Origin of the sequence: Metabacillus niabensis (assembly GCF_020524345.1) — a bacterium.
Classification (GTDB): Bacteria; Bacillota; Bacilli; order Bacillales; family Bacillaceae; genus Metabacillus; species Metabacillus niabensis_B.
The window spans coordinates 1-110,540 of sequence record NZ_JAIVLH010000021.1; the positions used below are offsets into that span (position 1 = coordinate 1).

The 110,540-nt window shown below is 36.0% G+C and carries 91 protein-coding genes, 1 pseudogene and 1 other annotated feature; of the genes and pseudogenes, 80 read left to right on the top strand and 12 right to left on the bottom strand.

Going from position 1 to position 110,540, the window contains the following annotated elements; genetic code table 11:
- A partial coding sequence (locus LC095_RS27305; protein WP_215021060.1) for an IS3 family transposase occupies window positions 1-85 on the top strand: 85 nt, incomplete at its 5' end.
- A 75-nt stretch (window positions 86-160) separates the two neighbouring features.
- On the opposite strand, the gene LC095_RS20315 is transcribed toward LC095_RS27305, so the two are convergent.
- Together LC095_RS20315 and LC095_RS20320 are read right to left on the bottom strand one after the other, a co-directional pair.
- Window positions 161-991, bottom strand: a complete 831-nt coding sequence (locus LC095_RS20315; protein WP_226529904.1) for a MerR family transcriptional regulator — start codon at window positions 989-991, stop codon at window positions 161-163.
- A gap of 16 nt (window positions 992-1,007) precedes the next feature.
- The gene (locus tag LC095_RS20320) at window positions 1,008-2,201 is read right to left on the bottom strand and encodes an MFS transporter (protein WP_226529905.1); all 1,194 of its coding nucleotides are present in this window, start codon (window positions 2,199-2,201) and stop codon (window positions 1,008-1,010) included.
- A gap of 207 nt (window positions 2,202-2,408) precedes the next feature.
- Here LC095_RS20320 and sda point away from each other — a divergent pair, with 207 nt between their 5' ends.
- Window positions 2,409-2,576, top strand: coding sequence for a sporulation histidine kinase inhibitor Sda (gene sda, locus LC095_RS20325; protein ID WP_226529906.1), 168 nt, complete (start codon window positions 2,409-2,411; stop codon window positions 2,574-2,576).
- A gap of 108 nt (window positions 2,577-2,684) precedes the next feature.
- On the opposite strand, the gene LC095_RS20330 is transcribed toward sda, so the two are convergent.
- The gene (locus tag LC095_RS20330) at window positions 2,685-3,560 is read right to left on the bottom strand and encodes a LysR family transcriptional regulator (RefSeq protein ID WP_226529986.1); all 876 of its coding nucleotides are present in this window, start codon (window positions 3,558-3,560) and stop codon (window positions 2,685-2,687) included.
- Window positions 3,561-3,698: 138 nt separating this feature from the next.
- Here LC095_RS20330 and LC095_RS20335 point away from each other — a divergent pair, with 138 nt between their 5' ends.
- The 52 genes from LC095_RS20335 (at window position 3,699) to LC095_RS20590 (ending at window position 66,976) form a co-directional block, all read left to right on the top strand.
- Window positions 3,699-4,901 carry an acetyl-CoA C-acetyltransferase gene (locus LC095_RS20335; RefSeq protein ID WP_226529907.1) on the top strand — a complete coding sequence of 401 codons (1,203 nt, stop codon included), beginning with the start codon at window positions 3,699-3,701 and terminating at the stop codon, window positions 4,899-4,901.
- Between the two features lie 2 nt (window positions 4,902-4,903).
- Window positions 4,904-5,593 carry a CoA transferase subunit A gene (locus LC095_RS20340; protein WP_226529908.1) on the top strand — a complete coding sequence of 230 codons (690 nt, stop codon included), beginning with the start codon at window positions 4,904-4,906 and terminating at the stop codon, window positions 5,591-5,593.
- 18 nt (window positions 5,594-5,611) lie between these two features.
- Window positions 5,612-6,271: a CoA transferase subunit B gene (locus tag LC095_RS20345; RefSeq protein ID WP_226529909.1), complete on the top strand. Its 660-nt coding sequence runs from the start codon at window positions 5,612-5,614 to the stop codon at window positions 6,269-6,271.
- 734 nt (window positions 6,272-7,005) lie between these two features.
- On the top strand, window positions 7,006-7,875 hold the full coding sequence (locus LC095_RS20350; RefSeq protein WP_372496259.1) for an ABC transporter permease: 870 nt from the start codon (window positions 7,006-7,008) through the stop codon (window positions 7,873-7,875).
- 57 nt (window positions 7,876-7,932) lie between these two features.
- Window positions 7,933-8,793 (top strand): carbohydrate ABC transporter permease, encoded by an 861-nt coding sequence (locus tag LC095_RS20355; RefSeq protein WP_226529987.1) that lies wholly within the window; start codon window positions 7,933-7,935, stop codon window positions 8,791-8,793.
- A gap of 69 nt (window positions 8,794-8,862) precedes the next feature.
- Entirely contained in the window at window positions 8,863-10,440 is a 1,578-nt protein-coding gene (locus LC095_RS20360; protein ID WP_226529911.1) for an ABC transporter substrate-binding protein, read from the top strand.
- A gap of 102 nt (window positions 10,441-10,542) precedes the next feature.
- Window positions 10,543-12,912 carry a glycoside hydrolase family 2 TIM barrel-domain containing protein gene (locus LC095_RS20365; protein ID WP_226529912.1) on the top strand — a complete coding sequence of 790 codons (2,370 nt, stop codon included), beginning with the start codon at window positions 10,543-10,545 and terminating at the stop codon, window positions 12,910-12,912.
- 25 nt (window positions 12,913-12,937) lie between these two features.
- Window positions 12,938-13,939, top strand: a complete 1,002-nt coding sequence (locus LC095_RS20370) for a glycoside hydrolase family 43 protein (RefSeq protein ID WP_226529913.1) — start codon at window positions 12,938-12,940, stop codon at window positions 13,937-13,939.
- 155 nt (window positions 13,940-14,094) lie between these two features.
- Window positions 14,095-15,609, top strand: coding sequence for a glycoside hydrolase (locus LC095_RS20375; RefSeq protein WP_226529914.1), 1,515 nt, complete (start codon window positions 14,095-14,097; stop codon window positions 15,607-15,609).
- A gap of 177 nt (window positions 15,610-15,786) precedes the next feature.
- Window positions 15,787-16,566, top strand: a complete 780-nt coding sequence (locus tag LC095_RS20380; protein ID WP_226529915.1) for an SDR family oxidoreductase — start codon at window positions 15,787-15,789, stop codon at window positions 16,564-16,566.
- Window positions 16,567-16,982: 416 nt separating this feature from the next.
- Window positions 16,983-20,042 carry a glycoside hydrolase family 2 TIM barrel-domain containing protein gene (locus LC095_RS20385; RefSeq protein WP_226529916.1) on the top strand — a complete coding sequence of 1,020 codons (3,060 nt, stop codon included), beginning with the start codon at window positions 16,983-16,985 and terminating at the stop codon, window positions 20,040-20,042.
- Window positions 20,043-20,098: 56 nt separating this feature from the next.
- Window positions 20,099-20,992 (top strand): family 43 glycosylhydrolase, encoded by an 894-nt coding sequence (locus LC095_RS20390; RefSeq protein WP_226529917.1) that lies wholly within the window; start codon window positions 20,099-20,101, stop codon window positions 20,990-20,992.
- A gap of 100 nt (window positions 20,993-21,092) precedes the next feature.
- Window positions 21,093-22,118 carry a LacI family DNA-binding transcriptional regulator gene (locus LC095_RS20395; RefSeq protein ID WP_226529918.1) on the top strand — a complete coding sequence of 342 codons (1,026 nt, stop codon included), beginning with the start codon at window positions 21,093-21,095 and terminating at the stop codon, window positions 22,116-22,118.
- A gap of 281 nt (window positions 22,119-22,399) precedes the next feature.
- Window positions 22,400-22,822 carry a DUF5392 family protein gene (locus LC095_RS20400; RefSeq protein WP_226529988.1) on the top strand — a complete coding sequence of 141 codons (423 nt, stop codon included), beginning with the start codon at window positions 22,400-22,402 and terminating at the stop codon, window positions 22,820-22,822.
- 476 nt (window positions 22,823-23,298) lie between these two features.
- Complete coding sequence (locus tag LC095_RS20405; RefSeq protein WP_226529919.1) at window positions 23,299-24,198, top strand: AraC family transcriptional regulator; 900 nt, start codon at window positions 23,299-23,301, stop codon at window positions 24,196-24,198.
- Between the two features lie 14 nt (window positions 24,199-24,212).
- The gene (locus tag LC095_RS20410; RefSeq protein ID WP_226529920.1) at window positions 24,213-24,971 is read left to right on the top strand and encodes a sugar phosphate isomerase/epimerase family protein; all 759 of its coding nucleotides are present in this window, start codon (window positions 24,213-24,215) and stop codon (window positions 24,969-24,971) included.
- Between the two features lie 20 nt (window positions 24,972-24,991).
- On the top strand, window positions 24,992-26,155 hold the full coding sequence (locus LC095_RS20415; protein ID WP_226529921.1) for a Gfo/Idh/MocA family protein: 1,164 nt from the start codon (window positions 24,992-24,994) through the stop codon (window positions 26,153-26,155).
- Between the two features lie 16 nt (window positions 26,156-26,171).
- Window positions 26,172-27,263, top strand: a complete 1,092-nt coding sequence (locus LC095_RS20420) for a Gfo/Idh/MocA family protein (protein ID WP_226529922.1) — start codon at window positions 26,172-26,174, stop codon at window positions 27,261-27,263.
- A gap of 121 nt (window positions 27,264-27,384) precedes the next feature.
- Window positions 27,385-27,897, top strand: a complete 513-nt coding sequence (locus LC095_RS20425; protein ID WP_226529989.1) for a MarR family transcriptional regulator — start codon at window positions 27,385-27,387, stop codon at window positions 27,895-27,897.
- Window positions 27,898-27,901: 4 nt separating this feature from the next.
- Window positions 27,902-28,124, top strand: a binding site (T-box leader).
- 43 nt (window positions 28,125-28,167) lie between these two features.
- The gene (gene tyrS, locus LC095_RS20430) at window positions 28,168-29,412 is read left to right on the top strand and encodes a tyrosine--tRNA ligase (protein WP_226529923.1); all 1,245 of its coding nucleotides are present in this window, start codon (window positions 28,168-28,170) and stop codon (window positions 29,410-29,412) included.
- Between the two features lie 589 nt (window positions 29,413-30,001).
- A complete protein-coding gene (locus LC095_RS20435) occupies window positions 30,002-31,294 on the top strand; it encodes an ABC transporter substrate-binding protein (RefSeq protein WP_226529924.1) in 1,293 nt (430 codons plus the stop codon).
- A gap of 101 nt (window positions 31,295-31,395) precedes the next feature.
- Entirely contained in the window at window positions 31,396-32,346 is a 951-nt protein-coding gene (locus tag LC095_RS20440) for a carbohydrate ABC transporter permease (protein ID WP_226529925.1), read from the top strand.
- 13 nt (window positions 32,347-32,359) lie between these two features.
- Window positions 32,360-33,199: a carbohydrate ABC transporter permease gene (locus LC095_RS20445; protein ID WP_226529926.1), complete on the top strand. Its 840-nt coding sequence runs from the start codon at window positions 32,360-32,362 to the stop codon at window positions 33,197-33,199.
- A 163-nt stretch (window positions 33,200-33,362) separates the two neighbouring features.
- Window positions 33,363-34,022 carry an ABC transporter ATP-binding protein gene (locus LC095_RS20450; RefSeq protein WP_226529927.1) on the top strand — a complete coding sequence of 220 codons (660 nt, stop codon included), beginning with the start codon at window positions 33,363-33,365 and terminating at the stop codon, window positions 34,020-34,022.
- A complete protein-coding gene (locus LC095_RS20455; RefSeq protein WP_226529928.1) occupies window positions 34,009-35,037 on the top strand; it encodes an efflux RND transporter periplasmic adaptor subunit in 1,029 nt (342 codons plus the stop codon). Before LC095_RS20450 ends, LC095_RS20455 begins: the two co-directional genes overlap by 14 nt.
- Before the next feature lie 14 nt (window positions 35,038-35,051).
- The gene (locus LC095_RS20460; RefSeq protein WP_226529929.1) at window positions 35,052-37,886 is read left to right on the top strand and encodes an ABC transporter permease; all 2,835 of its coding nucleotides are present in this window, start codon (window positions 35,052-35,054) and stop codon (window positions 37,884-37,886) included.
- Window position 37,887: 1 nt separating this feature from the next.
- On the top strand, window positions 37,888-38,760 hold the full coding sequence (locus LC095_RS20465; protein ID WP_226529930.1) for an ABC transporter ATP-binding protein: 873 nt from the start codon (window positions 37,888-37,890) through the stop codon (window positions 38,758-38,760).
- A 100-nt stretch (window positions 38,761-38,860) separates the two neighbouring features.
- Complete coding sequence (locus LC095_RS20470; RefSeq protein ID WP_226529931.1) at window positions 38,861-39,457, top strand: YesL family protein; 597 nt, start codon at window positions 38,861-38,863, stop codon at window positions 39,455-39,457.
- 221 nt (window positions 39,458-39,678) lie between these two features.
- Complete coding sequence (locus LC095_RS20475) at window positions 39,679-40,791, top strand: Gfo/Idh/MocA family protein (RefSeq protein WP_226529932.1); 1,113 nt, start codon at window positions 39,679-39,681, stop codon at window positions 40,789-40,791.
- A 307-nt stretch (window positions 40,792-41,098) separates the two neighbouring features.
- A complete protein-coding gene (locus tag LC095_RS20480; protein WP_226529933.1) occupies window positions 41,099-42,106 on the top strand; it encodes an ABC transporter permease in 1,008 nt (335 codons plus the stop codon).
- 13 nt (window positions 42,107-42,119) lie between these two features.
- Window positions 42,120-42,989 (top strand): carbohydrate ABC transporter permease, encoded by an 870-nt coding sequence (locus tag LC095_RS20485; RefSeq protein WP_226529934.1) that lies wholly within the window; start codon window positions 42,120-42,122, stop codon window positions 42,987-42,989.
- A 61-nt stretch (window positions 42,990-43,050) separates the two neighbouring features.
- Entirely contained in the window at window positions 43,051-44,559 is a 1,509-nt protein-coding gene (locus LC095_RS20490; RefSeq protein ID WP_226529935.1) for an extracellular solute-binding protein, read from the top strand.
- A 126-nt stretch (window positions 44,560-44,685) separates the two neighbouring features.
- Entirely contained in the window at window positions 44,686-47,010 is a 2,325-nt protein-coding gene (locus LC095_RS20495; RefSeq protein WP_226529936.1) for a helix-turn-helix transcriptional regulator, read from the top strand.
- Between the two features lie 151 nt (window positions 47,011-47,161).
- Window positions 47,162-50,437 (top strand): glycosyl hydrolase, encoded by a 3,276-nt coding sequence (locus tag LC095_RS20500; protein WP_226529937.1) that lies wholly within the window; start codon window positions 47,162-47,164, stop codon window positions 50,435-50,437.
- Between the two features lie 97 nt (window positions 50,438-50,534).
- On the top strand, window positions 50,535-51,821 hold the full coding sequence (locus LC095_RS20505) for a Gfo/Idh/MocA family oxidoreductase (RefSeq protein ID WP_226529990.1): 1,287 nt from the start codon (window positions 50,535-50,537) through the stop codon (window positions 51,819-51,821).
- A 188-nt stretch (window positions 51,822-52,009) separates the two neighbouring features.
- A complete protein-coding gene (locus LC095_RS20510; RefSeq protein ID WP_226529938.1) occupies window positions 52,010-53,173 on the top strand; it encodes a beta-ketoacyl synthase N-terminal-like domain-containing protein in 1,164 nt (387 codons plus the stop codon).
- Window positions 53,170-53,910 (top strand): 3-oxoacyl-ACP reductase family protein, encoded by a 741-nt coding sequence (locus LC095_RS20515; protein WP_226529939.1) that lies wholly within the window; start codon window positions 53,170-53,172, stop codon window positions 53,908-53,910. The genes LC095_RS20510 and LC095_RS20515 overlap by 4 nt, the downstream gene beginning before the upstream one ends.
- A gap of 62 nt (window positions 53,911-53,972) precedes the next feature.
- Window positions 53,973-54,230 (top strand): phosphopantetheine-binding protein, encoded by a 258-nt coding sequence (locus LC095_RS20520; protein WP_216772556.1) that lies wholly within the window; start codon window positions 53,973-53,975, stop codon window positions 54,228-54,230.
- Window positions 54,231-54,346: 116 nt separating this feature from the next.
- Entirely contained in the window at window positions 54,347-55,561 is a 1,215-nt protein-coding gene (locus LC095_RS20525; RefSeq protein ID WP_226529940.1) for a beta-ketoacyl-[acyl-carrier-protein] synthase family protein, read from the top strand.
- On the top strand, window positions 55,558-56,010 hold the full coding sequence (locus LC095_RS20530; RefSeq protein ID WP_226529941.1) for an acyl-CoA thioesterase: 453 nt from the start codon (window positions 55,558-55,560) through the stop codon (window positions 56,008-56,010). Before LC095_RS20525 ends, LC095_RS20530 begins: the two co-directional genes overlap by 4 nt.
- A 47-nt stretch (window positions 56,011-56,057) precedes the next feature.
- Window positions 56,058-57,203 (top strand): ABC transporter permease, encoded by a 1,146-nt coding sequence (locus LC095_RS20535; protein WP_226529942.1) that lies wholly within the window; start codon window positions 56,058-56,060, stop codon window positions 57,201-57,203.
- The gene (locus LC095_RS20540) at window positions 57,196-57,915 is read left to right on the top strand and encodes an ABC transporter ATP-binding protein (RefSeq protein WP_226529943.1); all 720 of its coding nucleotides are present in this window, start codon (window positions 57,196-57,198) and stop codon (window positions 57,913-57,915) included. Before LC095_RS20535 ends, LC095_RS20540 begins: the two co-directional genes overlap by 8 nt.
- A gap of 53 nt (window positions 57,916-57,968) precedes the next feature.
- Window positions 57,969-59,027, top strand: coding sequence for a Gfo/Idh/MocA family protein (locus tag LC095_RS20545; RefSeq protein ID WP_226529944.1), 1,059 nt, complete (start codon window positions 57,969-57,971; stop codon window positions 59,025-59,027).
- Between the two features lie 23 nt (window positions 59,028-59,050).
- On the top strand, window positions 59,051-60,124 hold the full coding sequence (locus LC095_RS20550) for a BtrH N-terminal domain-containing protein (protein WP_226529945.1): 1,074 nt from the start codon (window positions 59,051-59,053) through the stop codon (window positions 60,122-60,124).
- Entirely contained in the window at window positions 60,112-61,113 is a 1,002-nt protein-coding gene (locus LC095_RS20555; RefSeq protein WP_226529946.1) for a hypothetical protein, read from the top strand. The genes LC095_RS20550 and LC095_RS20555 overlap by 13 nt, the downstream gene beginning before the upstream one ends.
- A 4-nt stretch (window positions 61,114-61,117) precedes the next feature.
- On the top strand, window positions 61,118-62,152 hold the full coding sequence (locus LC095_RS20560; RefSeq protein WP_226529947.1) for a BtrH N-terminal domain-containing protein: 1,035 nt from the start codon (window positions 61,118-61,120) through the stop codon (window positions 62,150-62,152).
- Window positions 62,153-62,166: 14 nt separating this feature from the next.
- A complete protein-coding gene (locus LC095_RS20565; RefSeq protein WP_226529948.1) occupies window positions 62,167-63,069 on the top strand; it encodes an ABC transporter ATP-binding protein in 903 nt (300 codons plus the stop codon).
- Window positions 63,069-64,112 carry an ABC transporter permease gene (locus LC095_RS20570; RefSeq protein WP_226529949.1) on the top strand — a complete coding sequence of 348 codons (1,044 nt, stop codon included), beginning with the start codon at window positions 63,069-63,071 and terminating at the stop codon, window positions 64,110-64,112. The genes LC095_RS20565 and LC095_RS20570 overlap by 1 nt, the downstream gene beginning before the upstream one ends.
- Before the next feature lie 6 nt (window positions 64,113-64,118).
- Window positions 64,119-65,042, top strand: a complete 924-nt coding sequence (locus LC095_RS20575) for a glycosyltransferase family 2 protein (RefSeq protein ID WP_226529950.1) — start codon at window positions 64,119-64,121, stop codon at window positions 65,040-65,042.
- 9 nt (window positions 65,043-65,051) lie between these two features.
- On the top strand, window positions 65,052-65,837 hold the full coding sequence (locus tag LC095_RS20580) for a PIG-L deacetylase family protein (protein WP_226529951.1): 786 nt from the start codon (window positions 65,052-65,054) through the stop codon (window positions 65,835-65,837).
- Entirely contained in the window at window positions 65,834-66,271 is a 438-nt protein-coding gene (fabZ, locus tag LC095_RS20585; protein WP_226529952.1) for a 3-hydroxyacyl-ACP dehydratase FabZ, read from the top strand. Before LC095_RS20580 ends, fabZ begins: the two co-directional genes overlap by 4 nt.
- 6 nt (window positions 66,272-66,277) lie before the next feature.
- The gene (locus tag LC095_RS20590; protein ID WP_226529953.1) at window positions 66,278-66,976 is read left to right on the top strand and encodes a 4'-phosphopantetheinyl transferase family protein; all 699 of its coding nucleotides are present in this window, start codon (window positions 66,278-66,280) and stop codon (window positions 66,974-66,976) included.
- A gap of 96 nt (window positions 66,977-67,072) precedes the next feature.
- On the opposite strand, the gene LC095_RS20595 is transcribed toward LC095_RS20590, so the two are convergent.
- The 4 genes from LC095_RS20595 to LC095_RS20610 form a co-directional block, all read right to left on the bottom strand.
- Window positions 67,073-67,732 (bottom strand): response regulator transcription factor, encoded by a 660-nt coding sequence (locus tag LC095_RS20595; RefSeq protein ID WP_226529954.1) that lies wholly within the window; start codon window positions 67,730-67,732, stop codon window positions 67,073-67,075.
- A 162-nt stretch (window positions 67,733-67,894) separates the two neighbouring features.
- Window positions 67,895-70,012 carry a sensor histidine kinase gene (locus LC095_RS20600; RefSeq protein WP_226529955.1) on the bottom strand — a complete coding sequence of 706 codons (2,118 nt, stop codon included), beginning with the start codon at window positions 70,010-70,012 and terminating at the stop codon, window positions 67,895-67,897.
- Between the two features lie 131 nt (window positions 70,013-70,143).
- A complete protein-coding gene (gene comX / locus LC095_RS20605) occupies window positions 70,144-70,299 on the bottom strand; it encodes a competence pheromone ComX (RefSeq protein WP_226529956.1) in 156 nt (51 codons plus the stop codon).
- Window positions 70,300-70,642: 343 nt separating this feature from the next.
- The gene (locus LC095_RS20610; RefSeq protein ID WP_226529957.1) at window positions 70,643-71,260 is read right to left on the bottom strand and encodes a type II CAAX prenyl endopeptidase Rce1 family protein; all 618 of its coding nucleotides are present in this window, start codon (window positions 71,258-71,260) and stop codon (window positions 70,643-70,645) included.
- 512 nt (window positions 71,261-71,772) lie between these two features.
- Here LC095_RS20610 and glpK point away from each other — a divergent pair.
- Window positions 71,773-73,260: a glycerol kinase GlpK gene (gene glpK / locus LC095_RS20615; protein WP_226529958.1), complete on the top strand. Its 1,488-nt coding sequence runs from the start codon at window positions 71,773-71,775 to the stop codon at window positions 73,258-73,260.
- Between the two features lie 159 nt (window positions 73,261-73,419).
- Window positions 73,420-75,099: a glycerol-3-phosphate dehydrogenase/oxidase gene (locus LC095_RS20620; protein ID WP_226529959.1), complete on the top strand. Its 1,680-nt coding sequence runs from the start codon at window positions 73,420-73,422 to the stop codon at window positions 75,097-75,099.
- A 68-nt stretch (window positions 75,100-75,167) separates the two neighbouring features.
- On the opposite strand, the gene LC095_RS20625 is transcribed toward LC095_RS20620, so the two are convergent.
- Entirely contained in the window at window positions 75,168-76,166 is a 999-nt protein-coding gene (locus tag LC095_RS20625) for a LacI family DNA-binding transcriptional regulator (protein WP_226529960.1), read from the bottom strand.
- Between the two features lie 384 nt (window positions 76,167-76,550).
- Between LC095_RS20625 and LC095_RS20630 the strand changes: the two genes are divergently transcribed.
- The 4 genes from LC095_RS20630 to LC095_RS20645 all read left to right on the top strand — a co-directional run bounded on the left by LC095_RS20630 (window position 76,551) and on the right by LC095_RS20645 (window position 81,970).
- Window positions 76,551-77,582 (top strand): TRAP transporter substrate-binding protein, encoded by a 1,032-nt coding sequence (locus LC095_RS20630; protein ID WP_226529961.1) that lies wholly within the window; start codon window positions 76,551-76,553, stop codon window positions 77,580-77,582.
- A 93-nt stretch (window positions 77,583-77,675) separates the two neighbouring features.
- Window positions 77,676-78,155, top strand: coding sequence for a TRAP transporter small permease (locus LC095_RS20635; RefSeq protein WP_226529962.1), 480 nt, complete (start codon window positions 77,676-77,678; stop codon window positions 78,153-78,155).
- A 48-nt stretch (window positions 78,156-78,203) separates the two neighbouring features.
- Window positions 78,204-79,499 carry a TRAP transporter large permease gene (locus LC095_RS20640; protein ID WP_026559882.1) on the top strand — a complete coding sequence of 432 codons (1,296 nt, stop codon included), beginning with the start codon at window positions 78,204-78,206 and terminating at the stop codon, window positions 79,497-79,499.
- A gap of 71 nt (window positions 79,500-79,570) precedes the next feature.
- Complete coding sequence (locus LC095_RS20645) at window positions 79,571-81,970, top strand: TIM-barrel domain-containing protein (protein ID WP_226529963.1); 2,400 nt, start codon at window positions 79,571-79,573, stop codon at window positions 81,968-81,970.
- Window positions 81,971-82,184: 214 nt separating this feature from the next.
- Here LC095_RS20645 and LC095_RS20650 read toward each other — a convergent pair whose 3' ends face one another.
- Entirely contained in the window at window positions 82,185-82,340 is a 156-nt protein-coding gene (locus LC095_RS20650) for a hypothetical protein (protein WP_216772581.1), read from the bottom strand.
- 384 nt (window positions 82,341-82,724) lie between these two features.
- Between LC095_RS20650 and gndA the strand changes: the two genes are divergently transcribed.
- Entirely contained in the window at window positions 82,725-84,137 is a 1,413-nt protein-coding gene (gndA, locus tag LC095_RS20655; protein WP_226529964.1) for an NADP-dependent phosphogluconate dehydrogenase, read from the top strand.
- A gap of 121 nt (window positions 84,138-84,258) precedes the next feature.
- On the opposite strand, the gene galU is transcribed toward gndA, so the two are convergent.
- Window positions 84,259-85,140 carry a UTP--glucose-1-phosphate uridylyltransferase GalU gene (gene galU / locus LC095_RS20660; protein ID WP_226529965.1) on the bottom strand — a complete coding sequence of 294 codons (882 nt, stop codon included), beginning with the start codon at window positions 85,138-85,140 and terminating at the stop codon, window positions 84,259-84,261.
- Window positions 85,141-85,595: 455 nt separating this feature from the next.
- Between galU and LC095_RS20665 the strand changes: the two genes are divergently transcribed.
- Entirely contained in the window at window positions 85,596-86,696 is a 1,101-nt protein-coding gene (locus tag LC095_RS20665; RefSeq protein WP_226529966.1) for a CotS family spore coat protein, read from the top strand.
- 1 nt (window position 86,697) lies between these two features.
- On the top strand, window positions 86,698-88,311 hold the full coding sequence (locus tag LC095_RS20670; protein WP_226529967.1) for a glycosyltransferase family 4 protein: 1,614 nt from the start codon (window positions 86,698-86,700) through the stop codon (window positions 88,309-88,311).
- 178 nt (window positions 88,312-88,489) lie between these two features.
- Here the strand turns inward: LC095_RS20670 and LC095_RS20675 are convergent, their stop codons facing one another.
- The gene (locus tag LC095_RS20675) at window positions 88,490-89,161 is read right to left on the bottom strand and encodes a hypothetical protein (protein WP_226529968.1); all 672 of its coding nucleotides are present in this window, start codon (window positions 89,159-89,161) and stop codon (window positions 88,490-88,492) included.
- A gap of 346 nt (window positions 89,162-89,507) precedes the next feature.
- On the opposite strand from LC095_RS20675, the gene LC095_RS20680 reads away from it, so the two are divergent.
- The 10 genes from LC095_RS20680 (at window position 89,508) to LC095_RS20725 (ending at window position 100,480) form a co-directional block, all read left to right on the top strand.
- A complete protein-coding gene (locus LC095_RS20680; RefSeq protein WP_226529969.1) occupies window positions 89,508-89,750 on the top strand; it encodes a hypothetical protein in 243 nt (80 codons plus the stop codon).
- A 207-nt stretch (window positions 89,751-89,957) separates the two neighbouring features.
- The gene (locus LC095_RS20685) at window positions 89,958-91,247 is read left to right on the top strand and encodes a UDP-glucose dehydrogenase family protein (RefSeq protein ID WP_226529970.1); all 1,290 of its coding nucleotides are present in this window, start codon (window positions 89,958-89,960) and stop codon (window positions 91,245-91,247) included.
- Entirely contained in the window at window positions 91,244-92,191 is a 948-nt protein-coding gene (locus tag LC095_RS20690; RefSeq protein WP_226529971.1) for an NAD-dependent epimerase/dehydratase family protein, read from the top strand. Before LC095_RS20685 ends, LC095_RS20690 begins: the two co-directional genes overlap by 4 nt.
- 13 nt (window positions 92,192-92,204) lie before the next feature.
- A complete protein-coding gene (locus LC095_RS20695; RefSeq protein ID WP_226529972.1) occupies window positions 92,205-93,350 on the top strand; it encodes a glycosyltransferase family 4 protein in 1,146 nt (381 codons plus the stop codon).
- A 261-nt stretch (window positions 93,351-93,611) separates the two neighbouring features.
- Window positions 93,612-94,478, top strand: coding sequence for an AraC family transcriptional regulator (locus tag LC095_RS20700; RefSeq protein WP_226529973.1), 867 nt, complete (start codon window positions 93,612-93,614; stop codon window positions 94,476-94,478).
- 13 nt (window positions 94,479-94,491) lie between these two features.
- Window positions 94,492-95,394, top strand: a complete 903-nt coding sequence (locus tag LC095_RS20705) for a sugar phosphate isomerase/epimerase family protein (protein ID WP_226529974.1) — start codon at window positions 94,492-94,494, stop codon at window positions 95,392-95,394.
- A complete protein-coding gene (locus LC095_RS20710) occupies window positions 95,382-96,542 on the top strand; it encodes a Gfo/Idh/MocA family protein (protein ID WP_226529975.1) in 1,161 nt (386 codons plus the stop codon). The genes LC095_RS20705 and LC095_RS20710 overlap by 13 nt, the downstream gene beginning before the upstream one ends.
- A 67-nt stretch (window positions 96,543-96,609) precedes the next feature.
- Window positions 96,610-97,470, top strand: coding sequence for a sugar phosphate isomerase/epimerase family protein (locus tag LC095_RS20715; RefSeq protein ID WP_226529976.1), 861 nt, complete (start codon window positions 96,610-96,612; stop codon window positions 97,468-97,470).
- A gap of 49 nt (window positions 97,471-97,519) precedes the next feature.
- On the top strand, window positions 97,520-98,635 hold the full coding sequence (locus LC095_RS20720) for a Gfo/Idh/MocA family protein (RefSeq protein WP_226529977.1): 1,116 nt from the start codon (window positions 97,520-97,522) through the stop codon (window positions 98,633-98,635).
- 330 nt (window positions 98,636-98,965) lie between these two features.
- Entirely contained in the window at window positions 98,966-100,480 is a 1,515-nt protein-coding gene (locus LC095_RS20725) for an MFS transporter (RefSeq protein WP_226529978.1), read from the top strand.
- A gap of 195 nt (window positions 100,481-100,675) precedes the next feature.
- Here the strand turns inward: LC095_RS20725 and LC095_RS20730 are convergent, their stop codons facing one another.
- Window positions 100,676-101,845, bottom strand: a complete 1,170-nt coding sequence (locus LC095_RS20730; protein ID WP_226529979.1) for an ROK family transcriptional regulator — start codon at window positions 101,843-101,845, stop codon at window positions 100,676-100,678.
- A 492-nt stretch (window positions 101,846-102,337) separates the two neighbouring features.
- Between LC095_RS20730 and uxaC the strand changes: the two genes are divergently transcribed.
- The 7 genes and pseudogenes from uxaC (at window position 102,338) to larC (ending at window position 110,360) form a co-directional block, all read left to right on the top strand.
- Window positions 102,338-103,741 (top strand): glucuronate isomerase, encoded by a 1,404-nt coding sequence (gene uxaC / locus LC095_RS20735; protein WP_226529980.1) that lies wholly within the window; start codon window positions 102,338-102,340, stop codon window positions 103,739-103,741.
- A 15-nt stretch (window positions 103,742-103,756) separates the two neighbouring features.
- Window positions 103,757-105,025, top strand: coding sequence for a lactate racemase domain-containing protein (locus LC095_RS20740; RefSeq protein ID WP_226529981.1), 1,269 nt, complete (start codon window positions 103,757-103,759; stop codon window positions 105,023-105,025).
- 60 nt (window positions 105,026-105,085) lie between these two features.
- Window positions 105,086-105,856, top strand: a complete 771-nt coding sequence (locus LC095_RS20745) for an SDR family oxidoreductase (RefSeq protein ID WP_226529982.1) — start codon at window positions 105,086-105,088, stop codon at window positions 105,854-105,856.
- 44 nt (window positions 105,857-105,900) lie between these two features.
- Complete coding sequence (gene larE / locus LC095_RS20750; protein WP_226529983.1) at window positions 105,901-106,698, top strand: ATP-dependent sacrificial sulfur transferase LarE; 798 nt, start codon at window positions 105,901-105,903, stop codon at window positions 106,696-106,698.
- Between the two features lie 70 nt (window positions 106,699-106,768).
- Window positions 106,769-108,241 (top strand): gluconokinase, encoded by a 1,473-nt coding sequence (locus tag LC095_RS20755; RefSeq protein ID WP_226529984.1) that lies wholly within the window; start codon window positions 106,769-106,771, stop codon window positions 108,239-108,241.
- Between the two features lie 47 nt (window positions 108,242-108,288).
- Window positions 108,289-109,044, top strand: coding sequence for a nickel pincer cofactor biosynthesis protein LarB (gene larB, locus LC095_RS20760; protein WP_226529985.1), 756 nt, complete (start codon window positions 108,289-108,291; stop codon window positions 109,042-109,044).
- Window positions 109,041-110,360, top strand: a pseudogene (gene larC / locus LC095_RS20765) (nickel pincer cofactor biosynthesis protein LarC). The gene larB and the pseudogene larC overlap by 4 nt, the downstream one beginning before the upstream one ends.
- Window positions 110,361-110,540 lie beyond the last annotated feature (180 nt).

The following is a 110,540-nucleotide window of genomic DNA, read 5'->3' on the forward strand; positions in this document are numbered from 1 at the left end:
TTATAATAACAAGCGCATAAAGCAAAAATTGGCAGGCATGAGTCCGGTTCAATTCCGTATCCATACCAGCCAATTAGCCGCTTAATATAAAACTCTAACTTTTAGGGGTCACCACAATTAAAGGGGGGGTATGATATTTCGTAGAAAAATAGCTGTTATACTAATCTTCTGCAATTTTTATCCTGAACTCACTTATATAGTGGTGTTTATTATTTTGATAAGAGACAGAAAAGAATTCATAGATATCACTTAATGGTTTGACTTCATTTGTTTGGATATAATGAATTAGTTTTTGGAGTGTATTAAAGTAATGTTCAAATGAATTGGAATTTGAAACAATGCTTAAGTATTTACCTTTTGGTAAGGTTGCAAATTCAGTATCACTATGAAGAGATGAAATATGTTTATTCGATAGTACAGGTGTAAACAAATAATCATAATTGATTTCTTCAACTGTATTGTAGTATCTAAATGGAATAATAGAGCCATACCCTTTTTTTCTAAACCCCTCTGTAGATGGTCCATATTTTCTTAGACTGCTAAATGACGAATTAAAGGTGTTAATTGGGCCTAGACCGGTTACTTTTGTTTGAATAACCTTCATTTCTTCCTTTTCTAAAAGAACAACCTCATCAAATGGTGCTTCTTGTCTCTGCAATTCTTCTCTTACATTGGCGATAATTTCTTGTATTTCAAATAAATAATCAATCTTTTCTTCCACAATTCTTTCTTGATCCATTAAAAAGGAAACATAATCGTCATTATTTAAATCTTCCACCTTTTTGATCTGATTTAATGGTGTCCCGATATAGCTTAGAGACTTTATTAGGTCTAAACGATATAGTTGTAAATCACTATAATAACGATAATTTGATTTTGGATCTACATAGGCTGGTTTAAATAAATCGATATGATCATAGTAGCGGAGAGCTTTGATAGAAATATTCATTAATTTTGAAACCTCACCTATAGAATAAAGTTTATCCTCCATTACTAAATCCACCCCATTACTGTTTTGAACTCGTTAATTTGGCTAGCGAAGCTTTAGCATAAGGCTGTTGTTTCCATGCGAGAGTTAATCCTGTGCCAATAGCTAAAAAAATCGTCGCAAAGTAAAATGGATAATTTAAATTTATATCAAATAGTATACCTCCAATAATTGGACCAAACACATTTCCAATACTCGTAAACATTGAATTCATACCACCTACAAAACCTTGTTCGTTTCCGGCAATTTTAGAAAGATAGGTGGTTACAGCAGGTCTCATTAAATCAAATCCAATAAAAACGATAATTGTCGTAAATAAAATCAGAAAGTATTGATTAACAATGGTGACCAATAAGACAAGAATCGCTGAAAATAAGAGGCTGTACCGAATTAAACGAATTTCTCCAAGCCATTTTGTCAGTTTATCAAATAAAGCAATTTGAGCAATTGCCCCAACAATAGCTCCTCCAGTAATCATAATGGCAATATCCTTTGGGGTAAATCCAAACTTATGATCAACAAATAGAGCAAACAAAGATTCAAAAGAGGATAAACCAAATGCTGAAATTAAGATAATCATAAATGAGATGAAATATAAAGGTGAAAAGATTCGGTTTAATCCGGCCTTTTGATCTGAATTTTCATCATATTCCATATTACGTTCGGGTTCTTTTAATGTAATCAAAGATAAAACTGCAGCAAAAATACCTAATAAACCAGCAAAGAAAAAGGGGATACGAGTTCCGATCTCTGCTAAAAATCCTCCAATTCCAGGGCCGATAATGAACCCTGTTGAAATGGCTGCTGACATGTAGCCAAGTGCTTTCGGTCGAGTTTCTAATGATGTTGTATCTGCAATAAAGGCAGTTACGGCTGGCATAATAAATGCTGCACTAATACCTCCGAGTATACGTGAGAGAAACAGGACGCTCAGTGTATTTCCGACACCGAATAACAATTCTGAGATTCCAAATATAAATAAACCTATTACTATCATTCTTTTTCTGCCAAATTGGTCTACCCAACGGCCTGCTATTGGTGATACAACTAATTGTGCTACAGCAAATGCTGCAACCATATATCCTACGATTGAACCTGATAAATGTAACTCATTCATTATTGTAGGAGTCACAGGAATAACAAGTCCTATGCCTAAAAAGGCTATAAATAGATTAAGCAATAATATGGTTAAAGTTATGTTCTGTCTTGACATGCTTATCATCTCCATGAAAGATTTTTTAGCAACTACAAGACGTTATTTTAATCTCTCCCTTAAGGGGAGAGTCAACCTTTTTGTTTCACTAAGAGATAGTGATTTTTCAAACTGCAAATAAGGATAACAATTAAATGATTAAAGACATGGAAAATCTGATAATATTATCTTATACTATAAATAGTAAACGCTTTCAACTAAGAGGGAATGAACATAAGTAATGGGGGCACTAGTAATATGTTAAAAGATTTAAGTAACGAGTTATTAATCAGTTTATATAAAAAAGCAGTTATCTTAAGCCAGGATACTAAAATAATTAAGGTTTTAAAGGAAGAAATACAAAAGCGAAATCTATTACAACTACTAGATGGCTAACCTAGTTTTTTACTAATAGTTTGCAGAGTAAGCTCGAATTCTTTGCATACAAGGAATTCGAGCTTATTTAGATGAAGATAATAATGAATGGAATGGAAAAGATTCATGTTAAAATTCCTCTGAAACAAACTTCAAAAGAGTCCTGACAGCAAATGATTGATATCTGTCTTTTTTCGTAATAAATCCAAGCTCCCACATAGGTGGAGACAATAATGTAGTCATCTTGATGTTGTGATGATTCATTTTTCTAAAGATAGACCTCGGTAATAGCGTAATACCAAGCTCCTCTCCAACCAATTCTGTTATTAAATCCCACTGTGAGCTTTCATATGCGATATTTGGTTGAAAGCCTGCTTGTTGACATTCGTTAATAATCAATTGATGTAAGGCAAACTCCCGATTGAAAAGAATAAATTGTTCTTCTGCTAATTGCCTGATGGTAACCTCTTTCGATTCTGCTAGTCGATGCTTTGTGCTTGTATAAAGCATAAATTCCTCTTTTATAAACGGAGTAATTTCAAACTTACCATGATCTGTTGGAAACACAATGATTCCCACATCAACATGACCCTCATCTACTAAGTATTCAATTCGTTTGGCACCGAGTTCAATTAATTCTAATTCTACTTCTGGATATTCCAGTTTGAATTTTTTCGCTATTGTGGGGAAGAAAAGCGTCCCAATTAATGGAGGTATGCCAATTTTAATTTTCCCTGTTGGCAAATTAATTAAATCATCTAAAAGAATAGAAAGCTCATCAGTAGCTCCTAATATTTTAATAGCTTGTTTGAAGACAATGTCTCCTGCATCAGTCAATTTTAATGAACGTGTTGACCGTTCAAATAGTTCCACTTTAAGCTCTGTTTCTAACTTTTTAATTGATTTACTTAAGGTCGGTTGTGAGATATAGGCACTTTCAGCTGCTTTAGTGAAGCTGCCGTATTGTGCTACTTCGGTAAAATATCGTAGATCCTTTAATTCCAAAGTCATCACCTACCCATTCAGTTTTGGAATAAAATATATAACTATTATTCATTTTACTCATAAATGAGAATGCTGTAAATTAATAAGTAAATATATGGTGAAAACTCCGAATAAACTGTAATAGGGAGGAACTGGTTGATGGAAAATAATGAGGTTGTAATTGTAAGCGCTTTAAGAACGCCAATTGGTCAATTTGGTGGAAGCTTAAAAAATATTAGTGCTGTCCAATTAGGTTCATATGTAATAAAAGCGGTGATTGATAAAGTTGGAGTTCGCGGAGAGCAAATTGATGAAGTCATCATGGGAAATGTTCTTCAAGCAGGTCTTGGTCAGAATCCGGCTAGACAATCTGCAATATACGCAGGCCTTCCTGAACATGTTTCTGCTTATACATTAAATAAAGTGTGTGGATCAGGATTGAAAGCCGTTCATTTAGCGACTCAAGCCATTTTAACAGGAGATGCTGAAATCGCTATTGCCGGTGGAATGGAAAATATGAGTCAAGCACCATATTTATCTATGGGAGCTAGAGAAGGATTTCGAATGGGAGATCAGAAGCTCATTGATAGTATGATTCATGATGGATTGTGGTGTGCTTTTAATGACTATCATATGGGAATCACGGCTGAAAATATTTGTGACCAATATGAAGTGACACGTCAGGAACAAGATGAATTTGCTGCATGGAGCCAAGAAAAAGCAGCAATGGCAACAAACGATGGGAAATTTAAGGATGAAATTGTAGCTGTTGAAATACCGCAACGAAAAGGAGAGTCTATTTATTTTGATAAGGATGAATATGTAAAGGCGGGAACAACAGTAGAGAAATTAGGTAAGCTAAGGCCAGCTTTTAAAAAGGATGGACGCGTAACCGCAGGAAATGCTTCAGGAATTAATGATGGAGCAGCTGCTGTACTCATGATGAGTTTACGTAAAGCAAAAGAACTTGGGATCGAACCTTTAGCTAAAATTCGTGGGAACGCAAGTGCAGCCGTTGACCCATGTTTAATGGGAATAGGGCCAGTCCCAGCTACGAAAAGAGTGTTAAATAAGCTTGGACTTACAATCAATGACATGGATTTAATTGAAGCAAATGAAGCTTTTGCAGCCCAAGCTTTAGCGGTTGGCAAGGAGCTTCAATTTTCGAAAGCTAAAGTAAATGTCAATGGTGGTGCCATTGCCCTGGGCCATCCGATTGGAGCAAGTGGTGCAAGAATCCTCACCACATTAATTCATGAATTAAAAAGAAGAAATGGAAAATATGGTTTAGCGACGTTATGTATCGGTGGTGGTCAAGGAGTTTCAACCATAATCGAAAACTATGATGCGAGGGGTGTATGAGGATGAAAAAGATATTTACTAGTTTTGAAGAAGCGGTGCAAGACATTAAAGACGGAATGACGCTAATGGTTGGAGGATTTGGGCTGGTTGGAATACCAGAGAACCTAATTAAAGCTCTTTGTGAGAAAAATGTAAAAGATTTAACAGTTATTTCAAATAATTGTGGAGTAGATGATTGGGGACTTGGACTTTTACTTCAAAATAAACAAATTAAAAAGATGATCTCATCTTATGTGGGTGAAAATAAAGAGTTTGAAAGACAAGTATTAAGCGGTGAATTAGAGGTGCAGTTAACACCACAAGGTTCTTTAGCAGAGAAAATACGTGCCGGTGGAGCGGGAATTCCTGCCTTTTATACCCCGGCTGGAGTAGGGACTCCTATTGCAGAAGGTCGGGAAACAAGAAAATTCAATGGGAAAGAATATTTACTTGAAGAATCCCTTACTGCCGACTTTAGTTTAATAAAAGCATGGAAAGCAGACAAGATGGGCAATGTTATTTATCGTAAAACAGCGCAAAACTTCAATCCTATTATGGCGGCCGCAGGGAAAATCACAATTGCAGAGGTAGAGGAAATTGTGGAAGTTGGGGAAATAGATCCTGATCACATTCATACACCAAGTATTTATGTTCAAGGGTTAATTATTGGGAAACATGAAAAACGAATCGAACGACTTACGGTTCAAGCATAAAATAGAGGAGGGAAAAGGATGGCGAAAAATGTAAGAGTACAAATCGCACAAAGGGCTGAAAAGGAAATTCAAGATGGATTCTATGTGAATTTAGGCATTGGAATGCCTACAATGGTTGCGAACTATATTTCTGAAAATAAAAATGTGGTTTTGCAATCAGAAAATGGTCTATTAGGAATTGGACCTTATCCATTGAGAGAAGAAGTAGATCCGGATTTAATTAACGCGGGAAAAGAAACAGTAACCGCAATAGAAGGAGCCAGCTTCTTTAGTAATGCAGAATCCTTTGCAATGATTCGCGGCGGCCACATTGATTTAGCTATCTTGGGTGGTATGGAGGTTTCTGAAAATGGTAATCTTGCTAACTGGATGATTCCGGGAAAAATGATAAAGGGAATGGGAGGGGCAATGGATTTAGTTCACGGTGCTAAAAGAATTATTGTGATCATGGAACACGTGAACAAGGCAGGACACCCAAAGATTCTTAAGAAATGTTCGTTACCATTAACAGGCCAAAATGTGGTTGATCGAATAATAACAGATCGTGCGGTTATTGATGTTACGAAGGATGGATTGGAATTGATTGAAGTAGCAAATGGTTACAGTGTTCAGGATGTGGTTGAGTCTACTGAGCCTAAGTTGATCATTTCCGATCAAGTTTTGAATCGTTCATATTAGAAATTATACAGGAAAGGGGTATTTTTCCTGGTATTTAAGATGGTAAAGCTTCAATTCTTATTTATACATATAGAATTTGAAGCTTTCTTTGTCATTTCTATAAATTTACGTAGAACGGCCAGAATAGGAAACAGAAGTTGAGACTATCCAAGAAGAAAAGGTAAAAAATAAATTTATAATTTTGAAAAAATGGTATTTACTTTTAATAGGAACGGAACTATAATGAATCTTAAGTAACCGCTTTCAAAATTAATGTGTTAAATAATTAATGTGGCATAAGCATAAAAGATTATTGTTGAAAATGAAACCCGTTTCATTATTGGTATACAAACTAAGAAAAAGTAATAACAATATTGTTGAGTTAGTATACATTTTTATGAAACCCGTTTCATTTTAAAGTGTATAAAATGATACATACATAGTGTGACTTCTCAAATAATAAAGGTTTTATGCACTTTTATGAAACCCGTTTCATTTCTAATATATTCATTGCTTATCATCGTTATCTACAATGCCTTTTAGTTATTCATTACACAGATTGCTATTAGATTAGTACTCTTTCAATACTAAAGGTATTTCTTTTGTTAGACGGTTGCTGTTTTGAAGTTAAGATCATGAGTATAGGGGGGATTTAGATGAAAACTGCTACTGTGCAATCACAGACACCTGTTGTTATAACAAAAACGAAAGAGTCTCGATTTAGAAGAATATGGAAGAACCGAACCCTTCTTCTTATGTGTATGCCTGCCATTATCTTCTTTGCTATATTTGCTTATCTTCCAATGCCGGGACTTTACCTTGCTTTCGTAAATTATGATTATTCACTTGGTATTTTTAAAAGTGCTTTTGTAGGCTTGGAAAACTTCCGTTTCTTGGTTATGACAGGTGATTTATGGAAGTTAACCTTTAATACGATTGCTTATAATCTCGCCTTCATCATATTAGGTAATTTCCTGCAAATAGCTGTTGCCATCATGCTTAATGAATTAAGAAATAAATGGTTTAAAAAAATATCACAAACCATTATGTTTTTACCACATTTCATTTCCGCCGTTTTAGTTGGTCTTTTAGCCTATAACATACTCAGTTATGATTATGGTTTACTTAATTCATTTTTAGAATTGGTTGGCTTGGATCCTGTACAAACTTATTCGAATCCGGCGATTTGGCCTTATATCATCGTCATTACTTTCCTTTGGCAATCTACAGGTTATGGATCAATCGTCTATTTTGCTGCGATTATGGGTCTTGATAAATCCATCTTAGAAGCTGCAGAAATTGACGGAGCTAATGCTTTTCAACGTATTCGCTATATTATTATTCCTTGGCTAAAGCCTACTTTTATCATCTTGTTACTGTTTTCTTTAGGTGGAGTATTAAAAGGGAATTTCGGATTGTTTTATAACCTAGTTGGTGCTAATAATACAATGCTTTATCCTACCACAGATATTATCGAAACCTATGTATTCCGAACATTAATGACGAATTTTAACTTTTCTTTAGGAAGTGCAGTAAGTTTATATCAATCAATTTTTGGATTCTTTATCGTTATTACAGCTAACTGGATTGTTAAAAAGGTTTCACCGGAAAACTCATTATTCTAAAGGAGGGATGTACTTGTGGAAAATACATATAGACGAAATGTGGATTTTTCTACGATCATGGTTCGTGTGATTGGATATGGTTGTATTGGGTTATTTGCTCTTTGTTGTCTTTTGCCCTTTGTCTTAATTTTATCGTCATCTTTCACTTCTGAGAAGGCGATTATGGAAAGTGGATTTGCATTATGGCCGAAAGAATTTTCTACGTTTGCATATGAAATTGTTTTCCGAAATCCAAGGCTTATTATTGGGTCTTATGTTGTAACAATGGGTATTACGATTGTTGGAACTGCTGTTGGATTGTTTATTGTGGCCATGACTGGTTATGCCTTGCAACGTGCGGATTTCCTCTATCGTAATAAAATTTCATTTTATATTTACTTTACAACCCTGTTTTCAGGTGGGCTTGTTCCATTTTATCTATTGGTTACTCAGTATTTGGATCTGAAAGATAATTATCTTGCCGTATTGCTTCCGGGATTGCTGAGTCCTTTTCTGATCATTATGATGAAGGCGTTTACAAAATCGATTCCCCACGAGATTACAGAATCTGCAAAGATGGATGGTGCAGGTGATTTCACGATCTTTTTAAAATTAATTTTACCTATGTCTACGCCGGCTTTAGCGACAATCGGACTTTTTATTGCCTTGGGATATTGGAATGAATGGTATAATGCCATGCTTTTCCTTTCACCTAATATGGAATATCGACCTCTTCAGTTGTTTCTTTATAACGTCATTACAAGTGCTGATTTCATAAGAAACTCTGCGGCAGCTTCTAATGTGGCACCACAAGAAATTCCTTTGGAATCTATGAAAATGGCAACAGCCGTTGTGGCTACCGGTCCTGTTATTCTGTTTTATCCGTTTGTACAAAGGTTTTTTATTCAAGGTATTACAATTGGTGCAGTTAAGGGCTAATGAATATGAGTAAGGATTTTTCCTTGTTTCATAGATTAAGAATGAAAAAGATAAAGGGGAGGAAATGAAATGTTGAAGATGAAAAAATTCTTCGTACTAATCATGGTCATGCTGTTAACCTTTAGCCTTGTGGCGTGTAATGGATCCAGTCAAACAAACTCAGAAAACACGAAACCAACTACAAAAGTTAACGAAAATGGGGAAATTGATACATCAGAATTTGTCAATATTACGATGATGGCATTGGGGGATAAACCGACAAACGGTCAATTAGAAAAAGTAATGGAGCAAGTAAATGCAAAATTAGAGGAAAAAGTAAATGCTCATCTTGAAATAAAATGGATCGAATGGGCTGACTATATGACAAAATATAATCTAACTCTTGCTTCAGGTGAGCCGGTTGATTTAATTATCACAGCTACTGACTGGTTAGATGCTTGGGGTAATGCTCAAAAAGGTGCATTCATGGACATTACTGAACTTTTGCCGACTTATGCACCGAAAACTTGGGAAGAAGTTTCTGATGAAAGCTGGGAGCAAACAAAATACAATGGGAAAATTGTTATGATGCCGGAAGACTCTTATACTCAATGGGTTAACCACGGATTTTTCTACCGCACAGATTGGGCTAAGGAGTTTGGAATAAATGAGCCTATCAAAGATTTTGAAACTTTAGGTGAATACTTCCAAGGTATAGTCGATAATAAGCCGGGTGTGATTCCTTGGGATACACCGGGAACAAACGTTACAACAGCATGGGGGTATACAACTTCCTATTCCGATCAGATTGAATTACCAATTGCTACAGGAGTATTCCCGATTTACTGGGGGAAATCAGCTGATGAACCGTATACCGTTGTAAGTCCGGTGTTTGAAGATCTTTTTGTAGATTATGCAAAAATGATGAAGGATTGGGCTGATAAAGGATATTGGCGTTCTGATGTATTAAATTATAAAGGTGATACTCGCGCATTATTCCAAGCTGGAAAAACTGGAGCTGATCAGCATCATACTGAAACATTCGCAGGTCTTCGTCCACAAATGGATGTGAAACAACCAGGTTCTGAAATCGATATGTTTGCTTGGTCAGATACACGTGATAACTTAATTTCAATGTCTATTACTCACGGAGCTACAGCTGTTGGTGCACATAGTAAAAATCCGGAGCGTGCTCTTATGGTATATGACTTACTTCGCAATGATGAAGAAATTTACAAATTATTTAACTATGGTATTGAAGGAGTTCAATACGAAATCGAAGATGGTAAACGTGTACGTCCTGAAGGATATGATGAAACAAAACATTCATTTGCATCTAATTTCTGGGGAGGCCGTGTAGATAAGTTCGAAATCCCTAGTTCTGACAGATGGGAAGGAATGCCTGAGATTTATGAGGAGTACGATAAAATTAAGAAGCCGTTCCCATATGGACAATTTGTTTTCGATAGTACACCTGTAGAAGCTGAAATAGCTGCACTTTCACAAGTAACTGCACAAATGGTACCGGCAATTGCATTTGGTAAAGCGGGTGATCCGGAAAAAGCTGTTGAAGATTTCCGTAAGAGATTAGAAGCAGCCGGTTATGAAAAGGTACAAAAGGAAATTCAAAAACAAATGGATGAATATAAAAAGCTTGTTGAAGGTTAAGTAGGAGAAAAAGTGAAAAAAGGGCTATCAAGTATTCGTGATAGCCCTTTATCTATCTATTTAGTACTCTAAAACAACTTTAATAAGGAGTGGTGGATAATCATGGTTAATGTCATAACTGAACAATGGAATCCCTCTGTTAAAAGTACAAAGTTTAACTTTGACTGGAAATTTTCAAATGGTGAAGACACTGATGTACATAAAATTCAGTTTGATGATTCAGATTGGCGTTCAGTAGATTTACCACATGATTGGAGCATAGAAGGTCCGTTTAAGAAGGAATATGCAAGTTCAACAGGATATTTACCCGGGGGTATTGGTTGGTATCGAAAGAAATTCATCGTTCCTGATAGCTTAAAAGAGAAAAGGATTATGATTCAGTTCGATGGCATCTATAAAAATAGTGAAGTTTGGATTAATGAACATTTTCTAGGTAAAAGACCTTATGGATACAGCTCATTTCAATATGATTTAACTCCTTTTATAAACTTCGACACACACGAAAATGTCATTGCTGTAAAGGTGGACCACTCAGATTTTGCGGATTCTCGCTGGTATCCGGGATCTGGGATTTACCGAAACGTATTTATCAACTTGACTGATCATGTGTACATCAAGCCGTATGGTATATATATTACAACTCCGAATATTTCAACTTCAGAAGCAGAAATTACCATTCAAACAAGTGTGAAAAATGAAACCAATCACAAAGGTGAAATTCAAATTGAACATCAAATAAAAGATGCTACTGGAAAAAAACTAATAGCTTGTTCTTCTATGGAAACCATTCAAGCAAATAGTGAACAAGACTATCATCATTCTATTATGTTGGAAAAGCCAAATCTTTGGTCACCAGAAAATCCGTATGTATACAGTGTTGAAACAAAGGTGATAAAGAATAGTCAAGTGATTGATACTGAGACCACTCCTCTTGGTGTTCGATATTTTCACTTTGATGTGGACTCTGGGTTTTATCTAAATGGAGAAAATATCAAGATGAAAGGTGTATGTATCCATCATGATGCAGGGTGTCTTGGAGCAGCTGTACCTGATAAGGTTTGGCACAGGCGTTTGCAACGATTAAAAGAAGCTGGAGTGAATGCGATAAGAATGAGTCATAATCCGCCGGCACCAGAGTTATTGGATATGTGTGATCGGTATGGATTTTTGGTTCAGGATGAAGCGTTCGATGAATGGGAATATCCCAAAAATAAATGGGTAGAGGGTTGGAATAAAGGAGAACCTTCACTTGACGGGTATGCATCAGACTTTACAGAATGGGCGGAGACCGATTTAAGAGATATGGTAGTAAGGGATCGAAACCATCCATCAATTGTTTTCTGGAGTATTGGAAATGAAATTGATTATCCTAATGATCCCTATTCACATCCAGTACTTGAAGATCGGTATAAAGCGGAAAAGCCTGAAGCAAAGGGAATAGGTGATATTGCGAAAAGATTGGCAAGTGTAGTAAAGCAATATGATCCAACACGACCTGTTACAGCAGCACTGGCAAGTGTCATTATGTCCAATGAGACGGATTTCCCGGATGCACTTGACGTGGTTGGTTATAACTATCAGGAATTTCGGTATCATAAAGACCATGAAAAATACCCTAATCGAGTCATTTATGGTAGTGAAAACGGGAGACATCATAATGAGTGGAAGGCTGTGAAAAATAATGAATTTGTTTCAGGGCAATTTATTTGGACAGGGATTGATTATTTAGGAGAAGCTCGTGGATGGCCTGTTCGTCATGCAACACCAGGTATGCTTGATCTAGCAGGATTCAAGAAGCCGCTATTCTTCTTCAAACAAAGTCAATGGTCTAAAAAAGATATGGTTTATGTAGGGATAACGTCTATTAAGGAAGAGCATCCTGATCAAATTTATTGGGACCATGAAGTAGTTGGTGCATGGAATGGGACGGAAGGCGAACTTGTAAGGGTGGCTTGTTGTACAAATTGCCCGGAAGTAGATCTACTTTTAAATGGGACATCACTTGGTATCAAAAAACAAAAAGACTTCAAAGGTGGATCGATCTATTGGGATATTCCATATGAAGAGGGGACGTTAAAAGCAGTAGGAAAAAGAAACGGTAACATTTGTTGTACCTATGAATTAACTACTGCTGGTATGCCTGCAAAGCTACACCTGGACTCTGATTCTACTACTCTTAAAGCCGACAAACAGGATATTGCACATATTGAAGTAAATATCCTTGATGTACATCATCATCTTGTCTATGAGGCTAATAATCAAATAGACTGTGAAATTGAAGGTCCAGGTGAAATTATTGGACTGGAATGCAGTAACCCAACAAGTCATCAAAATTATAAAGAAACCAACAGAAAGGCCTATCATGGGAAATTACTAATTTATGTTAGAGCCACTGATCAACCCGGGACAATTACATTAAAGGTATCCTCAGATGGATTGGAAAGTTCCTCTGTCGTTATTGAGGTTAAGTGAAAAATAGATTACAGGAGATGCTTAAATGCCCTATAACATTGCTTCTGATACTTGCAATCCCAGGAAAGGTCACCGTCTTGCAGATATTCCTGCACATGACCCATTTGTTTTATCACATAAAGAATCAAATACCTACTATTTATACACAACAGGAATTCCGGAATTAACAGATTTGGAAAGGAATGGAGTGTTAGTTTACAAAAGTAAAGATTTAGTAGAATGGGAGGGACCTTTTGTTATATTTGAGGTTCCTGACGGGACATGGGCACATCCTCAACATGGCACATGGGCACCGGAAGTTCACCAGTATAATGGTAAATATTATTTATTTGTTACCCTTCATAATAGAGACAACATATTAGCAGAACCACCAGAGGTTTGGAAAACGAATCATCTTCGAGGTACTGCTATTGCAGTATCAGATTCGCCGGAAGGTCCGTTTCAAATAATAAAAAAGGATGGCCCTGTTCCTCCAGCAAATTTTATGACATTAGACGGAACACTGTATGAAGATGAGAATGGAAAACCGTGGATGGTATATTGTCATGAATGGATTCAGGTTATAGATGGAACGTTTGAAGCCATACCTTTAAAGCATGATTTATCTGATGCTGAAGGTGAACCAATCCATCTTTTTAAAGCTTCAGATGCTCCATGGATCAATGCTGAGCGAAAACCTGATAACAAGCCTCAAGTATATGTATCTGATGGGTGTCAATTATACCGAACAAAAGGTGGTCATCTCATCATGCTCTGGTCAAGTTATAACGATGAAGGATATGTCCAGACAATTGCAAGATCTCAGTCAGGTAAACTGGAAGGACCTTGGGAACAGTTGGACCCATTGGTTAAAGGTGACAGCGGACACGGCATGCTGTTCAAAACATTCGAAGACACCTGGATGCTCATCCTTCACCATCCCTTCAGCACCCCAGAATCCCGAGCAATAATCTATAAAGCAGAAGAAACCGAAGATCGTTTTATAATAATTGGACCATGGGGACAGGTCCCTCGTCCCACATCATGAATGATTTAGGGGACAACCGCATTCTATCACGTATCTAGTAATGGAGGTAAAATATGTTATTAAATAAAAAGGTAGTCTCAAGGTTTTGTATATTATCTATATTTCTATTAATGTTCACACTAATACCAACAAATAGTAAAGCAAAGGAAAATAATATGTCTACGAAAAAAAAGGAAAATACCCAAGAAATTACGATCAATGTAGAAAATAAATACCAAGAAATTGATGGTTTCGGAGCCTCCGGTGCCTGGTCCTTCGATAAAATTGGCTCTGAATGGTCAGAGGAAAGTAAGAAGAAGGTTGCCGATTTGCTGTTTTCAACGGAAAAAGGAATTGGTTTATCAATGTGGCGTTTTAATATTGGCGCTGGAAGTGAAGAAACGGATAAGGAAATAATTACAGACCCATGGAGAAGAGCCGAGAGTTTTAAAACAGGTGAAAATGAGCCGTATGATTGGTCCAGACAAGCTGGACAACAATGGTTTCTTCATGCAGCAAAGGATAGAGGTGTCGAGGAATTTATTGGGTTTGTAAACAGTCCTCCTGTATGGATGACGAAAAACGGTCACGCACAACCTGATCCTTCTGTTGGAAGTACGAATTTAAAAGAAGAATCAGTTGATGATTTCGCGGTATTCCTGGCAGATGTATTAGAACATTTTGAAGAAGAAAATGTACCATTTAACTATATTAGCCCTATTAATGAACCTACCTGGAACTGGGATTACGCTGGACAGGAAGGTAATCGATATAACATAGAAGATATTAAAAAAGTCATATTGGCGTTACACGCGGAACTAGAAAAAAGAGGACTTGATACAGAAATTGACGCCACTGAAGCTGTAGAGTATACATCTCTGCTTGATGATGCGATGTATGGCGAATTTACTGGTAGTGATCGTGTATACAACAGCGGGAATGCCAACGGTAGTTATCCTGGAAAATACCGTGAATACATTAAAGAAATGTTAGGGGATCCTGAAATTAAAGATATCATTGGAAATAAAATTAGTGCACATGCGTATTGGTCAGATCATTATTCTGGTGAAGACCGTCTCGTTCCATTAAGAAAATCTGTCCGGGAAAATCTAGATCAATACGGTCAAGATATAAAATTCTGGATGTCGGAATATTGTATTTTGGGAAGTAATGGACCTGGAAGAGATTTAACAATGAAGACAGCACTTGATGTTGCAAGACTAATTCATTTTGACATGGTTGAAACGCAAGCCTCAGCATGGCAATGGTGGCTGGCTCTGTCAAATTATGATTATAAGGATGGGTTGATTTATACTGATTATTCTCAACCTGGTGATGAGGAGTCGATCATTGAATCAAAATTACTTTGGGCAATGGGGAACTACAGCCGCTTTGTTCGACCAGGTGCCTACCGAGTTGATCTGCAAGGAGCAAATGAAAAAGAGGAACTAATGGGTTCCGCATATTATCATGAAGAAGATGATCAACTATCTGTTGTATTTGTTAATTACAGTAATGAAGAAAAGTCAGTAAAAGTGAATGTTGATCATCTTCCTGGGAAAAAGAAAGCGATCCAATTCAAACCATATGTTACATCTGAAAACAACGATTTAGAGGAAAAAAATCTTATTCCAGCTAAAAAAGCAGTTTCCATTCCTCCACGATCAATTGTAACGTTAGTTGCTAAATAAGTAGAAAGCAAAGGCAATTGAATGAAATACCGTTGAATCCTTATATCACGGTATTTCACTTATGCCTTGTTAAGGAAGGGCTATCGTAAAAATTTATATTTTTTCCTATTCTTACATACTTAATACAAAAAATGGGTAAATTAATGTTAAAAATGTAAGAATGGAAGGAGATATAATATGTCACTTCAAAACAAGGTTGCTCTCATTACTGGGGCAGGATCGGGTATCGGCCGTGCTGCGGCTTTACGTCTTGCAAAAGAAGGAGTGAAAATTGGTCTTGTAGATTTAAAAGAGGAAAAGCTTAAACAAGTAAAACAGGATATTGAATCACAAGGCGGGGAAGCAATGATAACTGATACTGATGTATCAGATCCCAAAAGAGTTGAACAAAGTGTAAAAGAGATTTATGAAAAATGGAATCGATTAGATTTTGTCTTTGCAAACGCAGGTATTAATGGAACAGTTGCACCGATTGAAGATCTATCCCCGGAGGAATGGGATCAAACGATATCAACTAACTTAAAAAGTACTTTTTTAACTGTAAAGTACTCAATCCCTCATTTAAAAGTAAATGGAGGGAGTGTGGTTATAACAAGTTCTATTAACGGAAATCGCACCTTTAAAGGGTTTGGCATGTCAGCGTATAGCTCTTCAAAAGCTGCTCAGGTGGCATTTGGTAAAATGGCCGCATTAGAACTTGCCAGATACCATATTCGAGTAAATATCATTTGCCCTGGAGCAATCGAAACCAATATCGGACAAAATACATTTCCTGAAAAAGAAAACTTAGAAAAGATAAAAATTCCGATTGAATATCCAGAAGGTGGTCAACCATTGGAGCATAAGGCCGGTGAACCTGAACAAGTAGCAGATTTGGTTCATTTTTTATTCTCTGATGCTTCAAACCATATAACAGGCACGAAAATTTTTATTGATGGTGCAGAGTCATTGTTATAAATGAAAGAAAAATATAATTGAGTTAAAATTGAAACTAATGAGAACCTTCATTAGTTTCAATTTTATATAGGGAAAACTTAAAACATCACAAATTAATTTTAAGAACTTAGCAGAAATATCAGAAGGTCGGAATAAAAGAATTGACACATATCTTTAAGGAAAGGTAAAATGTGAGTATAGTATGAAAGTGCTTTCATTTAAACTGAAAAATGAAACCAGTTTCATTTTGTTTTTCCCGAGATACTTCAGCTTTGGATTTAGTAGGTAATAGTTATTGTTAGTTAATAAAAAAATTTAAAAGAGAATGGCACCGGTTTCATATATATAAGCCTATTATTCTCATAGTACTTGTGAATGACTAAAAACAAATTTTAATCGTAAATAGCAGTGTCTTAAAAAGGAGTGTGGAGATATCCATGGCAACAACAAGTATGAACAAAAAAATAAATCCTAGTATTAGCTGGCTTACAGACCTTGATGTGTTTGCAGTAAATAGATTACCAGCACATTCAGATCACCTCTATTATGAAACAAAACAGGAGGCTCAAGCTTCTGCTGCAATGAAATTAAGACATGACTTAAACGGAAGCTGGAAATTCCATTATTCTTTAAATCCCAAAATGAGACCTCAACATTTTTATCATCAGGATTTCGATTGTATAGGGTGGGATGATATTCAAGTACCAGGACATATTCAATTACAAGGATATGGACAGCCCCAATACGTGAATACGATGTATCCATGGGACGGACACAATGATATCCGTCCACCTGAAATTCCTCAGGATCATAATCCGGTTGGAAGCTATGTAAAGTACTTTCATGTTCCGGAAAATATGCAAAATAGACCGGTATATATTTCTTTTCAGGGTGTAGAATCAGCATTTTATGTTTGGCTAAATGGTGAATTCGTAGGTTACAGTGAAGACTCATTTACTCCTTCTGAGTTTGATCTTACACCTTATTTGGTGGAGGGGGAGAATAAACTAGCTGTTGAGGTTTATCAACGAAGTACTGGAAGCTGGCTTGAGGATCAGGATTTCTGGAGATTTTCTGGTATTTTCCGGGATGTATATCTTTATACTGTTCCTGAGATCCATGTTTATGATATACATGTTCGTGCAGAACTGGATTCTTCTTTTACAAAAGGAACAGTTCAAGCTGATATTACGTTTTTATCTTCAGTACCTGAAGGGGCAACAATTATAGCGAAATTGTGTGATAAAGAAAAGAATGTTGTGGCTTCAACAAACTGTCAAACAAGTGGTATGAATCCATCCTTTCTGATTGAGCTCGATACACCACATTTATGGAATGCTGAGAATCCATATTTATATAGATTAATTATAGAAATCTATAATGAGTCTGGTGCACTCGTAGAGGTTATTCCTCAAAAGATAGGCTTTAGAAGATTTGAGTTAGTAGATAAGATCATGTGCATCAATGGTGAGCGTATTGTGTTCAAAGGTGTGAATCGGCATGAGTTTAACTGCCGAAGTGGCCGCACCATCACAAAGGAAGATATGTTATGGGATATAAAGACATTAAAACAACATAATATTAACGCAGTGCGTACATCTCATTATCCAAATCAAAGCTATTGGTACGAACTGTGTGATGAATATGGTGTCTATGTAATCGATGAAATGAATCTTGAAACACATGGGTCATGGCAAAAAATGGGTGCTGTTGAACCTTCATGGAATATCCCGGGAAATAACCCAGAGTGGCAGGACATTGTGATGGACAGAGCCATCTCTATGTATGAAAGAGATAAAAATCATCCCTCCATTCTCATTTGGTCATGTGGGAATGAATCATATGCCGGAGAAGTTATTTTAAATGTTTCAAAATACTTTAAGTCTGTTGATCCAAGTCGTCTTGTCCACTATGAAGGAGTTTTTCATAATCGGGCATATAATGAGACAAGTGATATGGAAAGTCGTATGTATGCAAAACCGGCAGATATTGAGAAATATTTGAATGATGATCCTGAAAAGCCATATATAAGCTGTGAGTATATGCATGCTATGGGGAATTCTCTTGGCGGTATGTATAAGTATACTGAACTTGAAGAGAAATATCCGATGTATCAAGGAGGCTTTATCTGGGACTATATTGATCAATCTTTAATAAAGAAAGATCGTTACGGTCAAGAATTTTTAGCATATGGTGGAGATTTTGGTGATCGTCCGACTGACTATGGTTTCTGCACAAATGGAATTGTATATGCAAATCGAGAACTGTCTCCAAAAATGCAGGAAGTGAAATTTTTATACCAAAATATCAAACTAGTTCCAAATAGGAATGGTGTTACGGTTCATAATAATAATCTATTTATAGGTACAGAAGATTATAAATTAGAGTACACGCTGTTACTGGAAGGGGAGGAAACCTTCAGAGGGACAATGGATGTAGATGTTGCACCTCAGAGTATGCTGCAAATAGAATTTGATTTACCAGAAGGTATTATAGAGGCAGCAGGTGAGTATTGTGTGCAAACTTCAATGAAGTTAAAAGAGAATACCCTTTGGGCTGATGCTGGATATGAAATTTCTTATGGACAATTTATTTTCCATGAAGGCAAATTGATAAATGAAAAGATTGATCTACCAAAAGACAGCTTACGAGTTGTAAATGGAGATGTAAATATTGGTGTTCATGGCAAGGACTTTACAATCATGTTTTCGAAACAGGTTGGTAGCTTAACGTCTATTAAATATTCTGGGAAAGAAATGATTGAACAACCACCTTCACCTTTATTCTGGAGAGCGCAAACAGATAATGATAAAGGATATCAACAAAGCTTTCAATCTGGATGCTGGTTAACAGCCAGTATGGCAAGAAGATGTATTAGCGTTGAGCTTGAACAACAGCAAGACAGAGTCAAAGTTGAATTTACTTATAACTTCTCTATCTCTGCTGATATTGAGGTAAAAATTGCTTATATCGTATTTTCTGATGGAAGTGTAAGAGTAAAATCTGCTTATACTGGAGCTGAAAATCTTCCACAAATGCCGATATATGCTATTTCTTTTAAAGTATCTGCAGATTACGACCAGGTTGAAATGTATGCGATGGGACCGGAAGAGAATTATTCAGACCGAGCTGAAGGAGCAAAACTTGGAATATATCAATCTCAAGTCATAAACAACACTGGATATGTTGTTCCACAGGAGTCTGGTAACAGGACAGGAGTCCGTTGGGCTAAATTAACAAACAACAATGGAAAAGGAATAAAAATTGCAGCGTCAACAGAGCCGTTAGAATGTACTTTCTCACCATATACTGCATTTGAACTTGAAAATGCTGCACATCATTACGAGCTTCCAAATGTTCACTATACAGTGGTAACAGTTGCAGGTAAGCAAATGGGTGTTGGAGGGGATGACAGCTGGGGGGCACCCGTACATGGCGAACATCTTATACAAGCAAATAAGGATATGGAGTTTGAATTTATGATAAGTAGAATATAGAAAGAGCCTAGGCTCTTTCTATTTTTCTACTATTGCTAAAAGAATGGAGGGAAAATATGGATATAATGACGCAAGCTCCAATTATCAAGGGAGAGTGGGCAGATCCATTTATTTTAAAGGATGGAGAAGATTATTATTTATATCCTACGAAGGATAGTGATGGTTGGGTTTATGAAAAATTTCACGTCTTTCATAGTAAGAATTTGATTGATTGGGACGGTCCACATTTAGCCCTTGATTTGAATGATGTTTCATGGGCTAATACAAAAGCATGGGCACCAGGAATTACGAAGTACAATGCTAAATACTATATGTACTTTTCTGCAGAAGCACAAATTGGTGTCGCTGTTTCTGATTCTCCAATGGGTCCGTTTGTTGATATTCTCGGTCAACCGTTACTTTCAAAGGACGAATATGATTGTCAAAGTATTGATGCAGATCTATTTATTGATGATGATAACCAACCATACCTGCTATGGGGACAAGGAAAGTGCTGGATTGTGCCGTTAGAGGAGGACATGGTGACTTTCAAAACAGAACCAATCTTGCTCTCGGATCAGCTTTATGAAAATTGTAGAAAGGATCCAAAGGTATTTGATAGTGGTGTATATAATGAAGGACCTCATCTTCAGAAAGTGAACGGAAAGTATCTGCTAACATGGAGTAATTATGATACACGAGATCCAAGGTATCAAATTTGTTTTGCAACTAGTCAGCATATTTTTGGCCCCTATGAGTATCCGGAAGATAACAGAGTGACACAGCCTTCAGATCAGTTTTTTGGAACCGGTCATGCTTCAATGACACAATATGAAAATGAGTGGTATTTGGTATATCATAGATTAATTGACAAAGATCGAACACTCTTGCGGGAAACTTGTATAAGTAAAATAACATTTGAAGGTGATAAGCCTGTTGTAGATGTTAATAAAACGATAAGTAATTTTTAGTTTATAGTCGTTACATTATCTTCAATTTGAAATTGATTGACAAGGAAAAATAAAGGGCTTATATTTGAAATGCAATCGGTTTCAAAGGTGGGGTAAAATAATGAATAAAAAAAATATTACGATTTATGATATTGCAAAAGAAGCAAATGTTTCACCAACAACCGTTTCAAGGGTATTAACGAATAATCCGCTTGTAAAGGAAAGTACCAGACAAAAGGTCCTTGTAAAAATGAAAGAACTGGATTTTTCACCTAATGAGGCAGCCAGAAGACTAACAAAGCCACAAGCAAATTTAATTGGATTTATATTGCCAGATATAACAAACCCCTTCTTTTCGCAAATTTATATGGAAGTTGAGAAAAGAGCGTTTCAAAAAGGGTATACAGTATTATTAAGGAACTCAATGAGCATAAGTGAAGTTGAGTCAACGTATCTACGTGAATTTACGGAAAGAAGAGCAGCTTGTATTGTCTTCATGGGGGGGCGTATTAATAAGACGAAGCCTTCAGATGACGAGATTCATGAGATGCAGGATGTGTTGAGTAAAGTTCCGATCATCATGATAAATGGTAAAATGAAGGGCGTTAAATCTGCCAATATTAGAACAAATGAAGAAGAAGGAATTCGATCAATTGTTGAGCATTTAGTTTCACTGGGACATGAAAAAATAGCTCTCCTAGGAGGAGTGAAAGGGATATCCTCTTCTGATAATAAACTTTCGAGTTTTAAGCGTGTATTAAAAGAATATAACTTAGAATTTAATGAAGAATGGCAAATTTATTCAGATTTTTCCGTTGATGCTGGAAGAAAAGCGATGAAAAAGCTATTAGAAAAAGAGACATTGCCTAGTGCCATCATAGGTATTAATGATCTCATTATCTACGGAGCTTTCAAGGAATGCAGAGATCAACAAATTCCGATTGAAACATTCTCTTTTGTCGGGTTTGACGATATTTACCCATCAGACATCGTACATCCCAGCTTAACAACAGTTAATCATAATTATGAGGTACTAGTAAATGAAGTGATGAGAACGATTGATAGTATTATAAATGGAAAAGGGAATGGAAAAGGAAAAATTATCAATACTCAGCTCATCATTCGAGAGTCATCGAAAGAATTGTAATTGAGCTAAATTAGAGAAATGAAAGTTGACCAATACCTAAGAATGATATAAACTAAATATATAGTTCAATAGTTTAACTATTCAATACATCCTTTTTAAGGGGAGTAGCTTTTACAGCAAAGTCGTCATTACGGAGAACAAAACTCTCGGCTTTGTTGGCAACAAAAATGTTGTTAGCGAGACCTTACCAACTTGGTATAGGTCTATTTGTATACATGAAAACCGGCCTATACCAAACGTATAGGCCAATTTTATTTTCAAAGGGAGGAATACAGTTGAAGATGTTTACAAACATACCCCAATACGTAGAAAGAGAAATAGAAGAAATTCAAAAATTAACACTGCCTATTATGAAGAAAATGAGAAAATATTCGTTTTTAGCTATTCTCATAATCCCAATCTCGATTTTGAATTTACTTAGCTTGGTTTTTTTCACCCCTTGGAGCCAAGAAATGTTCATTTCTACACTTATATTTGCGATCGTAGGGGCACTAGGATTTGCTTTTCAAAAAGAAGTCAGATATTCCGCAAAGGAAATTCATAAAGTTAGCATTGCATATATGAAGGAAAGAGTAGAAAAAAGCAGAGTACTAGATCTTCATCGCCAACGTCATTATATTGAACTACTTAGTACTCATCCTACTCGAACATTAAATACATTTCAGCAATTTTTGGAAGAGGAAAATCGACAAATCGGTTTGTAAATCAAACTAAGCATCAGTTCTTATTAAGGGACAGATGTTTTTGACCGTCTCTCTTTTAGTAGTTGATTCAAATACTAGTAACGCTCAGCTCTGACATCTTAACCAACATAACTTCATAAATACTATCCTCTTTCTTAATTTCGCAATATCCACTATCGTAAATGTGGACGATTCTGTAAAGTTTTGTTTCATAAAAAACCACATCACCAACCTTCATTGTCAAGCCCTCTTTCTCTGCAATAGATTATCCTATAATTGACATTAATAACATTGGAAAACGTTTCCTAACAAGTAGAAAAATATGGATATTCATACGTGCTGGAAAGTAAATAGTGTAAACGTGTTAAAAAAATGAGAAGAGGGAAAATTTTTATTTTTATTTTTATTTGAAGGGTTTCTGTTGAAAGCGTTTAACTAATAAATAGTACCAAAAGACTCTCAGATAATTTTAGAAGAAAACTAGATAATATGAGACGATGATTGAACCGAATGATTTCACTATAATAAGGTTAGTTCCATTGGAGGTTTTGAATGAGATGCTGTCAGCAAGCTATCGACAAAAATGGAATGGGGAGTACTGCTTTTCTTATCATTCTCATCAGGATTATGAAATCTATTTTTTTCATGGTGGAGAATGCAGATATTTAATTCATAACCAAATTTATGATTTGGAGCCTGGTGACATTATTGTCATGGATGGATTAACATTACATAAACCACATGTTAATCCAACAAGAGAATATGTTCGGAGTGTGATTCAGTTTTCACCTGTTTGGATTAAAGGTCTTCTTAGGGAAATGGGCAGTATGTATTTACTGGATACCTTTCAAACACTGCATAATTGTTTAATCCGGACGAATGAAAATGAGGAATCGAAGGAATTAGAGAGGGTTTTTGGCCGTCTGGCTGCATTAAAGAAAACAGCTAAAAAACCTACCCTACAAGATGAGACTGAGATGAAAATACTATTACTACATGCGTTAAACATTGTACATAGGCTCGGACAAATGAATTCGATTGAAATTCCTGATCAAAAAGAAGATAAAACCCTGCATGCCGAAAACATTGCACTCTATCTTCAACAGCACTATATGGGAAGGGTGACCTTACAGAGTGTTGCAGATAATTTAAATTTAAGCAGATCCTATGTCTCTAAAGTATTTAAAATGATGACAGGCTATACGGTGATGGAATTTGTGATGGAATGCAGGCTTACACAAGCAAAGTATTTACTTGAAATGGAACCGCTTAAACCGATGAAGGATGTTGGATATGAATCCGGTTTTGAGAGCCCTACCCATTTTAGTCGTTATTTTCGCGAAAAAGTGGGTGTAACTGCAAAGGAATACCGGAAATTGCGATTAAATCATCAGTAAGGAAGTGGTAAGATATGGCTTATAAATTTGCAGCACAATTATATACACTACGTGAAGAGTTAAAAGAAGGCATCTATCCGTTATTTAAAATCCTTAAGGAGATGGGCTGGGAAGGTGTGCAAATTTCTGCTTTGCCAAAGAATTACGATCAACAAGAAGTAGCCTTTGCTTTAAAAGAAAATGACTTGCAAGCGGCAGGAATGCATATTTCATTAGATCGTCTAACAAATGATCTCGATGGTGTAATAAAAGAAGCGGAACTATATGAAACAAAAGATATTATCCTTCCATCTATTCCAAAAGAGTTACATCATGCAGAAGGATTTAAGGAAGTAAAGAGACGATTAAATCACATTGCAAAGGAAGCACCTGAACAACGCATTTCCTATCATAATCATGCATTTGAATTTGATATTGAAATTGAGGGACAGGATGGACTTCATTACCTGCTTAATCCCGAAAATGATAACCATATCCTTGCAGAAATTGATGTGTATTGGGTAAAAAAGGCTGGTAAGGATCCATTGGAATATCTGACTCCTTATGCAAATCGTATGCCAATTATCCATTTGAAAGATATGACAAATGATGTACGTCAAACCTTTGCAGAAGTAGGAACAGGTGTAATTGATTTTATCCCTATTTTGCAATGGGGTAAAGCGAATGGAATTGAATGGTATGCAGTTGAGCAGGACATATGTGAACGTCCACCATTAGAAAGCTTGGATATCAGCTTAAGAAACTTACAGAAATTTGCTAGAAAAATAATTTAAGAGAATCTGAGGTGTAAGAGATGACATTAATTAAAGTAGGGATTATTGGTATTGGAAATATGGGTAGTTCACACGCAAAGCTTTTAATAGATGGGAAAATTGAAGGGGCAACCCTGAAAGCAATATGTGATCCGAACCAAGAGCAGCTCAATGTGATTTCTCGCTATGCATCTGGTAATGTACAAACATATCTTGATGAAGATGCATTTTTTAATGAATCAGGTATAGATGCTATTCTTATTTCAACACCGCATTATGATCATCCAAACCTTGCAATCAAGGCATTCTCCAAAGGAATGCACGTGCTTATTGAAAAACCAGCAGGTGTTTATACAAAAGATGTTGCAGAAATGAACAAAGCAGCAAAAGAGAGCGGAAAAGTCTATAGTATCATGTATAATCAACGGACAAATCCTATTTATCAAAAATTACGAAGCCTTATACAGTCCGGTGAACTGGGTGAGATTAAACGTACGAATTGGATTATCACAGATTGGTACCGCTCTCAAAGTTATTATGATTCAAGTGAATGGCGGGCAACCTGGCAAGGTGAGGGAGGCGGAGTATTACTAAATCAAGCTCCACATCAGCTGGATTTGTGGCAGTGGACAACAGGGCTTATGCCAAAACGAGTGCACGCCTTTTGCCATAATGGAAAATACCATGATATTGAAGTCGAAGATGATATTACGGCATACGTAGAATATGAAAATGGTGCAACAGGTGTATTCATTACATCAACAGGTGAAGCTCCTGGCACAAATCGTTTTGAAATTGTCGGTGATCGCGGAAAAATGGTGGTCGAAAATAATAAACTATCCTTTTATCGTCTTACTCAATCAGAACGTGAATTTAATGCGACATATAAAGGTGGATTTGGAAGTCCTGAATGCTGGACTATTGATGTCCCAATAAAGGGGAATAGCACTGATCATCAAGGGATTATTCAAAACTGGATTGATTCAATTTTGAAAGGCACTCCGTTATTGGCACCTGGTGAAGACGGAATCAAAGGTCTTGAGATTTCAAATGCGATCTATTTATCTTCATGGTTAAACAAGCCTGTAGAATTGCCAATTGATGCTGATCTCTTTTATGAGCAGCTGCAAGAAAAAATAAACCAATCTACTTTCCAAAAAAAGAACGTAACAAAAATGACTTTAGATGTGTCGGGAACACATTAAGAGAGGAGAATCATAGATGTCAAAAGATGGTATGAACTATGCACCAAAAGGGAAACCAAACCCTGTCGTGGAAAAAGGAGAATTTCAATTTGCTGCAGCCTGTCTTGATCATGGTCATATTTATGGGATGTGCAATGGATTAGTAGAAGCAGGTGCCACATTAAAGTGGGTTTATGACTCTGATTCGGAAAAAGTAGCACAGTTTGTTAAGGCATTTCCAGAAGTAATACCAGCTGAGTCGCTAGAGGAAATTTTATCTGATCCAGATATTAAGCTTGTCGCAGGAGCGGCGATTCCTTCAAAACGCAGTGATCTTGGTATTCAAGTGATGAAAGCCGGGAAAGATTATTTCACAGATAAAACACCATTCACTTCAATGAAACAATTGGAAGAAGCAAAAGAAGTAGTCGAGCAAACCGGACAGAAGTATATGGTGTATTACAGTGAGCGTCTTCATGTTGAAGGAGCAGTTTTCGCCGGAGAATTAATTGAAAGTGGTGCTATCGGTCGTGTTATACAAGTTACAGGATTTGGTCCACACCGATTAAATGCAGCAAGCCGGCCAGATTGGTTCTTTAAGAAAGAGCAATATGGCGGAATATTATGTGATATAGGCAGTCACCAGATTGAGCAATTTTTATTTTATGCCGGTTGTCAGGATGCAAAGGTTTTGCATAGTAAAATAGCCAACTATCATAATAGTGAATATCCTGAGTTGGATGATTATGGAGATGCAACACTGGTTGGAGATAATGGAGCTACGAATTATTTCCGTGTAGATTGGTTTACACCTGATGGATTAAGTACATGGGGGGACGGAAGAACTTTTATTATTGGAACTGAAGGAACAATTGAAATTCGCAAATATGTAGACCTTGCAAGAGAACAAAACGGTAATCATGTTTATCTAGTTAATAAAGATGGAGAGCAACATTTCCATGTATCAGGTAAAGTTGGATATCCGTTCTTTGGGCAATTAATTCTGGATTGTTTGAACAGAACAGAATCAGCGATGACACAGGCCCATGCCTTTAAAGCTGCTGAATTGTGCCTGCGTGCACAAGAGCAGGCCGTTGTTGTATCGGAACATAAAGCACAAGTTAAATAAGCGGTAGATCCCCTATACAACTAGTACGGGGGATCTTTTTTTATTTGGTCTTGCATAAATGATTATTTTTCGTTAAAATCGTTTCATAGCTAACGATTAAAATAAGAAAGCAGGAGTTTATATTCATATTTATAATAAAGATGGAGAATTATTACAAGATGAGGTTGATACAATCAGCTCTTTAACAAAGTTACCAATAGATTCTCTTAATTTGGAAGCTATTGCGGTTGTCACAAATATCTATAGAGTAGCACAAGGTTTGAAAAATAAAATGGAACAGGAAATACTGTCAGAATATGGTCTTTCATGGACTTCATTTTCAATACTTTATGATCTATGGATATGGGAGTCTCTCGAAACGAAAAAACTTGCTGAATCAGCAGGGGTTACAAAAGCAACAATAAGTAACATCACAAACACACTAGAGAGAAAAGAACTATGTTATCGAAAAGTTGATGACAAAGACAGAAGAAATACCTTTGTTTTGTTAACGGATAAAGGGAGGAAAGTGATAGAAGAGTTGTATCCACGTTTTCATACAGGGGAAGTTGACATTGTTTCCTGTTTAAGTGTGACAGAACAAGTATCAATGGCAAATTTACTAAGAAGAGTTGTTAGGGAAAATAAATTTTAATAAAGTACAAGCGAAGATAGGAAAAGAAGTAGTCGTTATCTCACTGTTTACAGAGAGTCGATGGTAGGTGTGAATCGATACATAGATAACACGAATTACATTCCTTGAGCTTTCTTTGTTGGTGCAAATTGCAGCAAAGAACGGTTGAACCGTTAACGATTAAGCGGAAGAATATGATTCTTCAACAAGGGTGGTACCGCGTGAAAAAGTCAAACCACGTCCCTTTTTTGGGATGTGGTTTTTTAGTATTCAAAAATAGGAGGAGTCATAATGAGTGAATTGAAGTTAACGAAAGAACAATCATTAGAAGTGAAAAGGCAATTTGAAATATACAGTCAGGGTGTACAGGAAATTATCCCCACTGAAGAATTAGAAGCCAAAATAGCTATGTCAATTGTTGAAAATCGACCCTTAAAAATTAAATTAGGCTTAGATCCATCAGCCCCTGATGTTCACCTTGGTCATACGGTGGTTTTAAATAAAATGAGACAATTCCAAGAAAATGGACATATTATTCAGCTCATTATCGGTGATTTTACAGGGAAAATTGGTGACCCAACAGGTAAATCTATTGCTAGAAAGCAGTTAACAGACGAAGAAGTAAAGCATAATGCCAAAACATATTTTGAGCAATTTGCAAAGGTTATCGATATGGGAAAGGTGGAATTGCACTACAATTCCAAGTGGTTGTCTAATTTGAATTTCGAAGATGTTATTCAATTAGCTGGAAAGATAACGGTAGCAAGACTTTTGGAAAGAGATGATTTTGAAGAGCGAATGGCTTTTAACAAGCCGATATCACTGCACGAGTTCTTTTACCCTTTAATGCAAGGATATGATTCGGTCGTTTTAGAAAATGACATCGAATTAGGTGGAACAGATCAGCATTTTAATATTTTAATGGGAAGACATTTCCAAGAAAAGTTTGGGAAAGAAAAGCAAGTGGCCATGCTTATGCCTTTGTTAGAGGGGCTTGATGGTGTTGAGAAAATGTCCAAATCTAAGAAAAATTACATCGGGATTGATGAAAGTCCACAAGAAATGTATGGAAAAGCTATGTCAATTCCAGATGAACTAATGATGAAATACTTTGAGCTAGTAACCGATTTTACACCGAATCAAATTTTAACAATGAAAGCAGAGCTGCAAGATGGCATTCTCCATCCAAGAGACGCAAAAATGCTGCTTGCTAAAACCATTGTCCGAATGTACCACGGAAATGACGCGGCAGAAAATGCAGAAACCCAATTTGTGTCTGTATTTCAAAAAGGAGCAATGCCAGAAGATATACCGGTTGTCATTTGGGAAGGTAATCAGGAAGTATCAATCATAGATTTACTTGTTGAATTAAAGCTGTTGAATTCTAAAAGTGAAGCACGAAGAATGATCAATAATAGGGGCGTTAAGCTGGATGGGAATAAAGTGGAGGATTCAACATTATCTGTAACGGTTAAAGACGGATTAATCGTTCAAGTCGGTAAACGTAAATTTATTAAGCTAAAGTTTTTGATGTAATGGACTTTCCAGAGTTCAGTGCTAAGTTAGAAATGGCTTTATTAAGATTAAAATAAATGAACCGTCAGAGGATTGAAAGTGTTAAGAAAGATATTAGGTATATAAGAGCAGTTGTCGGTGTCATCACATGTGTAGTGGTGGCACCTTTTTGTATTATGGATTTGAAGAGGTCAACTCGAACTATTAGATAATTAGGAAATAAACATATTGAGAAATTGTGCAATAAGTGAGTTATTGTGGCTGCCTGAGGAATAGAATCATTTAGATTTCAAGTCTGAATATTTCCCAAAACTCTTCAAGGAAAAGTTTATTTTTATACCAAAATTGCATGTCCCTGACAAAGTATTCATCGTAAAATTTCGTCAAAAAGTTATGTAAATCTACGTAATTTTCACTTAAGAGAAAATGCATACAAACCCTTATATCATGCAAGTATTTTGAAAGAATTGAATGGTGAAAACGCAGATAATTGTCGAAATATGTTAATGAAAGCCCTTTCATTAATTATTTACAACGTCAATTTACCAGAATATAATGATACCAACCAGTAAGTTTATTGGTTAAACAAATGAGGATAGGGGGATGTTACATGTTTAAAAAGCAGGGGATGAAAAAGTTCGTTTTGGTATTTTTAAGTTTACTTATTTTACTAGGTGTTACAGCATGTAGTAGTAACGGCGCTTCCAACGAAGAGCAGGGTGGAAGCGGTGGTAAAACAAAACTGACAATTTGGTTATGGCCAAACATGGGGATTGAAAATCAGATTAAGCAATACGCAGAAGAAAATAATATTGAGGTTGAAATACAAACAGCTGAGTTTGCGGATGTACATAGTAACTTAACAACTGCATTAGCAGCTGGAAGTGGTGCACCAGATATTTCTGCTATTGAGGTAAAAGGTATCGATAAAATGAAAGCTACTCCAGAGCACTTCCATAATCTTCTGGATTTAGGTGCAGATGAAGTAAAAGATGATTACCTGGATTGGAAATGGCAGCAGGCTTTAACACCTGATGGAAGTTCTTTATTAGGGTTACCAACTGATATTGGTCCACAAGCAATGGCTTATCGTATTGATCTTTTTGAAGAGGCTGGCTTACCAACAGATCGTGAAGAAGTAGCAAATCTTGTGAAAACATGGGATGACTTTATTAAGATAGGTGAGCAATTAAAAGCTAAAACAGGTAAGGCGTTCATTGATTCTCCAAATGGTGCTTACACTGTAATGGAAGGTCAAGGAGACGAGAAATACTATGATAAAGATGGAAATGTTATTGTTCAAGATAACCCACATATTAAAAAGGCATATGACTTTGCTTCACTAATTATTGATAAAGAATTAGCTACTAAATTTGATCAGTTTTCTACTGAATGGGGTACTGGGATGAACAACGGAGATTACGCAACCATTCTTGCTCCTGCATGGATGATGACATCGATGAAAGCAACAGCTCCAGAGGCTTCTGGAAAATGGGATATGACATTACTTCCTGAAGGTTCGGGTAACTGGGGTGGTTCTTTCTTAACGATTCCGAAGCAATCAAAAAATGCAGAAGAAGCTTACAAATTAATTAAATGGTTACTATCACCAGAACAGCAGTTAGTGACATTTAAAGAAGCTGGGAACTTCCCTTCTACACCAGGAATCTATGATTCTGAAGAAATTCAAAATTTTACTAGTGAATACTTCAACAACGCACCAGTAGGTAAAATTTACGCAGAGGCTGCACAACAAGTTAAACCAATTGTTGAGGGGCCTGAGTCGATTCAAATTGAGACCATTATTGGTGATGCTATCACTCGTGTGAAGGATGGACAGGATAAACCTGATACTAGTTGGGATAAAGCAATGGAACAGCTTGAGCGTGAGTTAGCACGATAATCTAATTTTTGTAAGCGTTTTAGTAATTGGCTAACCTAAATTGGGAGACTGATAAACAATCAGTCTCTCACCTTTACTATGTTCATAAAGGGGGAAACTGCGTGGACTCAAATTTAGAAGTAAACAAAAAAGGAGCAATAACTGCATTACCAAAAACGAGGAAAACACTGAAACAATCAACTAAAGATCATATCTCTGGCTATTTATATATTTCTCCATTTTTTATCATCTTTGGTATCTTTGGCTTATTTCCAATAATCTTTACAGCTTATATCTCGTTTCACAAGTGGAACATATTAGGTGCGAAGGAGTTTATTGGATTTAAAAATTATCAACTCCTTTTTACAGATCCTCTTTTTTGGAAGGCGTTAGGAAACACGTTCAGTATATGGGTTATCTCAACTTTACCTCAATTGTTTATAGCATTAATTCTTGCATTTGTTTTAAACTCTGCGTTCCTTAAAGGAAAAGAATTCTTTCGATTGGCTGTTTTCTTACCAAATATAACCTCTGTTGTGGCTGTTGCTATCATATTTGGAGCTATTTTTGGTGAAACATATGGTGTGTTAAATTACATGCTCTCTTTTCTCGGGATTGAGCCAATCAATTGGACTGGTTCATACTTTGGTACACATGTCGCCATTGCGACAATGGTCATGTGGAGATGGACGGGGTATAACACCATTATCTATCTATCAGCTCTTCAAAGTATTCCTAAAGATTTATACGAGGCAGCAACAATTGATGGAGCAAATAAAATGCAACAGTTCTTCTATATAACCATTCCGATGATCCGTCCGATGGTGATTTTTACGGTTATTTTATCAACAATTGGAGGTATGCAAATCTTTGCAGAACCATTAATGTTTGCAGGAGCAGGTGGAGGAGCATTAGACCAAGGATTAACCATGACCCTTTATTTATATGAAGAAGCATTTGTACGTAGTTCATTTGGTTACTCATCAGCAATTGCATGGGTTCTGTTCTTAATTATTGTCCTGTTCTCTATAGTAAATCTATTTGTTACAAACCGTATTAAATCTGCAGATTAAGGATGTGAATCGAATGAATGAAGTAGGAGTTAAATGGTATAGTCCTGGTAAAATCTTAACTTATCTTATGTTAATCGCCATATCATTTTTATCAATCTTTCCTTTTTATTGGATGTTTGTCATAGGATCAAATCATACGTCGGCAATTAATAAATTCCCGCCCGCATTTTTACCAGGTGCTAATTTCTTTCAGAACGCTCAGAATGTGTTTATAAATATTGATTTCTTTAAGGCTATCATGAACTCTGTTATCACATCTACTGTTATTACAGTGGCAGTTTTATTCTTCTGTTCATTAGCAGGATTTGCATTTGCAAAGTTGGAGTTTAAAGGGAAAAATTGGCTATTTGTATTTATCATTGCCACGATGATGGTTCCTGCACAATTAGGAATTATTCCTTCCTATATGATTATGGCAAAGTTAGGCTGGATTGATAGTCTAAATGCTGTAATTGTTCCTGCAGTGGTTAATGCGTTTGGTGTATTTTGGATGAGGCAGTATATAGGGGCGACGATTCCAAATGAGCTTTTAGATGCTGGTAGAATTGATGGTTGTTCAAATTTCAAGCTATATTACGCTGTTGTCCTTCCATCTGTTCGACCAGCAATTGCTACATTAGGTTTAATCACATTTATGAATGTGTGGAACGATTTTTTATGGCCGTTAGTTGTATTAAAAGATCGAAGTGTTCATACGATTCAAATTGCCTTACGAACATTAAACGGTGCTTATTATCAAGACTATGCGATGATTTTAGCCGGAACATTTATGGCGACGCTTCCAATTTTGATCGTGTTCTTAATGTTTAGTAAGCAATTTATCGCCGGTTTAACCGAGGGATCAGTCAAATAATAGGAAAAGAGTCTTCAGCTCTTTTCCTCTTTCTTTTTTCTATTTAATAAGGGGGTAGTACTAGTTTGCTTTATGTTGTTGTGAAAAAAGTAATAGAATAATACGCTAACATTTTAAATGGTAAACAATCAGGGAGGTGGAAGCTATCGAAGCAGTTATACATATGAAAGAAGTGGAAAAATTCTATGGAAGTGGAAATCGGCAAGTACAAGTGTTAAAAGGGATTAATTTATCAATCAACGAAAAACAAGTGATTGCCTTAAAAGGAAGATCCGGGTCTGGTAAAACAACAATTCTAAATTTAATTGGTGCCCTTGATCGACCTACAAACGGTGAAATCTACTTTCAGGGTCAGCCATTAAGTCACTTAAGTGAAAAGCAGCAATCAGAATACAGAAGAACAAAGCTTGGATTTATTTTTCAATCACATGGGCTTGTTCCACTCATGACAGTTGAAGAAAATATAGAATTTGGGCTTAGAGTGGCAGAGGTTTCTAGAGAAGAATGGAGTACCAGAGTGAAAAGTGCCATTGAGTTAGTAGGGTTAACAAATCGAGCAAAGCACCGACCTTTCGAGCTTTCAGGAGGAGAACAGCAACGTGTTGCTATTGCTCGGGCCATTTCCATTGAATCCCCCCTCATTCTTGCTGATGAACCAACAGCAGAATTAAATAGCTCAATGGCTTTTCATATTATTCAAGTATTTAAAAGATTAGTAAAAACAAAAAACATGACGATGATTTTGACAACACATGACCCAGCTGTGATGGAAATGCTTGACAAAGTTTATACATTGGAGGATGGAAGAATTGAAACCATTTAAAAGCAACAGATATATGACACATCCTTTACTATCATTTGCACTTATAGTTCCGCTATCAGCATGCTCTCTGCTTCCAAAAGAAGAACCAGTTCTTGCTCCTCCATTAGTTGAGCCTGCAGAAATTGAATACGATACAGCTGAGGTTAAAAAAGGAGAGTTAGTTAAGCATGTGAAGGGGCTTGCCACGGTAACCCCACTTGAGAATGAACCACTTTCGTTTACACAATCGAGCGGTCGTTTAAAAAAGATACATGTAAAAAAGGGGGATGCTGTAAAGGAAAATCAACTAATCGCTGAGCTTGATTCTGGAAGTCTTACATTTGAATTGGAGCTTGCTGAAATAGAATTAAAAAAGGCAGAAATTCGTCTTAAGCAAGCAAAACAAGGTGCTGATTCTTATACAATTGATTTAGCAGAATTAGATGTTGATAGTCTTACTATCCAAATTGAAAAATTAAAAAGCGAAATCGATAAAACGAAAATTCTTTCTCCACTAAATGGGATTGTTACATTTATGGAAGAAAAAAAAGCAGGTGATATGATTGATGCCTTTCAGCCTGTGGTTCAGGTGGCTGATACATCAAAGCTTCAACTAATATACACAGCAACAAGGGCTGAGGAATTAAATGAAACGAAGATTGGTATGGATGTGAAGGTGGAAATAAATGGTAAATCATTCGAAGGGAAAGTTGTTCAAACACCATCAGAAGTTCCACGTGAAAAATTAGAAGAAAATCCTGATTTGTATCAACGGAGTATCTTTATGACTGTTGACAAATTACCGAAAGAAGTAAATGTAGGTGACTCGGTTGATTTTGATGTCATTACGGCAAAAGTGAATGATGCTTTAATCATACCTAAAGGTGCACTGCGAAGTTTAGCCGGTCGAACGTATGTCCAAGTGTTAGAAGGTGATGCCAAGCGTGAAGTAGACATTGATAGTGGTCTTGTTTCAGCAACTGAGGTTGAGGTGGTCAGCGGATTAGCAGAAGGAGACACTGTTATTTTGAAGTAAAGGGGGGAGACTGAGTGGCACTCTTAAAAATTATCTTTCAAAAAATGTGGAATAATAAATGGCTTACTTGTAGTTTATTTCTTGGATTATTTATCACAGTCTCGCTTGTTTCAAGTATACCCACCTACACATCAAGTGTTCTTCATAAACTATTAGTGAAGGAATTAGAACAACACCAGGTTGAAAAAAAACACTTTCCCGGGGAATTTTCTTTTATTGCTACCTTTGAAAAAGATCAGGATTCGGTAGAAGCAACGAAAAAGATTGATGACATCAATAAGCAAATAATTAATACTACCGATCTTCCGCTTTTAGTGAATAAAAGCATATTAAGTTCAGTTCCCTTTGATATTTTTATTGAAAATAAAACGGAAACTGATAAACATGGGAGATTTGTTGGTTTAACAGATGTTGAAAAGCATATTACGATCACAGATGGTCGCATGCCGGATGAAAAAAGAGAAGATGGAATTATTGAAGTTATCGTCCCGGAAACATCTTTACAAAAGAGGGGGATTGTTTTAGATACAACCTTAATTGCGGTTGAGGGAGATCTTGAATTAATAGTTAAGCCAGTAGGAACATTTCAAGCAGAAAATAAGAATGATCCGTATTGGTCGATTCCACCAGAACGCTATACAGACGACTTTATCGTTTTAGAAGATACATATCGAGAGGTGTTTTTTAAAAAAGAGCTTCTTTCATCTGCACGTTTTTTTTCTGCATTTGATTATTATGCGATTACGAATAAGCACATCCCTTCCTTGCTTCAATTAAAAGATATAGTGAAGGCGGACGTAAGTGATATTGTGGATACACCTGTGATGGTTCAGTTCCCAATTTCAGATATTTTGACTTCTTATGAAAAGAAAGAGGAACAATTAAAAACCATGCTATGGTCATTGCATGTTCCTGTTCTTGTGATGCTTGCTTTGTACCTGTTTATGGTATCGAGATTAATTGTGAACAGACAATTAACAGAAATCGCTGTCATATCTAGCCGTGGTGCTACAAGGTTTCAAATTATGAAAATCTACTTAATTGAGCTTGGCATTTTATCAGGTCTTGCATTATTAATCGGTCCTTATTTTGGAATGATACTTTGTAAAATATTAGGAGGTACAAACGGTTTTCTGCAATTTGTTCAAAGAGAAGCCTTGCCTGTCAGTTTAGGCTATGAATCTTATCTATATGCTGCATTAGCTGTGATATCTTCGGTTTTTATGGTCATGATCCCAGTTTTTCAAGGATCTAATCAAAGTATTGTTCACCAAAAGCAAAATATGACAAAAGCGGTAATGAAAACAAGATGGTCAATATTAGTACTCGGTCTTGCCTTAATAGGTATCTCAATATATGGATTATTTGTATTTAATACTAGGCGTCCAGGCGTTAGCCAAGAATATTCCGTTGATCCGATTTTATTTTTTATCCCGGCGCTTTTTGTGATTGGTTTGGGACTGCTGATTCTACATTTATATCCACTTCTACTGGCAGTTGTATATAAGCTAGGGAAAAGATATTGGAATTTATCACTATATAGTACATTTATCCAAGTAGGTCGTTCGTTTAATCAATATCAATTTCTCATGCTGTTTTTAATGATGACAATTGGGATTGGCATTTTCAGTGCAAGTGCTGCCCGTACACTAAATGAAAATTTTGAACAGCAAATTCGTTATGAAAACGGAGCTGATGTAACGATTGATGTAAAATGGCCGAGCAATGAGGTGGCGGCGAGTTCAGTCTCATCTTCGGTGACTTCAGGAGAACAGGCGACAGAACAAGAAGGGGATCCGTCAGAGGAGAACGAAACGCTCGTCACAGAAACTCAGCTCGTATACTCCGAGCCTTCCTTTGAACCATTTTTAAAGATGAAGGAAGTCGAGCATGCCGCAAAAGTATTAAAATTTGATGGAATCAGAGCAGAAGCAAAAGGGAAAGCACTTTACTCCTTTCAAGTAATGGGAATTGAACCAAAGGAGTTTGCGCAAACAGCTTGGTTTAGTCCGAATCTTCTTCCACATCATTGGCATGAATACTTGAATCTGCTATCACAGGAACAAAGCTCAGTCCTTATCTCAAGATCAGTTTCAAAAACACTAGGAGTAAAAGAAGGAGATTACATTAAGGTTGAGGGAGATTACACGAACACCATGGAGGTTGTTGTGTTTGGAATCATTGATTACTGGCCGAGTTTTCTACCTGAGAAAAAAGAAGAAGACGAGGAATTACCAGCATTAATAGTAGCGAATTTACCTTATGTGCAAAATGCGATGGGATTAGAGCCTTATGAAGTTTGGTTAAAGGTGAAAAAGGATGCGTCTAGAAAAGATTTATATCAATCTCTTGATGAAACGAAGGACCCTATTATCATGATGAGTGATGTTCATCCAGACCTTGTTGAGCTAAAAAACGGAGCTTTTCTACTAGGTTTAAACGGAACTTTATCATTAGGATTTATCGTTTCAATCATTATCGCCTTTATCGGGTTTTTATTATTCTGGATTTTAACCATTAAATCACGTGTTCTCCAATATGGTGTATTCCGAGCAATGGGAATACCATTAAAGAAATTGATAGGCATTCTTTTGTTTGAACAGGTTTTAACATCTGGATTCGCTTCTTTCATAGGAATCATTATTGGAGGTATAACAAGTGTTTTGTTTGTTCCTTTGTTTCACCTTTCAATGGAACAACAGCTGCCATTTCAAGTGATTTTTGATCCAAGTGATGAGAGGAAAATTTATCTTTTTGTCGCTTTTATGTTATCAGCAGGTTTGACGATATTAGTTCTTCTGGTAAAGAAAATCAAAATTTATCAAGCAATTAAGTTAGGTGAGGATTAACATGATAGTGTGCAAAGATCTAATCAAAATATATAAAGTTGATGAAGAGAATGAAGTAATGGCGCTTCAAGGCTTGGATTTAGAGGTTGAAGAAGGCGAGCTAATGGGCATTATCGGAAGCAGTGGTAGCGGAAAATCAACTCTATTAAATATGCTAGGTGGATTAGACCGGCCAACTGCTGGCAAATGCTTGGTTGATGGAAAAGATCTATTGCGCTTACAAACGAAAGAACTTGTCAGCTATAAGCTTGAAACAGTCGGTTTTGTTTGGCAAAACAATGCACGTAATATCATTCCATATTTAACCGCTATTGAAAATGTCGAACTGCCTATGTTATTAAAGGGTCGACATAAACGCGAACGTGCAAAGGAATTGCTGGAATTAGTTGGGATGGGGCACCGTTATAACAACAAACTAACAATGCTTTCAGGTGGAGAGCAGCAGCGTGTTGCGATTGCCATTGCGCTTGCTAATGATCCAAAATTGTTGCTGGCTGATGAACCAACAGGTAGTGTAGATAGCAAAACAGCCGATGTTGTCCTAGGTGTTTTTCGAGAACTGAATCGATCTCTTAAAAAGACGATCGTAATTGTCTCCCATGATACAGAACTAACTAAAAAGCTTGATCGTGTTGTTGCGATAAGAGATGGAAAAACATCCAGTGAAATCTTGCGGAAAACGTATGTTGAAGAACAATTTCAGGAGGCTGTTCAAGATGAGGAAACCCATGAAGAATTGGCTGTAATTGATCGTGCAGGCAGAATTCAGATTCCTAGGGATTACTTAGAATCGATTAAACTAGGTGACTCGAATAAGCTGCGTGTTGAGCTGGAAGAAGGCCGAATTGTCCTGGTAAATCCGAAGAGTGGTTAATTATTACGGTCGCAAAAAATAGTTAAAACTAGTATTAAATCAGTGGAACTGTCCTTAGTACCTCATACCTAAGGCTGTTCCAACTAAATGGGGTGAAAGAATGAACTTTATGAACGGTAAGTTTTTTCGAGTTTTAGAGATTCTCACAAACTTCTTTTTACTCAATCTCATCTGGTTACTAGCTTGTTTACCAGTTGTAACAATTTTTCCTGCAACTGCAGCAATGTTTGCAGTTAGTCGACAATGGATTCTTCATCATGATGAATCTGTCTTCAAAGCCTTCTTTAAACACTTCAAAGATAACTTGAAACAAAGTGTTATTATTGGTATGCTATGGTCGTTTTTTGCGCTTGTCTTATATATGAATTTTGTTTTACTACTTGAGATTGAGTCTATTAAATTTGTACTGTTTCCATTTGTTATTTTGTTTAGCGGGCTAATGTTGTTAACCACTGTTTTTCTGTTTCCAGTGATGGTTCATTATGACTTACGTGTGCTGGATATTGTTAAAAATTCCTTTTTCCTAGCGATGGGGTTTCTCCCGAGAAGTTTGTTGGGAATTGGTGTTATGATCGGTATTTTCCTTCTATTTCTATGGCAGCCGATGACAATATTCATCAGCTTTAGTATAGGGTGTTATTTTATTTTTCAAATTAGTAAAAAGGTGTTTGAAAAGAAGCAGATCGTAACTCCTTGAAGTTCTAACCTTTTTTAAAAAGAATAAATTAATAGAGAAATAAGTTGGAGGGATGAAGTGTAAGTAAGATATAAGTTGAAGGTTTAGATAAAGAGGTGTTCCCAAATCGGAATGGATTCTATGTTGTTTTCTCCTGTTAGGCAGGAGTTTACAACTGAATTACTAGAACATTATTAAATAATCATTTAGAAAAGTAAACAACCAAAGAAGAGGTGAGGAACGTGAGAAAAATAAAGGTTGGTTTAATTGGGTGTGGACAGATCAGTACTATTTACCTTAAAAACTGTACAACTACTTTCCGGCGTATTATAGAGGTAGTGGCTTGTGCTGATTTAGTAGAGGAGCTTGCACAGAAAAAGGCAGAGGAATTCAAAATACCAAAAGTATGCAGCGTTGATGAACTTTTGACAGATTCTAATGTGGAAATTGTGTTGAATCTTACTGCACCTGTCGCACATGCACAAATTAATTTGAGAGCGCTTCAAAGTGGTAAGCACGTTTATACAGAAAAACCATTTGCATTAACTAGAGAAGATGCGTATGAAGTACTAGCACTAGCAAATGAAAAGGGGTTAAGAGTCGGATGTGCCCCAGATACATTTCTTGGAGGTGGTCTCCAAACTTGTCGTAAGATTATTGATGATGGATGGATCGGCACCCCGTATGCCGCAACAGGGCTCATTTTAATGGGTAGTGCCTCTGATGGTATGCATCCAAACTTCCAAAACTTTTTAAAACTTGGTGGAGATCCACTGTTTGATATGTGTCCCTACTACATAACTGCACTCGTATCTTTATTAGGACCGATCAAAAGAGTAACTGGTTCAGTTCAGCAATTACATCAAGAAGTAACTGTGACAAATCCTGAATCACCTCGATATGGAGAAACAGTGCCAGTCACTGCTCCAATGAATGTTTCCGCTACACTTGACCTTGAAAACGGTGTGATTGCTAGTTTACATGCAGCAAAAGAAAGCTTTGGCTATACACCACGATTTGAAATTTACGGAACAGACGGTATTTTATATGCAAATGATCCTAACTTCTTTAATGGAAGTATCTCATTACTTCAGAAAAATGGTCTAGTCAAAGAAATTCCTTATTCTCATGGATTTACAGAAGACAGCAGAGGAATCGGATTGGCTGACATGGCATATGCAATCTTGTCTGAAAGACCCCATCGAGCCTCCGGAGAATTGGCTGCACATGTTCTTGATGTGATGTTAGGCGTTTTCGAATCCTCGAGTAAGGAACAACACGTTAAGACAGCAACTAACATTGAACGTCCAATGGCATTGCCTTTAGGTCTTGAATATAATGAACTTGATTTTTAAATAGAGTGAAAGAGTTGTTTATATGTAGTTTCCAGCAGGATTTCAGTCATATAAAATACGTAATGAAAGAACCGTCAGAGATGTTTTTCTGACGGTTTTTTTATTGATTAAAGTAAAAGTCAACCCAATTGACATTTAGCATTCCATTTTGTATCTACATATAAACCAGCTTTATCCCCTTACAAACACTAGCTCTCTCAAAAAAAGTCAATAAGAATGAAAAAGTACAATCTATAAAATTCTCGTAAAAAATAAAAAGTCTCATTGCAGGAAATGCGGGGGTAAAATACCGTTGAATTAATCAAATATGAAAGCGCAGGTTGAATTTCACAAAAAGAAGGAAGGTGTCAAATTGGAAAGAGAAATTGATTTACAACAAAAAGTAACCGTTTACAAAAAGGGAGCGAAAATAAGAAGTCTCTATAAACTACTGGCAAAAGATAAGTATTTATACTTTCTGGCATTACCGGGAATCATTTACTTTCTTGTATTTAAATACGTTCCAATGCTGGGGATTGCAATTGCTTTCCAGGATTATTCACCCTATTTGGGGTTTGCTGAGAGCAAGTGGGTGGGAGTTAAACACTTTCAAACACTTTTTGCAAATCCGGACTTTTGGTTAATTTTTCGAAATACGCTGGCTATTAGCTTCTTAAATTTACTCTTGTTTTTTCCTTTGCCAATTATTTTGGCAATCATGCTTAATGAATTAAAAAGTCAATTTTACAAAAGAACTGTTCAATCGATTATTTATTTACCGCATTTTTTATCATGGGTTATTATCGCGACATTGACGTTTATGATGCTATCACAATCAGAAGGGCTTATTAATCAGATCCTTGTCTTTTTCGGCTTTGAAAAAGTTCAATTTTTGACGAATCCTAATACCTTTTGGTTAATGTTAACGTCACAGTCAATATGGAAGGAAGTTGGTTGGGGAACAATTATTTTCTTAGCAGCGATTGCCGGAGTGAATACACAGCTTTATGAAGCGGCGAAAATGGATGGAGCAAATCGATTTCAGCAAATATGGCATGTGACATTACCGGCAATTCGAAATGTTATTTTAATTCTTCTCATATTACGATTAGGCGATATTATGGAGGTAGGCTTCGAACAAGTTTTCCTTATGTATAACGGAGCTGTAGCAGAGGTAGCGGAAGTATTTGATACGTATGTGTATCGAGTTGGTATTCAACAAGGACAATTTAGCTATAGTACTGCAATCGGGTTATTTAAATCATTGGTTGGGTTGATTTTGGTGGTCGGTGCGAATCGAATGGCAAAGAAATTTGGAGAAGAAGGTATTTATTAAGGGGGTGCTTTAGATGAAGTCTTCTAAAGGAGATAGGATTTTTAATGTATGCAATATAATAATTCTTGCTGTCGTTGCGTTGATTAGTCTTTTCCCAATTTATTATGTGTTTGTCGTTTCGTTTACAGATCCAACAGAGTATATCCAAAAGAACCTTGTTCTTTTCCCTGAGAATTGGTCTTTAGCATCTTATAAATATTTACTATCAACAGATGCATTTCTTAACTCAATAGGAGTTAGTACATTTTTAGCTGTTGTTGGTACATTTGTTAGTTTGCTTATTACATCGACGTTAGCTTATGCGCTGTCACGAAAAAGATTTCGTGGAAGAAGAATCATTCTACTATTCATTTTATTTACGATTCTGTTTAATCCGGGGATAATCCCGAATTATCTCCTCGTAAAAGAGATGGGATTGTTAAATAATATTTGGTCTGTCATCTTAGTATCGTTATCGAGCGGTTGGTATGTTATTTTGATGAAGGGATTCTTTGATTCAATTCCAGAAACATTGGTAGAAGCAGCAACAATTGATGGATGTAATGAGATTTCTGCATTCTTTAAAATTGTTCTGCCACTTTCACTTCCGGCGATTGCAGCATTTGGTTTATTCTTCGCTGTAGCGTATTGGAATCAATATTTCAATGCTTTACTTTATTTAAATGACTCTAGCAAATGGCCGATTCAGGTCTTGCTCCAAAATATGCTGATTGACGCTTCAACTAGCAGTCTAGGTGATGTGGATCCACTTGTTCAGCCACCACCAAGCCAAACTTTAAAAATGGCGGCAGTTATTATTGCGATTGCGCCGATTTTACTGGTGTATCCATTTTTACAAAAGCATTTTGCAAAAGGGGTAATGATTGGTTCGATTAAGGAGTGAACTAGATTTTATATATTTTAAAATCTTATTCATAAAAAAATGTAAAAAGGGGAGACAAAAGATGGGAAAAAGAAAGGTCAATTTGCTATTAGTCCTTACACTAGTATTCTCAATGATTTTGACAGCATGTTCTTCAGAGAAAAAATCATCGACTGAAGAGAGCGGGGGAGAGGGTCCGACTGAGATTCGTGTAATGAGTCACTTTTTTAATCCAACACCGCCATCTGATGACAGTGAAGTGAAAAAAGAGATTGAGAAAGCGACAAACACGAAGCTAAATATAGAATGGGTGTCAGCAAATAACTATGGAGATAAACTGAATGTTATGTTGGCATCTGGAGATTTACCTGATTTATTGTTAATTCCAGATCCCTTTCAACCAGTCTTTCGACAAGCAGCAGAGCAAGGTGCTTTTTGGGATGTTTCACCTTATATCAAAGATTATCCAAATCTAAATAAAACAATTGATCCAATTGCTTGGGACTTAACAAAAATGAATGGTGGAAATTTTGGTATACCGCGCCCGAGACCAACTGATGGAGAAACATTCTTTGTTCTTCGGAAAGATTGGTTGGATAATGTAGGATTAGACGTTCCAACGACATCCGATGAATTATATGAGGTTATGAAGGCGTTTACACAGAAAGATCCTGACCAAAATGGAAAAGATGATACAATTGGGATCGCAGGTCAAATTAATCCAACTGATATGGGAAGTTTAGGAAACTTTGAAGGGATTTTTACTGGAGCTACAGGAAATTGGAAAGAGGTCGATGGCGAGCTCGTTCATACAGCAACACTGCCGGAGATGAAAGATGCTCTTGAATTTTTAGCACGTGCATATAAAGAAAAACTAATTCCAGAGGATTTTGCTTCTATGCAAATCTCACAAGTAAAAGAAATGTTTCAAGGGAATAAAGCAGGTATAGTCAGTGAAAAAACTGGAGCTATGCAAGAAAACTTTGATCCGCTCTCTAAAATCGTAGAAGGTTTTGATTTTATGAATCTGTATCCTGTTACTAGTATCAATGATTATAACCCGAAAGGTGCAGGATTCTCAGGGGTGAATGCAATTCCTAAAAGTGTTCCAGAAGAAAAAATGAAGAAAATATTAGCTATGTTAGATCATTGGGTGGAAGAAGATGTGTTTTCTCTTCATAAACAGGGAATAGAGGGAGTCCACCATAAGGTTGAAAACGGAGAAGTGGTTGTTGATACTGAAAAAATGGTTAAGGATGCAGTGGCAGACTTTAATCAAATTCTGTACGTTTCTGATCCATATGCTAGTACAGTAAAACCAACATTCCCGGAAGAAGTGCAGAAATTTTATGCAGAGGTTCAAGATGAACGAGCCAAGAACAGTGTTGCAGATGTAAGCATTGGATTGTATTCTGAAACAGGACAAACGTACTTACCAGAATTAACGAAAAAAATAATGGACTTAAAAACGAAAATTATTTTAGGCAGAGAGCCTCTAAGTGCTTGGGATTCTTTTGTTACTGAACTTGAGGCTGATCAAAACTTTATTAAGCTAACAGAAGAAATGAATCAATCTTATAAAGAAAGATAATGGATTGAAAGAGAGGTTTTCACTGCTTTGTTTTAGCAAAACCTCTCTTTTTTGTATTAAGAAAATTCTGATTATGTGATACACTGAGTTTTATGTAAGCGCTTAGATTAAGGGGAGGGTTGAATATTGAAGAAACTGAAGGGGATGTTACATCATGTTATAAATTTCCGATCAAAAAGCTATTATCAAAAAAATTTAATTACACTATTAATTCTAGCCAGTTTACCAGGTATGATAATAGGCTTTGTTATGTTTGTTATTAGTAAAGCACATATTGAAGGTGAACTAAAGAAAATTCATGAAAACCATTTATATAGCACAATGAAAACAATTGAAGAACAGTTTTCATATGTAGAAGAATTAGTGGCACATTGGGCAGTAGATTCTACCTTTAAGGAAAATTATCAAGAAATAGATTTGGCTATTAAGTATAAAGAGATTCATGAATTATATCAATCACTTCTAATTATGGAGGGGTCAAACCACCTTATTGATCAAGTGGAACTATATATTAACAAACCAACACCATTAGTATTCACAAAGGACAGATACAGACATTTAGTACAAGCAGAGCAAATCAATGCTTTTGATCATTTTGTTAGAGGAGAACGTACACTATATTGGATAAAAAGTGAAGATCAGAAATACTCGCCTTTAAGGCTGGTACATAAAATACCAAGTGGTGTTGAACAGCCTTATGGAGCCATTATTGTCTCGTTAAATAAAGCAAAGATGGCGAATTTATTGAGGGCACCCTATGAAGAAGGAACTGCATTTTTATTAACAGGCAAGGGGCAGTGGTTATTTGGTAACAGCAGTAGAATGGAACCTTCTGGGATGGATCATGCTATTCTTAAAGAAGTAAAAAATCTTGAGAATACAACGGACACATTCTTATTTGAATGGAATCAATCTACTTATTCTGTCACATATGAAACTTTTACCCGGTTAGGAAATACCTGGATTTACGCATCAGCTGCACCACTATCAAGCATTACAGCACCTGTTTTAATCGTTTCAAAATGGATGATTGGAGTAAGTTTTGGAATACTCATTCTTGCTATTATTTTATCAATTATTGTTTCTAAAAGACTATATTCACCACTTGATCAATTACTCCAAAAACTAAATGAACATAAACATGAACATCCCCTTCCAAACGTCAATAATGAGTTTGAATTAATTGAAGAAAAATGGAATAACCTCTCAAAGGAAAGCCGTACACTAAAAACACAATTAGAATCCCAGCTGCCTTATATGCGAGAAGGATTTCTTTTGCAGCTTATTCATGGATATCTTTATTCGTTAAGTGAAGCTGAGCTAAAGGAACGTATGCAGAAATTCGGCTGGAAACAAGATGGATATAAATATTTGCCGATTTTTATCCAGTTATTTGGATACGGTAGATTAGAAGATACCGAAAAAGATGATGAGGGTCTGCTTACATTTGTTGCAGCTAATATTGTAGAAGATGTATTACAGGAAATTGATATGGATACTAGTGTCATTAATTTCCATGACCTTTCTTTAAGTGTTTTGTTCTTTATACCTAGAAACATGGACAAAAGTGAAGTAACAAAGAAACTAAATGAATTAATTCATAAAATCATTAGTGGAATTAACCATACAACACAAATGGATGTGTCAATTTGTATTGGTAGAATGACAAATTCAGTGAAGGCCATCCCGAATATTTTTGAGGAAACAAAAATATCACTAAGCTTCCGTAATCTGCAGGAGAGAAATCAGATAATTGAAATTGAAAACTTGGATTTATTGGACAAATCAGTTCATTTTGAGTATCCATTTGATGTAGAAAAGGAAATCGTCCACTCAATTCGTCTAAGGATGGAAAAGGATACAATGTCGCATTTGAAGAAGTTTGTCCAAATTCTTTCAAATGTAAATGAAGCGGTAATGAAACAAGGAATGTATCAATTATTAGGAAGAATTGTAGAAGTTGAAATGCAAGCAGGTCTTATGCCGAATACGGTATTCGAGGGAGCCAATTTATATGAGCAGCTTGGTCAGATTCGTGAGCCTGACGAAGTGGAGTTATGGTTTAAACATAAGGTTATCCTTCCACTTCTCGAACAACTCTCTCGAAAACAGGATGAACGAATGAAACAATTAATTGAAAAAGTCACATTTTTACTTCAGGAGAAGTATATGGAGGATATTTCATTGGACTACTGTGCAGATCAAGTGAATTTAAGTCCTTCACTTCTTAGTAAGGTATTTAAAGATATAGTAGGGTTGAATTTTATTGATTATCTAACAAATATTCGCTTATCGAAAGCAAAGGAACTTCTTGTTCATACAGATATGAAAATTAATGAAATTGCAGAAACAATCGGCTATAAAAATAGTTATTTTAACAGACTATTTAAAAAGCATGAGGGTTATACACCCGGGCAATATCGTGAAATGAAAAGGGATCAAGTTGGATAAAAAGCGAGTATGGGGATGAATTTCCCGCACTTTATTTTATTGTAAAAAGTGCAACTTTCATAAAAAAGTCCTATTGATTATAAAAAATGTACGATTGTTGGAAACGCTACCAAATTGTATAGTAAAGAGCAAAAGCGAAGGAGGATAATCAATGTCTAATGTGCAAATGAAGTTAGGTAATCCGGTGTTTACGAAACAAGACTTTCTCAACCCGAAGTCTTCCTATCGTGTTCAGCCTTTTTGGTTTTGGAACGGTGAGATGAAAGAAAGTGAAATTGAACATCAGATTAAGGAAATGGCAGATAAAGGAGTAGGCGGTTTTTTTATATGTCCACGACAAGGTTTAACGATTCCTTACCTGTCTGAAGAGTGGTTTGAAAAAGTGAAGTTTGCAGTTGAAACAGCGAAAAAATTTCAACTTGAGGTGTGGTTATATGATGAATATCCATATCCAAGTGGAATAGCTGGTGGAGAGGTTACATTAGAGCATCCGGAAGCCAAACAATATCAACTTGTCCATAAAGATATAAAGGTAGAGGGAGAAGAGTCCTGCAGCATTGATTTACCATGGGGACGAATTTTATCTGCTAGAGCTGTTCCAATAGATCCGACAACAGGAAAGCGACACTGGGATCAAGCCTATAATATTGAAGAATATATAGGGAATTATCAGGCGGAACCGGTGTTTCAAAGGACCGGCTTAACTGCATACAATCAAAAACGCTATTTTACTTATCAAACTAGGAAAAAATTAAACTGGCAGGCTCCTAAAGGTAATTGGGAGATACATTGTTTCTTAGAAGTGGAAATTGATGATTTTAAGTATTATGGAACTTTTGTTGATCCGTGTCATGAAGATGCGATAAAAACTTTTATTAATTTGACCCATAATCGCTATGCGAAGAAACTAGGTGAGGAATTAGGTCAGACGGTAAAAGGCATGTTTACAGATGAAACAGGTTTATTGGGGAAAATCCCCTGGAGTACTCAGCTCCTCACCTTTTTCAAACAAACAAAGGGCTATGATCTAAAAGATTATTTGCATGCTCTGATCGATGATCAAACAGATGAAACAGCTAAAGTTCGCTATGATTATTTCCAATCAATCCACCTTTTATTAAGAAAAACGTATCACAAGCAAATTCATGATTGGTGTGAAGAACATGGAATTCGATATGTTGCAGAAGTACCGTCTGTTCGAATGACTTCTCAAGCATATAGCCATGTACCAGGTGGTGATAGTGCTCACGAAAAGCTTGGCAGGTCTTTGCAGTGGATTCTTGATGAATACGGAACAAGCTTTAGAGCAAATCCGAAATTGGTCAGTTCCCTTGCTAATCAGCTTGGAAGAGAGCGAATCTTAATTGAATGTTTCCATAGTATCGGTTGGTCAATGACACTGCAGGATGCTAAGTGGATGTTAGATCGATTAGCAGCATTCGGAATTAATTTCTATAATTTCCATGCTTTTTTCTATACATTAGACGGATTGAAAAAGCACGATGCACCACCATCACAATTTCTTCAAAACCCATACTGGGAGCACTTTCGTTTGTTAGGAGATTATGCAGGACGACTTGGATATGTAATGAGCTGTGGTAAACCAATGCGGAACATTGCTGTTCTTGATCCGACAACAAGTTTATGGACACATATGGGAAACCCGTTCCACAGTTTTCAATATAGTGGAGATGAAAAGGAAGAAGAAAATCGATTAAATAAGCTGAAAAGGGATTGGGCCTCACTATGTCAGCAACTAACATTGCATTATAAAGACTATGATCACTTAGATCCGGAATTACTAGCTGAAGCGGTTGTGGACAGTGGGAAAATAAAGCTTGGAAATGCTGAATACTCAGTTCTTATTCTACCGCCACTTTCTAATATTGAAATAAAAGCATGGGAAAAAATTAAGGATTTTCTTGATCATGATGGAATTGTCATAGCCAATGGATTGCTTCCATTCGAAAGAATTCAAGATGATTTTCAATATGCTGAGATTCTGAACACTTTTGGCTTGGAAAAAAGTATAGAGACATTTTATTTTACGGATGAAACACAATCTATTGAATCTGAAAGATGGGTAAAAGGCACTGGCAATGCTTATTTTATACCGAAGAAAGAAATACAAGTGCAAACCCTGGTTACCTTATTAGATGAGTTTCTACATGAGAAGATTCAATTTGAACCGGTAGATAAGAGTAAGAGCTTTCTTGTTGAAAAGAGAATTCTGCAAGATGATTCCATTCTTGTATTTATGAGTAACCAAGAAGGTGGAGAGCATAAAGCATCCCTTTATTATCAACCATTAGATGATGGATATGATCATATGTTTCAAACATTAAATTTGGAAACTGGTCAAATTGATATGCTTCAAGCAGAAACAGAAGAAGAGAGCATAAAAGTTTCATTACATTTCAGTCCATACCAATCTCATTTAATTCAAATTACTAGAATTAAAAACGGGAATGAGGCAGAAACAAAGAGAGAAAATGATCAATTCATCTGGAATATAAAAGCAAATGAAGCATGGCAGATGAAGCCCTTGCAAGATAATATTATACGATTTGATACGTTTGATCTAAAGGTGAAAGGTGATCAAGAAGCACAATATACTAATTCCGGTTCAGAGGTTCACGTAAAAACCTTTATTGATCAATGTGCAGATCTCTCAGAGCAGCAAAATCTTCCATTAGCTTTTCATCAAGTATTTGGAACACCTATGAAAATGAACATCAAATATCCACTTTCATGTACTTATGAAAAGGTCTTCGACATCGAGGATCTGTCAGGTCATTGCTTTTTATTAATGGATAAAGAAGCAATTTCGGGTGAGTATCAAATATTGATAAACGATACGGCTGTATCTGAGTGTAAGAATCAGTTCGTCTATGATCATCGTAATCAAACATGTGATATTACTGCCCTTCTGCAAAAGGGTCAAAATACACTTCGAGTTAACGTCACACTTCATCATGATGCTGATGGAGTAGTTGATCCGTTGTACTTACTTGGTCATTTTGGCGTCACTTTCGATTCAAAGGGTCGTCCAGTCATGACGAAAATTGATCTAAACACGACGACGCCGATTCAGCATGGACCACTTCTGCAGCATCCTTATTACGCCGGAAAGACGTTATTGAAGCGGAAAGAAACAATAGAAAATATTCCGCTAACTGAATACTTCACTCTTCATTTGAGTGAGTTAGATAAGAACTTTCATGACTGTCTAGAAGTTATGGTAAATGGCTATTCACTTGGAGTCCGAGCTTGGACACCTTATCAATGGGAAGGACCAACATCGATTCTTCAGCTCGGAGAAAATAAAATTGAAATTAAAGTTACGAACACACTAATTGGCCTATTAGAAGGTAAAACATTTGATTATGACACACACACGTTAAGAAATGTGAACGAATTGTTATGAACTCATGACAATGTAAAAATTGAAAAACAAGAGCATGAAAATCTAGCAGAGGTAATAAAGTGAAATGACATATAAAATGAATAGATAAGGAGTTTTTATTGTGAAAAAATACGTGTTAGTAGGTACAGGTGGAAGAGCAGAGTTTTTTTACGGAGCCATTGTGCGAGACTTTAAAGAAACATGTCAGCTGGTAGCCCTTTGTGACTTGAATCAAACGAGAATGGATTATGCAAATCGTTTATTAGAAGAAAGATATGATCATCCTCAAATTAACACATACTTACACACAGAGTTCGAACAGATGATTGACAAGGAAAAGCCGGATACTGTGGTTGTTACTTCCGTTGACCGTACCCACCATACGTACATTATAAAAGCATTGGAGCTAGGATGTGATGTAGTTACCGAAAAGCCAATGACGGTTGATGCGGAGAAATGTCAGGCCATTATTGATACGGTGAATAAAACTGAAAAGGAAGTTCGCGTCGCCTTTAATTACCGCTATGCTCCTCATAACACAAAGCTTAGAGAGCTTATTATGAATGATGTGATTGGTCAAGTAAACTCAGTGAATTTTGAATGGGCATTGGATACACAGCATGGTGCAGACTACTTCCGCAGATGGCACCGTGATAAGCGGAATAGCGGGGGGCTTCTTGTACATAAATCCACTCACCATTTTGATTTGGTTAATTTTTGGTTGGGGACAACACCTGAAACAGTTTATGCAGCGGGCGGATTACGATTTTATGGGAGGGAAAATGCTGAATCAAGAGGGATAACCCACTTTTACCAACGTGCACATGGAAGCAAGTTTGCTAAGGAAGACCCATTCGCAATTGACTTGGAAGGAAATCCGCATTTAAAGGCTATGTACTTGGATGCAGAAATTGAAGATGGCTATCAACGAGATCAAAGTGTATTCGGTGATGGAATAAACATCGAGGATACACTAGGCGTGATGGTAACGTATAAGAATAAGGCGATTCTCAATTATTCCTTAAATGCTTATCTTCCATGGGAAGGATATATGGTATCCTTCAATGGTACAAAAGGTAGAATTGAAGTCCGAATTCGTGAGCAATCATATATTAATTCAGGCGGAAGCAAGGATGAGGAAGGAAAGGTTCAAGAAAAATCGATTATGGTCATGCCTATGTTCGGTCAGCCTTATGAAGTAGAAGTAAATGAAGGAAAAGGCGGACACGGAGGTGGAGACCCTATTCTTTTACAAGATATCTTCGGAACTCCTGTAAAAGATGAATTTAATCGTGCGGCTACACACGTTGATGGTGCGATGTCGATTTTAACTGGAATTGCCGGAAACATCTCTCTAAGCACTGGTCAACCGGTGAAAGTTGATGAGTTAATAAAGCTAAGCTGATGTAGGGTAAGTAATCACAGAATAGAAGTAGATTGAAAGGGGAGCCAGCAAAAATGGCTCTTTTTTTTTAGGTTTTTCGGAGAATTTCAGTATTTCGTTTCGGAAGGCGCAAATAATTTGTGAATAGACACAATATGATTTTCGGTGTAAATCGTAGGAGGTTTATTTATGATTAAATTGTATTAAAAATGTGGAAAAATAGCCCAATTGGTCGAGAAATTGAATTATTTGTAAGGGAAGGGGTGAGGAGAATCATGGATCAAAAGGTATTTATAACCGGGATGACAGTATTAACGAGCTATGGTAGTAATCGTCAAGAGCTGCAAAGAATAATTAATAATGATAACCCTCGAGGTGATGAAATAAGTCCTCAGAGCTGGATTTCAGAGGAGCGCCAAATCCCTATTAGAGGATATAAATGCAGCGATAGTATGATAGATGCTCTATTAGAGGGAATTCAAACAAGAAGCATGGATCGCTTCTCAAAATTAAACGTTGCAGCAGTGAAATTAGCATTACAGGAAGCCTTGTTAGAAGATGGGTCTGAAAATACAGGATATTTGATGAGTACGACCTTTGGACCATGGCAGTCGACAAATAAATATACTAAGGAATTAGTCCATGAAGGTCCAATAAATGCAAGTCCGAGGTTATTTCCAAATACTGTTTTGAATTCTGCACAGGGACAGGTAGCTAAACAATTTAAATTAAAGGGAGTCTCTTCCACTATAACAGGTGTATCTTCCATCCCATATGCATATAGTTTAATTCGAAAAGGAGCAGCTGAAAGAATTCTTGTTGCAGGTGCAGAAGAGCTAAACGAAAACATGATGGAAGCATTTCAAGAGCTTGGAAGTCCAGTGGTTCATGGTGAAGGTGTCGGGGTACTGCTGCTTGAATCTGAAAAAAGTGCTAGACACAGACATGCAACAATATATGGTGAAATATTGGATTATGAAATGTTATGTGATACAAACATGAAAAATTGGTTTGAAAGTGCAGATGCAAATGGCAGGACATTAATCCAAGTATTAAGCCGTTTGGAATCTAGAAGAGTACCTGATTCGATTGCTGATTTAAAAGTTCTTATTTCTGGAAGAAATGGATCTAAAGCATTAAGTGCAGCTGAAGATACATCATTTCGTGAGATATACAGTGAAAGGTTAAGAACTCAAATAAAGGTAGTGTCCCCAAAAAATATTTTAGGTGAAACCTTTGGAGCATCAAGTGTACTAAGTACTATTACTGCCCTTCAAAGCTTAGAAAATAAAAATGACGAAGCGATCATTGTTAACCATGAAATTGGCGGAAATCAAATCGCTTTAAGAATTAGAAAGGGAGAAGTTGAATGAGTGAAAAGAAAGTAGCGATTGTCACTGGAGCTTCACGAGGGATTGGTAAAGCTATAGCTTTGCGCCTTGCAAAAGACAATTTTATGGTTGTAATAAATTATAACAAAAGCCGTGAAGATGCTGAAAAAGTACTGGAATCTATTAAAGAAATTGGTGGAGAAGGGTTACTATTCCAAGGTTCTGTTACAGATAGGAATGTAATGGATCGAATGGTTAAAGAGGTTGTTAATCAGTTCGGGAGAATTGATCTTTTAGTTAATAATGCGGGTGTTCTTCGTCCTAAATATCTCATGATGACAAAACTTGATGAGTGGGAAGAAACGATCGCGACTAATTTAACAGGTCCCTTTTACTGTATCAAGTCTGTTCTACGCTCTATGATCGAGCAAAGATCTGGGCGAATTATAAACATGAGCTCTGTGGCAAGTTTAAGTGGTATTCCTGGACAATCCTCATATGCAGCCAGCAAATCAGGGATGAATGGAATGACTAGAGTACTAGCAAAAGAATTATCAAACTATGGAATCTTAATAAATTCCATTGCACCCGGCTTCATTGAAACTGATATGACAGGGGACTTTCCGGAAACTGCTTTAAAGGAATACAAAAATAGTATTCCTCTGAAAAGGTTTGGACATGGTGAGGATGTTGCAAATCTCGTTTCATTCTTAGCTTCGGAACAAGCCAGCTATATTACTGGACAAGTCATTGCAGTTGATGGTGGGCTGTCTGCTTAACTTATAAAGAAAGCTATAAAGTTTTCTTAATAATATAAAAAACATATTTGGAGGAGAAAAAAATGGAAAAAACATTAGAAACAAAAGTAAAGGAATGTATTATTGATCGTTTGGATTTACAAATGAGTCCTGAGGAAATTTTAGATGATGCCCCCTTATTCGGAGAAGGCTTAGGTTTAGACTCCCTGGATTCCTTAGAACTTGTAATAGCTATTGGTAAAAACTTTGATGTCGAAATTAATGATGATGAATACCATGTTTTATCGACAGTAGAATCAATTTGCGAGTTTATAAGAGAAAAAACACTTGAAAGAATATAAAAAGCAATAAACTCTGGTCACCTTCCTCTTACTAAATTAGCAAGGGGGAAGGTGGTCTGTCTTTTTTACCAGTTTAGGAGACATTTTGAAATGAATGAAACGAGAGGGGGATTAATATGAGAAAAAGAACTGTCATAACAGGTATTGGAATTTTATCTTCCATTGGTAATGGAAAGGAACAATTTATTAACGGACTAGTTGAAGGTGTATGTGGAACCGACCGTGTTCGTTCATTTGATATTGAGGAATATCCTGTTCAAATGGGTGCTGAAATCAAGGACTTTCATACTGAAAATTACGGTGTATTTGATCTTCAGAATGAGGATACAACTGTTCAAAAGGCAGTATGTGCTGTTAAGGAAGCTTTAGATGATTCAGGAATCTTAAGTCACTATGAACCTTTTGATATAGGTGTTTCTGTTGCCACTTCTCTGGGGGGGGTAACTTCGAGAGAAAATTATTATAGAGATATAAAGGCTGGTAGAGCAGCAGATCCGAGTCTTTTATTAAAAGTACCTACATCTTGTATTGCAGGGAATATTAGTGAGTACTTTGGTGTGAATGGACCTAATTATACGGTTGTTACAGCCTGTGCTGCTGGTGGTAATGCACTTGGTATAGCAAAAGACCTTATTAGTGAAGGTAAAGTGAAAGCTATGATTGCAGGTGGTGTAGATCCTTTTTCTGCAGTTTCATTCAGCGGGTTTACAGTATTAAGGTCATTATCCAAAAGTTATACACGTCCCTTTAATAAGGATAGAGATGGACTAACGCTTGGAGAAGCTTCAGCCTTCTTAATTCTTGAGGAAATGGAAAGTGCCATAGAAAGAGGTGCTCATATTTATGCTGAACTTCTCGGTTATGGGATAAGCAATGATGCGTACCATATGACATCACCTGATCCAAATGGAGGAGGTGCCTATCGCTCCATGACGATGGCATTAGAAGAAGCTGGTCTTTTACCACAGCATATCAGCTATGTTAATGCACATGGTACCGGGACTCCATACAATGACCAAATGGAATTAGCAACGATTGAAAAAGTCTTTGGTGAATCGTTAATAAATATTCCTATTAGTTCTTCGAAATCACAGTTTGGGCATACTCTTGGGACCGCTGGAGCTATTGAAGCAATTGTGTGTGCATTAGCAATTTCAAATAATTTTACGCCTCCAACGATCCATTCAACAGACCCGATTAATCATCAGTATAATTTTGTTCAAAATAAAAGCCAAAAACAAGAAGTGAACTATGCCCTTTCTAATTCTTTTGCTTTTGGAGGCAATACCGCGACCCTTGTGCTTGGAAAGTCTCCGAGGGATAAAAAATGAATAATTTACTAGACGGTTTTTACGTCACACATGATATTCAGTTTCATGAAGTGGACTCTATGAATATCGTCCATCACAGTCAATACATATTATGGTTGGAAAAAGCTCGATTTGCTTTGGCCAGGAAAACATTAAATTTTGGTATGAAGGATTTTGAACGGAATGGAATTCTTTTGCCAGTAACGAAAGTAGAGTGTAAATACTTGCGGTCTATTAAATTAGACCAACCCATTCGTATCTACGTTAAACTCGTAGAATCAGAAAGTGCACTGGTTAAATTCATTTACGAAGTATATGAGGAGGACACACAGATTAAGTTTGCTGAAGCAACCACGGAGCAAGCATTTGTGAATAAATACGGGAAGTTACTTCTTAATCAACCGGAGCTATGGGTTGAAGGAGTGAAGAAGATCAAAACAGATTTTCCTACTTATATAGTAGGGCAATAGAAAATCACCATAAATTTGTTAGGATGTAAAAAAATAGGAGTGGAAGCATGTTTAAGTATGTCATCCAAAATGTTCGTAGACGAAAAGTAAGAACATTACTAACGATACTAGGGATTGCGGTTTGTATTCAAATGTTTACGATTATTAGTTCAATAATCGATTATACGATTTCTGATTTAGAAGGAGAAATGTCAAAATACGCGGGGCAAATGTACGTAAAGGCAAAGAGTGTCTCCAGCAGTACAGGGGAAACATTTCCTCCTATGAATAGCTCTATTTTACAAGATGACGGTGACCAGGTATTGGAGAATTTTGGAGAAGACATTCAACAGGATTTAAGTACACCTGTCATTTTTAACATGATTGCCGGCCCAGCAGGACCAAATATGCCGCCACAGGCATTAGCTGTAGGGGTAACCCCTGGGAAAGAACAGGCATATACAGGTGAGGATGTAAAGGTAGAAAGTGGTTCCTTGGAATTGAAACAAGGAGAAAAGCAGGTAGTGCTTGGATCAGATGCAGCAGCCTTTTTTAAGGTGGATAAGCTTGGTGACTCTATTCAACTGTCTGGTGAGACATACACAGTAAGCGGATTGCTGGAATCGGCAAATCGCGTTGTCAATCCGTTGGTTCTGCTATCTGTTGAAGATGCAAAAGAAACCTTTTCTCTTGCTGATACTTACTCGACTGTTCTATTAACAGTAAAAAAATTGGATGATATTGAACTAATATCTAAAGAAATTACATCAGATAATAACAAATTAGAAGTAATGACACAAGAGGGAATAGCTGAAAATATAAACAGTTCTTTACAGGGAACAAAAATGTTCATGTCAACTATTCTAATTACCGTTGTAGGAGTAGCAGTAATTGTAATATTGATCGTGATGGTTCTGGCGATTATGGAACGAACAAAGGAAATTGGAGTTCTCCGTGCGATCGGTGCCTCAAAGCGTGAAATTATGAGCTCGGTTCTTCTAGAATCTTTAATTATGAGTTCTATTGGAGGGACTATTGGGGTCGGATTGGGTTTCTTAGTCCTACTCTTTGTATTTCAGGCACCATACTTCTTCACCAATCAGATTGCCTTTTTGGCTGTTGGAATGTCCATTTTAATTGGAGTTCTTTCAAGTTTATATCCAAGTTTTAGGGCTGTTAAGATTCATCCACAGGAGGCACTCCGTTATGAGTAAAAATGAAGCAATCATTCATGCGAAAAATTTAACCCGAAGATTCAAAATGGGAAATGTTGATGTTATTCCCTTAAAAAATGTTTCTTTTGACATCCCAAAAGGAAGTTTTACAACTATTATTGGACCATCGGGATCCGGGAAAAGTACGTTGCTTAATCTACTCGGGTTAGTTGACAGTCCAACCACTGGTGAATTGTATATAAATGGTTTGAAGGTTCATGAACAATCAGATCTTCAGCTTACAAAATTGAGAGCGAAGTATATTGGATTTATCTTTCAAAGCTTTCATTTAATTCCGGTTCTTAATGTGCTTGATAATGTCATGTTACAACTTTCGTTTAGTGATCTACCAAAAAGTGAACATAAATTGGCAGCAATTGATGCCTTAGAACAAGTTGGTTTAGGTGATAAACTTCGTAATTATCCTAATGATCTGTCGGGTGGTCAGCGTCAACGTGTATCGATTGCAAGAGCAATAGCGAAGAAACCTGAGATCATTTTGGCTGATGAACCAACAGGAAGTTTAGATAGTAAAACGGGTGAGGGTATCATTTCTATTATTGAAGAGTTACACAAACTGGGTAAAACAATCATTATGGTTACTCATGACCTGGATATAGCAGCAAGAGCAGAAACCCAGCTTGTATTAAGAGATGGTGAAATTAGAGAAACAAGAACCAAAGATCAGATAGAATTAATGAAAGTTTATTAAATAGTGCTTATATACAAATCTAGTTATCTATATACCAGAAAAGAGGTCCGGTAATGAAAGCTATAAAAGATACGATAAATGTTGGTGTTATTGGGTGCGGTTCAATTGCAAAGTTTAGACATTTACCAGAATTGGATGCACATCCACATGCAAACATTGAGGCAGTTTGTGATGCAAATGAAGACCGGGCTGCAAAGCTGGCACGATTATATAAGTCGAAATATTATTTAGATTATCAAGAATTATTAGAAGACAGCAATATAGATGCGGTGATTATATGCCTGCCGCACCATTTGCATGCAAAGGTAGCGGTTGAAGCAGCTAATGCCGGAAAAGATATTCTCTGTGAAAAACCAATTGCAACAACTCTTGAAGAAGCAGAACAAATGGTTGAGGCTGCAAAGAGCAATAATATCAAACTGATGATTGGACATAATCAACGATTTGCACCTTCTCATCAGCAGGCAAAAGAGATACTTGATTCAGGAAAACTGGGCAAGGTCACCTCATTCAAAACGACCTTTGGCCATTCAGGACCGGAAAATTGGAGTATCGAAGGGAAAGATAGTTTTTACTTTACTAATGATACTATTCCTTTTGGTGTGATGGGGGACCTCGCTATACATAAGATTGATTTACTCCATTATTTACTAGGTGAGTTAATTACACATGTAACAGCAATGACTGGAACATTTCAAAAGCCAACTAACCATGAAGATTCATCCATACTGCTGGTTCGTACAAACAGTGGAGCAATAGGAACGGTTACAGCCAGTTGGACTTATTCAATGCAGGAAAACGCAACTGTTTTATATTGTGAAAATGGTGTTATCCGGATGGAGGAAGGCGGAGAATACCCTCTGATGATTCAGTATAATAACAAGAATGCAGTTTATTATAAGCTTGGAGACCTAATGACATATGAAAGGAAGGAACCTGAGAAAAGCGGGGTTGTCTTTTCATTTATTAATAGTTTGCTAGATCATCAGAAAATGTCGATTACCGGTGAAGATGGATACAATGCACTTTGTGTTGTTTTATCAGCTATAGAAGCGGAGAAGACGCAATCAATTGTGCAGGTGACTACGAGGATGAAACAAGCAGTCCACTAATAGGATAAGAAAGGATGGGAAATATGAGGCATCATATAAAATTTGATTCACATCGGTTAGGTTTAAACTGTGGATCTGCACCAATAAGAGATCTTCTGGAGTTTAATGGTCACAGATTTACAGAACCAATGTGTTTTGGTCTAGGCAGTGGTCTGAATTTCGTTTATCACCATGGCGGGACAGAAGTACTGGATAAGCAATTTCGTGCACCAATCACAATCATTACTGGAAGAACCTCAGCACCTTATGTAGAGTTATGCAGCGTTTTGGGTGTGAAAATCACAGTTAAACGTACACATGATGCTGAGCGAGCATGGGAAGAAGTAAAGCACTTGGTTAACCAGAATATACCGGTGGCTTGTGATATTGATGTAGAAATGATTCAAAATAATAATCCAGTAACAGAACGTTTTGGTTGGCATATGGGTGGTCATAAGACAATTATGATCGGTTATGATGAACAGGAAAATTCTGCTCAATTAATTGAAAATATGATTAAAGACCCTATAACTGTTCCATTGGATTTATTCACAACAATGAGAAGTTCAGCTGATTTATATCCATCCGAAAATGAATGGTTTTACATTGATGTACCTGAAAAGCTTCAAGATTTAGAGATTGCATTAAAAATGGCTATTATCAAAAATGTCAATGCTATGAAAAATCCTGCTTTTACCGTAAAAGATCAAAATCAACAGTACCATACAACCGGGATACCGGGGCTCGAATACTGGTATAGTGAGATTTTGGAATGGCCAAGCATACTGGATAAAGATCGGCTTATAGCAAGTATCTTGACAGCATTTTTACAAAATAACATTTCAGGTGGTGGAATGTATCGAAAAATGTATGCACGCTTTTTGCGTGAGGCAGATGATTGTTTGAGTATTCCTGCCTTAGTAGATGCTTCTAACATTTATCGAAACCTATCAAATGATTGGGAATCCTTAATAAAATTAATGATGGTGTTTATAGATGACGGAGACGAATCGCACTTCAAAGATCCAGCCTTTGAAAAAGTAGTGAATGATATTTATACAAATGAAAAGAGGGCTTTCTCAATTTTGGATGAGGTGTCAAGTCAATGGTTGCGATAACAGAACGAGTAGCCAAAGTTCATCAGGTTGGCTCACATCCTAAATTGGCGTTGGTTACTACGATGTATCGAGAGCATCAAATGATGAATGGTTGGATGAAAGATTTATTGATTAATGAAGGACTTATTTATGGTCTGTCATCTGGTGTTGGGAGTCTTTATTTGGATCGAACAGAAAGTAATCAGTCGCATTTATTAATTGGATGGAACAGCTTGGATCCGCTTTTAGATTTATCTATGAGTACAGGAACATGGGTTAATCGGAGGTTCTCAGCAGATTCTAATCAAGCGGTTGAAGAAATGAGACAGTATTTAACACAGTGGCAAAAGCCTGTTTTGACACCTATTAATTGTCGCATATTAAATGGCTTACCGGATCCTTATGAACAATATAGACATAACCTTCCGTTTCCAATTAGTTATTGTCTTGTAAGTGATATTACAGATGAAAAAGTGTCTATATTTCAAAGTAATCAAAACGAGGTAAACAATATTCCTCTTACTACATTTAAGACTGCAATTGAAGGCCTTACAAACCAATGGGTTGATCTCATTTTTCCCAAAAAGGAATTAAATCATCGTTGGTCAATGTGGCAGTCCTTTACTAGAAATGTGCATCATTTCAATTCAGGTTGGAAAGGAATTTCCTCCGGTTTAGTAGGTTTATATGATTTTTTAGAAAATGAACCATTAAACCTTAGTGCATTAGAGGATACATTCTTGTATGCCTCCTATCTTAGTGGGGACTTAGGAAGAGGATGGTATGCAGAGTACTTGAGATCTATGGGAGAAGAATTTAAAGATACTCGTTTTTTTGAGACTTCGATAATCTATGAAGAGTTATCAGAAGCTTGGACAATGGCCATCTATGAAATGGAAAATGCAAACATACATCAAGGTCTATTAAAAGGGATATCTAGTCTAGAAGAAAAAGCCTTGAACAACCTATTAGATCTTGCAAATAGGAATAAGAAAGTAAGGGTGGGATAATGAAATGAAATCGATATCGCTTGATTATCACCATCAAAGGGGAACTCATTGTATTACTACAGCAATGATGAATCTTTTCAACCATTTTGGTATTGCACTCTCGGAAGAAATATGTTTTGGGCTTGGGGGTGGACTTGGATTTACCTATGCACGAGGTAGAGATATGGACCAATTTATGGTTTTTGGACGAAGTGACGATCTGGAGTTAAATATATGTGAAATTCTTGGAGTGCACGCAATATTAAAGCAAGAACATAATAGTGAAAAGGCACTTCAATCAATCATCTCCCTTCTAGAAAGAGGGGAGCCTGTATTAGTAGATCTCGATACAAGCAGGTTAAGCTATCTGAGTAGAACGTTAGATTGGCCCGAGTATGCAACACATGGCGGACATAAGGCAGTTATTACTGGTTATGAAGAAGTGACACGTACTCTTGAAGTCTACGATTATATTTGGGGTACACCCCGTAGTCTGCCAGTAGAGGATTTGTTTAAAGCATGGAAGACGTATAGTGGAATTTCTCCAGCATCGAATCTATGGTACGAATTTACAGTGCCAAACACATTTATTGATTTAGATCAAGCTTTACGAAAAGGCATATACCTTAATGTTTATCGTATGCTGACTCCTTGGAATAAATTTCACGGAATAGATGCAATGCGTTCCTTCCTTAGAGAAGTCCCAAATTGGCCATATCTTATGAACGAAGAGAAAAGGAAAAAACTTGCATTTTCTTCCTATATTGCACTTGAAATTGGAGGAACCGGAAAAAGCGCCTTTAGGAGGATGTTTTCGAGATTCCTTAAGCAGGCAGGACATATCCTGGATGAACCGCAGCTAATTAATGTTGGTGAACATTATCGGGAGATCTCGTTATTATGGACTGAATTAGCTGAACGTATAAGAGTAGGAAGTATTGATCCGAACGAAGGGATTTTTTCTGGATCGCCGGATAATGAACAACTAACTGATGAAATTTATAAAAGAGAATATGAACAATTTCAGAAATTGCACAATCTTTCATCAAGCTGGCTTTGAGGAGGAAGGGAATTTTGAATGTATTACAGGTTGATAAATTAACCAAGTCATATGGAGATAAAAAGGTTGTCGATGAAATTAGCTTTCAGGTTAATCGCGGTGAAATATTCGGTTTCTTAGGTCCTAATGGTGCTGGTAAATCAACAACGATTGAAATTATCGCAGGACTTAAGAAGGCTGATGGAGGGAAAGTAACAGTCGCTGATTTTCCATCACATCCGAATACAACATCAAGTATAGGGGTTCAACTTCAATCAACAGATTTATATAAGGAATTAACTGTAAAGGAAACGTTACTTTTATTTTTAAATTTCCATAATAGAAGTCATGTTCTTGATGAATATATCGAGCTAACAAAGCTTCAACAGGTACTTGATACAAAAGTAAAGCACTTATCTGGTGGTCAAAGACAAAGGCTCTCGTTGAGTCTGGCGTTAGTAGCAGATCCCGAGATTGTCATCTTGGATGAACCGACAGTTGGACTTGACCCTCAGTCCAGACGAACACTATGGGGGGTTATACAGTCATTAAAAGATCGAGGAAAAACGGTTATCTTGACAACTCATTTTATGGATGAAGCAGAAGAGTTGTGTGATCGAATTGCTATCATTGACCATGGGAGATTAATCGCCCTTGATACGCCAGTAGGTTTATTAGAAAAAATCCCATATGGCCATACCTTGACAGTGACAACAGAACCACGAATAACTGAATCTGAATTAAAAGATCTTAAATATGAATCAATACATTTTTCTGACTCAGACACCATCATACATACCGCTCAATTTACTGAAACATTAAGCGGACTGCTTCAAATTACCGAGCAAAATCAAATGCAAGTGACCTCCCTTAAATTAAAAAATGCCGGCCTTGAAGAATTGTTCCTACTTTTAACAGGAAAGGAGCTTAGAGATTAGTGAAAAAGTCTTGGAACCGTTTCATTCATTTAACACACATACATTTAAAGCTCATTTTAAGAGATAAGATGACTTTGTTCTGGTTTTTAGCATTTCCACTTATTTTAACGACTTTATTTGGATTTATCGTTCCAAATGTCGGTAATCAAAGTAAGTTGGTGATAGTATCAGATGAATCCTATACAAAAGATTCGCCAGTTATAGATAAGTTGCTCTCTGTACCAAATGCAGAATGGGATCCGGGTTTAGAGCCTGAAGAGGCAGTGGAGCAATTCACCAGAGGCTATTTGGCAATGGCGATTACGGCAGAAAAAGATAAGGGAATTTCGTTACATTATCGCGATGGACAAGATCAGGAATTAGTTGAAGTTTTATCAAATGTCATAAAACAGGCTGATTCCAGCATTGATGTTAAATCAGTACCATATGAAGATATTCAAACGATAAGGCCAATTGATTTTATATTACCTGGGATGATTGTATTAACAATTATGCAAATTGGTTTGTTTGGAGGAACGACCCTTTTAATTGACCGGAATTCACAAACATTAAGAAGATTGAAAACAAATGGGGTCACCGCAAGTGAAATCATTTTAAGTCATATCTTTAGCAGAATCCTACTAGTTATAGCAGCAGCGATGCTGTTAACTTTTGTTGGTAAGTTTATTCTACGAGCAAATATTGATCTATCAAACTGGTACGTAATCTTGCCGATTGCCTTTATCGCTGGTATTTGTTTTTTAAGCATGGGCTTATTAATTGCAAGTATGTTCAGGTCTCCTGAGGCAGGAAATATTTTTTCGCAATCAATAAATTTTCCGATGGCCTTTATTTGCGGGATCTTCTTTCCGTTGTCAACAATGCCAGAACCGCTACAAAAATTCGCTAATATTTTGCCACTAACACCGTTAGTAGAAACAACTCGTAATCTCTTTTTAGCAATAGAGATTTCAGGAATGCAATTAATGGTTACTGTGGGCTTGCTTGTTATTTGGGGAATATCAAGTTTAGGTTTAGGTAGTATTTTGTTCAAATGGGAGTGATGAAAAATGGCGGAGCTTACTATTATTATTCCAACATATAATCATGCTGATCGCTTGCGACACACTCTGGAACATCTAGCTTTACAAGAGGGAATTGATGAAACAGAGGTCATAGTTGTTAATGATGGATCAATAGATGAAACGGCTAAATATGTTGATCAACTGACTTATAAGTGGTTAACTGTCGTACATCAAGGAAATAAAGGCAGAAGCCAGGCAAGGAATAATGGCTTAAAACGTGCAAAGTCAAACTATGTGCTGTTTCTTGATAGTGACATCTTGCTGTGTCCAGGCTATTTAACAGAACTGTTAGCTGCTCAAAATAAGAATCCGGGTATTTACTTCGGGGATCTATTTAATATTCATTTTGATAAAACAGAAAGATGTGTCTCATTGCTTAGGGAGCAAAAAACAAAGGATGGCGCTAAAGAACAACTAAAAAAACTAGAAAAAGTAGACCTTCTTGTTAACATGGCTCGATATTTTAAGATTTGGCATCCTGAACAGAAGGTTGGTTGGCCATGTCTAACTGCTGCCAATTTCTCAGCCCCTCTATCGATTTTAAAACAAGCCGGCCCTTTTGATGAAAATTTTACAGGTTGGGGCGTCGAAGATCATGAATATGCATTCCGTCTAAATGAGACAGGTACAGAAATATACTACTTGGACACAATATATGGTTGTCATTTAGATAAGGCAAAGGAAAAAATTAATATACCGCTACTTGTAGAAAATTTACTTTATTTCCACAAAAAATCGAAATATAATTCTGAAGTTCGTGCCTATTTAGAGTTTGTTTCCGGTCACGATTCATTACAGTCGTTGTTTCGGAGATCAATGAACATGCCATTAACAGACTGTAGTGAAGAGATATATTTCAGGCCATATAAACATATTAGAGCGAAACAAGTGACAGCAAATGGAAGGTGATAAGAAAAGATGAACTCTTTACTTATTAAGAAAGCTGAACAACTCATACAGGATTTTAAGAGACCAAGGATATTTAAAATTCAAGAAGGCAAACGGGTATTAGTGATTGCCCCTCATGCTGACGATGAAGTAATTGGAGCAGGAGGTTCTATTGTTAAGCATCGAAGGAAAAATAATCCCGTTCATATCGTATTTATTACAGATGGGAGTAACGGTAGGTCAAGATCGGAATCATCAGAAGAAACAATTAATGTACGTAAGAAGGAAGTGATTCGTGCCTGTAAAGTCCTGGATGTAGAATTTAGTATGCTTGAGGCACAAGACAGTCAATTCGTTCCTGATAGTTGTTTAATTAACAAGCTTAGGAAAGTAATACTGGACGTTAAACCAGACTATATTTACATTCCTCATTACCGCGATAAGCATAGGGACCATTTTTATACAAATCTCTTATTTTATTCAGCTTGTACAGATGATGGGTTTTTTCAAAATGCTGGTTTACTCGACGTGAATGTTTTAGCGTATGAGGTCTGGTCTCCTCTGGAACCTAATGTCTTTGTTAACATCACAAATGAATATGATATAAAGCAGCAGGCAATGGAGGAATATCCTTCACAATTGTCATTAATTCCCTATATAAAAATGATGTCCGGAATTAACCAATATAGAGTCTCTTTATTTCCTTTGCCAAAAACTGAATATGTGGAAGCATTTTACCAGTGTCCTTGTTTGAAGTATTGTCAAGAAATAGAGGCGTATATAGATAATAGTGTATTTAAGGAGGAACAGTGTTGATAACGACTACTATGCAAATGGACATATCAGAAATTAAAACAAGACTCCGACAAAGGTATCCCTTTTTATTAGTGGACCGCATTTTAGAAGTAGAGCCGCTTAAGAGGGTTGTCGGCTATAAGAATATTTCAATCAATGAACCGTATTTTGCAGGTCATTTTCCAGAAGAGCCTATTTTTCCAGGAGTACTTATTATTGAATCTATGGCACAAGTAGGAGCCATGATGTTTGGTGAAAAGACAGAAGGGTATCTTGCTGCGGTGAATAAAGCGAAGTTTATTAAGTTTGTTAAGCCGGGAGATCGACTTCAAACTGAAGCTGAATTTATTCAACAAACCAAAAATTATGCGAAAGTAAATTTAACAGGGACTGTTGATGATATCATTGTTGCCCGTGCAGAGGTAACGTATTATTTTAAACTTGAAGAGCGATAGAAAAAAATGGAAATTGTTGCCGTGAAACTACCCTCTGATATCAACTCTATACATTTGGATTCTCTATTAAGACTGCTGCCAGAATATGAGCAGAAAATGGTGCAAAAAAGGTTGAATATCGATACAAGATACAGAACTTTGGTTGCTCGAGTATTATTGCGGCTTCAGTTGTCGAAGGTTTTGGGAACCAAGTGGAGAGAGATTATTCTTCGCATAGATGATAAGGGAAAGCCTTTTCTTCAACATAAAGAACTCTTACATTTTAATCTCTCACATTCAGGAAACTGGATTGTTGCAGCGATAAGTAAGCAAAAAGTTGGTATAGATATTGAACATCTAAAAACAATTGCTATTGAAAGGTATTCCTCTTTTTTACAAATAAATGAGCGGAATTATATATTGGTTGGTAATAGTGAGGAGAGATTAAGGCGTTTTTTTGAAGTATGGACATTAAAGGAAAGCTATATAAAAGCAATAGGGATGGGCTTTTATGAGCCGCTATCTTCTTATTCTGTTATACAAGCAGTCGGGAATGGAGGATTACCTGTACAAGCTACAATTAAAAATGAGTTGTTTTGGTTTAAACAATATTTACTTGATGATAGATACCCACTTGCAATCTGTTCAAAGTCATCTGGTTTTCCTAATCAAATAGAAATTACGGATATAGAGATTTTGTACAAGAGCGCAGTCAGGCTTTCATAATTGAGAATTTTATTCCATTTCCAAGTAAAGAACGGCATGAGAAACTCTTATGCTCATGCCGTTTAAGAGATGAATAGCTACTTGAGTATGTTGACTTTAAACATCAATGAATGAAAGGAGTTTAAACTTCTTTGCTTTCATAAGAGCCTCTGTTCTGGATTTAACTTCAAGTTTACTGAACACACCTGTTAATGCATATTCAACAGAGCGCTGACTAATAAGGAGTCTATCAGATATTTCACGATTCGTGTATCCTTTTGACACTGCTAACAAGATATCCTGTTCTCTTTCACTAAGTGTAATATCTCTGAGGCTTTGGTCTTTAGTATTTGTGGGCTCATATTTATATGTTGATCTCCGCAGTTGCCAAAACAAATCAAGAGGAATAATCGTTTCACCTCGAAGAACACATTCAATTGTATTGATAATTTGTTCTCGTGAAGCAGTCTTACTAATAAATCCAGAAATTCGTGTTTTAGTAATGAGATTAAAATGCAGGTCTATTTCAAAACCAGTATAAATAATCACTTTTGCTTGAGGAGTATCCTCTAATATTTTTTTTGATATCTCAATACCATTTAATTCTGGCATATGTAAATCAATCAAATAAATATCAAATTCTATCTCCTGTATTAAGTTGAAAATATGATTGATTGAAGAGCTAATAGTAACCTGGTAGTTAGTATCTTGTTCTAAAAGTGCCTTTGTTCCTTGTGCTACAGACACATGGTCATCAATTAAAAGTACCTTTATCATAGTAATCTTTCCCTTTGGAATTAGTTTTTATTGTGGGTCAATGATATTTTCTTCATGACACGGTTAGAAAGTATAAGATTTTTTTGAAGATAGATAAGAAAAACTAAGCTTTCGCCATTCCAACTTGGCGATTAGCAAAGTTCTTCAGTACGTTACACGCCTTTAAAAGTGAACGTCTATTTCTTCCCTTTTGATTTTAATTCTAATGATCGTCCCTTCGTTAGGGGCAGAATTTAAATAATATTCCCCATTAATGCTTTTAACTCTTTCTTTAATACTCGAAAGTCCAAAATGATTACCATTTCTGTTTTCACTTTTTATTCCTACACCATCATCTTCATATAAAAGGTTTAAGTGATATTGATTCATCGTCATTCTTACATGAATATAGTTTGCATGAGAATGTTTTTTTGCATTTGTGATCAACTCTTGAATAATTCTGTATATGTTTATAGTTAATTCTTCGTTAAGACTATTGAGAATAAAATATCTATCAAAATGAAAATCAATTTTAAATCTACTAGTTTCTTCAGCCTTACTAAAGAGTATGTTTAAGCAATCAATTAATCCCAGTTCGTTTAAAAATGGTGGTTTTAAATTATAACAGGTCTCTCTGGCAATTCTGATTTGAGTGGATACTGCCTCCTGAATAGAATTGAAAAATTCCTGGCTTTCATACTGCTTTTTATCTGCTATCTCCAATCTTTTTTTTAAAGCGATTAAATCCTGCAGTATCGTATCATGTATATCTTGAGAAAGTTTTGTTCTTTCTTTTTCTGCTAAGGAAAATATTAATTTTGAAATAGTGGGTGATTGACTCCTACTATCACTCGACTCCAACTCATTTAAAACATCATTAGTTTTCATAAAACTCTCTACTAATAAATTAGTTTGTAAGGCTAATGTGTTTAACCACTTTCTTTCTTCTTTATTAATCTTCAATATGTTTCTTTTATACGAAAAAATGACAAAGGTATAGATTTTGCTGTTTTTTGCAACTAATAAAGCATAGCCTTGTTTTATATGTAATAAATCACCTATCTTTACAGATCGATTGTATATAATTCTTTTCAACTTTAGTAATTTTTCCAATTTGACCGAGCTTTCAGAGCAAAAGTATCGAGTGGATGAATGATAAAGAACTTCCTGCACTTCAGTTACTTTCAAGACATTTTTTAACTCAACCTTCAAATGATCTATCAGTCTAGTAACTGACTTAGCTTGACTTATCGTTTTGGAATATCGCGAGAGACTGTTGTTTAATTCCAGTAATCTTTTGTCATGAAGGAAAGGTGTAAGATAATCTCTTAAATATAAAATAAGAACTGTACTAGTAAGTGTAACTAAAAAAAAACTTATAGAGCTATTATTATTTTTGATATAAAGGAAGCTTAGTAACAAGCCTATAACTAATGCAATGAGTGTATTATAAAGAAGTTGCTTTAATATGAAATCAATATCGATAAAAACTTTGGACACTGATACATAAACTAAAGAAAATGGGATGAGTAATAAGAACAAAGATGCCGTTTCGCCAGATAAAATGGGATCAAATAACAACAAATTAGGAATGGCAAATAAAAATATAAATGGTACAAAGGAAAATACGATAAACCAAACTAATTGTTTAACCCTTATCGATAGAACACTATTTTTATAGTCCTTATATGTAAGAATCAAATACACGATCAGATAAATTGTGAGAAAACTAAAAGTAATGAGAGAAAGACTTTGAGCTATAAGATGATACTCATAGAAGAAAAAGTCAATCGCTGTAATCACACTTGCAAAAAGAAATAGTTTTGGAAAACTTAAAAATTTCGAAGGTTCTTTCATATGCAACAATGTACTAAAGTATTTTAACAATAAAATAGGAATTAATAATAAGGATAAAGTACATATAAAGATACCAAAAATATCATCACGAGCAGAAACCCATCCGCTTAGATAAGACATACTCATTGCTAAGAGTAAGTATACGATAAGTTCATTTTGTTTTCTTTTTTTTATGAGTATCTTTATGGCTATAACAGCACATATAAGGAAGTAGATAATAGGGAAAAAGCTATAAAAAATGAAAGTTATTGGCATATCACCATATGAAACTTCCATGTTTTTTACAGCTTTATTAGAAATTATGATTTCTAAGGAATCAATTTTTTCTATCTTAAACTCATCTTCCATGGTATGTATAGCTTTTTTGCACTGTATTAATGAATCTTTTGTGATGTTATGGTGACTAGCCCAGCTAAAATCGTGGACATCTGTGACTTTGCACATATGGTTATTAATAGGTAACGCCTTTATTCCTATTAGTGGGTATTCAAAAATGACAAATGATAAATATAGGAAACTAAAGACGATTATGCTAAAGACAAAGTATTTAGTTTTTGAATGAGGCATATTTTAACTTATCTCCAAAAATAAGACTGTAGGTTTAAATCTTTAAAGGAAGTTAATATTGCACTCTTTTCATCTTCGGTTACACCAAGTAGAGAAGCGGTTCCGTTTTGAACTTTTTCTAAAATATCAGGGTTTTCAATCAGATAGTTGATAATAATATCCATTGGTTTCCTCCATTGATTATAAAATAGGATAATTGCAATGATTTTATAAGTTCTTCATTCTTTTGTTACTTTTTCTACAGTCAGTCAAATGTATTAAAAATAAATCTTCTTACCCGTGAAATAACATATCTATTAGCCTATTTTTTTTATCACGCCCTTCTAAAGTATCCCTTTTTTTATCTGCGAAATAAATGATACATTACTTTTCTCATAAATTGGATATAATATGATGAATTTTTACATTATTTTTACAAAATAATCCAAAAATAGTTATAAAGTACTATATGTTACCTATAAAAATAGCTGTCTATAGACAGCTAAACCGTTAATGATGATTTACTTTTTACATAGAAGGAGGAACATACAGATTTAAAAACACAAACACAGATAAATTGCCGAGATCGACTAGAAAATGAGAATATAATGGCCAGCGTAAACTGTTGGTTTTAAATCGAATAATTGACCAAACAATACTCATTATAAAGAGTACAATTAATAATTGAAGTGATCGATTTCCAATTGAAAAGATTCCCCATAAAAAGAAATGACTTAGAGAGAAAAGAAGGCTAGAGTATAAGATAATTACCCAAGTAGGGAAATCTTTACCGGCATCTAATAATAATCCTCTCCAATAACCTTGTTCTATCCATGGGTTAATTAGAGCAAATAGTAGTACAAAAACTGCAATTGTAGGATACTCTATAATTAATGTGTAATTAGGAATGAGGATACCGGCTATAGGGAAAATACCAATCAATATCCCGATGGTTAACCACTTCTTTCTAAAACGTGGTTTTTTTAACCAATCCTTTATGATACTGAGAGAAACAAACTTACTGATCATCATTCCAAGTAAACCCCAATATAACAAAGCTGTTATCACCCAAGAGTATTGGGGAAAATAGGAATTGCTGAAGGTAACAATGATGTGAATCAAGGCAATGATTAATAGTGGAGACATTAAGACAAACAACCTATTACTTTTACTGTTTAACAGAATAAAAATCACCTACTTTTCTGCATTAATATAAATGAATTTTCACCGTCTACTCAACTGTTGTTTATGAACTATTTAATCGTATACAAATATTAACAATATGACAATGCGACGAAGTAACCTTTAAGGATATAAAAATTGAACAATTTGTTAAAATCTAATTTTTCCATTGTATAACTAGTTAGATGTTATAGGTGTAAAATTAATTGACATCGTTTCCATAATCGGGATATAATTTTATATAAGTTAATAAGTGTGACGGAGATTAGGAGATTCACAGACAAATGCCAAAATAAGGTGTTTTCTGCCGAATCTTCTTTTTTTATACTTTCAGTAAGGCTAAAATTTTTGATGATAGTATAAGAAAAAGAAAAACTAAGGTTTTCGCCATTAGGACATGGAGATTAGTCTTAGTTTTTCTAATGAATTGTAACTCCGTGAGATAAATATTCACTTAGATTGCAGGAGGAATATCGATGGAAACATACATCTTATCATTAGATCAAGGTACAACAAGCTCAAGGGCGATAATATTTAATAAAAAGGGTGAAATTGTTCATACGGCCCAAAAGGAATTCAAACAATATTTCCCGCATTCTGGTTGGGTTGAGCATAATGCCAATGAGATCTGGGGTTCAGTTCTTGCTGTAATAGCTACTGCCTTATCAGAATCAAATATAAGAGCTGAACAAATAGAAGGAATAGGAATTACGAATCAACGTGAAACAACGGTTGTGTGGGATAAAGAGACAGGAGCACCTGTTTATCATGCGATTGTTTGGCAGTCTAGACAAACAAGTGGAATTTGTGAAGAGCTTATGCAAGGTGGCTATGAGCAGACAATTCGGAAAAAAACAGGGCTATTAATTGATCCTTATTTCTCCGGTACAAAAGTTAAGTGGATACTGGACAATGTAGAAGGGGCGAGAAGGAAAGCTGAAGAGGGAAAATTGTTATTCGGTACAATTGACACTTGGCTCATTTGGAAGTTATCCGGTGGAAAAGCACATGTAACAGATTTTAGTAATGCTTCAAGAACGTTAATGTTTAATATTCATGAGTTGAAATGGGATGAAGAATTATTGGAAATACTAAATGTCCCATCCACAATGCTGCCGGAGGTTCGATCCTCCTCTGAAATTTACGCACATACAGTTGGATATCATTTCTTTGGTGAAGAAATTCCTATCGCAGGAGCAGCGGGAGATCAACAAGCGGCAATGTTTGGACAAGCTTGCTTTGAAAAGGGGATGGGGAAAAGCACATATGGAACAGGTTGTTTTATGCTGATGAATACAGGTGAAAAAGCTGTTGAATCTGAACATGGGTTATTAACTACTATCGCTTGGGGAATAAACGGCAAAGTCGAGTATGCACTTGAAGGTAGTATTTTTATTGCAGGGGCAGCAATTCAATGGCTAAAAGACGGTATGAGAATGTTAAATTCAGCAAGTGATAGTGAGAAATATGCAAGAAGAGTGGACTCAACTGATGGTGTTTATGTGGTTCCGGCCTTCGTTGGCCTAGGTACACCATACTGGAACAGTGAAGTACGGGGATCTGTTTTTGGACTAACACGCGGAACAAGTAAAGAGCACTTTGTAAGGGCAACGATTGAATCACTTGCTTATCAAACGAAAGATGTATTATCAATTATGGAAGTTGATTCAGGTATTGAGTTAAAAACACTCCGGGTTGATGGAGGAGTTGTCAAAAATAACTTTCTATTAGAATTTCAAAGTGATTTGTTAAATGTTTTGGTAGAAAGACCAGTTATCAATGAAACAACAGCACTTGGTGCAGCATACCTTGCTGGATTGGCTGTAGGTTATTGGGAGAGCCAAAAAGAAATTGAATCACAGTGGGCTGTAGATCAACAATTTGAGCCAAATATGGCACAAGAAAAACGTGATGAGTTATACGATGGCTGGAAAAGGGCAGTTCAAGCGGCAATGGCATTTTAATAATAAATGTAAGTAAAGATACACAAATAGAAATAAATCTGTTATACTATAAACAAGTTAATAAACGGTATTGAGAAACGGAGAGACCACGACACATTATCTATTTTTGGATAATGTTGTTCGTGGTCTCTTTTTTACGTCCATAAGGAGGGAAAATAAATGTTATCTAACTTGAATAGAAACGAAATTATTACTGAATTAACAGAGAAGTCTTTTGATATATTAGTTATCGGCGGCGGTATTACAGGGGCAGGAATTGCGCTGGATGCAACAACTCGTGGAATGACGACAGCTCTAGTAGACATGCAGGACTTTGCTGCAGGTACATCCAGCCGTTCTACAAAGCTGGTACACGGAGGATTAAGATATTTAAAACAGCTGGACTTTAAAGTAGTAGCAGAAGTTGGGAAGGAAAGAGCGATTGTTTATGAAAATGGTCCACATGTAACAACACCAGAGTGGATGTTACTTCCTTTTTATGAAGGAGGAAATTTTGGTAAATTTATGACATCAATTGGGCTAAGAGTATATGACTTTCTGGCAGGCGTGAAAAAAAGTGAACGAAGAGTTATGTTTAATGTAGGAGAAACGCTAGAGAGAGAACCTTTGATTAAAAAAGAAGGGTTAAAGGGTGGCGGTTACTATGTTGAATATCGTACAGATGATGCAAGGCTAACGATTGAAGTTTTAAAAGCAGCAGTGAACAAAGGAACAAAAGCAATAAATTATGCAAAAGTTAAAGATTTTCTCTATGAAGCAGGTAAAGTAATAGGAGTCGTAGTTGAAGACCAGTTAACTGGTGAAATATATGAAATTCGAGCTAAAAAAGTGATTAATGCCACAGGACCATGGGTAGATGGTTTAAGGGAAAAAGACGGATCGAAAAAAGGGAAGGGTTTGATCTTATCAAAAGGTGTTCATATCGTCATCGATCAGTCCCGCTTCCCGTTAAAGCAAGCAATTTATTTCGATACAAAAGAAGACAAAAGAATGATATTCGCTATACCTAGAAATGGTAAAACCTACGTTGGAACAACGGATACATTCTATCATGATGATCCTGTTTCACCGGAAATTACTCAGGAGGATGTTGATTACATTATTGATGCTATTAATTTTATGTTTCCTGAAGTAAAGGCAACAAGAAAGGATGTGGAATCTTCTTGGGCTGGGGTACGTCCCCTTATTCTGGAAGAAGGGAAGGACCCTTCAGAGATTTCACGTAAAGATGAGATTTGGGAATCTGAATCAGGCCTCATCACAATTGCCGGCGGGAAATTAACTGGTTATAGAAAAATGGCAGAAACGATTGTGGATGTTGTTGCTCAGAAATTTCAATCAGAAGAGGGAAGAACCTTTAAAGGGTGTCAAACTTTGAAGTTGCCGATTTCCGGCGGAGATGTTGGAGGCTCGAAAAAATTCGAAAAGTTTGTTCAAGATGCAGCAGCAAGAGGAGTAAATATTGGATTATCAAAAGAAGAGGCACTACATCTTGCGTCATTTTACGGTTCAAATGTTTCAGATGTCTTTGAATTACTTCGTGAAAAGAAAGACGAAGCGAGTAAGTATGGACTTCCATTAGTTGTACTTGCGAAGTTGATTTATGCAATTGAATGTGAGATGGCAGCTACGCCAGTTGATTTTTATTTTAGAAGAACTGGAAACCTGTTATTTGATATAGATTCAGTTAGAAAGTGGAAAGCTGATGTTTGTCGATATATGTGTGATCGATTTGGATGGACGGATATCCAAAACAAGAGGTTCTCAGCTGAACTTGAAGTAGCAATTGAGGCTGCAACAGGACATGATTCCGGCAACGCAGGTGTTTCAAATTATTAATGATTACTTGAAATGCTCGAAAAGAAAAAAGATGATTCCGGTTTTTCTTTCTGGAATCATCTTCTCTCTTATTGACCTAATTGAAAATTTCCAGCTCTGGCACAGGAAGTTCTTTCATTAATTTTTGGTGTTAATGTTTGACTAAGTGGAACTGTATCTGGATTCTTAATATAGTTTAACAACGTTTGCACCATGTTTTGGGCGATTTCTTCAACTGGTACTCCAACGCTTGTTAATGGAACTTCCAAATTTTCCATTTGCGGAATATTATCATAGCTTATCACAGACATATCCTTAGGGAGAATATAATTCGCTTGTCTTAAAGAACGTACAATCCCTGCACTGATGTCATAACTTGTTCCGATAATAGCTGTTGGCTGAAACGGTGAGCTTAAAAGTCGATTTGTGGCCATGTAGCCATCATACCAATCAAGTCCGCCGGTATTGATTAAATTGTGACTATTTAATTTTAAATTAAAATTTTCCATAGCTTGCTGAAAACCGTAATATTTTTCAACTTGTCTTTCATCGATAAAAGAAAAGTCTCCGAGAAAAGCAATGTTTTCATGCCCAAGGTGATATAGGTATTCAACAGCTGTTTGCATGGCTTCTCTATAATTCACATCAATTACCGGGATAGACTTATTTTTATTAACACCATAAGTCACAACAGGCATTGGAAAGGTTTTTGGCATTTCAAAGTTATCTCTATTAAAGATGATGACTCCATCTACTTGGAATCGTTTAAACATTTCTATTGATTCTTCAATTGAGTTAATTGATAGGATCATTGAATAGTTATGTTTACTAATTTCTTCATTAATCTTTGTAATTAAAGTAGAAGGGGCGACTCGTTCTAAAGTTGGCCAAATTAAGCCGATTACCCTTGATTGTTTTGAGACAAGACTTTGAGCCGCATAATTTGGTTCATAGCCCATCTCTTCTGCTAATTTAATAATTTTATCCTTTGTTTCCTGTTTGACAAGCGGACTATTATTTAGAGCCTTCGATACGGTTGAGTAACTAACACCCACTTGTTTTGCAATATCCTTTATTGTTATTGTCATGAGAATTCACCAACTATAGATTTATTTTTATCCTTTAATAACAACGTTTGCTAATGTTGTTATTAATAATCACAAATTTAAAATATATATTCATATTTTCACAGGTGTAAAGAGAAATGTCAAACGCTTTCAATAATATTTTCATAAATTTTTTGTCGAAAAACACTTGAAAAAAGGGTTTTCATCATGTAGCATAGTTTATGTAATAACAACGTTGTTATATTTGTTCTAAAAGGAATGAAAACCCTTTATATCTATAAAGTGAAAACGTTTTTTTAGGGGTAAGGATTTCTTCTATAACAAATATTTTTTGGAAGTAGTTGAAAAGGATTACAGACAGTCAAATTTTTAGACATTAAATATGAAAGCTAGGGGGAAATATCTATGAAAATGAAAAAAATATTTTCAATTGCTGCAACTAGTATTCTATCGTTATCTTTATTAGCTGCATGTGGATCAAATAGTTCAGGTGAAAGTAACGCAGAAGGTGATGGTGCAAAATCTGTTTCATTACGATTAGCGCATAATCAACCAGAAGATCATCCTGTTCATACATCATTAATGGAGTTTTCGAAACTATCTGAGGAAAATTCAGATGGAAGTGTTAAAGTTGAAATATTCCCAAATGGCCAACTTGGTCAAGAACGTGATGTAATTGAGCTTGTAAAGTCAGGAACACTTGACATGGCAAAAGTAAGTGCGAGTGCATTGGAAGCGTTTGATTCTAACTATGCAATCTTCTCACTTCCATATATTTTCCAAAGTAGAGAACACTATCATGAAGTGATGGATAATAGTGAAGCTGTGCAAGAGATTTTCCAAGGTACTAAAGATCAAGGGTTTGTTGCTATTGGCTGGTATGATGGAGGTCAACGCAGTATCTATACAGCTGATAAAAAAGTTGAATCACCTGCAGATATGAAAGGTATGAAAATTCGTGTACAAGAAAGTCCGACATCGATTTCTATGATCGAAGCAATGGGTGGAGCTCCAACTCCAATGTCATTTGGTGAAGTTTATACTTCTCTGCAACAAGGTGTTATTGATGGGGCTGAAAATAATGAAACGGCATTAACAAACAACAAACATGGAGAAGTTGCCAAAGCCTACACATATACAGAACACCAATATGTACCGGATGTATTAATTGTAAGCACTAACATGTGGGACAAGTTATCAGAAGAACAGCAAAAAGCAATTCAAGATGCGGCAAAAGCATCATCTGAAAGTCATAAAGATGTATGGCAAAAAGCAGTTGAAGATTCAATCAAAGCTTCAGAAGAAATGGGTGTAACATTCTACAAGATTGATAAAAAAGCATTCATTGATGCTGCGGCGCCATTACATGAAACATACAAAGCAGAAAATGAAAACAATGCAAAATACTTTGATGATTTTCAAAGCTATCTTAAATAGATGGTGAAGACAATAGGCCTCTTAAATTTCTGGCAAGTTTATAATCAGAAATAAGAGGCCTATCAAAATATTGAAAGAGAAGGTGACGATCTGATGAGAAAAATAGTGGATAAGGTGACAGCATTTTTAACATGCTCCTTAATGATCGTTATGGTTTTAGTGGCTTGTTGGCAAGTATTTACTCGTTTTGTATTGAATTCTCCTAGTACAGTATCAGAGGAGTTTTTACGATATTCTCTTATTTGGCTGACAATGGTTGGTTCAGCTTATGCATACGGAAAAAAGAAACATTTAGCTGTTGTGTTTGTTGCACGGAAAGTACCTGAGAAATATCAACTTTACCTTAACTTGCTTGTTGAAGCGTTTGTGCTTGTTTTCATTGCGGTTATTCTTCTATTCGGTGGAACAAAAGCTTATCAAAATGCAGTTGGTCAAGTTTCATCAGCATTGGGAATGCCGATGCAATATTTATATTTAAGTCTTATCGTTTCAGGTGTGCTATTTTTATTTTATTTAATCCTTCATATAAAGGATTACTTTACGAAAACAAATAACACAGTCGTAGGTGAATAGATCGTAACGACAACTTTTAGGTATATAGGAAAAAAGGAGTGAGCATTCATGGCATTACAGGCGGGGCTTGTCTTAATTATTGTATTTTTACTCATGCTTGTTTTAAGTGTGCCTATTTCTGTAAGTATTGTCATTTCTTCAATGGCTGCAATTGTTTCGGTTTTGCCTTGGGACATGGCAATATTTACGGCATCACAAAAAATTGTAACAGGACTGGATAGTTTTACGTTGCTGGCTGTTCCCTTTTTTATTCTTTCTGGGATCTTAATGAATAATGGTGGAATTGCTGAGCGCCTCATCAATTTTGCGAAAGTGCTTGTTGGTAGAATGCCGGGGTCTCTAGGTCATGCAAACGTGTTAGGGAATATGTTATTTGGATCTCTTTCCGGTTCTTCTGTAGCAGCAGCGGCAGCAATCGGCGGAACAATTGGACCGCTACAAAAGAAAGAAGGGTATGACCCTAAATTCTCAGCTGCTGTAAATATTGCATCTGCACCAACTGGTCTTATTATTCCTCCAAGTGGGGCATTGATTATCTATTCTCTGGTAAGTGGTGGAACTTCTGTAGCTGCTCTGTTTATTGCAGGATATATTCCAGGGATTTTATGGGGTTTAGCATGTATGGTTGTTGGTTTTATTATTGCGAAACGAAGAAATTACCCTGTATCAGAAAGAGTGTCTTTTAAAGTAGCGTTTAAAACATTTTTAGATGCAATTCCAAGTTTATTGTTAATAGTTATCGTAATAGGTGGAATCTTAGGTGGTATTTTCACTGCGACTGAAGCTGCAGCTGTAGCTGTTGCATATACGTTTTTATTAGCGTTAATTTACCGTACAGTAAAGATTTCAGACATGCCGAGAATCATCATGGAAACAGTTGAAATTACAGCTGTTATTATGCTTCTTGTTGCAGCATCTTCAATAATGTCCTGGGTTATGGCATTTACCGGCATACCTACGGCAATAAGTGAAATTATTATGGGGATTTCAGATAACCCAATTATAGTTCTATTAATCATAAATATATTCTTGTTAATTATCGGGACATTCATGGATATTACTCCAGCCGTTCTTATTTTCACACCAATTTTCTTACCGATTGCAACGAGCTTTGGAATGGATCCGATTCATTTTGGAGTTATGTTAATCATGAACTTGAGTATTGGAAATATTACACCTCCTGTAGGAAGTGCGTTGTTCGTGGGGGCAAGTATTGCAAATTTAGATCTGGAAGATGTTATTAAACCACTTATACCATTCTATATTGTGATCATTATCGTCTTGCTTCTTGTTACGTATATACCGGAAATTAGTATGGTGTTACCAAGATTACTTGGCTATTAATGTTCTAGTTTAATCACTAATTGGACGAAACAAACTTAAATAACTGACAACATAAAGAAAAAGGTGAGACTATGTCATTAAGAGAAAAATATCAATTTCAATTTTTAGAAGAAAAGAATAATACGCTATCTTTTAGTTTAGAAAACTCTGATGTTCTAGCACGAATCATTGTTTTAGAACAGGATATGATACGAGTATTGATGACTAAAAGTGATCAGTTGGAAGTGAAAAATACATGGCTTGTCGCTCCGGGCATGGATGATGTGCCACTTAAGGGAAGAGACCGTCTGGATTTAACCCCATTTTCATTACCGGAATATTCGTTTCGGAATGACGGAAGAGCCTGCATAGTTGAGACAGAATTATTAAAGTTGGACATTGATTTGGATGGGTTTAAAATTACATGGTTCTCCAAAGATAGTGAAGGAAATGTAAAGCAAATTGCTGCTGACCGTACAACACAAGCTTATAATTTTGACGGTTCATTGGGAGAGGGGATTTTTCACTATCTCCAACGTACGAAAGATGAACAGTACTACGGACTAGGTGAAAAGAGCGGAGATATGGATCGATACGGTAAACGTTATAGAATGTTAAGTATTGATCCAATGGGCTATGATGCTCAACATACGGATCCATTGTATAAACATATTCCATTCTATATTACTAGAAGCAAGCAAACAGGCATTTCGTTTGGTATTTTCTACGATAATATGGCACAAAGCATATTTGATATGGGGAATGAAATGGATAATTATCACGGTTGGTACCGCTACTATCAATCTATGGATGGGGATTTAGATTACTATATCATTTTAGGACCTGAAGTTAAGGATGTTGTGAAAAAGTATTCTTGGCTTACTGGTAAGACAATATTTGCTCCTAAGTGGAGTTTCGGATATTCAGGTTCAACAATGACTTATACGGATGCTCCTGATGCTCAGGAACAATTGAATAAGTTTATTGAAGAGTGTGAAAAGCATGACATCCTCTGTGATTCATTTCAGTTATCTTCAGGATATACATCAATAGAAGATAAGCGATACGTATTCAATTGGAATACAGATAAGTTTCCAGATGCTAAAGGATTTATTAATCACTACCATGAAAAAGGGGTTAAGCTTTGTGCGAATATTAAACCTGCTTTATTAAAGGATCACCCTCTTTTCAGTGAGTTGAATGAAAAAGAGATGTTTATTAAATCAGGTGATGGAAATACGGAAATGTCTCAATTCTGGGATGAAGTGGGCGCATATGTTGACTTTACAAACGAAGAGTCTGTTAATTGGTGGAAGCAAAAAGTAACAGAACAGCTGCTTGAATACGGAATCGATTCCACATGGAATGACAATAATGAATTCGAAATTTGGTCTAAAGATGCACAATGTAATGGATTTGGAGAGGGAATTAATTTTGAAGCTGTGCGCTCTTTGCAGCCGCTCCTTATGATGAAAGCTTCATACGAAGCACAAAAAGAATTCGCTCCAGACATTAGACCTTATTTAATTTCCAGATCAGGAAGTCCAGGTATGCAGCGTTACGTACAAACGTGGTCTGGTGACAACTATACAAGCTGGAAATCCCTAAAATACAATATCAAAATGGGACTTGGGTTAAGCATGTCAGGTATTTATAATATTGGACATGATATTGGCGGCTTCTCAGGGCCGGCTCCAGAACCAGAATTATTAGTTAGATGGGTGCAAAACGGAATTTTCCATCCACGTTTTACCATTCATTCATGGAATGATGACAAATCAGTTAATGTTCCTTGGATGTATGAAGAGGCAACTGGTACGATCCGAGATTTAATCAAGTTTCGTCACAGAATAACGCCATATCTTTATACTGCTTTATACAATGCACATGAAAAGTATGAGCCAATCCTTCGTCCTACTTTTTATGAATTTGAATCAGATGTAAAAACATTTGAGGAAAATGATGATTTCATGTTAGGTGAATCTATGCTTATTGCTTCAGTTGTTGAAGAAGGACAAAGAGAAAGGGTTGTTTACCTGCCAACATATGAAGACGGTTGGTATGACTATCATACATCTGTCTGGTATGAAGGCGGTCAAACTGTGACGCTTCCGGCACCATTGGAATACAATCCTTTACTAATAAAAGGAGGAAGTATTATACCGATTAATGATGCAGATTCTACTTTCTCAAATAAAGATAAGGATGAACGAGGATTCCTGTTATTCCCGCACAAGCAATCAGGCAGTACTTCTTATGCTCTTTATGAGGATGATGGTGTCTCAGCTAACTACAAGGAAAATCATACGATCGTTTATGTTCAAATGAATGCAGATGCAGAAAAAATAGATGTGAGCTACAAAATTGATGGAGAATACAAGCTTCCATACGAAACTTTTAGCTTCTATTTACCTGAAAATGAAGAGCGTAAACTGTATGTAAATGGAGAAGAATTGAAAAAGGGAGCTAAAGGTTATACTGTAGCTTTGTAATAATTTTTTAAAAACAAAGGAACGCCTTAAATCCTTTCTATTGAGGATTTGAGACGTTCTTTTATATGAATTCATATAAATAAGAAACAAAAACTACAGTACAAATTTAGTTTTTTCTTCTACTAAATAATTATACCTCTTTAGCGAGATATGAGATAGTAAAATGAAAACACCGTTAAAAATAACGGTGTAAAGGCTCATAATCCTTTTTTATTTAGCTTGGATCATTTTCATCTAAAGAGAGAGTTGTTACATTGGTATATTCTCCTTTAGAAATTTCCTCTGAGCTGGCATCTTGTTGCAATTCATCCTCAGTATTCATTCCTTCTGCAATTGTTGGCTGATCAGTTGAGTTTTTTTGCTTTTTCATCTTTTACACTCCTTTCCAGTGTATTTTTTCCAAAAATGAAACGTACCATCCATAGGTAAAAAAGAATACCTGTCTTCGGTGAATCTTTTGTTGGAGCACAGTGGAATGAACTATTTTTTATCTTTAACATGTAAAAAATAACCAAATTAAACAATATCCTAAAAAGAAATAAAATATAGTATAGACACCTTCTTATGCTTAGAAAACATCTATTAATCTGTAGCATTTTAATAACGTTTTTCCTCGTTATATTGACACAACAACATATTAAATGGTATCTTTCTATTATTAATTAGTTTACAAAACAAATTAATTTAAAGGTAGTATTCGAGTGATACCTTTTCACCTGAAAACTAAAAAAATTATTTGGGAAGGAAAAAAATAATGTCAAAACAACAAATTGGTGTAATCGGCTTAGCCGTAATGGGAAAAAATCTTGCGCTAAACATTGAAAGTAGAGGCTACTCAGTATCTGTTTTCAACCGTTCTTATGAAAAAACAGAGGAATTTTTAAAGAACGAGGCAGAAGGAAAGAAATTTGTAGGCCTGAAAACAATTGAAGAATTTGTTCAATCATTAGAAACACCACGTAAAATATTGTTAATGGTTAAGGCTGGTAGTGCAACGGACGCTACAATTGAATCTCTAAAGCCATACCTTGAAAAGGATGATATTTTAATAGATGGTGGAAATACGTTCTTCCAAGATACGATTAGACGTAATAAAGAATTGGAATCAACAGGTATTCACTTTATAGGAACTGGCGTGTCAGGAGGTGAGGAAGGAGCACTTAAGGGACCTTCCATTATGCCTGGTGGTCAAAAGGAAGCCTATCAGCTTGTAGAACCAATTTTAAAAGCGATTTCTGCAAAAGTTGATGAAGATGCATGTGTAACATACATTGGGCCTAATGGCGCGGGTCATTATGTAAAGATGGTTCACAATGGAATCGAATATGGTGATATGCAATTAATTTGTGAAGCGTATTTCATTCTGAAAAATGTACTGGGATTAGGTGCAAAAGAGCTTCATGAGGTATTTTCTGAGTGGAATAAAGGAGAATTGGACAGTTACCTTATTGAGATTACAGCTGACATCTTTACTAAAATTGATGAAGAAACTGGTAAGCCTTTAGTAGATGTTATTCTTGATACAGCAGGTCAAAAAGGAACTGGAAAATGGACAAGTCAAAATGCTCTAGACTTAGGGACTCCGCTTCCAATCATTACAGAATCAGTATTTGCACGTTTTATATCTGCCATGAAAGAAGAACGAGTAAAAGCTAGTAAACTATTAAAAGGTCCTGATGCTGCGGTATTTAATGGAGATAAAGACGAGCTAATTGAAGCTGTCCGTGAAGCTCTATATTTAAGTAAAATCGTGTCATATGCACAAGGTTTTGCGCAAATGAAAGCGGCGTCTGAAGAATATGATTGGAATCTTAGTTATGGAGATATCGCGATGATTTTCCGAGGTGGATGTATTATTCGTGCTCAATTCCTGCAAAAAATTAAAGATGCTTATGATCGTGATCCACAATTAGCAAACTTGTTATTAGATCCGTATTTTAATGAAATTGCTGCAAACTATCAAACAGCATTGCGTAAAGTCATCTCATTAGCAGTACAAAATGGTATACCTGTACCTGCTTTCTCAAGCGCAATTGCATACTTCGATAGTTATCGCAGTGAAACATTACCAGCTAATCTTTTGCAAGCTCAACGCGATTATTTTGGTGCACATACGTATCAACGTGTTGATAAAGAAGGAGTTTTCCATACAAATTGGATGTCTTGATAAAAGTTAATGTTTTTATAGATTGTGCTTAAAGTATTTCACCTACAGAATAGTTCACTTAAAACTACTTAGACTGTAGCAAACATAACATTTACAATGCCTACAGTCTAAGATATTATTTTCATTTATCAATGTTAGCAACAATTTTCTTTAAATATTGAATCACATCATCCCGTAAATCTTCACGTTCTAATGCAAAGTCAATTGTTGCACGAACAAAGCCTGCTTTATGTCCTATATCATATCTTTCCCCTTCAAACTGATAAGCATAAACAACTTGTGCTTCATTTAAAATTCTGATGGCATCAGTTAATTGAATTTCTCCGCTTTTATCAGGTGACAATGTTTGTAATACATCAAAAATTTCAGGTCTTAAAACATAACGCCCCATAATAGCCAACCGTGAAGGAGCATCTTCTTTTTTAGGCTTTTCAACTAAAGAATCAACAGCGCGGATATGATCATCGATATTGCTCCCTTTGGGTTTAATAATGCCATATTTTGAGACATCTTCATCAGGAACTTCCTGGACGGCGATAATGGAGGAATGATATCGATTGAAAACATCAATTAATTGTTTTAAACAGGGTTTTTCCGACTTAATAATATCATCACCGAGAAGAACGGCAAAAGGTTCATTACCTATAAAACTCCTCGCACAATGAATTGCATGACCCAATCCTTTTGGTTCCTTTTGGCGTATATAATGAATATTAGCCAAGCTTGAGATATTATGAACTTCTTCATATAGTAGTTGTTTATTCTTTTTTATAAGTGCATCTTCCAGTTCATATGATTGATCAAAATGATCCTCGATTGATCGTTTTCCACGACCGCTAATAATTATAATATCTTCAATTCCGGATGCAACAGCCTCTTCCACTATATATTGTATGGTTGGTTTATCCACGATGGGTAACATTTCTTTCGGTAAGGCTTTGGTTGCAGGCAAAAATCGTGTTCCTAATCCTGCTGCAGGAATGATTGCTTTTCTGATTTTCATACCTAGCTCTCCCTCATAAAAATAATTTCTCTTCCTATATTCATATTGTAAAACAACCTAAATTGTTTGAGAGATTCGCGTAGGTTTTTAAAAAATTCCAACCAAATCTGTAAAAGTACTAAAAATACAAGGAACAATATCATATAGACTTGGGTGAGCTGTCCTATACAAATATTTTCTTCAAACATAGTTTAATAAAAAGTATATTTCTTCAGAGGAATAAAATAAAACGACTAATGAAAAGTGGAAACTTCAATCTTTATCCAACACTCTCTTCAAAACTATATCCTAGAATTTCTAAATACTTGATTATCATTCTAGGAATCAAGAATCGAACTCACACCTAATTTTCCATAAACAATAAGATTTACCTTTTAGATGAACAAGTTAAACATGCAATGATCTTTACATTTTTCTGATAGAAATGACTTTGTTAATTTAAAGGAGGGGTTTTCATGGAGCAGCAGCTAATTGTGCCTTGGGATGTAGATGAACTGACCCAACACGAGTTTTACGTTCCAGAATATATTGAAAAAATGGCACAAGATGTCCTTGTGCATTACGATTTCTCAGTACAAAGTATTGAAATCGTTACGACAAAGCCTGATAAAGGTGGCGCAATATGGAAAATTGAAACTAGCGCAGGACCCAAAAGTATAAAACTTTTACACCGAAGACCTACTAGAAGTATGTTTAGCCTAGGTGCTCAGGAATATTTAGTAGATGTTAAGGAAGCAAGAGTACCGCCTATTGTAAAAACGAAGGACGGAAATAATTATGTTGAGGCTGGCGGGAAATTATGGTTTGTTGCCGAATGGATTGAGTCTTTAGTACCTGTTACAAAAGATTTGGAAGGAGCAAAACATCTCTGTCATGCTCTTGGTGAATTTCATGCTTTAACAAAAGGCTATGTTCCGCCTCCTAAAGCTGAAATTGCCTCAAGGGTGTTAAAGTGGCCTAAAAATTATCAAAAAATGGTAAATAAGATGGATTGGTTTCGAAATATTGCCAAGGCATATGAAGATCTACCTGCAAGCACCCATATTCTAAATGTTGTTGATCAATTTGAAGAACAAGCAAAAAGAAGCGTTGAAATGCTGAATCAATCTAATTATTTGGAGATGGCAAATCTAGGTAATGAATATTGGGGCTTGGTTCACCAAGACTATGGTTGGTCAAATGGTCAAATGGGTTCCAATGGAATGTGGATAATTGACCTTGATGGTGTAGCATATGATATTCCTATCCGTGACTTAAGAAAATTAATTACAGGTACGATGGCAGACTTATTTAGATGGGATGCTACATGGATTAGAGAAATGATTAAAGCCTATCATGAAGCAAATCCGATATCTCAAGATTTGTATAATATCTTAATGATCGATTTATCATTACCAAATGAATTTTATAAAAATATTAAGGAAGTCGTTTATGAACCTGAAGTTTTCTTAAATGATCCAGCTGTAATTACGATGATTCAAACAATTGTTGATACTGACCAAACAAAATGGCCGATCCTCGAAGAAATAAAAGACGATTGGAAGGGAGTAGAATAAGATGAAAATATTAATGATTTGTACTGAAAAGCTTCCTGTACCTCCCGTACTTGGTGGAGCCATACAAACCTATATTGCCGGCAGCCTGCCTCATTTAAGGAACAAACATGATATGACGGTTTTAGGAGTAAATGATCCATCTCTTCCTGATCAAGAAACAATTGATGGCATAAAATACGTGCGGGTTCCTGGAAAAATACTAGAGATTTACCGAGAAGAAGTGGTCCGTTATGTTGAAGCCAACCAATTCGATCTTATTCATATTTTTAATCGTCCCCGCTTAGTTCTTCCAGTCCGACAAGTATCACCAAATGCAAAAATTGTTCTTAGCATGCATAATGATATGTTTTCACCAGAAAAAATTAATCCTGAAGAAGCAAAGGCAGTTATAAATGAAGTGACGAACATTATTACGATAAGTAATTATGTTGGAAATGTAATAAGAGAATTATATCCGGAAGCGGCATCTAAACTTCATACAATCTATTCCGGAGTTGATACGGATCGTTTTCTGCCAGGTCATCATCCAAACATGCAAAAAATTCGTCAAGAGCTTCGAAGTGCGAATGGTTTAGAAAATAAAACTGTATTATTGTTTGCCGGGCGACTTTCCAACAATAAAGGTGTAGATAGGTTAGTGAGAGCTCTACCGGAATTATCAAAAAAATATAAAGATTTAGCCCTTGTTATTGTTGGAAGTAAATGGTTTAGTCAAAATGATGTGACTGACTATGTAGCCTATGTAAGGGCTTTAGCTAATAAATTGCCTATACCGGTAGTAACAACTGGGTTTGTTGCCCCTAGTGAAATCCAAAATTGGTTTGCGGCAGCAGATTTATTCGTTTGTACTTCTGTTTGGCAGGAGCCGCTCGCCCGGGTTCATTACGAGGCGATGGCAGCAGGACTCCCGATTGTAACAACTGCAAGAGGAGGCAATGCGGAGGTTATCAGTTTAAACGAAAATGGCCTTGTGGTAGAAAATCCGGAAAATCCAGCTGATTTTGTAGAAAAGATTTCTCACATACTTTCGAATCGTTCTTTGATGAAAAGAATGGGGGAAAAAGGAAGAGAGTATGCACTAAGCCTATATCAATGGGATAGGGTTGCCTCTAACATACTTGAAGTTTGGAGAAAATCGTTTGAAGCCCCACTCAGTGTATCTCAACCTGAAGGGTTACCAACAATTAATGACACACATGACACCTCTGAACCTCTACAAGAACAAAACATTGATGAGGCAGTGAGTAATCCAGGACCAGTATATCAATCAGCAAATCTAGAAGAAAAGGGTGTTTCAAATTCAGAAACAAGTAAGGAAGAAAATACGTCACCAGTAAATAGCAAGAAAGACATGCTGAGGGCTCATTTAAGAGATATGATTAGATCTTCTTTAGCAAATTCTCGTCTTTCACCTACGGAAGGCACGACGGATAAGCTATTACAAATTATTAAAGCAGATGATAAAAATGACATGACAAAAACTGAAGCAAGTAAGGAAAGTAATGAAACTAGTAGAGAGGCTAAGAAAAATGCATTAAAAGCAGCACTGAGAGACATGATTAGGACTTCTGCAAAATCATCACTTGAAAACCTACTAAATAGACCTTCTGAATAAACTAATTTTGTGAAACGTCGTCCATAAGGAAAAATGATATTTTTCCTTGTGGACGGTTTCACGCTGTTGATCATTTTTTATCATAACTTTTAGCGGATACAATAAATCCCTATTTTCTTTAAGATTCGTACTTAATGAAAATAGGGATTTATTACTTTATACAGTAGAATGTTTTATTTTACTCGTCATCGTCGTCATCGTCGTCATCGTCGTCATCGTCGTCATCGTCGTCATCGTCGTCATCGTCGTCATCGTCGTCATCGTCATCATCGTCATCATCGTCATCATCGTCATCATCGTCATCATCGTCATCATCGTCATCATCGTCATCATCGTCATCATCGTCATCATCGTCGTCATCGTCATCATCGTCGTCATCGTCGTCATCGTCGTCATCGTCGTCATCGTCGTCATCGTCGTCATCGTCGTCATCGTCGTCATCGTCATCATCGTCATCATCGTCATCATCGTCGTCATCGTCATCATCGTCATCATCGTCGTCATCGTCATCATCGTCGTCATCGTCGTCGTCGTCATCATCGTCATCATCGTCGTCATCGTCATCATCGTCGTCATCGTCATCATCGTCGTCATCGTCATCATCGTCGTCATCGTCGTCATCGTCATCATCGTCGTCATCGTCATCGTCGTCATCATCGTCTTCGATGTAATCTTCCTCTTCCGCCTCTTCTTCAGCAAATCCCAATGTAGGTTCTTGATCCTCTTGATCTAAATCAACAAGTAATTCACTTAGTTCTTCAGTTAATAACTCTACAAAAGACAACTCATCTGTTTGTCCTGTTTGTTCAAAAGAATGACCTGAATTTTCTCTAAAGTTTACATTTTCCATTTTATTTCCCCCAATATTCATTTTTGCCAACTTTCTTACTTACTAGTTTCCATTGCAAAAAAACAGGATAGGAAGTGAAAACTCTTGTAAAATTAAGTGTTTGCACCTTCCTTTTAATTAAGAAAGTTTGCGAGAAGTTATTTTAATTTATGTCGTAAAAGAAAGGATGTTATAGCACAACTTAACTAATTTATCCACCATCATAAAAATTGTGCTTGTATCTTCATGAATAATCGTTTTGGTATTTTTCACTTTTGTTGAAAGTTGGGTATTTGTTCAAGCAAATCTGTCCTATTTTTCATACATTAAACTAGAAGATATTTAACTATCCAAGGGAGGTATGAAGATGGATGACTACTGTTCAATTTTACAGTCACTCTCATCCGGTTCAGAGGTAAATATTCATACAAACGATAAAACTTATTATAATGCAATCTTCAAGAAATTTTATCCAAGAACAAATACAGCATTGTTTATGACTGATCAATTTTACAAGTATGGCGGAATCCCAGTATTAATTCAATGCAGAAACATTACATCAATGGATTTACCTTTTTCCATGCAAGACATATCAGATGAAGATGAATAATATGTTAAAATCCTAGACTGCTTTTATATGCAGTCTAATTTTAAGAAACAGCCATTAAAAAAATTGCCTATATAACTCCTCTTACATACATAAGAGGTAACGGATTTTACTGATTAATTGTGTTCATGTTCTATCACAATATAAGCTTATCCACTAATAAAATAGAGAGTATAGAAACAGAAAATTTTTGGAGAGGGGATATAGAAAATGAAAATATGTGTAGTAGGAGCTGGTTATGTAGGTTTGACTTCTGCTTCTGTCCTTGCTGATCTCGGGCACACCGTTTGTTGTGTTGACACAAATATAGAAAAAATCAGATCATTAAATAGGGGAGAAGTACCAATTTATGAGCCTGGATTAAAGGAAATCATATCTCGTAACGAGAAAAACATAACATTTAGTTCTGAAGTAATTGAAAATATCCGAAAGCATCACGTTATCTTAATCGCAGTGGGTACCCCCTCACGTGCAGATGGAAAAACCAACTTAACATATATTTATAGTGTGGTTGATATGATAGCAGATGCACTTACAGAGTATAAAACAATCATTACGAAAAGTACTGTTCCACCTGGTACGAACGAAAAGATACATGCTAAATTACTTCAAAAAGGAATCGCTCCAGAGCAGTTTGCAGTTGTCTCAAATCCCGAATTTTTAAGAGAAGGGTCAGCGCTTTTCGATATGTTACATGCTGATAAAATTGTAGTTGGTATGAAAAAAAATGATACCAAATCCTTAAACATTGTAAAATCTCTTTATAAAGGAATAGAAGCTCCTTATATCGTAACAACTCTTTCTGGTGCAGAAATGATTAAATACACCTCAAACGCCTTTTTAGCGACAAAAATCTCATTTATTAATGAAATTGCTAGAATATGTGATAAATATGAAGTCAATGTTGATGACGTTGTTCGGGGGATCAGTACAGATCCACGAATCAGTCCGCACTTTCTAAATTCAGGTCTGGGATATGGAGGATCTTGTTTTCCTAAAGATGTTCGTTCTCTAGAACAAAGTGCGATTGAAAAAAATATAACTCCGATTATTCTACAAGCCATCCAATCTACAAATCATTCACAAATTGATTATTATATTGAAAAGCTTATAACCGTATTTGAGTCACTGAAAGGGAAAACGATTTCAGTTCTTGGTATTGCTTTCAAACCAAATACAGATGACACAAGGGAATCTCAAGCGGTTTATCTCATCAAAAAACTAAGCCAATTAGGTTGTACAATAAACACATATGATCCAAAAGCAACATTACCTTTTTTAGGAGAATCAAATATTATTCAATTTCCTACTTTAGATCAAGCAGTTACTAATGCTGATTGTGTAATCATCGCTACCGAATGGGCTGAATTTCTCTATTTAGATTGGAAGAAACTTAAGCTGCTTATGAAAGGAAATGTTATTCTGGATGCACGAAACTGCATCGATCCATCAAAAGCGTATGAACATGGATTTCAATATGTAGGAGTTGCACGCTCATGAAAATACTTGTTACTGGTGCTGCAGGCTTTATTGGATCTCATTTATGTGAGAGACTGCTAAAAGATCCGGAAAATAGAATAATCGGGGTAGATACCTTTATAGGGCCAACTCCAATAAATCTTAAAGAAGTTAACCTCCAATCACTTAAGAATCATCCAAGATTTCAGTTCATGGAAATTGATCTTCTGACAGCAGATATGGAAAATGTACTAAAAGAAGTGGATGCCATTTATCATCTGGCAGGTATGCCTGGTGTTCGATCTAGTTGGGGAAAAGACTTTGACCCGTATGTAACAAATAATATTTTGGCAACCCAACGTCTATTGGAAGCTGTGAAAAATAAAAACCTTACTAAATTTATTTATGCATCTACATCATCTATTTATGGTGAAAAGAGCGGAAAAGTATCGGAGGACTCAATTCCTACACCACTTTCCCCTTACGGAATTACAAAATTAACCGGTGAACACCTATGCCAGGTGTATAATAAGAGTTTCGGTGTTCCAATTGTAGTGGTTCGATTTTTTACAGTTTATGGACCAAGACAACGGCCTGATATGGCATTCCACCGATTTATTGCTCAAATTCTAAAAGAAGAACCGATAACGATATATGGGGATGGTACCCAATCAAGGGATTTTACTTTTATCAGCGATTGTGTTGATGCAACATCGGCTGTATTATACCAAGATCATTTGATTGGAAGAACAATTAATATAGGCGGAAAAGAAAGAGCCTCCATCAATGAAGTTATTAAGATACTCGAACAAATAACAGGGAAAACATCTAAAATAAACTACACGCAAAAAGTTAACGGAGAACCGAAACATACATGGGCAGATATCACTCTTGCACAAACACTATTACACTACGATCCTAAAATATCGTTAAAAGAAGGCTTAGTTAAAGAACTGAACTATATCCGCAAAGTTTACGATTTGTAGAGGTGATGGTGGAATGAGAATTGCCTTTATATGTACGGAGAAGTTACCATCACCAGCAATAAAAGGTGGAGCGGTTCAGATCATGCTTGATGGAATTATTCCTTTTTTAACCGAGCACCAAGTGACGATCTTTTCTATTTCTGACAAATCTCTTCCCAACAATGAGAAGCATGCTCATTTAGAATATTTTCGATTTCCGAGAGAAACCTATATGAATAATGTTGCTGAGGAAATAAAGAAACATCAATTTCATGTCATTCATGTATTTAACAGACCTAGTCATGTTCCTGTTTACAAAAAATCCTCACCGAATAGCTCATTTGTTTTAAGTCTTCATAACGATATGTTCTCAGAGTTAAAACTAACAAAAGAAGAGGGATTAAAGGCGATTGAATGTGTAGATGCCATTACAACAGTCAGCCATTATATAAAGCAAACAATAGTAAAAAGATATCCGCAGGCATCACATAAAGTCCTCGTCATTTATTCGGGTGTTGACCTGCAAAAATATCAAAGTGTTTATGAGAAACAAGGAAAAATTATTCGGAAGAGAGTACGTCAACACTACAATCTCCAAGGGAAACAAGTGATTCTTTTTATAGGTCGTTTAAGTAAAACAAAAGGACCCCATTTGTTAATAAACGCGGTGGACCATTTAATCGATAAATACCCTGACATTGTATTGGTCATCGTAGGTGGAAAGTGGTTTAGTGACAATACGGTTGATGATTATGTTCAGAGCCTATTTGATCTTAGTTCCAAGTTCCCTTCACATGTTCTTTTTACTAAGTATGTCCCCGCGGAGAATATACCGGAACATTTAGTCATGGCTGATGTATTTGTATGTAGTTCACAATGGCATGAACCACTTGCACGGGTTCATTATGAAGTAATGGCAGCTGGAATTCCTATTATTACAACAAATCGCGGGGGAAATGGTGAAGTTATTCACCACGGGAGAAATGGACTTGTCATTAATGATTATGACAATCCCAAAGCATTCGCAGATGCAATAGATTTTATATTATCAAATCCTTCTGAAAGTAAATCACTTGGTTTGAATGGAAGAGAATATGTAAGAAAACACTTCCAGTTTCACCATGTCGCGGAAAAATTAGAAAAACTTTATCTACAAGTTACTCAAAAGAAATACCTGTGAGTAATCATTTATGCTATGTATCTCGAAACGTGTTAAACTTAATGATAATGATAATGTAATAGAGATAGGGCATCACATATGTGGTGTCCTGTTTTATTTTATACTATACAGTAAGGATAAGAAAAAGGCAGTCGCCATTTTGCCTTGTTGATAAACCAAGTTTTTTTATAATAAAGCACTTTCAGTCAATTTTTTAAAAATATTCAACAGTTTGAGGTAATGAAGTTTTCATATTTATCAAATAAAATGGAGGTAGTTTCATTGGAAGGATTGATGTGTTTGAATGAAACCCTGATGGCCCATTATCGAATTCAAAGTATAGGAGGATATTCACTTGATTTTCATTCACATCAGGAATATGAAATCTATGTTTTTCATGAAGGGTCTTGCAGGTACTTAATCCATAATCATATATACGACTTAGAGCCGGGAGATATCCTGATTATGGATGGAATGACCCTTCATAAGGCGAATGTTAACCTTGAAAAAGCATATGTTCGAAGTGTTGTTCACTTTTCCCCACATTGGATTAAAAGCTTACTAACAGAAATGGATAGTATGTATTTGCTTGAAGTATTTCAGGTACTTCACCATTGTTTAATTCGAACGAAAGAAAATGATGAATTCAAACGACTGGAGGACGTTATTTGTCGATTGGCAGAGATAAAGGGAAACTCTGAACCGAATGATCACCATTCGGAAACAGAAATGAAAGTAATGTTGTTACAGATTTTAATTCATGTGTATAAACTTGGGAAAATGACCGCAATAAAAGTTCCGAATAAAAAAGGTGATAAAGCAGAGCATGCAGAAAAAATCGCTGATTTTATTCAGGAAAATTATATGAAGAAGGTTACTATTCAGTCGATAGCAGAAGCTCTCAATTTAAGTAAGTCTTATGTTGCTCATGTCTTTAAAGAAATGACAGGATTCACTGTAATGGAATATTTGATGGCCAGTCGATTGACACAAGTGAAATATTTGCTCGAAACGGAACCAGATATGCCGATAAATGATATAGCATTTAAAACTGGTTTTGAAAGCGCTTCCCGTTTTAGCCGTTATTTTCATGAAAAAGTGGGTGTAACTGCGAGAGAGTATCGTAGATTACGCATTGGAAATAAATAAAGGAGAAATAAAAATGAATCAAGATTTAATTATATCGGGTTTTTCGGATGAAATTTCATCTGATTTTGATACCCAGCTTCGTGTAGTTTCAAAACTTGGTATGAAATTTATCTCTTTAAGAGGAATTGATGGAAAGAATATTGGAGATTTCACACTAAATGATATTAAAAGAAATGTTTTGCCACGACTACAAAAGTCAGGAGTTAGTGTTTCGTCAATTGGTTCTCCAATTGGTAAAGTATTTATTAACGACTTAAAAGGTTTTGAAAAACAAAGGGTTATGTTGGATACATTGTGTCAAGTTGCTAATCTATTAGATTGTAAGTACATTCGCATATTCAGTTTTTATATCCCTAAAGGTGATAATGTAGATCGATATAAGGATGTAGTAATTGAAAAATTAAAAGAATTTGTTGCAATTGCAAAGAACTATAATGTGATTTTAGTTCATGAAAACGAAAAAGACATATATGGGGATATCGCAAGAAGATGTCATGAGATTATAACTGAAGTAGGTTCTCCTTTCTTGAAGGGAATCTTTGATTTTGCTAACTTCGTACAATGTGGTGAGGATACTCAAGCATGCTACAATTTGCTAAAAGATCAAATCGTTTATATCCATATAAAGGATGCCGTATCAACGGATAGCCAAAATGTTGTTTGTGGTAAAGGTGAGGGAAAAATACCTGAATTATTATTACAATTTATTAAAAATGGTTATAAAGGCTTTTTAACTTTAGAGCCTCATCTTGTCCTGTTTGACTCTTTAAAGGATTTAGAGCTTGAAGATGCTAAAGACATAATAAAGAAAAACAATAATTTTGATGGTGAAGATAGCTATAAATTACAATATGAAGCTTTATTGAATATTTTAAAAATAATGGAAGGAGAGGAGAAAAAAGTATGGATAAAGTAAGGTTAGGAATAATCGGTATTGGAGCACAAGGTGGAGCTTACGCAGGGTTTATTTCAGATGGGAAAGTAGCAAATGTGGAAGTTGGTGCAATTTGTGACATTGATCCTGCCCAAAAAAAGCTGTGTGCAGAGAAATATCCTCATGTGCCTTTTTATGATAACTACATTGATATGTTTGAAAGCAAAGAAGTTGATGCAGTTGTTACAACTGTCCCTCATTATCTGCATCCAGAAATGGCGATCGAAGCTTTAAAAAGAGATGTTCATGTGTTAGTAGAAAAGCCTGCAGGTGTATACACAAAACAAGTAAAAGAATTAAATGATTTTGCAGCATCTAAACCAGAAGTTACCTATGCAATTTTCTTTAACCAAAGAACAAATCCGCTTTATCAAAAATTAAAACAACTTATTGATAATGGTGACATTGGAAACATTCGCCGCACAAATTGGATCATTACAACATGGTGGAGACCGCAGGGATATTATGATCAAAGTGCTTGGAGAGCAACTTGGAGTGGAGAGGGCGGTGGTGTTCTAGTTAATCAAGCACCACATCAAATTGATTTACTACAGTGGATTTGCGGTATGCCTAAAAAGGTGTATTCAAACGTGAAATATGGCTTTCAACGAGAGATTGCTGTAGAGGATGAAGTAACAACAATACTTGACTATGGTAATGGTGCAACAGGGGTATTTATTACATGTACACATGATCTTCTCGGAACAGATCGTTTGGAAATTTTAGGAGACAAAGGAAAAATTGTTGTTGACGATAGTAAGAAAATGACAGTTAAGCGACTAAACAAACCTGAGTCTGAAATGAGCTCTTCAATGAGCATGCAAGATGTAATGAAAATTTTCATGGGTGGAAATCAATCAGATATTTACACCGAGGAAGTACTAGACTTTGGCAGTATCTGGGGTGAGCAGCATATTGCTGTATTAGAAAACTTTGCAGCAAATATTTTAGAGGGAACTCCATTAATTGCTCCAGGAAGTGATGGGATTCATGGAGTAGCTCTTGCTAACGCTATTCATCTATCAAGCTGGCTAGAAAAAGAAGTAGAGCTTCCAATTGATGAAGAGTTATTTCTATCAGAGTTAAACAAAAGAATTGAAGAAGAAAAAAACATTCCTTTAAAGCAATAATAGGGGACGGGTCATCGGTTTAAGACCGGTCTCGAGAATTAATTCAATTTAAAATAGGAGGCTAAACATGAATAAAGGGAAAATAGGTGTACAAATGATGATGTTAAAAAATAAAGTTGAGGAAATAGGTGTTTATGAAACATTGAGAAAAGTTCGTGAACTTGGATATCGTGCTGTAGAGGTTTCTCAAATCCCTATGACACCGAATAATGTACATGAGTTAAAAAGAGCTTCTGAAGAATTTGACATAGAAATTGCAGCTCTTTCGACATCTGTTGAACCTGCGATTCCTGGTGCACCTGGTGAAACATTAATAAATGATTTTGAAAAGATTGTTAGTGATTGTAAAAGACTTAATTGCCAATACTTACGAATTGGTATGATGCCGGTAAACAGAATGGGTGATAAAGATCAAATCATGCAATTCATTGAAAAAGCGGAAGAACTAGCAGGTAAATTAAGTGACCATGGTATTGAATTGTATTACCATACACATCATCTTGAATTCCAGAAATTTGATGGAGATTATTTACTAGATATAATGAAAAATAACACATCAAGACTAGGCTTTGAATTAGATGTTCATTGGATACAAAGAGCCGGTGTAAACCCAGTAGAATTTATCAACCAATACAAAGGTCGCATTTCCCTATTACACCTGAAAGACTATCGAATCGGAAAGATGGATTTAAGTGAATTGGATTTAAGAGATATGAGTAGATTTATGGGTATTTTTACTAATACAATTGAATTTGCCGAAGTTGGAGAAGGAAATCTTGATATGAAAGCTATTATTGAAGCTGGTCTAGATAGTGGGGTCAAATATTTCTTAGTGGAGCAGGATGATACATACGGACGTGATCCATTGGAGTGCTTAAGAATTTCCGCTGATCATCTAAGGAAACTAGGTTATAGTGACTGGTTTTAATTATTGTATTTTACAAGAAAACTAGATTGTTTTGCATAGGAGGGGACCTATGAATGAAATAAAGGTAGGTGTCATTGGAATAGGAAATATGGGAAGCTCTCATGTTCTCCTATTTGATAAAGGAAAAATTAGTGGAGCAAAGGTCACGGCGGTTTGTGATGATAGCAAACAGATTCTTCAATGGTTAAAAGAAAATACGATAAATGATATTGCGGTGTTTCAGGATGTTGAGCTTTTTTTCAAGGAAGCAGATATTGATGCAGTCATCATTGCTACTCCTCATTACACACACCCAGAATTAGCTATAAAGGGATTGAAATGTCAAAAACATATACTAGTTGAAAAGCCTGCAGGTGTATATACAAAAAATGTAGCAGAAGTGAATCAAACAGCTAAAGACACTGGCCTTGTATACTCAATGGTGTACAATCAACGAACAAATCCACTTTACCAAAAGGTTAGAGAACTAATTCAAACAGGACAATTAGGCTCAATAAAAAGAACAAATTGGATTATTACTGATTGGTATCGTACGCAAAGCTATTATAATTCCAGTGATTGGAGAGCTACGTGGAAAGGTGAAGGTGGCGGCGTTATCCTTAATCAGGCACCACATCAATTAGATTTATGGCAATGGACAACAGATCTGATGCCCACCAAGGTTCGAGCTTATTGTCACATCGGTAAATATCATGATATAGAAGTAGAAGATGATGTGACGGCTTACGTTGAATATGAGAATGGAGCTACTGGTATATTTATTACCTCAACAGGAGAGGCTCCCGGTTCAAATCGTTTTGAAATTGTTGGTGATCGAGGGAAATTAATTGTAGAAAATGAAAAATTGACATTTTATAAATTATCACATTCTGAAAGGGAATTTAATGCTGCTTTTAAAGGTGGTTTTGGGAAACCGGAATGTGAGAAAGTAGATATTCCGGTAAGAAATGAAAGTTCTGGGCATATGAACATTATTCAAAATTGGATTGATGCCATTGTAAAGGGAACACCATTACTTGCACCTGGTGAAGAGGGAATAAAGGCATTAGAAATAGCAAATGCTATTTACCTCTCGTGTTGGTTAAATGAAGATGTTCAATTGCCTATTGATGCAGATCTTTATTATGAAAAATTACAAGAAAGAATTCAAAGGTTAGCATTATAAAATAGCCTGTTTATTTATTAGTGCTGAATAGTGTGCATTTTGGAGTTACCAACAGTTAGTTTATTTGTTTAATAAACTAACTAAACATTTATTAAACCCAATAAATAAAAAGGGTTACAAAAAGTTGAGGGCGGTGGTTAATAAAAAGGTTGTTTTCGCAATGATTGTTGCTTATGAATAGTTTCTCAACTCTTTAGTGGAACACAATTGAACCAACTGATTTTCTGGGATTAATAACAACAAAGATATGCGAAAGCAGCCAGTAAAAAAGACTAATTATTCTTGCATTCATTTTTGAGATTGACACTTTAAAAACAAAGGGGAGAGAGTATGTCAACAGTAAATGCTACAATGGATGGAAAGAGATATCATTCATCAAAGGTATGGAAAATTGGTCTTTTTGCTCTAAATAATACAGCCACAAATTTTTATTTGTTTGTTTTAGGATTTGTTGCCTACTATGCGACAGGGATTGCCGGATTAACTGTAGTTGTTGTTAGTACAGTTTTAACGGCCATGAGATTTTTTGATGGAATTACTGATCCAATCATTGGCTATTTTATTGATAAGACTGAGTCAAAATTTGGTAAATATAGACCTCTAATGATTGTTGGAAATGTTATTTTAGCTGTCACCATTCTGATTATGTATAATGTTACTCATTTGCTTCCTGAATCATTGCAGTTAATTTTCTTTATAATGATTTATTCGATACACATTATTGGGTATACGTTTCAAACTGCGTGTACGAAGGCTGCACAGACTGTATTAACTAATGATCCAAAACAACGTCCTCTCTTTTCAGTTTTTGATGCTTCTTATAACATTGCTTTATTTACTGGAATGCAAATTGTTGTTGCTTCATATTTAGTTCCAAAGTACGGGGGTTTTACGATTGAATTATTTACTGAATTAAACATATACGGTATTATTGCAGGAGCAATTTTTACACTTTTAGCGGTTGCTGGTATTTGGGAAAAGGACCGAAAAGAATTTTTCGGTTTAGCTGAAAAGAATGTTGAAACAAAATTTCGAGATTATTGGCCGATTCTTAAAGGGAACAGACCATTACAAATGCTTGTTATTGCAGCATCAACGGATAAACTTGCAAGTAGTGTTGTTAGACACGCTGCTGTTGGGGTGATGTTCTTTGGTATTCTGATAGGGGACTATGCATTGAGTGGTACAATATCTTTAATAACGATTATCCCGACGTTGTTAATCTCTTATGTTGGACTTGGATATGCAAGAAAAATTGGATTAAAAAGGGCTTTTGTTTCAGGAACATGGTTTGCGATGATTTCATTTGTTTTATTATTAATATTTTTCTTTATTGCAGATGCCACAAAGATTTCTCTCACCAATATAGGATTGACGACAATCGTATTCCTTGTTTTATATAGTATCGGGCTAGGTTTCGGTAGTTTAACAGGAAATATGGTTATTCCCATGATTGCAGATTGCTCTGATTATGAAACATATAAAACAGGTCGCTATATTCTTGGAATGTTAGGAACGATCTTTTCATTTGTAGATAAGGTAATCTCATCCCTAGCAACAACAATTGTAGGATTATTGTTAGCACTAATAGGCTTTAAAGATGCATTGCCTCAAGTAGATGATACATTGACAACTTCTATTTTAGTCATGACACTTATATTAAAATTCGTAGTTCCAATCTTAGGTTGGTTGGCATCAATTATTGCTATGAAGTTTTATGTATTGGATGATGCAAAAATGGTCGAAATTCAAGAATTTATTGCGCAAGCTAAAGAAAATAGTCAAATTAAGAACGTCCAAACTCCACCTGTAATTGGTGATCTAAATATATCTAAAGAAATGTAAGCGTAATCATACGTTCTTATATTTTCTAGCCGTTCAATTATAATAGGATGAAGTAATGATTATAACTAGAACCGTCTTTTTGTTTTTACAATAATATATATTTTATACATGATAGTAATAAAATAACTTGACTTTCACTATTAGGACGTGGTGAAAGTCAAGTTTTCATTTAACATGCGATTAATATTATTTAGATCAGTAATGATTTTCCAAATTTAAGCGCAGTTCAGGAACTTCTAAGAAGTCTTTAATCGCTAATGCACAAGCACCCATTACTGCTGCCTGTTTTCCAAAGTCAGAAATCATTAATTCTTGATAATGGCTAATTGAAGAAGTGAGGTTAGATTTTATTTTTTGAATAGCATCGGGATATAGCTTTAATAACTCAGAATTTAGAACTAATGTTTCCGGATTAAATAAATTAATAATATTGTTTAATCCTATGGAAACATATTGAATAAATTGTTCAAAGAGAGAACAAGTTAATGAATCTTTTGAACTTATTAAAGTTTGTATCTCAGCGTAAGAAATGTTTTTTTCAGGATATGCCTCCGCGAGCTGGTTAAATAAGCTAATTTCAGATGCGTACAGCTCCCAGCATCCTAAATTACCACAGTTACATTGTTTTCCGTTTGGTATGATGATCATGTGCCCCATTTCTCCTGCATAGCCGTTATATCCTTTTAAGAGCTCACCATTAATTAGCACACCTAATCCGATGCCTGAGTACATGCTAATACTTGTCAAATTCTCACTTTGGTGATGTTTAAATACCTTTTCTGCAATAGAGCATAAATTTGCATTGTTTTCAACATGGACCGGTAGATTAAGGTTTTTTTCTAAATCTTCCTTCAGGTTTTTATTTTCCCATCTGTGTTGAGGAACGAAATTAATCATTTCATCTTTAGAAACAATACCGTGTACACCTATCACAATACCTATAATACCAAACCGGGAATTCTGGTATTTCTCTTCATAATTTTTTATTTGTTCCACCAACATACCTACTATCTGATCATAATCCGAATGAAATAACTCAATCATGTCAGTATTTATAGGATTGCCAGCTAAATCAGATAGTGTGAAGGTAATATACTTACTGTCAAGATCAATGCCTAAAGCGTATCCAGCATACCGATTTAAAGATAGCATAATCGGCTTTCTTCCGACACTGCTATGTTCCTGATGTGATTCAACAATTAATTCTTCTTCTAATAAATCAGCTACTTGAACAGAAATGGTGGCTCTTGTTAATTTTGTAATTTTTGATAGATCTGCTCTGGAGATCATTCCTGCTTCAATAATTTTACTTATGATTAAACGTCTATTAATACTTTTTATATAAGCAGCGTCACCTATCGCCATGTAAATCACCCTTAAATTTTTTTTAAAAAAACTCTTAAGGCTGTTTTCTCAAACTTTGTTGCTTTGTAATATGTGTTGGGTGGTTGATTTTATCTCCAGGATGCTCTCTTACCGTGGGGTGGGCGGTGAGCCTTCTCAACGTTATGCGTTTGCAGGGTCTCCCCCTCCCACAGGAGTCTCGCACCTTCCAATCCAATCAACCTATATAGTTTTTACAAACTACTTATTAAAAAACATATCTTCTGGAAAACAGCCAAACTAAAAGTACCAATTAAAATATTATACATTCTTTCACTTTTGCTGAAAAACAGTCATAGAGAAGTGGTATACAAATGATTGACGTGAAATAATAGAAATGATATTCTACACATAGATTATTAATTTGTTTTGTAAACTAATTAATAAGAATAACCTCATTATAACACAAATGTTCATGACAAAAAGAGTATATACTAAAAACTTTGAAGAATAACAGGGTACGGAGGAGATAAAATGAAACCGTTTTTAAGTGATTCATTCTTATTAACTAATTCTACGGCAGAAAATCTTTATCATAACATTATGAAGGACTTGCCAATATTCGACTATCATTGTCATCTTAGTCCTAAAGAAATCTATGAAAATCAAACATTTGAGAATATTACACAGCTTTGGCTTGCTGGTGATCATTATAAATGGCGTGCAATGCGTATTCATGGTGTAAAAGAAGATTTAATCACAGGTCATGCAAGTGATTGGGAGAAATTCGAGGCATGGGCAGAAACAGTTCCGCATTTATTTGGAAATCCTTTATATCACTGGACACATATGGAGCTAAGAACGTTCTTTGGAATCAATAAACTTCTGTCACCTGATACAGCGAAGGAGATTTGGGAAGAATGTAATGAGAAGCTTCAAACAGAGGACTATACACCTCGCCGATATATTGAAAGATCGAATGTTCAATTAGTAGGTACGACAGATGACCCGACTGATACACTAGAATTTCATAAGTTAATAAAAGAAGATACAGCTTTTGAAGTGGAAGTTGCTCCAACATTTCGTCCTGACCAGGCTCTTTATCTTGAAAGAGTTAGCTTTCCGGAATGGTTGAAAAAATTAGAGTCTGCTTCAGGAATAAACATTCAAACATTTGATGGTTTAGTAACTGCATTGCAGCAAAGAGTTGATTATTTTGCTGAAAATGGCTGTTATGCATCTGATCATGATATTCAACTAATGGCATATATGCAAATACCGAAAAGTGATGTTGAACAGATTTTCCAAAAGAGATTAAATAACGAAGTACTTACAAATGAGGAGCTCATTGGATATCGTTCCTATCTCCTTGTAGAGTTAGGAAAAATGTATGCTAATAAAGAGTGGGTCATGCAATTGCATATGGGGGCATTACGAAATAATAATACGTTTATGCAAGAGAAAATTGGTGCAGATGGCGGATTTGATTCAATCGGGGATCAGTTGCTCGCAGAAGGATTATCATGCTTCTTGGATACATTAGATCAAGAAAGAAGCTTACCTAGAACTGTCCTATATAATTTAAATCCACGTGATAATTATGTATTAGGGACGATGATTGGCAACTTCTTTGAAGAAGGTATTCCGGGTAAAGTCCAATTCGGCTCAGGCTGGTGGTTTAATGATCAATATGATGGCATGGTCCGACAAATGACAGACTTAGCGAATTTAGGCATACTAAGTCACTTTATCGGAATGACAACTGATTCGCGCAGTCTCTTATCTTATGTTCGACACGAATATTTCAGAAGAATTGTTTGTAATATCATTGGTGAGTGGGTTGAAGAAGGAAAAGTACCAAATGATGAAAAAATATTAAAACAGATGGTTGAAAACATTGGTTTTAACAATGCACAAAAATATTTTTCTGTAAGATAAAGGAGATAAAAAGTTATGGGTATTCTTCAAGATCTATTAAAGGACATTCCTGTTCCGAAAATGGCCAAAGTGAAACAGAACTTTGACAATACAAAAATAGAGAATTTAGAACAAGCAATGAATGAAAAATTGCAACAAGCATCCATTCGCTCAAAGGTGAGACCTGGTATGGAAATTGCTATTGCTGTTGGTAGCCGGGGGATGGATCGACTTGTAGAAATCACGGCACATACCGTGCAGTTTTTAAAGGATTTAGGTGCTGTTCCATTTATAGTTCCAAGTATGGGAAGTCATGGTGGTGCGACTGCTGAAGGACAACGTGAAGTTTTAGCCCATCTCGGAGTTACAGAAGAAAGTGTGAAAGCAGAAATTCGTTCCTCGATGGATGTGATAAAACTAGGGGAATTACCGAATGGCTTACCAGTTTATATTGATAAATATGCTTCACAAGCAGACGGGATTGTTGTTATTAATCGTATTAAGCCACATACTGCATTTCGTGGACCAGTTGAGAGCGGTATTATGAAAATGATCAGTATCGGATTGGGAAAACAAAAGGGAGCAGAAGCTACCCATCAGTTAGGGTTTAAATATATGGCGGAAAATGTTCCGGCAATGGCAAAAATGATGATGGAAAAAACACCAATTTTATTCGGAGTAGCAACACTTGAAAACGCATTTGACAGAGTAGCAAGAATTGAGGTTTTACCTGTTGAGGAGATCGAAGAAAAGGAACCAGCTCTTCAAGCATTAGCAAAACAACTTTTGCCAAAGCTGTTCTTTGATCAAATTGACGTGCTGGTTATCGATGAGATTGGAAAAAACATCAGTGGAGACGGAATGGATCCAAATATTACAGGGCGATATCCAACACCTTACGCAAAGGGTGGTCCTGATGTAAATAAAATGGTCGTGCTTGATCTGACACATCAAACAGAAGGAAATGCCAATGGTGTAGGGACAGCTGATTTTACAACTCAACGTCTAGTAGACAAAATGGACAGGGAAGTAACGTATGCAAACGGATTAACTTCAACCGTTTGTGCACCTACTAAAATCGCTACTACATTAGCAAATGATAAAGATGCGATTAAAGCAGCAATTAAAACATGTAATATTCTTGATTTTACAAAGGTAAAGATGGTTCGTATAAAAAATACTTTAGAGATTGCTGAAATTGAAGTATCGGAAGCTTTGATTGATCATGTTACCCAGCATCCGGATATGGAACAATTATCAGATCTTTTTGAACTTCCATTTAATGATGAAGGGAATTTATCATAATTTTTTATTAAATTAACATATGTCATTTATATTATAAATAAAATGAGGGGGATTTCTAGAATGTCTAATTTATTTGATTTAACTGGAAAAACAGCGGTAGCGATAGGTGGTAACAGTGTATTAGGTTCATCTATTGCCGGGGGGCTATCTGCTCATGGAGCTAAGATTGCGATTGTTGGCCGTAATCTTGAAAAAGCAAACAAGGTTGTACAAGAAATCGAAGAGACAGGCGGAATAGCCAAAGCATTCCAGGCAGATGTAAGCGCTCGTGAATCTTTAGAAAATGTGGTAAAAGAAATTGAAGAATGGTCAGGTGGATTTGATATCCTTCTAAATGCTCCAGGGAAAAACAGCTCAACACCGTTTTTTGAAATTAGTGATGAAGAATGGGATGACATCATGGATGTGAATCTAAAAGGAATGATGATTACTTGTCAAATTTTTGCTAAGAAAATGATTGAACAAGGAAGAAAAGGAAGTATTATTAATATATCATCTGTTTCTTCAACAACACCACTTTCAAAAGTGTTTACGTATTCGGTTTCAAAGGCAGGAGTTAATAGCATGACACAGTTCCTGGCGCGTGAATTTGCACCACATGGTATTCGGGTAAACGCGATCATTCCTGGTTTCTTCCCTGCTGAACAGAATCGTAAAATTTTAAGTGAAGAGCGTGTCGAATCCATTATGAATCATACACCTATGAAACGATTCGGTAGCCCGGATGAGCTCCAAGGTGCTGCTGTTTGGCTTTCTTCAGAAAGAGCATCAAGCTTTGTAACAGGTGCGATGATTCGTGTTGACGGTGGTTTCGGAAGTATGACAATCTAATGTTTTAGATTAATCGTTTGATAGAAAGAAAGGAGAAGGCAGCGATGAATGAAAAACTACAAAACTTAGTGTCCATTCTCCGAGAAATGCAATCAGTTGTTGTCGCTTTTTCAGGTGGAGTAGATAGTACCTTCCTGCTAAAGGTGGCTGTAGATACATTAGGACCTGAGCATGTACTGGCAATAACAGCAGATTCTGAAACATATCCTTCTAGCGAGCTTGAAGAGGCAAAAGAGTTAGCTAAAAAAATTGGGGCAAATCATAGAGTGATTGAAACGTCAGAACTAGCCATTCCAGGTTATACAGAAAATGATCGAAATCGGTGTTATTTCTGCAAAAACAGTTTATTTGAGCATATCATTCCTGTCATGGAAAAAGAGGGATTTAAAAATATCATATATGGTGTTATTGCAGATGATTTAAACGAATTTCGACCGGGTATGAAAGCTGCGAAGGAGAAAGGAATACGTGGTCCTTTGCAGGAAGCAAACTTATTTAAAGATGAAATAAGAGAGCTCTCTAGAGATTTGGATTTACCTACATGGAATAAGCCTTCTTTTGCTTGTCTGTCTTCAAGAATTGCTTATGGAGATAAGATTACAATTGAGAAGCTGACTAAAATTGAAAAAGCAGAAGCTTATTTAAAAACTTTTCATATTCGTCAGGTTCGTGTTCGAACACATCAGGAAATGGCTAGAATAGAGGTTGAACCAAGCGATATGAAGATTGTCCTTGAAAACCATGATAAAATAGCTAGTGAACTAACAAAATACGGATATAAATATATAACATTAGATTTAGTTGGATATAAGAGCGGTAGTATGAATAAGGTTCTTTCATAATCAAACAGGCTTTGGAAATCGTCCAAGGCCTTTTCTATGGAAATGAATACTGTCAAAGGAAGATGATTATATGTTAAATGAGTTTGTTATTGGACTTGATATTGGAACAACAAGTGTAAAAGCAGTTGTTTTTGATATGAATGGAAAAGTAATCACAGAATCAGAAGAACACATTACATCTCTATACCCGCAACAAGGTTGGGTTGAACAAGACCCTGTTGAAATAGAACAGTTTGCTGTAAAAGCAGTACGTAATGTGATAAAGAAAGCGAATCTTCGAAAGAATGAATTGGTTACGATTAGTTTTTCATCTGCTATGCACTCATTAGTCTGTATTGATGAGGAGTATCAACCGTTATCGAAAGCAATCATTTGGGCAGACGGAAGAAGTACTGAGCAAGCAGAAAAGCTGAAGCAAAATGATGGAACGAATGTGTTTCAAAAAACTGGTGTGCCGATTCATCCAATGACTCCACTATCAAAATTACTTTGGATGAAAGAGTCAGGATATGAGCCTTATGAGAAAGCAACGTATTTTATTTCAATAAAAGAATATATCCTCTTAAAATGGTTTAACAAACGGGTCGTTGATTATTCAATGGCGGCTGCAACAGGTTTGATGAATGCTCATACACTTGATTGGGATCTTGAACTATTGGAGATGACTGGTCTTAGGAAGGAGCAGCTATCGGAAGTAGCTTCGCCTACTTTGGTCTTACATGGCATAAAAATAGAGCTTGCAGAAGAAATGGGAATCACAGAGGATTTACCATTCGTACTAGGATCAGCAGATGGACAATTGGCTAACTTAGGTATAGGGGCAATTTCTCCGGGAGAAGTAGCCATTACAGCTGGAACAAGTGGAGCTATCAGACAATTTACTAAAGGTTTCAGCATAACGAATGAACGTGAAACATTTTGCTATGCATTTACAGAAGATGATTCAATTATTGGCGGTCCTACAAACAATGGCGGAATAGCGCTACAATGGTTAAAAGAACTTTTAAACTATGAAGGAAGTTTTGATGAGTTTACAAAAGAAGCTGAAAAAACAGCTCCAGGTGCTGGTGGGTTACTATTCCTTCCGTATATCAATGGAGAAAGAGCACCATTATGGAATCAACAGGCTAAAGGTAATTTTTTCGGGATGAATATTACTCATAAGAAAGAACATTTTGTTCGTGCAGTTTTAGAAGGAATTACATTTAATCTTTATCAAATTGGACAAAGTTTAGAAAGCCAGGCTGGGGAACCTGAAAAGATCTTTGTGAATGGTGGATTGTCTAGATCAAAGCTGTGGCTTCAAATGTTGGCTGATATTTTTGGAAAGAATGTTTATGTTTCTGAAAGTCATCATAGCGCAGCATGGGGTGCGGCTTGGACAGGGTTAGTCGCTCTAGGTAAAGTACCTTCCTTTGAAAAAATCAAAGAAAATATTCCAATGAGTCCTCCAATTATACCAAATGAAAATAATCATAATACCTACTTAGAAATCTATAAAAAATATGAATCATTGGCCAAAGACATAGCAAAGCATTTTTAAAATAAGAATAATAAGGAAAGAGCTTAAACTAAGGTGAGTGAAAATTAATGCTTGAAGATATTTTAAAGCAGGTACAAACAGGGTCATTAAGCATCAATGAAGCAAAGGACAAGCTTTCAACATATGAAAACCTAGGATTTGCAAAGGTCGATCATCATCGGAAGAAACGACAAGGGTTCCCGGAAGTCGTTTACGGTGAAGGAAAATCAAAAGAGCAAATTTTAGCCATTATAAAAGCTATACGTTCCAAAGAAAATAATGTACTCGTTACACGGATCTCGGAAGAAAAAGCAGCACATATTTTAGAAGAGTATCCTGAATTTATTTATAATGAAACCGCACAAATCCTTTTTTGGAAAAATGAAAAGGAAGTTGTGAATTCAAAAGGTTATATCGCCATTGTCTGTGCAGGAACATCGGATTTAAAGGTTGCAGAAGAAGCGGCATTAACTGCTGAGGCATTAGGCAGCAATGTCAGGAGATTTTATGATGTAGGAGTAGCAGGTATTCATCGGTTATTTGATCATATAGAAGAGATCCAAAATGCTACAGTTTCTGTTGTTGTTGCGGGAATGGAGGGGGCCCTTCCTAGTGTTGTTGGGGGGCTCGTTAGTCATCCAATCCTAGCCGTTCCAACCAGTGTTGGCTATGGGGCAAATTTCAATGGATTATCCGCCTTACTTACGATGTTAAATTCATGTGCATCAGGCATTAGTGTTGTGAATATTGATAATGGCTTTGGAGCAGCATATAACGCAGTTTTAATTGATCAACTAGCTCAAAAAGGGGAAGTACAACAATGAAAACACTTTATTTAGACTGTTTTTCTGGAATTAGCGGGGACATGATGATCGGTGCTCTTATTGATGTAGGAGGAGATCCGTTATCCCTTGAAGAAGAATTAAAGAAACTTAAAATCGAAGAAGAATATCAACTTCAATGGACAAAAACTGTTAAAAACGGGATTACATGTACAAAATTTGATGTCATACTAAAGAATCAGGATGATCACCATCATGAGCATCAACATCAACATGAACATGACCACCATCATGAGCACGACCATCATCATGTTCATGATCATCATCATGGACATAGCCACCACCATCATCATGCTCATCATCACAGAACATACAAGGACATTGTTCATTTGATAGAGTCAGCAGGGTTTTCAAATGAAGTAACAGAAACGGCATTACATGTGTTTAGAAAAATTGGAGAAGCAGAGGGACATATACATGGTTTACCTTTGGATAAAGTTCATTTTCATGAAGTTGGGGCTGTCGACTCAATTATAGACATTGTCGGAGCTGCTATTTTACTACATCAATTAGATATTAAAAAAATAAAATCTTCTGCCATTCCAGTAGGCACAGGAAGAATTCACATTGATCATGGAATATATCCCGTTCCAGCCCCTGCAACTTTAGAAATGTTAAAAGGTGTTCCAATTGAGCAAAGTGATGTTCGATTTGAATTAACTACCCCGACAGGAGCTGCTATTGTATCCGTTTTAGCTGAAGAGTTTTGTACGCTGCCATCTATGGAAATTCAAGCAATCGGATATGGAGCGGGAACCAAAACATTTAAAGATCGACCAAATGTTTTAAGAGTTGTGATAGGAGAATAGGTAACAGATAGGAGTAATGATATGATTTCTCATCCGCCTCCAAACGAGGAACATATTGATGATCAAATGCTTAAGGTAGAAGTAAATCTTGATGACATCTCCGGGGAATGGCTAGGATATGTGATGGATCTGCTTTTTGAGGCAGGGGCAAATGATGTCTTTTATACACCAATTTATATGAAAAAAAATCGGCCCGGGGTTTTGCTTCAGCTCTTATGTCATTGTGAAAAACTTGAAACGATAAGAGATATTCTGCTTAAAGAAACAACAACACTTGGAATAAGATATTATCCTTTAACCGTGTTTAGGGCTGAAAGGACATTTCGTCAAGTGCAAACTAAGTGGGGACATGTAACTGTTAAGGAAGGTATGTATAATGGGCAAGTTATCCAAAGAGCACCGGAGTTTGAGGATTGTAAGAAGATTGCAAACACATATAATGTTCCATTGAAAAAAGTGTATGAACAAGTTTGGAAGCAATTGGATTAGCTAGCATAATACATTCGATTATCAGTTTAAAAGGCTTCAATTCCTTAATAGGGAATTGAAGTCAGGCTGTCGAGAAACCTCGGCAGCCTATTATTTTTATCTGAATACTTTAACTTTTCACCGCGTTAATTTGGTATAATATAGATAACTAATTGGGAGGGTGATATTTATGTTCAATAC

What these genes read in the sequence shown, in the direction of transcription:
- LC095_RS20315 (WP_226529904.1), bottom strand. Translation starts at nt 991, where the DNA reads ATGGAGGATAAACTTTATTCTATAGGTGAGGTTTCAAAATTAATGAAT.
- LC095_RS20320 (WP_226529905.1), bottom strand. Translation starts at nt 2,201, where the DNA reads ATGTCAAGACAGAACATAACTTTAACCATATTATTGCTTAATCTATTT.
- sda (WP_226529906.1), top strand. Translation starts at nt 2,409, where the DNA reads ATGAACATAAGTAATGGGGGCACTAGTAATATGTTAAAAGATTTAAGT.
- LC095_RS20335 (WP_226529907.1), top strand. Translation starts at nt 3,699, where the DNA reads ATGGAAAATAATGAGGTTGTAATTGTAAGCGCTTTAAGAACGCCAATT.
- LC095_RS20340 (WP_226529908.1), top strand. Translation starts at nt 4,904, where the DNA reads ATGAAAAAGATATTTACTAGTTTTGAAGAAGCGGTGCAAGACATTAAA.
- LC095_RS20345 (WP_226529909.1), top strand. Translation starts at nt 5,612, where the DNA reads ATGGCGAAAAATGTAAGAGTACAAATCGCACAAAGGGCTGAAAAGGAA.
- LC095_RS20350 (WP_372496259.1), top strand. Translation starts at nt 7,006, where the DNA reads ATGTGTATGCCTGCCATTATCTTCTTTGCTATATTTGCTTATCTTCCA.
- LC095_RS20355 (WP_226529987.1), top strand. Translation starts at nt 7,933, where the DNA reads ATGGTTCGTGTGATTGGATATGGTTGTATTGGGTTATTTGCTCTTTGT.
- LC095_RS20360 (WP_226529911.1), top strand. Translation starts at nt 8,863, where the DNA reads ATGTTGAAGATGAAAAAATTCTTCGTACTAATCATGGTCATGCTGTTA.
- LC095_RS20365 (WP_226529912.1), top strand. Translation starts at nt 10,543, where the DNA reads ATGGTTAATGTCATAACTGAACAATGGAATCCCTCTGTTAAAAGTACA.
- LC095_RS20370 (WP_226529913.1), top strand. Translation starts at nt 12,938, where the DNA reads ATGCCCTATAACATTGCTTCTGATACTTGCAATCCCAGGAAAGGTCAC.
- LC095_RS20375 (WP_226529914.1), top strand. Translation starts at nt 14,095, where the DNA reads ATGTCTACGAAAAAAAAGGAAAATACCCAAGAAATTACGATCAATGTA.
- LC095_RS20380 (WP_226529915.1), top strand. Translation starts at nt 15,787, where the DNA reads ATGTCACTTCAAAACAAGGTTGCTCTCATTACTGGGGCAGGATCGGGT.
- LC095_RS20385 (WP_226529916.1), top strand. Translation starts at nt 16,983, where the DNA reads ATGGCAACAACAAGTATGAACAAAAAAATAAATCCTAGTATTAGCTGG.
- LC095_RS20390 (WP_226529917.1), top strand. Translation starts at nt 20,099, where the DNA reads ATGGATATAATGACGCAAGCTCCAATTATCAAGGGAGAGTGGGCAGAT.
- LC095_RS20395 (WP_226529918.1), top strand. Translation starts at nt 21,093, where the DNA reads ATGAATAAAAAAAATATTACGATTTATGATATTGCAAAAGAAGCAAAT.
- LC095_RS20400 (WP_226529988.1), top strand. Translation starts at nt 22,400, where the DNA reads ATGTTTACAAACATACCCCAATACGTAGAAAGAGAAATAGAAGAAATT.
- LC095_RS20405 (WP_226529919.1), top strand. Translation starts at nt 23,299, where the DNA reads ATGATTGAACCGAATGATTTCACTATAATAAGGTTAGTTCCATTGGAG.
- LC095_RS20410 (WP_226529920.1), top strand. Translation starts at nt 24,213, where the DNA reads ATGGCTTATAAATTTGCAGCACAATTATATACACTACGTGAAGAGTTA.
- LC095_RS20415 (WP_226529921.1), top strand. Translation starts at nt 24,992, where the DNA reads ATGACATTAATTAAAGTAGGGATTATTGGTATTGGAAATATGGGTAGT.
- LC095_RS20420 (WP_226529922.1), top strand. Translation starts at nt 26,172, where the DNA reads ATGTCAAAAGATGGTATGAACTATGCACCAAAAGGGAAACCAAACCCT.
- tyrS (WP_226529923.1), top strand. Translation starts at nt 28,168, where the DNA reads ATGAGTGAATTGAAGTTAACGAAAGAACAATCATTAGAAGTGAAAAGG.
- LC095_RS20435 (WP_226529924.1), top strand. Translation starts at nt 30,002, where the DNA reads ATGTTTAAAAAGCAGGGGATGAAAAAGTTCGTTTTGGTATTTTTAAGT.
- LC095_RS20445 (WP_226529926.1), top strand. Translation starts at nt 32,360, where the DNA reads ATGAATGAAGTAGGAGTTAAATGGTATAGTCCTGGTAAAATCTTAACT.
- LC095_RS20450 (WP_226529927.1), top strand. Translation starts at nt 33,363, where the DNA reads ATGAAAGAAGTGGAAAAATTCTATGGAAGTGGAAATCGGCAAGTACAA.
- LC095_RS20465 (WP_226529930.1), top strand. Translation starts at nt 37,888, where the DNA reads ATGATAGTGTGCAAAGATCTAATCAAAATATATAAAGTTGATGAAGAG.
- LC095_RS20470 (WP_226529931.1), top strand. Translation starts at nt 38,861, where the DNA reads ATGAACTTTATGAACGGTAAGTTTTTTCGAGTTTTAGAGATTCTCACA.
- LC095_RS20480 (WP_226529933.1), top strand. Translation starts at nt 41,099, where the DNA reads ATGAAAGCGCAGGTTGAATTTCACAAAAAGAAGGAAGGTGTCAAATTG.
- LC095_RS20485 (WP_226529934.1), top strand. Translation starts at nt 42,120, where the DNA reads ATGAAGTCTTCTAAAGGAGATAGGATTTTTAATGTATGCAATATAATA.
- LC095_RS20490 (WP_226529935.1), top strand. Translation starts at nt 43,051, where the DNA reads ATGGGAAAAAGAAAGGTCAATTTGCTATTAGTCCTTACACTAGTATTC.
- LC095_RS20500 (WP_226529937.1), top strand. Translation starts at nt 47,162, where the DNA reads ATGTCTAATGTGCAAATGAAGTTAGGTAATCCGGTGTTTACGAAACAA.
- LC095_RS20510 (WP_226529938.1), top strand. Translation starts at nt 52,010, where the DNA reads ATGTGGAAAAATAGCCCAATTGGTCGAGAAATTGAATTATTTGTAAGG.
- LC095_RS20515 (WP_226529939.1), top strand. Translation starts at nt 53,170, where the DNA reads ATGAGTGAAAAGAAAGTAGCGATTGTCACTGGAGCTTCACGAGGGATT.
- LC095_RS20520 (WP_216772556.1), top strand. Translation starts at nt 53,973, where the DNA reads ATGGAAAAAACATTAGAAACAAAAGTAAAGGAATGTATTATTGATCGT.
- LC095_RS20525 (WP_226529940.1), top strand. Translation starts at nt 54,347, where the DNA reads ATGAGAAAAAGAACTGTCATAACAGGTATTGGAATTTTATCTTCCATT.
- LC095_RS20530 (WP_226529941.1), top strand. Translation starts at nt 55,558, where the DNA reads ATGAATAATTTACTAGACGGTTTTTACGTCACACATGATATTCAGTTT.
- LC095_RS20535 (WP_226529942.1), top strand. Translation starts at nt 56,058, where the DNA reads ATGTTTAAGTATGTCATCCAAAATGTTCGTAGACGAAAAGTAAGAACA.
- LC095_RS20540 (WP_226529943.1), top strand. Translation starts at nt 57,196, where the DNA reads ATGAGTAAAAATGAAGCAATCATTCATGCGAAAAATTTAACCCGAAGA.
- LC095_RS20545 (WP_226529944.1), top strand. Translation starts at nt 57,969, where the DNA reads ATGAAAGCTATAAAAGATACGATAAATGTTGGTGTTATTGGGTGCGGT.
- LC095_RS20550 (WP_226529945.1), top strand. Translation starts at nt 59,051, where the DNA reads ATGAGGCATCATATAAAATTTGATTCACATCGGTTAGGTTTAAACTGT.
- LC095_RS20555 (WP_226529946.1), top strand. Translation starts at nt 60,112, where the DNA reads ATGGTTGCGATAACAGAACGAGTAGCCAAAGTTCATCAGGTTGGCTCA.
- LC095_RS20560 (WP_226529947.1), top strand. Translation starts at nt 61,118, where the DNA reads ATGAAATCGATATCGCTTGATTATCACCATCAAAGGGGAACTCATTGT.
- LC095_RS20575 (WP_226529950.1), top strand. Translation starts at nt 64,119, where the DNA reads ATGGCGGAGCTTACTATTATTATTCCAACATATAATCATGCTGATCGC.
- LC095_RS20580 (WP_226529951.1), top strand. Translation starts at nt 65,052, where the DNA reads ATGAACTCTTTACTTATTAAGAAAGCTGAACAACTCATACAGGATTTT.
- LC095_RS20590 (WP_226529953.1), top strand. Translation starts at nt 66,278, where the DNA reads ATGGAAATTGTTGCCGTGAAACTACCCTCTGATATCAACTCTATACAT.
- LC095_RS20595 (WP_226529954.1), bottom strand. Translation starts at nt 67,732, where the DNA reads ATGATAAAGGTACTTTTAATTGATGACCATGTGTCTGTAGCACAAGGA.
- LC095_RS20600 (WP_226529955.1), bottom strand. Translation starts at nt 70,012, where the DNA reads ATGTGCAAAGTCACAGATGTCCACGATTTTAGCTGGGCTAGTCACCAT.
- comX (WP_226529956.1), bottom strand. Translation starts at nt 70,299, where the DNA reads ATGGATATTATTATCAACTATCTGATTGAAAACCCTGATATTTTAGAA.
- LC095_RS20610 (WP_226529957.1), bottom strand. Translation starts at nt 71,260, where the DNA reads ATGTCTCCACTATTAATCATTGCCTTGATTCACATCATTGTTACCTTC.
- glpK (WP_226529958.1), top strand. Translation starts at nt 71,773, where the DNA reads ATGGAAACATACATCTTATCATTAGATCAAGGTACAACAAGCTCAAGG.
- LC095_RS20620 (WP_226529959.1), top strand. Translation starts at nt 73,420, where the DNA reads ATGTTATCTAACTTGAATAGAAACGAAATTATTACTGAATTAACAGAG.
- LC095_RS20625 (WP_226529960.1), bottom strand. Translation starts at nt 76,166, where the DNA reads ATGACAATAACAATAAAGGATATTGCAAAACAAGTGGGTGTTAGTTAC.
- LC095_RS20630 (WP_226529961.1), top strand. Translation starts at nt 76,551, where the DNA reads ATGAAAATGAAAAAAATATTTTCAATTGCTGCAACTAGTATTCTATCG.
- LC095_RS20635 (WP_226529962.1), top strand. Translation starts at nt 77,676, where the DNA reads ATGAGAAAAATAGTGGATAAGGTGACAGCATTTTTAACATGCTCCTTA.
- LC095_RS20640 (WP_026559882.1), top strand. Translation starts at nt 78,204, where the DNA reads ATGGCATTACAGGCGGGGCTTGTCTTAATTATTGTATTTTTACTCATG.
- LC095_RS20645 (WP_226529963.1), top strand. Translation starts at nt 79,571, where the DNA reads ATGTCATTAAGAGAAAAATATCAATTTCAATTTTTAGAAGAAAAGAAT.
- LC095_RS20650 (WP_216772581.1), bottom strand. Translation starts at nt 82,340, where the DNA reads ATGAAAAAGCAAAAAAACTCAACTGATCAGCCAACAATTGCAGAAGGA.
- gndA (WP_226529964.1), top strand. Translation starts at nt 82,725, where the DNA reads ATGTCAAAACAACAAATTGGTGTAATCGGCTTAGCCGTAATGGGAAAA.
- galU (WP_226529965.1), bottom strand. Translation starts at nt 85,140, where the DNA reads ATGAAAATCAGAAAAGCAATCATTCCTGCAGCAGGATTAGGAACACGA.
- LC095_RS20665 (WP_226529966.1), top strand. Translation starts at nt 85,596, where the DNA reads ATGGAGCAGCAGCTAATTGTGCCTTGGGATGTAGATGAACTGACCCAA.
- LC095_RS20670 (WP_226529967.1), top strand. Translation starts at nt 86,698, where the DNA reads ATGAAAATATTAATGATTTGTACTGAAAAGCTTCCTGTACCTCCCGTA.
- LC095_RS20675 (WP_226529968.1), bottom strand. Translation starts at nt 89,161, where the DNA reads ATGGAAAATGTAAACTTTAGAGAAAATTCAGGTCATTCTTTTGAACAA.
- LC095_RS20680 (WP_226529969.1), top strand. Translation starts at nt 89,508, where the DNA reads ATGGATGACTACTGTTCAATTTTACAGTCACTCTCATCCGGTTCAGAG.
- LC095_RS20685 (WP_226529970.1), top strand. Translation starts at nt 89,958, where the DNA reads ATGAAAATATGTGTAGTAGGAGCTGGTTATGTAGGTTTGACTTCTGCT.
- LC095_RS20690 (WP_226529971.1), top strand. Translation starts at nt 91,244, where the DNA reads ATGAAAATACTTGTTACTGGTGCTGCAGGCTTTATTGGATCTCATTTA.
- LC095_RS20695 (WP_226529972.1), top strand. Translation starts at nt 92,205, where the DNA reads ATGAGAATTGCCTTTATATGTACGGAGAAGTTACCATCACCAGCAATA.
- LC095_RS20705 (WP_226529974.1), top strand. Translation starts at nt 94,492, where the DNA reads ATGAATCAAGATTTAATTATATCGGGTTTTTCGGATGAAATTTCATCT.
- LC095_RS20710 (WP_226529975.1), top strand. Translation starts at nt 95,382, where the DNA reads ATGGATAAAGTAAGGTTAGGAATAATCGGTATTGGAGCACAAGGTGGA.
- LC095_RS20715 (WP_226529976.1), top strand. Translation starts at nt 96,610, where the DNA reads ATGAATAAAGGGAAAATAGGTGTACAAATGATGATGTTAAAAAATAAA.
- LC095_RS20720 (WP_226529977.1), top strand. Translation starts at nt 97,520, where the DNA reads ATGAATGAAATAAAGGTAGGTGTCATTGGAATAGGAAATATGGGAAGC.
- LC095_RS20725 (WP_226529978.1), top strand. Translation starts at nt 98,966, where the DNA reads ATGTCAACAGTAAATGCTACAATGGATGGAAAGAGATATCATTCATCA.
- LC095_RS20730 (WP_226529979.1), bottom strand. Translation starts at nt 101,845, where the DNA reads ATGGCGATAGGTGACGCTGCTTATATAAAAAGTATTAATAGACGTTTA.
- uxaC (WP_226529980.1), top strand. Translation starts at nt 102,338, where the DNA reads ATGAAACCGTTTTTAAGTGATTCATTCTTATTAACTAATTCTACGGCA.
- LC095_RS20740 (WP_226529981.1), top strand. Translation starts at nt 103,757, where the DNA reads ATGGGTATTCTTCAAGATCTATTAAAGGACATTCCTGTTCCGAAAATG.
- LC095_RS20745 (WP_226529982.1), top strand. Translation starts at nt 105,086, where the DNA reads ATGTCTAATTTATTTGATTTAACTGGAAAAACAGCGGTAGCGATAGGT.
- larE (WP_226529983.1), top strand. Translation starts at nt 105,901, where the DNA reads ATGAATGAAAAACTACAAAACTTAGTGTCCATTCTCCGAGAAATGCAA.
- LC095_RS20755 (WP_226529984.1), top strand. Translation starts at nt 106,769, where the DNA reads ATGTTAAATGAGTTTGTTATTGGACTTGATATTGGAACAACAAGTGTA.
- larB (WP_226529985.1), top strand. Translation starts at nt 108,289, where the DNA reads ATGCTTGAAGATATTTTAAAGCAGGTACAAACAGGGTCATTAAGCATC.